This window comes from Paeniclostridium hominis (assembly GCF_014306135.1).
Classification (GTDB): Bacteria; Bacillota; Clostridia; order Peptostreptococcales; family Peptostreptococcaceae; genus Paraclostridium; species Paraclostridium hominis.
In genome coordinates, this window is sequence record NZ_JACRWD010000007.1 from 1 (window position 1) to 106759 (window position 106759).

The 106759-nt window shown below is 26.3% G+C and carries 99 protein-coding genes, 1 pseudogene and 4 riboswitches; of the genes and pseudogenes, 83 read left to right on the top strand and 17 right to left on the bottom strand.

The window, feature by feature from the left end; genetic code table 11:
* From H8891_RS12595 to fliN, 10 genes are all read left to right on the top strand, one after another.
* Positions 1–633 (top strand): methyl-accepting chemotaxis protein (locus H8891_RS12595; RefSeq protein ID WP_243207849.1); only part of this gene is annotated, 633 nt, incomplete at its 5' end.
* A 105-nt stretch (positions 634–738) separates the two neighbouring features.
* On the top strand, positions 739–2907 hold the full coding sequence (locus H8891_RS12600) for a chemotaxis protein CheA (protein ID WP_187006696.1): 2169 nt from the start codon (positions 739–741) through the stop codon (positions 2905–2907).
* A gap of 121 nt (positions 2908–3028) precedes the next feature.
* Entirely contained in the window at positions 3029–4108 is a 1080-nt protein-coding gene (locus tag H8891_RS12605; protein WP_187006697.1) for a protein-glutamate methylesterase/protein-glutamine glutaminase, read from the top strand.
* 20 nt (positions 4109–4128) lie between these two features.
* Positions 4129–4743: a chemotaxis protein CheC gene (locus H8891_RS12610; RefSeq protein ID WP_147545933.1), complete on the top strand. Its 615-nt coding sequence runs from the start codon at positions 4129–4131 to the stop codon at positions 4741–4743.
* Between the two features lie 11 nt (positions 4744–4754).
* Complete coding sequence (locus H8891_RS12615) at positions 4755–5240, top strand: chemotaxis protein CheD (protein ID WP_187006698.1); 486 nt, start codon at positions 4755–4757, stop codon at positions 5238–5240.
* 18 nt (positions 5241–5258) lie between these two features.
* Entirely contained in the window at positions 5259–5741 is a 483-nt protein-coding gene (locus H8891_RS12620; RefSeq protein WP_270647939.1) for a chemotaxis protein CheW, read from the top strand.
* Positions 5725–6534, top strand: coding sequence for a CheR family methyltransferase (locus H8891_RS12625; RefSeq protein ID WP_147543407.1), 810 nt, complete (start codon positions 5725–5727; stop codon positions 6532–6534). Before H8891_RS12620 ends, H8891_RS12625 begins: the two co-directional genes overlap by 17 nt.
* Positions 6535–6557: 23 nt before the next feature.
* Positions 6558–6911: a response regulator gene (locus tag H8891_RS12630; protein ID WP_147543408.1), complete on the top strand. Its 354-nt coding sequence runs from the start codon at positions 6558–6560 to the stop codon at positions 6909–6911.
* A gap of 471 nt (positions 6912–7382) precedes the next feature.
* Positions 7383–8270 carry a flagellar motor switch protein FliM gene (locus H8891_RS12635; RefSeq protein ID WP_187006699.1) on the top strand — a complete coding sequence of 296 codons (888 nt, stop codon included), beginning with the start codon at positions 7383–7385 and terminating at the stop codon, positions 8268–8270.
* A gap of 4 nt (positions 8271–8274) precedes the next feature.
* Positions 8275–8538, top strand: a complete 264-nt coding sequence (fliN, locus tag H8891_RS12640) for a flagellar motor switch protein FliN (RefSeq protein ID WP_147543410.1) — start codon at positions 8275–8277, stop codon at positions 8536–8538.
* Between the two features lie 99 nt (positions 8539–8637).
* Here fliN and H8891_RS12645 read toward each other — a convergent pair whose 3' ends face one another.
* Entirely contained in the window at positions 8638–9873 is a 1236-nt protein-coding gene (locus H8891_RS12645; protein ID WP_187006700.1) for a DUF1002 domain-containing protein, read from the bottom strand.
* A gap of 238 nt (positions 9874–10111) precedes the next feature.
* Here H8891_RS12645 and H8891_RS12650 point away from each other — a divergent pair, with 238 nt between their 5' ends.
* Positions 10112–11836: an ABC transporter ATP-binding protein gene (locus H8891_RS12650; protein WP_187006701.1), complete on the top strand. Its 1725-nt coding sequence runs from the start codon at positions 10112–10114 to the stop codon at positions 11834–11836.
* Position 11837: 1 nt separating this feature from the next.
* A complete protein-coding gene (locus tag H8891_RS12655; RefSeq protein WP_187006702.1) occupies positions 11838–13652 on the top strand; it encodes an ABC transporter ATP-binding protein in 1815 nt (604 codons plus the stop codon).
* Between the two features lie 51 nt (positions 13653–13703).
* Here H8891_RS12655 and H8891_RS12660 read toward each other — a convergent pair whose 3' ends face one another.
* On the bottom strand, positions 13704–14558 hold the full coding sequence (locus H8891_RS12660; protein ID WP_187006703.1) for a CAP domain-containing protein: 855 nt from the start codon (positions 14556–14558) through the stop codon (positions 13704–13706).
* 343 nt (positions 14559–14901) lie between these two features.
* Here H8891_RS12660 and H8891_RS12665 point away from each other — a divergent pair, with 343 nt between their 5' ends.
* From H8891_RS12665 to H8891_RS12680, 4 genes are all read left to right on the top strand, one after another.
* Entirely contained in the window at positions 14902–15414 is a 513-nt protein-coding gene (locus tag H8891_RS12665; protein ID WP_187006704.1) for a type I restriction enzyme HsdR N-terminal domain-containing protein, read from the top strand.
* Positions 15415–15827: 413 nt separating this feature from the next.
* Positions 15828–16712, top strand: coding sequence for a sigma-70 family RNA polymerase sigma factor (locus H8891_RS12670; protein ID WP_147543416.1), 885 nt, complete (start codon positions 15828–15830; stop codon positions 16710–16712).
* 210 nt (positions 16713–16922) lie between these two features.
* Positions 16923–18605, top strand: a complete 1683-nt coding sequence (locus H8891_RS12675) for a dynamin family protein (RefSeq protein ID WP_187006705.1) — start codon at positions 16923–16925, stop codon at positions 18603–18605.
* On the top strand, positions 18598–20268 hold the full coding sequence (locus tag H8891_RS12680) for a dynamin family protein (RefSeq protein ID WP_187006706.1): 1671 nt from the start codon (positions 18598–18600) through the stop codon (positions 20266–20268). The genes H8891_RS12675 and H8891_RS12680 overlap by 8 nt, the downstream gene beginning before the upstream one ends.
* Before the next feature lie 46 nt (positions 20269–20314).
* Here H8891_RS12680 and H8891_RS12685 read toward each other — a convergent pair whose 3' ends face one another.
* On the bottom strand, positions 20315–20533 hold the full coding sequence (locus tag H8891_RS12685; RefSeq protein ID WP_147543419.1) for a hypothetical protein: 219 nt from the start codon (positions 20531–20533) through the stop codon (positions 20315–20317).
* Between the two features lie 277 nt (positions 20534–20810).
* Here H8891_RS12685 and H8891_RS12690 point away from each other — a divergent pair, with 277 nt between their 5' ends.
* From H8891_RS12690 to H8891_RS12770, 17 genes are all read left to right on the top strand, one after another.
* Positions 20811–21416, top strand: coding sequence for a DedA family protein (locus tag H8891_RS12690; protein ID WP_147543420.1), 606 nt, complete (start codon positions 20811–20813; stop codon positions 21414–21416).
* 143 nt (positions 21417–21559) lie between these two features.
* Positions 21560–22951, top strand: coding sequence for a YfcC family protein (locus tag H8891_RS12695; RefSeq protein ID WP_187006707.1), 1392 nt, complete (start codon positions 21560–21562; stop codon positions 22949–22951).
* Between the two features lie 125 nt (positions 22952–23076).
* Positions 23077–24555, top strand: a complete 1479-nt coding sequence (locus tag H8891_RS12700) for a YjjI family glycine radical enzyme (protein ID WP_187006708.1) — start codon at positions 23077–23079, stop codon at positions 24553–24555.
* Entirely contained in the window at positions 24555–25394 is an 840-nt protein-coding gene (locus tag H8891_RS12705) for a YjjW family glycine radical enzyme activase (protein ID WP_187006709.1), read from the top strand. The genes H8891_RS12700 and H8891_RS12705 overlap by 1 nt, the downstream gene beginning before the upstream one ends.
* A 144-nt stretch (positions 25395–25538) precedes the next feature.
* Positions 25539–26081, top strand: coding sequence for a signal peptidase I (lepB, locus tag H8891_RS12710; protein WP_408637171.1), 543 nt, complete (start codon positions 25539–25541; stop codon positions 26079–26081).
* Positions 26082–26419: 338 nt separating this feature from the next.
* Positions 26420–27820 (top strand): oxaloacetate decarboxylase subunit alpha, encoded by a 1401-nt coding sequence (locus H8891_RS12715; RefSeq protein WP_187006710.1) that lies wholly within the window; start codon positions 26420–26422, stop codon positions 27818–27820.
* Positions 27821–27837: 17 nt separating this feature from the next.
* A complete protein-coding gene (locus H8891_RS12720; protein WP_147543425.1) occupies positions 27838–28137 on the top strand; it encodes an OadG family protein in 300 nt (99 codons plus the stop codon).
* A gap of 46 nt (positions 28138–28183) precedes the next feature.
* On the top strand, positions 28184–28540 hold the full coding sequence (locus tag H8891_RS12725; RefSeq protein ID WP_187006711.1) for a DUF2118 domain-containing protein: 357 nt from the start codon (positions 28184–28186) through the stop codon (positions 28538–28540).
* A gap of 35 nt (positions 28541–28575) precedes the next feature.
* Positions 28576–29700: a sodium ion-translocating decarboxylase subunit beta gene (locus H8891_RS12730; RefSeq protein WP_147545943.1), complete on the top strand. Its 1125-nt coding sequence runs from the start codon at positions 28576–28578 to the stop codon at positions 29698–29700.
* Positions 29701–29874: 174 nt separating this feature from the next.
* The gene (locus H8891_RS12735; RefSeq protein WP_187006712.1) at positions 29875–30417 is read left to right on the top strand and encodes a biotin transporter BioY; all 543 of its coding nucleotides are present in this window, start codon (positions 29875–29877) and stop codon (positions 30415–30417) included.
* Positions 30411–30797, top strand: a complete 387-nt coding sequence (locus H8891_RS12740; RefSeq protein WP_187006713.1) for a DUF1284 domain-containing protein — start codon at positions 30411–30413, stop codon at positions 30795–30797. Before H8891_RS12735 ends, H8891_RS12740 begins: the two co-directional genes overlap by 7 nt.
* A 20-nt stretch (positions 30798–30817) precedes the next feature.
* Positions 30818–31117, top strand: coding sequence for a hypothetical protein (locus H8891_RS12745; RefSeq protein ID WP_187006714.1), 300 nt, complete (start codon positions 30818–30820; stop codon positions 31115–31117).
* Between the two features lie 130 nt (positions 31118–31247).
* On the top strand, positions 31248–31922 hold the full coding sequence (locus tag H8891_RS12750) for a response regulator transcription factor (protein WP_147543430.1): 675 nt from the start codon (positions 31248–31250) through the stop codon (positions 31920–31922).
* A complete protein-coding gene (locus tag H8891_RS12755) occupies positions 31909–33141 on the top strand; it encodes a sensor histidine kinase (protein WP_187006715.1) in 1233 nt (410 codons plus the stop codon). Before H8891_RS12750 ends, H8891_RS12755 begins: the two co-directional genes overlap by 14 nt.
* Before the next feature lie 134 nt (positions 33142–33275).
* Complete coding sequence (gene trxA, locus H8891_RS12760; protein WP_147543432.1) at positions 33276–33590, top strand: thioredoxin; 315 nt, start codon at positions 33276–33278, stop codon at positions 33588–33590.
* 84 nt (positions 33591–33674) lie between these two features.
* Positions 33675–34553 (top strand): NAD(P)/FAD-dependent oxidoreductase, encoded by an 879-nt coding sequence (locus H8891_RS12765; RefSeq protein ID WP_187006716.1) that lies wholly within the window; start codon positions 33675–33677, stop codon positions 34551–34553.
* Positions 34554–34719: 166 nt separating this feature from the next.
* A complete protein-coding gene (locus H8891_RS12770; RefSeq protein WP_187006717.1) occupies positions 34720–35565 on the top strand; it encodes a DegV family protein in 846 nt (281 codons plus the stop codon).
* Between the two features lie 50 nt (positions 35566–35615).
* On the opposite strand, the gene feoB is transcribed toward H8891_RS12770, so the two are convergent.
* Positions 35616–37742: a ferrous iron transport protein B gene (feoB, locus tag H8891_RS12775; protein WP_187006718.1), complete on the bottom strand. Its 2127-nt coding sequence runs from the start codon at positions 37740–37742 to the stop codon at positions 35616–35618.
* 20 nt (positions 37743–37762) lie between these two features.
* Positions 37763–37990: a FeoA family protein gene (locus tag H8891_RS12780; RefSeq protein WP_147543436.1), complete on the bottom strand. Its 228-nt coding sequence runs from the start codon at positions 37988–37990 to the stop codon at positions 37763–37765.
* A gap of 167 nt (positions 37991–38157) precedes the next feature.
* On the opposite strand from H8891_RS12780, the gene H8891_RS12785 reads away from it, so the two are divergent.
* Positions 38158–38610, top strand: a complete 453-nt coding sequence (locus tag H8891_RS12785; protein ID WP_243196550.1) for a metal-dependent transcriptional regulator — start codon at positions 38158–38160, stop codon at positions 38608–38610.
* A 20-nt stretch (positions 38611–38630) separates the two neighbouring features.
* The gene (locus H8891_RS12790; RefSeq protein WP_187006719.1) at positions 38631–39062 is read left to right on the top strand and encodes a hypothetical protein; all 432 of its coding nucleotides are present in this window, start codon (positions 38631–38633) and stop codon (positions 39060–39062) included.
* A 243-nt stretch (positions 39063–39305) separates the two neighbouring features.
* Here the strand turns inward: H8891_RS12790 and H8891_RS12795 are convergent, their stop codons facing one another.
* A complete protein-coding gene (locus tag H8891_RS12795) occupies positions 39306–39683 on the bottom strand; it encodes a Fur family transcriptional regulator (protein WP_187006720.1) in 378 nt (125 codons plus the stop codon).
* Between the two features lie 187 nt (positions 39684–39870).
* A complete protein-coding gene (locus tag H8891_RS12800; protein ID WP_147543439.1) occupies positions 39871–40416 on the bottom strand; it encodes an NADH peroxidase in 546 nt (181 codons plus the stop codon).
* A gap of 205 nt (positions 40417–40621) precedes the next feature.
* On the opposite strand from H8891_RS12800, the gene H8891_RS12805 reads away from it, so the two are divergent.
* Together H8891_RS12805 and H8891_RS12810 are read left to right on the top strand one after the other, a co-directional pair.
* Positions 40622–42301 carry an RNase J family beta-CASP ribonuclease gene (locus H8891_RS12805; protein WP_187006721.1) on the top strand — a complete coding sequence of 560 codons (1680 nt, stop codon included), beginning with the start codon at positions 40622–40624 and terminating at the stop codon, positions 42299–42301.
* Positions 42302–42395: 94 nt separating this feature from the next.
* On the top strand, positions 42396–43268 hold the full coding sequence (locus H8891_RS12810; protein ID WP_187006722.1) for a hypothetical protein: 873 nt from the start codon (positions 42396–42398) through the stop codon (positions 43266–43268).
* A 43-nt stretch (positions 43269–43311) separates the two neighbouring features.
* On the opposite strand, the gene typA is transcribed toward H8891_RS12810, so the two are convergent.
* From typA to H8891_RS12825, 3 genes are all read right to left on the bottom strand, one after another.
* A complete protein-coding gene (gene typA, locus H8891_RS12815; RefSeq protein WP_147543442.1) occupies positions 43312–45138 on the bottom strand; it encodes a translational GTPase TypA in 1827 nt (608 codons plus the stop codon).
* Positions 45139–45339: 201 nt separating this feature from the next.
* On the bottom strand, positions 45340–46761 hold the full coding sequence (locus tag H8891_RS12820; protein ID WP_187006723.1) for a spore germination protein: 1422 nt from the start codon (positions 46759–46761) through the stop codon (positions 45340–45342).
* A 186-nt stretch (positions 46762–46947) separates the two neighbouring features.
* Positions 46948–47559 (bottom strand): acetate uptake transporter, encoded by a 612-nt coding sequence (locus tag H8891_RS12825; RefSeq protein WP_187006724.1) that lies wholly within the window; start codon positions 47557–47559, stop codon positions 46948–46950.
* Between the two features lie 287 nt (positions 47560–47846).
* Between H8891_RS12825 and H8891_RS12830 the strand changes: the two genes are divergently transcribed.
* The 6 genes and pseudogenes from H8891_RS12830 to H8891_RS15730 all read left to right on the top strand — a co-directional run.
* Complete coding sequence (locus H8891_RS12830) at positions 47847–48038, top strand: DUF1450 domain-containing protein (protein ID WP_147543452.1); 192 nt, start codon at positions 47847–47849, stop codon at positions 48036–48038.
* Between the two features lie 184 nt (positions 48039–48222).
* Positions 48223–48840: an NUDIX hydrolase N-terminal domain-containing protein gene (locus H8891_RS12835; RefSeq protein WP_187006725.1), complete on the top strand. Its 618-nt coding sequence runs from the start codon at positions 48223–48225 to the stop codon at positions 48838–48840.
* Positions 48841–48985: 145 nt separating this feature from the next.
* Positions 48986–49183, top strand: coding sequence for a hypothetical protein (locus H8891_RS12840; protein ID WP_187006726.1), 198 nt, complete (start codon positions 48986–48988; stop codon positions 49181–49183).
* 516 nt (positions 49184–49699) lie between these two features.
* Positions 49700–50050 carry a hypothetical protein gene (locus tag H8891_RS12845; protein WP_187006727.1) on the top strand — a complete coding sequence of 117 codons (351 nt, stop codon included), beginning with the start codon at positions 49700–49702 and terminating at the stop codon, positions 50048–50050.
* Positions 50051–50251: 201 nt separating this feature from the next.
* The gene (locus tag H8891_RS12850; RefSeq protein ID WP_187006728.1) at positions 50252–50416 is read left to right on the top strand and encodes a HAMP domain-containing protein; all 165 of its coding nucleotides are present in this window, start codon (positions 50252–50254) and stop codon (positions 50414–50416) included.
* A gap of 380 nt (positions 50417–50796) precedes the next feature.
* A pseudogene (locus H8891_RS15730) lies at positions 50797–50887 on the top strand (methyl-accepting chemotaxis protein); the annotation flags it as partial.
* Positions 50888–51088: 201 nt separating this feature from the next.
* Here the strand turns inward: H8891_RS15730 and H8891_RS12860 are convergent.
* Positions 51089–51613, bottom strand: coding sequence for a 2'-5' RNA ligase family protein (locus tag H8891_RS12860; RefSeq protein ID WP_187006730.1), 525 nt, complete (start codon positions 51611–51613; stop codon positions 51089–51091).
* 192 nt (positions 51614–51805) lie between these two features.
* Between H8891_RS12860 and H8891_RS12865 the strand changes: the two genes are divergently transcribed.
* The 8 genes from H8891_RS12865 to H8891_RS12900 all read left to right on the top strand — a co-directional run bounded on the left by H8891_RS12865 (position 51806) and on the right by H8891_RS12900 (position 59136).
* Positions 51806–51994 (top strand): asparagine synthase, encoded by a 189-nt coding sequence (locus H8891_RS12865; protein WP_187006731.1) that lies wholly within the window; start codon positions 51806–51808, stop codon positions 51992–51994.
* 161 nt (positions 51995–52155) lie between these two features.
* Positions 52156–52773: a HutD family protein gene (locus H8891_RS12870; protein WP_187006732.1), complete on the top strand. Its 618-nt coding sequence runs from the start codon at positions 52156–52158 to the stop codon at positions 52771–52773.
* Positions 52774–52899: 126 nt separating this feature from the next.
* Positions 52900–53538, top strand: coding sequence for an isochorismatase family cysteine hydrolase (locus H8891_RS12875; protein ID WP_187006733.1), 639 nt, complete (start codon positions 52900–52902; stop codon positions 53536–53538).
* Positions 53539–53778: 240 nt separating this feature from the next.
* The gene (locus tag H8891_RS12880; protein WP_187006734.1) at positions 53779–55455 is read left to right on the top strand and encodes a peptide-binding protein; all 1677 of its coding nucleotides are present in this window, start codon (positions 53779–53781) and stop codon (positions 55453–55455) included.
* Between the two features lie 75 nt (positions 55456–55530).
* A complete protein-coding gene (locus H8891_RS12885; protein ID WP_147543469.1) occupies positions 55531–56496 on the top strand; it encodes an ABC transporter permease in 966 nt (321 codons plus the stop codon).
* A gap of 13 nt (positions 56497–56509) precedes the next feature.
* Positions 56510–57322: an oligopeptide ABC transporter permease gene (gene opp4C, locus H8891_RS12890; RefSeq protein ID WP_243207850.1), complete on the top strand. Its 813-nt coding sequence runs from the start codon at positions 56510–56512 to the stop codon at positions 57320–57322.
* A gap of 14 nt (positions 57323–57336) precedes the next feature.
* Positions 57337–58296 carry an ABC transporter ATP-binding protein gene (locus H8891_RS12895; RefSeq protein ID WP_187006736.1) on the top strand — a complete coding sequence of 320 codons (960 nt, stop codon included), beginning with the start codon at positions 57337–57339 and terminating at the stop codon, positions 58294–58296.
* 12 nt (positions 58297–58308) lie between these two features.
* Positions 58309–59136 carry an ATP-binding cassette domain-containing protein gene (locus H8891_RS12900; RefSeq protein WP_187006737.1) on the top strand — a complete coding sequence of 276 codons (828 nt, stop codon included), beginning with the start codon at positions 58309–58311 and terminating at the stop codon, positions 59134–59136.
* A 55-nt stretch (positions 59137–59191) separates the two neighbouring features.
* Here H8891_RS12900 and H8891_RS12905 read toward each other — a convergent pair whose 3' ends face one another.
* Positions 59192–60820: a Na/Pi cotransporter family protein gene (locus tag H8891_RS12905; protein WP_187006738.1), complete on the bottom strand. Its 1629-nt coding sequence runs from the start codon at positions 60818–60820 to the stop codon at positions 59192–59194.
* 518 nt (positions 60821–61338) lie between these two features.
* On the opposite strand from H8891_RS12905, the gene H8891_RS12910 reads away from it, so the two are divergent.
* The 10 genes from H8891_RS12910 (at position 61339) to H8891_RS12955 (ending at position 72809) form a co-directional block, all read left to right on the top strand.
* Positions 61339–62610 carry an alkaline phosphatase family protein gene (locus H8891_RS12910; RefSeq protein ID WP_187006739.1) on the top strand — a complete coding sequence of 424 codons (1272 nt, stop codon included), beginning with the start codon at positions 61339–61341 and terminating at the stop codon, positions 62608–62610.
* Positions 62611–62761: 151 nt separating this feature from the next.
* On the top strand, positions 62762–63640 hold the full coding sequence (locus H8891_RS12915) for a YitT family protein (protein ID WP_207723625.1): 879 nt from the start codon (positions 62762–62764) through the stop codon (positions 63638–63640).
* Between the two features lie 198 nt (positions 63641–63838).
* Entirely contained in the window at positions 63839–64726 is an 888-nt protein-coding gene (locus H8891_RS12920; RefSeq protein ID WP_187006740.1) for an ABC transporter ATP-binding protein, read from the top strand.
* 2 nt (positions 64727–64728) lie between these two features.
* Positions 64729–65475 carry a hypothetical protein gene (locus tag H8891_RS12925; RefSeq protein ID WP_187006741.1) on the top strand — a complete coding sequence of 249 codons (747 nt, stop codon included), beginning with the start codon at positions 64729–64731 and terminating at the stop codon, positions 65473–65475.
* 33 nt (positions 65476–65508) lie between these two features.
* Positions 65509–66534, top strand: a complete 1026-nt coding sequence (locus H8891_RS12930; protein WP_187006742.1) for a hypothetical protein — start codon at positions 65509–65511, stop codon at positions 66532–66534.
* Between the two features lie 183 nt (positions 66535–66717).
* Positions 66718–67440 carry a response regulator transcription factor gene (locus H8891_RS12935; protein ID WP_187006743.1) on the top strand — a complete coding sequence of 241 codons (723 nt, stop codon included), beginning with the start codon at positions 66718–66720 and terminating at the stop codon, positions 67438–67440.
* 1 nt (position 67441) lies between these two features.
* Positions 67442–68851 (top strand): sensor histidine kinase, encoded by a 1410-nt coding sequence (locus H8891_RS12940; RefSeq protein ID WP_187006744.1) that lies wholly within the window; start codon positions 67442–67444, stop codon positions 68849–68851.
* Between the two features lie 365 nt (positions 68852–69216).
* The gene (locus H8891_RS12945) at positions 69217–69576 is read left to right on the top strand and encodes a hypothetical protein (RefSeq protein WP_187006745.1); all 360 of its coding nucleotides are present in this window, start codon (positions 69217–69219) and stop codon (positions 69574–69576) included.
* A 95-nt stretch (positions 69577–69671) separates the two neighbouring features.
* Positions 69672–70178, top strand: coding sequence for a fascin domain-containing protein (locus H8891_RS12950; RefSeq protein WP_187006746.1), 507 nt, complete (start codon positions 69672–69674; stop codon positions 70176–70178).
* A gap of 426 nt (positions 70179–70604) precedes the next feature.
* The gene (locus H8891_RS12955) at positions 70605–72809 is read left to right on the top strand and encodes a bifunctional diguanylate cyclase/phosphodiesterase (protein WP_187006747.1); all 2205 of its coding nucleotides are present in this window, start codon (positions 70605–70607) and stop codon (positions 72807–72809) included.
* 46 nt (positions 72810–72855) lie between these two features.
* Here H8891_RS12955 and H8891_RS12960 read toward each other — a convergent pair whose 3' ends face one another.
* Positions 72856–73185, bottom strand: coding sequence for a hypothetical protein (locus H8891_RS12960; protein WP_187006748.1), 330 nt, complete (start codon positions 73183–73185; stop codon positions 72856–72858).
* 218 nt (positions 73186–73403) lie between these two features.
* Between H8891_RS12960 and H8891_RS12965 the strand changes: the two genes are divergently transcribed.
* The 13 genes from H8891_RS12965 (at position 73404) to H8891_RS13025 (ending at position 89500) form a co-directional block, all read left to right on the top strand.
* The gene (locus tag H8891_RS12965) at positions 73404–74861 is read left to right on the top strand and encodes a DEAD/DEAH box helicase (RefSeq protein WP_187006749.1); all 1458 of its coding nucleotides are present in this window, start codon (positions 73404–73406) and stop codon (positions 74859–74861) included.
* Between the two features lie 73 nt (positions 74862–74934).
* A riboswitch (cyclic di-GMP riboswitch) is annotated at positions 74935–75017 on the top strand.
* A 33-nt stretch (positions 75018–75050) separates the two neighbouring features.
* A riboswitch (cyclic di-GMP riboswitch) is annotated at positions 75051–75134 on the top strand.
* Positions 75135–75167: 33 nt separating this feature from the next.
* A riboswitch (cyclic di-GMP riboswitch) is annotated at positions 75168–75251 on the top strand.
* 33 nt (positions 75252–75284) lie between these two features.
* Positions 75285–75368, top strand: a riboswitch (cyclic di-GMP riboswitch).
* A 45-nt stretch (positions 75369–75413) separates the two neighbouring features.
* Positions 75414–78188 carry an MSCRAMM family protein gene (locus H8891_RS12970; RefSeq protein ID WP_187006750.1) on the top strand — a complete coding sequence of 925 codons (2775 nt, stop codon included), beginning with the start codon at positions 75414–75416 and terminating at the stop codon, positions 78186–78188.
* Between the two features lie 220 nt (positions 78189–78408).
* Positions 78409–79572, top strand: coding sequence for a class I SAM-dependent methyltransferase (locus H8891_RS12975; protein ID WP_187006751.1), 1164 nt, complete (start codon positions 78409–78411; stop codon positions 79570–79572).
* A gap of 179 nt (positions 79573–79751) precedes the next feature.
* On the top strand, positions 79752–80624 hold the full coding sequence (locus tag H8891_RS12980) for a cation diffusion facilitator family transporter (protein ID WP_187006752.1): 873 nt from the start codon (positions 79752–79754) through the stop codon (positions 80622–80624).
* A gap of 134 nt (positions 80625–80758) precedes the next feature.
* Positions 80759–81484: a DUF4184 family protein gene (locus tag H8891_RS12985; RefSeq protein WP_187006753.1), complete on the top strand. Its 726-nt coding sequence runs from the start codon at positions 80759–80761 to the stop codon at positions 81482–81484.
* A gap of 90 nt (positions 81485–81574) precedes the next feature.
* Positions 81575–81943 carry a VOC family protein gene (locus H8891_RS12990; protein WP_147543501.1) on the top strand — a complete coding sequence of 123 codons (369 nt, stop codon included), beginning with the start codon at positions 81575–81577 and terminating at the stop codon, positions 81941–81943.
* A 117-nt stretch (positions 81944–82060) separates the two neighbouring features.
* Positions 82061–82744, top strand: coding sequence for a hypothetical protein (locus H8891_RS12995; RefSeq protein WP_187006754.1), 684 nt, complete (start codon positions 82061–82063; stop codon positions 82742–82744).
* A gap of 351 nt (positions 82745–83095) precedes the next feature.
* Positions 83096–84169, top strand: coding sequence for a uroporphyrinogen decarboxylase family protein (locus H8891_RS13000; protein WP_187006755.1), 1074 nt, complete (start codon positions 83096–83098; stop codon positions 84167–84169).
* A 13-nt stretch (positions 84170–84182) separates the two neighbouring features.
* Positions 84183–84860: a corrinoid protein gene (locus H8891_RS13005; protein ID WP_147543504.1), complete on the top strand. Its 678-nt coding sequence runs from the start codon at positions 84183–84185 to the stop codon at positions 84858–84860.
* Between the two features lies 1 nt (position 84861).
* Positions 84862–85881: a methylcobamide:CoM methyltransferase MtbA gene (locus H8891_RS13010; protein ID WP_187006756.1), complete on the top strand. Its 1020-nt coding sequence runs from the start codon at positions 84862–84864 to the stop codon at positions 85879–85881.
* Between the two features lie 11 nt (positions 85882–85892).
* Positions 85893–87689 (top strand): ASKHA domain-containing protein, encoded by a 1797-nt coding sequence (locus H8891_RS13015; protein ID WP_187006757.1) that lies wholly within the window; start codon positions 85893–85895, stop codon positions 87687–87689.
* A 12-nt stretch (positions 87690–87701) separates the two neighbouring features.
* Positions 87702–88616, top strand: a complete 915-nt coding sequence (locus tag H8891_RS13020; RefSeq protein WP_187006758.1) for a CobW family GTP-binding protein — start codon at positions 87702–87704, stop codon at positions 88614–88616.
* Between the two features lie 11 nt (positions 88617–88627).
* Complete coding sequence (locus H8891_RS13025) at positions 88628–89500, top strand: uroporphyrinogen decarboxylase family protein (RefSeq protein ID WP_187006759.1); 873 nt, start codon at positions 88628–88630, stop codon at positions 89498–89500.
* Positions 89501–89556: 56 nt separating this feature from the next.
* On the opposite strand, the gene H8891_RS13030 is transcribed toward H8891_RS13025, so the two are convergent.
* Positions 89557–91467, bottom strand: coding sequence for an FUSC family protein (locus H8891_RS13030; protein ID WP_187006760.1), 1911 nt, complete (start codon positions 91465–91467; stop codon positions 89557–89559).
* Positions 91468–91675: 208 nt separating this feature from the next.
* On the opposite strand from H8891_RS13030, the gene H8891_RS15620 reads away from it, so the two are divergent.
* From H8891_RS15620 to nagZ, 3 genes are read left to right on the top strand one after another with little or no spacing between them, the layout of a single operon-like run.
* On the top strand, positions 91676–94177 hold the full coding sequence (locus H8891_RS15620; RefSeq protein ID WP_187006761.1) for a S8 family serine peptidase: 2502 nt from the start codon (positions 91676–91678) through the stop codon (positions 94175–94177).
* Positions 94178–94194: 17 nt separating this feature from the next.
* Positions 94195–95880 (top strand): bile acid germinant receptor pseudoprotease CspC, encoded by a 1686-nt coding sequence (gene cspC, locus H8891_RS13040; protein WP_187006762.1) that lies wholly within the window; start codon positions 94195–94197, stop codon positions 95878–95880.
* A 26-nt stretch (positions 95881–95906) separates the two neighbouring features.
* Positions 95907–97676 (top strand): beta-N-acetylhexosaminidase, encoded by a 1770-nt coding sequence (gene nagZ, locus H8891_RS15625; protein WP_187006763.1) that lies wholly within the window; start codon positions 95907–95909, stop codon positions 97674–97676.
* A 39-nt stretch (positions 97677–97715) separates the two neighbouring features.
* On the opposite strand, the gene H8891_RS13050 is transcribed toward nagZ, so the two are convergent.
* Both H8891_RS13050 and H8891_RS13055 read right to left on the bottom strand, forming a co-directional pair.
* Positions 97716–99326: a hypothetical protein gene (locus tag H8891_RS13050; protein ID WP_187006764.1), complete on the bottom strand. Its 1611-nt coding sequence runs from the start codon at positions 99324–99326 to the stop codon at positions 97716–97718.
* A 181-nt stretch (positions 99327–99507) separates the two neighbouring features.
* Entirely contained in the window at positions 99508–100686 is a 1179-nt protein-coding gene (locus H8891_RS13055) for a hypothetical protein (protein ID WP_187006765.1), read from the bottom strand.
* A 175-nt stretch (positions 100687–100861) separates the two neighbouring features.
* Here H8891_RS13055 and H8891_RS13060 point away from each other — a divergent pair, with 175 nt between their 5' ends.
* The 5 genes from H8891_RS13060 (at position 100862) to H8891_RS13080 (ending at position 105576) form a co-directional block, all read left to right on the top strand.
* A complete protein-coding gene (locus H8891_RS13060; RefSeq protein WP_187006766.1) occupies positions 100862–101884 on the top strand; it encodes a hypothetical protein in 1023 nt (340 codons plus the stop codon).
* Positions 101885–102189: 305 nt separating this feature from the next.
* A complete protein-coding gene (locus H8891_RS13065) occupies positions 102190–102453 on the top strand; it encodes a hypothetical protein (protein WP_187006767.1) in 264 nt (87 codons plus the stop codon).
* A gap of 152 nt (positions 102454–102605) precedes the next feature.
* Positions 102606–103634 carry an ABC transporter substrate-binding protein gene (locus tag H8891_RS13070; protein WP_187006768.1) on the top strand — a complete coding sequence of 343 codons (1029 nt, stop codon included), beginning with the start codon at positions 102606–102608 and terminating at the stop codon, positions 103632–103634.
* Positions 103634–104716 carry an iron chelate uptake ABC transporter family permease subunit gene (locus H8891_RS13075; protein ID WP_187006769.1) on the top strand — a complete coding sequence of 361 codons (1083 nt, stop codon included), beginning with the start codon at positions 103634–103636 and terminating at the stop codon, positions 104714–104716. The genes H8891_RS13070 and H8891_RS13075 overlap by 1 nt, the downstream gene beginning before the upstream one ends.
* Positions 104716–105576, top strand: coding sequence for an ABC transporter ATP-binding protein (locus H8891_RS13080; RefSeq protein WP_187006770.1), 861 nt, complete (start codon positions 104716–104718; stop codon positions 105574–105576). Before H8891_RS13075 ends, H8891_RS13080 begins: the two co-directional genes overlap by 1 nt.
* A gap of 100 nt (positions 105577–105676) precedes the next feature.
* Here H8891_RS13080 and H8891_RS15150 read toward each other — a convergent pair whose 3' ends face one another.
* Positions 105677–106153 carry a hypothetical protein gene (locus H8891_RS15150; RefSeq protein ID WP_207723628.1) on the bottom strand — a complete coding sequence of 159 codons (477 nt, stop codon included), beginning with the start codon at positions 106151–106153 and terminating at the stop codon, positions 105677–105679.
* On the opposite strand from H8891_RS15150, the gene H8891_RS15155 reads away from it, so the two are divergent.
* Positions 106116–106759: hypothetical protein (locus H8891_RS15155; protein WP_243207851.1), on the top strand; the 644-nt coding region annotated here is incomplete at its 3' end. The genes H8891_RS15150 and H8891_RS15155 overlap by 38 nt on opposite strands.

The window sequence follows — 106759 nt, forward strand, 5'->3', positions numbered from 1 at the left end:
TCAGGTCGTCAAGTTAAAGATGGTAACGAGCAAATGAAACAAATGGTTAAGGCTATGGAAGAAATTTCATTTACTTCTAATGAAATAAGTAGAATTATAAAAACAATAGATGATATAGCTTTCCAAACAAATATATTAGCATTAAATGCTGCAGTAGAAGCTGCACGTGCAGGTTCAGCTGGTAAGGGATTTGCTGTTGTTGCTGATGAAGTAAGAAATCTTGCTGCTAAATCAGCAGAAGCTGCTAAAAATACATCTACACTTATTGTAAATTCAATAGAAGCAGTTGATAAGGGAACTGAAATTGTAGATAATACAGCTAAGTCATTAGAAAAAATAATAGATGCAACTAAACAAACTACTGTAGTAGTTGAAGCAATAGCAAAGGCATCTGAAGAACAAGCTAGTGCAATTAACCAAATTACATTAGGAATAGAACAAATCTCAGAAGTAGTACAAACTAACTCTGCAACATCAGAAGAAAGTGCTGCTGCTAGTGAAGAGTTAAGTGGACAAGCTCAAATGCTTAAATCACTTATTGAAAACTTTAAACTAAAAGATATAAATAGTTCTAAAAAGCATATAAATTTTAATAATAACGAAAAAAATTATTTTAACATGAATGAATTCTAATAATAAAATAATTTTAAATTATTAAATTATGATAAAAATGGAAGCTTTTATGCTTCCATTTTTAAAAATTGAATTTATTATGTTTAATTAATAAAGGAGAAAAATATGAGCGGAATGGATTCTTTAAATGAATTTTACGTGCATGAAAATATGCAATTATTAGAGCAGTTAGAAGAGATTTTACTTGGAGGACAATCAGACACAGGAAGTTTGGGGAAAGAAGAGATTGAAGAGATTTTCCGTACAATGCATACTATTAAAGGTTCTTCAGCTATGATGGGTTATGATAGTATAACAAAACTTACTCATAGTATAGAAGATGTCTTTGATGAAATACGTAGCGGACTTGAACTTTCTAGTGATAAGTGGGAAGAACTAATTGATATTGTATTATCTAGTATCGATTTTCTAAAAGAAGAAATGCTAAATATTCAAGATGGATTACTTCCAGAAGCTAGTATAGATGAATTACATGAAAAAGTTGTGAATTTATTAAAAAGAGCTAAAGAAAGTGATGATGAAAAAGTTTCAGATATAGAATTACCACAAAGTTGTGACAATGATAATAATAATGAACAAACAACTAAAGATAAATATTTTTATATAAAAGTTTTATTTGAAAATGGATGTGGTATGGAAGGTATTAGAGCATTTGGGGTAGTCAATTCAATTGAAAATATGTGTTCTTTTATAAAAACTATACCTGAAGATTTAATGGGTGAATGTGATGATACGATAATCAAAGATGGATTTATTTTATATGTAAAAACTTCAGAAGAACAATCTGTACTTGAAAAACCTATTAAAGAAACTATGTTTTTAGAAAGCCTTGAAATTAAAGAAGTCACAGATAAAACTGAGTTAGAAAATATTTTTGGAGAAGTTAATTTAAGTAATAATGATACTGTAAATAATGATGTAGAAGTTATTGATAACTTACCAAAAGAAGAATTAAATGAAGCAGAAGAAAAAGCAAAAGAAGAAGTAAAAGAAATAAAGGAAGAATCTAAAAAAGAAGAAGTCGTTAAATCAGATACTGATAAAAAAATAGAAAAAGAAGTTAAACAAGAAAAGAATGTAAAAAAAGAAAACAATCAATCACATGCACATAACAAAAATAGTTATTTAACTGTAAATATTAGTAAAGTAGATACTTTAATGAATTTAGTTGGAGAAATTGTTACTACTGAATCTATGGTAGAAAAACAGTCACAACTAGAAAATTTTGATAGAGATCTTTTTGAAAAACAAGCAAGAAGATTACATCAATTAACAAACGAACTACAAGATGTAGTTATGTCAATTCGTATGGTTCCAATTTCTTCTACTTTTACAAAAATGCAAAGAGTTGTAAGGGATATGAGTAGAAAAACAGGAAAATCAGTAGAATTACAGTTAATAGGTGAGCAAACTGAGGTAGATAAAAATATTTTAGAAAATATATCAGATCCTTTAATGCATATGGTAAGAAATAGTATGGATCATGGTATCGAGCCACCAGAAGAACGTAAATTGACTTCAAAGCCAGAAAAAGCAACTGTAACATTAGAAGCAAAAAATACTGGTGGAGATGTTGTTATCATTATTAAGGATGATGGTAGAGGATTAGATAAAGAATCCATTGTAAAAAAAGCAATTGAAAAAGGCATTACAAACAAGAATATTGAAGATATCAGTGATAAAGAAGCCTATAACTTTATACTAGCACCAGGATTTTCTACAAAAGAAGCTGTAAGTGAATACTCTGGTAGAGGAGTAGGAATGGATGTTGTGTATACAAACATTCGTAAGCTAAGAGGTTCCATTAGTATAGACAGTGAAAAAGGAAAAGGAACTATGATAGTACTTCGTATTCCATTAACACTGGCAATAGTAGATGGTATGAAGGTGAAAATAGGAGATGAAATATATATTATTCCATCACTAAATATAAAAGAAGTATTTAGACATGGAGCTTATGAAATAGTTCAAAATCCAAATGGAGAGGAACATAGCATTATTAGAGGAAATTGCTATAAGATTCGTAGATTATCAAATATATTAGGAATGGATAAATCAAGCTCTGATGAGGGAGCTATGATATTAGTTGAATCTGAAATGGGAAGTGTATGTATTATTGTAGATAGTATTATCGGTCAACAACAAGTTGTAATTAAACCAGTACCTACATTATTAACACAGTTTGAAAAGGTACATTCTTACATATCAGGATGTTCTATTTTAGAAGATGGTTCTATAAGCTTAATATTTGATGTAAATGCAATTATAAATTAATAAATAAATTTAAGATAATATCATAGGCATAATTACTATAGACAAAGCTATAAAAATTGCTGAAAAATAGTTAGGATTTCTGAGGTAATATAGTATAGATATTCAAAAGGAGAGGTAGTCTATGGAAAAAAATAAGAAGATAAAAGTATTAGTAGTTGATGATTCTATTATGTTTCGCCGTATTATCGCAAAGTATCTTCAAGAAGATCCAGACTTAGAAGTTGTTGGAACAGCGAGAGATCCATATGAGGCTAGAGATAAAATAATACAGTCTAGACCAGATGTATTAACTTTAGATATTGAAATGCCAGGTATGAATGGAATTGAGTTTTTAAAGATATTAATGGAGCAGTGTCCTATTCCAACTATTGTCATTAGTGGGGCTAATGGTAGGTGTTTTGAAGCTATAAGTGCTGGAGCTGTTGGATTTGTTGGGAAACCAGATACAAAGACAATGAATGATTTCTCTAATGATTTAGCATATAAAATCAAAGAAGCTTCCATCGCTAAATTAGATAAGAAGTTTTCTAAGAATAATTCTTTACAAGCTGATTGCACTACAACAAATAAGAGTATAGCTAGAAATTCTAATATAAATATAAAAAATGGTAAAGAAATAATTGCAATTGGGGCATCTATGGGTGGTGTCGAAGCTGTTGGGAAAATATTAAAACAATTACCTTTAGGATTACCTGGAATTGTAGTTACTCAACATATGCCACCAGTATTTACTAAAAGGTATGCAGAACGTTTAAACAAAGAGTGCTTAATAAATGTAGTTGAAGGTAAAGATGGTGATGAAATATTAAGTGGATATGCATATATAGCACCAGGGGCTTTACAAATGGGTATTGCAAAGAAAAATAATAAATATGTACTAGAAATTAAAGAAGGAGAGAAAGTTAGTGGTCATTGTCCTTCAGTAGATTATCTATTCAAATCTGTAGCAAATGTAGCAAAAGAAAATGCTATAGGTGTTATTTTAACTGGGATGGGTTCTGATGGAGCTAAAGGATTATTAGATATAAAGACAGCAGGAGGATATACTATTGGTCAAAATAGACATTCATGTGTTGTTTATGGAATGCCAATGGCTGCTAAAAATCTGGGGGCAGTTTTAAAAGAAACTTCTTTAGATATGATTCCAAATGTAATATTAAACCAATTAAAAAAGAGACAATCAACAGTAAAATCTAAGTAGTAGATGGAAAGTAGGTATATATGAAATTTGAGTGTGATAAATTAAATGTATTTCGTGAAATTAGTAATATAGGTTCAGGAAATGCATCATCTTCATTAGCTATAATGTTAAATGAGATAGTGGATATAGGAATTCCTAAAAGTGATATGATTAAGTTTTCAGATATAACTAATAGCTATAATTCACCAGAAGAGTTAGTTGTAGGAACAGTTTTACAACTTTCAGAAGATATGGAAGGATTTATTATGGTTATTATGAAAGTTGATTCAGCACTTAACCTATTATCAAAAATTACAGGAAAAGAAATTACATGTGATAGAGATGATTATGATTCAGTATGTGAAGAATTAAGTTCAATAGGAGAAATTTGTAATATACTTTGTGGAACATACTTAACTGCAATATCAGATATGACAAATTTAACTATAAATCCATCAATTCCATACTTTAGTGTGGATATGGTAATGGCAATTATGAATTTACCTATGTCATTATATGGACCGGTATCTGATTCAATTTTATGTATTGAAACAGACTTTTTCACTTTAGATAAAGAAATTGAAGGAAAATATTACTTTATTCCTAAGGTAGAGTCATGTAAAAAATTATTATCTTCACTAGGATTTGATGATTAGGAGAAGAACTAATGAAAAATATAACTGTAGGTATAGCAGAGTTTAATATTGTAAAGGCACCTAATCAAATTATGACAATTGGATTAGGGTCTTGCTGTGGGGTAGTACTTTATGATGAGATAAATAAAATAGCTGGATTGGTTCATATTCTACTTTCAGATTCAAAAAGTGAAAAGAGTATATCAAATAAAGCAAAATATGCAGACACTGGTATTACTTTGTTATATGAAGAAATGAAAAAAGCTGGTGCAAATCCTAGACTTATACGAGCAAAGTTAGCTGGTGGTGCACACATGTTTAATTTTAAAAATACAGGAAGTAGTATATGCACTATTGGAGAAAAAAATGTAAAAGCATGCAAAGAAACACTAGCGAAATTACATATTTCTATTGTTTCTGAAGATGTATTAGGTTCTTGTGGTAGAACTATTATATTTGACACTGTTACAAATAAACTTCGCATCAAAAGCGTTGGAAAAAGTGAAAAATTTATTTAAAAGGATGGTGGGTTATTTGTGAATACAAACGATGAAGTAATAGAGGCTAAGATAGATGATTTGTATATGGTATTTATTATAAATGATAAAAAATATGCATTATCATCAAAATATATTATAGAGATTATTGAAATATTACCTATAACAAAAGTTCCGTTTCTTCCTAAGTATATGAAGGGAATTATAAACTTAAGAAGTAATATTATTCCTGTTATGGATGCTAGAATAAGATTTGATATGGAACCTATTGAATATAATGAAAGAACTTGCATTATTATAATTGAAAAAAATAAAGAAAAGATTGGATTAATTGTTGATGCTGTAAACGAAGTTGTTAGTATTTCACCTGATAAAAGTATGAATATGAATTCGAATAAAGAAGATTGCAAGCAAAATTTTATAAAGTGTGTTAGTGAAATAAATAATGAAGTTCAGCTAATATTAGACTGCGATTCATTAATGGAAATTGTAGAGGATATGAATAATGAAATTAACAAATAAAGACTTTGTGCGATTAAAAAACTTTATGTATAATAATTATGGTATAAATCTTGAAAATAAAAGAACTTTAATTGAAACACGATTATTATTAATGGTAAAGAGACTAGGATTTGCTGATTTTAAGAGTTATATAGATAGTTTGATGCTAGATAAGACAGGAGAAAAAGCATCGGCTTTAGTAGAAAAGTTAACAACTAATTTTACTTATTTTATGCGTGAAGAACAACATTTTGAATTTTTAAAAGATGAAGTACTAATACCTCATTTTAAAAATTCAAAAATGGGTAACTTAAAAATTTGGTCTGCAGCTTCATCGACAGGAGAAGAACCATATTGTATAGCAATGTTAGTAGCATCTATTTTTGGTAGAAATTCAAAATTAAAAGTGTCTATAACAGCATCAGACATTTCTAATAATGTATTAAGACAAGCAAAGGCAGGAATTTATTCACAAGATAAGATATCTAAATTACCTGAGGTATGGGTTAAAAATTTCTTTAAGAAAATAAATGAAAGAAATTATGTTATTAGTGACAGTATAAAAAATTTAGTTGAATTTAAATATTTTAATCTAAATAATAGTATAGGTTGGGATAAACATAAGTACGATGTCATTTTTTGCAGAAATGTTATGATATATTTTGACAATCCTACAAAGCAAAAATTATCACGTAAACTATATGAATCACTTAAGCCAGGTGGATATTTAATAATTGGAATGTCTGAAAATTTATCTAATCTAGAAACAAATTTTGAACGTGTAAGACCATCAGTATATAGAAAAAGATTATAATTGATATAAATGGAGGAAATTTTATGAAAAGAGTATTAATAGTTGATGATGCAGCATTTATGCGTATGTCTATTCGTAAGATGCTTGAAGAAAATGGATTTGAGGTTGTTGGAGAAGCTGAAAATGGTGTAATGGCAATTGAAAAGTATCAAGAGTTACAACCAGAAGTTGTAACAATGGACATTACTATGCCAGAGATGGACGGATTAGAAGCATTAAGAGAAATTAAAAAGATAGATCCAGCTGCATCAGTTGTAATGGTATCAGCATTAGGTCAAGAAGCTAGAATGAAAGAAGCAATTATATATGGAGCAAAAGGATTTATAGTTAAGCCTTTTAAAGAGGAGATTATTATATCTGCATTATCTAAATTATAATTTAATTTTAAGATAAAACATATGGATTTTGTTTATAATAATAAAAGTTAATATCATAAAAGGAAGTTTTTAGACAATTTCCTTTTATGATATAATAAATTTAATTTATGGGAAAATAAAACTTTGATAGAAGTTTGTAATATAGAAAATGAAAAAATATGAATATAATAATTATAATTTGATGGATAAATTAAATTGTCCATTAGTTGTTAATTTATAAACTATATTTAAAAAGTAGTTTATAAATTAACAACTAATGGACGATAACGAGAACTTGTGATAAATAAGGATTAAATCAATTTATTTAGTAAAAAAATATTGAAAGATTATATTAATCTATCTAATATTAATTATTTAAAATTAGATAATAGATTAAATTTTAATATATAATTCTAATTTATTAATACATAAATTAGTAATAAATAGTCTTTAAAGAAGGTAAAATTTATATAGGAGATATGATAAGACATTATGAATCAAGAAATAACTGTATATGACTTTAAAAAACCACAAAGATATTCTACATCGAATATGAGATTTTTATCTGTAATAGCAGAAGAATTTTGTAAGAGTATAAATCTATTTATAACTTATGAATTAAAAAGACCAAATATAGTGTGTAAAGTAGATAAAATAGAACAAACAAATTATGAAGAATATATGAATATGATATCAAATGATTCTGTAATTGTTGAACATGCAGTACAGCCTTTAGTTCAGGGACTTATATATCAATTAGATAAAAGTGTCGCCCTTTCATTTATAGATTTAATACTTGGTGGAGATGGTGAATTTGGTGATGACAAAAGAGAACTTACTGAAGTTGATAGAGAATTAATATCATATATAGCAGGTAAGTTTTTAACAAAAATGTATATCTTTGAAGGTTGTAAATCTAGAGAAGTTTCTAATATTTATACAAATGTAGGTTCAAGTAAGAAATATCCAGTAAGTGAGTCTGTTGTTGTTTCTCATATGAAGATGATGGATGGGAATAAAGAAGTAGGTAAAATGAGTTTTTGTAATCCATATAGTTGCTTAGAACCAGTATTAGAACAATTAGAACCTAAAAGGCTTTTCAAAAGCAAAACAAATGAATATGATTTTGAATTTACAAATGCGATATACAATAAAATTTGTAGTACAAGTACTGAGATGGTCGCTATATTAGGAAAAACAGAAATAAGTGTAGAAGAATTGGTAAGTCTAAAATTAGGGGATATTATAACTTTAGATACTAAAACAGATGGAGATATGGAACTTCATGTAGGAGGATCAAGAGCATTTAAATGTAAACCTGGTCTTATTAAGAATAAAAAAGGTGTTGTTATAACAGATTATGTAAAGAAGGAAGTGTAGACATATGAGCGAAAATTTTGACAGAGTATTAGATATAGAACTTAAAGTTAGCGTAGTACTTGGGAGAACAAAGATACCTCTAAAAGATATCTTTGAATTATCTAAGGGGTCATTAATAGAATTAGATACTTTTGAAGATCAAGAAGTTGAGATACATGTAAACGGTAGAAAAATTGGTTATGGACAAGTTGTAATAGTAGATGATAATTTTGGTGTAAGAATAACACGTATATTAGGTGAAGAAGAATTAGCAAAAACTTTAGGGTAATCTAAGTATATGTGTAAATAAAATTTAAATATATAATAATATTAAAAAAGACAGATAAATTTATTTATCTGTCTTTTATTTACATTATTAATATTAATATTAATTATTTTGGTGTTCTGTAGGTACAGTATTTTCATTAGAAGTATTAGGTTCGTTGTTGTCAACAGTATTGTTTTTTTCTACATTTTGAACTGAATCATCTAATGTGTTTGAAGAATCCTGAGATTGACCTTGTTCTTTATCTTCTAAATTATTTTCAGAATTATTATTTTCAACTTTATCTGAATTAGAGTTAAATAATCCTGTAAACCAATTCCAAATTTTAGTAAAGAAACCTTCTGCTTCAGTACTTGATGGTAAATTTATAGCGTCTTTATCAGTAGCTGTTATCTGAGCATTTTTACCAAGTACACTATCATCAGTTTTTTCTAATATACCTAAATTTTTATCATTTCCACCAAATAGATTAGAAACCCAATTTCCTATACCTTCAAACCAACCTTTTACAGTATCTAATATACCTGAATTATTTACACTTTCACCTATAGCATTTAAGTTTTCATTTACAGTATTAGATATGCTGTTTAAAGCATCTTTCATGTCTTTGTAATCATAATTTTGTTCAGATATTTTAGTCATTAAATCTTTTACTTGCTTTTGTTGTTCAGGTGATAAAGTAACATTATAGTTATTAGTTATATTATTTATAGTGTTTGCTATTTGATTAGTGTCACTAGTATTATTTTTTATAATCTCTGTTTTAACATCATTGATTATACCTGTTGCTTTATCTTGACCTATATCTTGACCTAATTTACCAGATACTACCAACTCTTCTGTTGCAATTTCTTTTTTATTTTCATCTAATGGTTTACCAGTTGCATCTTCATAAGCCTTCATAACTCCAGTAAGTGCACCTGTTCCACTTACAGGAAAGTTAGCAGCTATAACACAGTTAGCATCAGTTATACCTAAACTTGCAAGAGTACTTGCTATCATAGCTGAAGTAACCCATGTTATATTAGCTGTTTTGACATTTATTCCACTTCCAGATTTAGTAGGCTCAACATAAGCACATGAATAAGTTTTAGTTCCTATTTGAGAATTAGGTGCTATACCTTCTAAATATTTTCTTTCTTCTTTATTGTTAACTTCTAATATTACGGCATCATTTTCATTTACGCCGAAGTATTTTAACATAGTTTTTCTTTGCTCAGGTGATAAATTTGCACCTAATGTAACAACTCTTGCTGAATCAGCAAATACTAAACTCATACTTCCTAAAACCATAGTACAACATATAACAATTGAAGTTATTTTCTTTTTTAAACTCATAATTAATCTCCTTTAAAACAATTTAAATAGATACTAATATAATAAAACATTTTATAGATTCTGACGATTACAAAATTATAACATTTTTAAAGCATGAACTCAAATACTATATTTATATTAGATAATACTTAGAAAATATAACCTGAAATTTAGATTATATAATGAGTAAGATTTAGGATAAATGGAAAAAATGTTTTTATTAAACGTATTTAAATAAAATTATAAAAGGAGTAATAGGATGTTAAAGCTATTATATAATTTAAAAAGGTATATCTATAAAATAATGATAATAGTTTTATTAGTATTTATACAGGCGTTGTGTGACGTATCTTTACCAAACTTAATGTCAAATATCGTTGACATAGGAATTATAAATAATGATATTAATTATATATTTAAAATTGGATTTATAATGATAGGTATAACATTAATAGGAGTAGGTGCCACTATTTTGGCTAGTTATTTTGGAGCTAAAGTAGCTATGGGGTTTGGTAGAGATATTAGAGAAAATGTATTTAAAAAAGTTGAGTCATTTTCATTAAAAGAAGTAAATGAACTTGGAGTAGCATCTTTGATAACTAGAACTACTAATGATGTAAATCAGATGCAACAAGTTTTAATGATAATGCTTAGAATGATGCTTTATGCTCCTATGGTGGCTGTAGGGGCTACTATAATGGCTATTAGAAAGGATTCAAAGCTTGCGTTAATAATATTAGTATCTATTCCAATACTGGTTGTTAGCATATACTTGATATCCAGAAAAGCCATACCACTTTTTAAAAAAATGCAAAAAAATGTAGATAATTTAAATAGAGTATTAAGAGAAAATTTAACAGGGATAAGAGTCATAAGGGTATTTAATAAAATTAATATAGAGAGAAAGAGATTTAAAGATGCAAGTTTACAGCTAAGTGATGTAGCCATTAAAGCAAATAGAACTATAACATTATTAATGCCACTTATGATGTTATTAGTTAATTTATCGATAATTGCAGTTGTATGGTTTGGAGGTATTAGAATAGATAAGGGAAATATGGAAGTTGGAGATTTAATAGCATTTATTCAATACTTATCTCAGATAATGTTTGCTCTTATGATGCTATCAATGATGTTTGTTATGATACCTAGAGCATCGGCATCAGCACAAAGAATAAATGAAGTATTAGAAACTAACTCCAATATATATAATAAAACTAATTCCATAAAGGAGACCAAGTTAAGAGGCTATGTAGAATTTAAAAATGTAAGTTTTATTTATGATGGAAGTAGTGAAAAGGTATTAGATAATATAAGTTTTAAAAGTGGTCCTGGAGAAACTACAGCTATAATAGGGGGTACAGGATCTGGAAAATCTACCATCGTAAAATTAATACCAAGATTACTTGAAGCTACACAAGGTGAAATATTAATAGATGGGGTTGATATAAAAGATATAGATATTAATTTATTAAGAGATAAAATAGGATATGTTCCGCAAAAGGCTGTTTTATTTACTGGAACTATAAGAGAAAATATAAGCTATGGAAAAGAAAATGCTAGTGATTATGATATAAAAAAAGCTATAGAAGTATCACAATCTAGTGAATTCGTACTAAGTAAAAAAGATAGTATTGATTCATATATAGCACAAGGTGGAGTTAATGTATCAGGGGGGCAAAAGCAAAGACTATCAATAGCTAGGGCACTTATAAAAAAGCCAGAGATTTATATATTTGATGATAGTTTTTCAGCACTAGATTTTAAAACTGATAAAAAACTTAGAGACGCTTTAGAGTCAGAAGTTAAAAATGCAACAGTTATAATTGTTGCTCAAAGAGTTAGTACTATAAAAAATGCAGATAAAATAATAGTTTTAGATGAGGGTAAAGTTATACAAATTGGAACACATAAAGAACTTTTAAAATCTTGTGAGGTATATAAAGAAATAGTATCTTCGCAGCTTTCTAAGGAGGAGATATAATATGAGTAAAAATAATCAAGCTCCAATAGGACCAAGAGTGTCAACTCAGAAAGCTAAGGATTTTAGTGGTACTTTAAAACGATTGATTAGTTATTTAAATACTTACAAATTAAACATTATATTAGTTATTATAACGGCTATAATTAGTGCGTTATTTTCTATAATAAGCCCTAAGATACTTGGAAAAGCTACAACTAAGATATTTGAAGGCGTAGTACTTAAAATGAGAGGTCAAGGTGAAATAGAATTTAATTTTATAGGGAAATTACTTATATTATTAATTGTATTATATATAATTAGTTCTATTTTTAATTATATGCAACAATATATAGTAGTTTCAGTAGCACAAAAAACTGTATATGATATGAGAAAAGATATATATGAAAAACTAAATAAATTGCCAATTAGCTATTTTGATACTCACACATATGGAGAAATATTAAGTAAAGTAACTAATGATATAGATAATATAAGTTCTACACTTCAACAAAGTATAACTCAATTAATAACATCTGTTATAACTATAATAGGAGTTGTAATAATGATGTTAACTATAAGTCCTCTTATGACAATAGTTACAGTGTTTACTATTCCTATGGGAATAGTATTTGTAAAACCTATTATATCAAAATCCCAAGGTTATTTTATAAAGCAGCAAAACATAATAGGCAAGCTTAATGGACATGTTGAAGAAATGTATACAGGACATGAAATTATAAAATCATTTAATAGAGAAAATGAATCTATAGAAGCTTTTAAATACATAAACACTAAACTATACGAAAGTGGATGGAAAGCTCAGTTCATGTCTGGAATGGTAATGCCAATAATGAATTTTGTAAGCAATATTGGATATGTATTAGTATCTGTTATAGGGGCAATATTTGTAACTAGAGGACGTATACAAATTGGAGATATACAAGCGTTTATTCAATATACTAAGCAATTTAGTCAACCTATAAGTCAAACTGCAAATATAGCTAATATAATTCAGTCAACAGTAGCATCTGCAGAAAGAGTTTTTGAATTATTAGATGAAAAAGAAGTAATTTCAGATAATAAAAAAAATAAAGTAATAGAAAATCCAAAAGGCAAAGTTGTATTTAATCATGTAAAATTTGGATATGATGAAAATAAAATTCTAATAAAAGATATGAATTTAGAAGTTAAGCCTGGGCAAAAAATTGCTATCGTAGGACCAACTGGAGCAGGAAAAACAACTCTTATAAACTTATTGCTTAGATTTTACGAACTAAATGATGGGAAAATACTTATAGATGATATAGATATAAAAGATATGAAACGTTCTGATTTAAGGAAAATATTTGGAATGGTACTACAAGATACGTGGCTATTTAAAGGAAGTATAAAAGAAAATATAGCTTATGGAAAAGAAGGTGCAAGTGATAAAGAAATAATAGATGCAGCTAAGTCTGCAAAGGCAAATCACTTTATAAAAACTTTACCTAAAGGATATGATACAATAATAAATGAAGAGGGATCTAATATATCTCAAGGTCAAAAGCAGTTATTAACTATAGCAAGAGCTATGATATCAAATCCTAAAATATTAATACTTGATGAAGCTACTAGTAGTATAGATACTAGAACCGAGATTAACATACAAAAAGCTATGGATAAGATGATGATGGGCAAAACTAGTTTTATAATAGCTCATAGGTTATCGACAATTAAAGATGCTGATGTAATATTGGTTATGAAAGATGGAAATGTAATAGAAAGTGGAAATCATGAAGAATTAATAAAAGAAAATAGATTTTATGCTGAACTTTATAATAGTCAATTTAATAATTAATTAAACAAAAAGGTATAGTTTATAACTATACCTTTTTTTAATGCAATTTGATTATCTTCCTATGAACATTTGAGTCCAGTATATAGATGATCCATTTGATGCTATACCTACACCTAACTCAGTGAAATCAGGGTTTAATATGTTTTTTCTGTGGCCAGGTGAATTCATCCATGAATTCATTACTTCTTTTGGTGTTTTTTGTCCCATAGCTATATTTTCACCAGCTGCACGATAGCTTATTCCAAATTGCTTCATCATATCAAAAGGAGAACCATAAGTTGGAGATGTATGATCAAAGTAATTTCTATCTATCATATCTTGAGATTTTTTAGTAGCTACATTTGACAATTCATTATTAAATTTAAGTGGTTGTAAACCTCTGTTAGTTCTTTCTACATTTACTAAATCTAAAACTTCTTTTTGGAAACTTGAGAAATTTCCTGATGGAGTAGAAACTTTATTCTCAGTAGGAGTAGTTTCAGGTTTAGACTCTGATTTTTTTGATGAAGTATTTGCTGATTCATTTTGAGAATTACTTTTATCTATAGTATTAGTAGATGTTTTATTCTCAGTAGAAATAGTTTTAGAATTAGACTCCCTATTAGAGTATGTAGTATCTTCTACCTTTTTATTTGAAGTAGTATCTATATTATTAGATAAATTAACTTTACTACATTTTAAATTACCGTTTATTAAATCTTGAATTAAATAGTTTAAAGGTTTTACTGGAGCAGAACAATCTTTTCCTTTAACATATATACATATATATTCTTTATGTCCAGATTTTTCGCAATACAGTTTTTTATTGATTGTTTCGTTTGATGTTGCATTAATAGGAAGTGTAGCACAAGCACTTAATACAGACACTACACCTAATGATAACAATGTTTTTAATCTTTTGTTCATGTAAGTCACCTCTTCTGAAATATTTATAAATGAATTTTCTAAAAATGTTACTATTTTGTAACCTATGAAGTATGGTTACCCCTTGGATATTTATTATCATAACATAGATCTCAACTCATAGGTAATGTAAAGTTATGTAAACAATATATATAAATTACAATTATGTAATAAAATAGGGTATAAATTTAAAATAAAGAGTAAAAAATATATTGATGGGTATAAGGTTAATAAATCTTATAAATTAGATAAAATAAGCAAGATATCTAGTTATTTAATTCAAATAACTAAAAATATGTTATACTATAAAAAGGTAATAATGGTAAAAGATGAAAGGAGAAAAATTATGTCAAAAGAATTAGTAAAAGACAGAGTTATAAAATACTTAATGGAAGATTTATATGTTCCACAAGAGATGATAGATACAGATGTAGCATTATCAGAGTTTGAAGAAGGTGCACAAGGTGTTATAGATATAATGGTAAATGTAAAAGATAGAGAAGATTTTTATGCGCCAGTTATGATAATAAAATGTTTAGATGAAGAGACTCCACTTCAAGGAGAAGAAGCACAAGAAGCAGTAAACTTCTTAGAAGATGTAGACAATATAACTTTAGCAGGAAGAGCTGTTTTAACTAATGGAAATGAAATGATGTATGCAAATTGGACAGGTGAAGAGTATGATACAGAAGAAGCTCTTCCAGAATACGATGTTATGGTAAAAGAGTTTTTCGACATGGAAGAACAAATAAAAGAACATGAGGCAAGTCATGAATGTGGATGCGGACATGATCACAGTCATGGTGATGACCATGAGTGTTGTGGTGGAAGCTGCGGATGTGGACACGATCATAAATAATAAAAATTGTCTTAAATTTATGATGATAAAGGGGATTAGCTTGACTAACCCCTTTTATTAATGGTATTATAAATTTGTTATAATCTCATTAATATTTTACCGTAATTTAGGGGCAAGTTTATTATTGGATTTATTAATTGGGATTTAACTTTGTCGTTCGAGGATAAAAGACTGCACAATGTGCAGTCTTTTGTTCTTTTTATGGATAAATTAAGATAATATAATATTATTTTAAAAAAATATAAAAAAAATCAAGGGTTTTGCAAGGTAGATGTAGAATAATAGATACAGGAATTTGTTGACAAGTAAAAAGTATTTTTTTAATAGTGATTACATACTATTAACATGAGGATGAAACTATAGGAATTTTTTTAACTTGATTAACAAATTATTAGAGATAGAAGGGGTAGATTATGGGGGCTAAGAGAGAAAATACTTATGAAAATTATATTTATAGTGACTCATCAAATTCATCAAATGCTATGAAAATGTACTTAAAAGAGATTGAAGAGTACAAGATGTTGTCCGCAGTAGAAGAGATTGAGTTAGCAAAAAAGATAGATGAATCATTTATAGGAGCTAAAGAAGAATTTATTAATGCAAACTATAGACTAGTTGTTAGTATTGCTAAAAAATATAGAAAAGAAAATATTGATATGCTGGATTTGATTCAAGCAGGAAATATAGGACTTATAAAAGCTGTAGAAAAATATGATTATAAAAAAGGATATAAGTTCAGTACTTATGCTACATGGTGGATAAAACAAAGTATAACTAGATATATAGATGATTGCGAAAATACTATTAGAATACCTGTTCACCTTCATCAAAGAATTAACTTTGTTAAAAGAAAAAAACAAGAGCTATCGTTAGAACTTCAAAGAGAGCCAAATCTAGAAGAACTAGCAATTGCATGTGATATAGAACTTGAAAAAATTATAGATTTACTTAAAAGAGATAAAAATATAATATCACTAGATACCCCTATCAAAGAAGATGAGGATAGTAGTTTAGTTGAGTTTATACCATCAGATGCATATTTTGGGGATGTAGTTATGCATGAGGTAGAACAACATAATCTAAGAGAAAAAATAGATGAACTGTTAACAGGACTTAGTGAACAAGAACAAAAAGTTTTAAGGATGAGATTTGGGTTAGATGATGATATACCTAAAACTCTAGAGGAAATAGGAAAAGTATTTGGAGTTACTAGAGAGAGAATAAGGCAAATAGAGGCAAAAGCCATAAGAAAGTTGAGACATCCAAGTAGATTAAAGCAATTAAAGCATTTTTATTAAAATTTATTAAAAGCATGTATATAATTTTTATTAAAATTTATTAAAAGCATGTATATAATTTTTATTTAAATTATATACATGCTTTTTTATACCTAAAATAATTATATATAAATTATTAAACTAACTTTTCAACTAAATAAATCATAAAAACTGATATGTCATTAATATAATTATGTATATAAAATAAACTCATTTTCGAGGGTTGATAATATGAATTATTCAAATAGAGATAAAGTTTATGAAGAAATAGTTTACAATATTGAATTACTAAATCATAATATAAAAAATATAAAGATACAAATTTTTAGCAAATCAAGTCAAACTTATGAACTTACAACTATAATTGAAAAAGAAATTAATGAAACTTTCAAAAATATAAAAGAACTTAAAAAACCATTTCTATTATTTGTTATAGGCCCAGGTAAATATGGAAAATCAACTATTATAAATTCGTTATTAGAAGATAATATATTACAAACTAAAGATATTCCAAATACATGGAAATTAGATTTACTTATACATTCAAATGACAGGAAAATAGAAATTATTTATGATGATGATAGTTTTCAGAGTTTTAGCTATGAAAAAGGAAATGAAATACTAAAAAATGAAGAAATTAAATCTAAAGATTCAAAAATTTTTGCAAAAAACGAATTTCAAAAATATAAAAATGGCAAAAATTTAAAAATTGAAGAATTAAAGTTATATAAAAAATATCTAGAAGATAAGTATTTATACAAATCAAATATATCAGAAGTCAGACACTATATAAATAAGGAAGGTATATTAAATGAATTTATCATAGTAGATACTCCAGGTTTAAATCAGAATTTATTAAAAAATACTAAAAAACGCATGATAGATTATTATAAACGAGCAGATGGAGTTATTTGGGTTTTAGATAGTCAAAATATAGTCTCGAAATCGAGTAATGACTTGCTAAATGAATTAAAAGAAAATTATTTAATACATAATAAAAACAATAACATAATCTGCGTAGTTAATAAAATTGATATTATAAAAAAGAAAGAAAATGATTTATTTAAAGTTAAAGATAAAATAAATAAGCTATATTTTAATTATTTTAAAGATATAGTTTTAATATCATCTAAAGAAGCTATAAAAGGATATATAAAAAATGATAAAAATCTTATAGAATCTAGTAATATAAAGGGTTTAAAAGATAGTATAGATATAAATTTCAAACGATATTCTGAGGATATGCAAATAAGATCTAAATTTAAAAATTTAAAGTTAATGAGCAATAAAATAATAAAAGAGATTAATAATTACAAGAGAAATTTATATTCTGATATATATAAATTTGATGAAGCAAAAAGAATATTAGATGAGGAAATTGATATAATTAGAAATTACTTATTAAATCACATTAATAAATTTATATCTTTTGACAACTTAATATCAAATAATATAAAAATTGAACTGAATAATTTAGAATATATAATTGTAAGTGAAATGACTAAAATGTATAACTACTTAAAAAATATATCTATATTTGATACGGACTCTGATGAATGTAAGTTAAACTTAGAATTTAATATAGTTAAGATTAAAGAAACGACAAATTTAGAGAATTTGATATTAGAATATAAAATAAGTAGCAATAAAAATACTATTGATTTAAATATAATTAAGAAAAAACGAAATAATGAAAGAAAAATTTATACGATTAAAAATAGCATAAATACATTAAAAAATATAATTAATGAAAATGTATTTAAAAAGATATTGGAATTAGAACAGATTTTAATTAATAAAAGGAATACATCATTTAGAAGAAAGTATACAGATTATGAATTAATAAAAGATCATTTAATATATATAAATAATATAGATAGTATATTAAAAAAATGGGGGGATGACAATGGATAATTTAAATAGTTATATTGAGGAAATAAAATATACTTTAATAGAATCTCCAATTAGAAATTATTTATCAAAGGAAAGGAATATACCGTTTAAAAAAATCATAGTTCATAATCTAGAAGATGTTATGAATAACTTGGATATACTTTTAGATAAGCCATTTACAACTTTTAAAATAGTTATTATGGGAGAAGTTAAATCAGGTAAATCTACATTAGTAAATTCTATTATAGGAAAAGAAGTTTCAGAAGTAGATGTATTAGAAGCCACATCAAATATAATAAATTTACACTATAACAGTGAATATAGTTATGATATAGATTGTAATTGTGTAAATATAGGCGTTAATTCGGAAATTTTGAAAAATATTAGTATAGTTGATACTCCAGGGCTAAAGAGTATAACAAAAGAAAATGAAAAAAAATCTATAAAATATATACAAAGTGCAGATTTGATATTATTTGTATTTGACTCAACTCATATAGGGCAGGAGGATATTAAAGAAGCTGTGGATTTAATTTCATCTTATGGTAAACCTATAGTAGGTATATTAAATAAAGCAGATTTATTAGAAAGTGATTATGAAGAAATTTTAGATTATATTAATGATGAATATAGTGTATATATAGATAAATTTTTTATAATATCATCATATTTAGAGTATCAACATACTATAAGTAAGAATGCTATGGTCAAAGAAAATGATATGGTAATAGATTATCCTCAGATATTGAAAGATAACTTTAGTAAGCTTTTAGAATTTTTAAATGAAGTTAGCAACAAAAATGACAGTCTAAAAATAGAAAGTGTAAAATCTTCAATTGAAGCCTTAAAACATAAGGAAAAAATTTATCACTATGATTATTTAAAATCATTAGAAATGGTAGAATCTGAAATAATAAATCATAAAAAATTACTTGAGAATAAATTTGATTATATACAAGCTAAAATGGAATTTGAAATAAATGAGTGGATAGATAAAGTATTTTTATTTGAAGAAATAAGCAGAATAAATAAAAGTATAGATATAACAAATGAATATATAAATGATAATTATATAAATAATGTTATAAATGATAAAAAATTAGAATTAGATGAAATGTTTTTTAAAGAATGGGATGAGTGTATAAAGGAAGTAAACTATATAACAAATAAAAATATAAGAGAATTTATAGATACTATAGATTATAAAAATTACAATATAGAATTGCCAAAAGTAAAATTAAATGAAGAAAATATAAATATAAATGAAATGCTAGCTACAATAGGAACAGGAGCTATACTTGGAGCTACATCAGGGAGTGCTGTAGCAATGTATGCAGCAGCCTTAGGAACATCAGCTCAGAGTTTAACTGTAGGAGCTGCAATGCTTACTTATTGTCCACCATTACTTTTAGCAGGTACTTTAACAGGTGGAATAGGTAAAGTTATATATGATAAATTGAAGAAAGAACAGTTAAGTAATGAAATAATAAAAGATATAGAAAATTTTAAGGAAAGTATAAAAGATGATATAAAAAATAGGTTACTAAAAATTTATAGTGAAGCTAGTAAAGAAATAATAAAAGCAAATCAAGGTATATTTGAAAATTCTAAAGAGATATATATAAGTGAATATGAGAGAGAAGAATTAAAAAGTAAATTGAAGGAATATATAAATCAATTATAAAAATAAATATAAAGCGTTAATAAAAAATTAACGCTTTATATTTATTTTAACATTTATTATATATTTTGTATAAAGAAAACGCTATATCACTTGTAAGTTTATTAAAACTATTATTAGAACTTAACATGTACTTTCTTATATAAAATGAATTAAAATCAAGTTTACTTTTTATAGCTAAATTTGAAATATAACTATATCTTATGCAAACTGTAGATAAAAAATAAATTAAAAATAACATAAATAGAATTAAAATAAATATAGACATATATACCCCCCAAAAGTTTTCTAAATACATATTCCTATAATTAAATTGTACAACCAATAATATAAAAATTCAAAACATTATGAAATACAATATCTGACTAAAATTTATATAAAATTCAATCAAACAACATAAAACACGAAATATAAGGAATTTGAACTTTTTATTTAATAAATAAATAAGTATATTGATGAATTTACTATTATTGTGATATTATAATAAAATACAGTACTGTTTAAAACATAGTAGTGTGTTAATTTAATTATAAGAGGTGAAGAGGATGGATTTAAAGTTATTAATAGAAGAGTTTATTGTAAATTATGGGCTAATAAGTATTTTTATAATAGTAGCTCTAGAGTATGCAAATCTTCCTCTACCTAGTGAATTAGTTTTACCGTTAATAGGTATATTTGCATTTGAATACGATATGAATTTTACACAAGTTTTAACTGTATCTGTATTAGGAGGACTTAGTGGGTCTATAATAAACTATTACTTAGGATTAAAATTAGGTAAACCTTTAATAGATATGTTAGGAACTAGATTTCCAAGTACTAAAAAGTCTATTAGAGCATCATATTCATGGATAAAAAAATATGATAAATCATCTATTATGATATCGAGGTTAATACCAGTTGCAAGAACTTTTATTTCAATAATTGCTGGTGTCATAAAAATGAATGTAATAGCTTTTATAATATATTCAACTATAGGAATAAGTTTATGGAATTTAATATTAATATCAGCAGGATATATATTAGGTGATAAATTACATATAATAATACCAATATTAAAAAGATATTCTTTATTTGTAATTATTTTGATAATTATTATTTTAGGATTTTATATATTAAAGAATAAATTAAATATGAAAAAGAATAGTTAAAAGGCACGATAGTGTCTTTTTTTATAAAAATAAATTGATAAAAATTTAATTATATAATAACTATTTAAATAAAACTTAAACATATTATAAATTATGGTATAATTCTACATAAAATTAAATATTTTCAAATAGGAGATAATATTATGCGTAAATTTAAAAAGAAAATTACCATACCACACACATTTACTATTATATTTTTACTTATAGTAATAATAGCAATCCTAACATATATTATTCCAAGTGGAGAATTTAAAAGGATCGATGTAGATGGAAGAATGGTAGTAAAGCCTGGAACATACCATCAAGTAGATTCTAACCCTCAAGGTATACAAGATGTATTTATGGCACCTATTAATGGTTTTGTAGATGCAGCAGAAGTTGTTGGATTTGTATTACTAGTCGGAGGCGCTTTTGGGATAGTCAATAAAACTGGAGCTATAGAATCTGGTATAAACCACATAGTAAGAAAGCTTAAAGGATTGCAGGTTTTGATAATACCTGTATCTATGATACTATTTGGATTAGGAGGTTCTACATTTGGTATGAATGAAGAAACCCTTCCTTTTTATATGATATTTATACCACTTATGACAAATTTAGGGTATGATTCATTAACTGCAATAAGTACAGTATTTTTAGGTTCAGGAACTGGAGTTATAGCATCCACTATAAATCCATTTTCAGTAGGAATAGCTCAGGCATTAGCTGATATAGTGCCAGGAGCAGGTATATTATATAGAGCAATTATATTTATAGTACTTATGACTATATCTATAACATTTTTAATGGTATATGCTAATAAAATTAAAAAAGATCCTAAAAAATCACTAGTATATGAGTTAGATGCAAATAACAAAAAAGATTTTATAATGGATGATTCAACTATAAAGCCATTTACAATTAAAGAAGTTATTGTTTTAGTGATATTTATTAGTGGAATGAGTATGATGGTTTATGGAGTTTTAAATATGGACTGGTATATACCTGAAATAGCTATGATATTTTGTATGATAGGTGTTTTTTCTGGGATATTTGGAGGGCTTAAGCAAGATGAGATAGTAGATTCATTTTTAACAGGAGCTTCTGATTTAGTATCTGCAGCACTTGCCATAGCATTAGCTCGTGGAATTGTTATAGTCGCACAAAATGGACATATAATAGATACATTATTAAATTACTCTGCTGATGCTTTAAGTAAGTTGCCAAAGTTTATATTTATAAATTTATCTTTTTTACTTGAGTCATTATTATCATTTTTAATACCATCATCTTCAGGACTCGCATCACTTACTATACCTGTGTTAGCACCACTTTCTGATTTAGTAGGAGTTTCTAGTCAATTAATAATAACTGCTTATCAGTTTGGTACAGGGCTTATTAATTTAATAACTCCAACATCTGGAGTATTAATGGGTGCATTGGCTTTTGCGAAAATACCATGGTCTAAGTGGGTAAGATTTTTAGCACCTTTATTTGGGATTATGATAATAGTATGTATTATGTTTTTAACTATTGGACTGTATATAGGAGTTTAAAATGTATTTAAATTATTAGGTAAACGATATTTTAAAATATATTAAATAAATGTTTATTAGTATTAACAAAAGTTTAATAGTGTGATAAAATTAGTATAATAAATATAAAAATGGGGGACTAAACAATGAATAGTATAGAACAAATATTACATTCTATGGATTTGCAATATCATGAGAAGAGAGCAAATTTGGCAAGATTAGCAGAAGACTCTTTATCTCCTTTAAAAATAAGTGATGAAACTAAATCGTATTTAGATAGAAAAATATTATGTGATATGAACGAAGGAACAAGACCTTATAGACCAAGATACATATTACCGGATTATGTTAAATTTATAAATCAAGGTAGTGAATATTTAGATATAGAGCCACCAAAGGATTTATATGAAGCAGTTAATGCATTAATGATACTTTATAGATATGTTCCTTCTATAACAGGATATCCAGTATATGTTGGGCAAATAGATGATGTACTTGAACCTTTTATGGACACTGTTAGTGAAAAGGAAGCATATAACTTAATAAAGATGTTGCTTATAAATATAGATAGAAATTTACCAGATGCTTTTGTCCATATGAATATAGGACCAAAAGATACTAGAGTTGGTAGATTGGTAATACAAATAGAGAGAGAACTTAGAAAAACTATACCTAATGTTACTTTAAAATGTAGTGAAGAAACTCCAGATGATCTTATAAAATATGGGATAGAATCAGCTCTTGAAAATATAAAACCGTATTTTGTAAATCACAGTTTAATGACTAATGATTTAGGGGAAGACTATGGAGTTGTTAGTTGTTATAATTCACTAAGAATAGGTGGAGGAGCACATACTTTAACAAGACTTAATTTAAAAGCTTTAGCGATGGAAAGTGAAAATTATGAAGACTTTATGAATAATAAACTTCCAAAAGCAGTGAAAGCATTATGTGAGCTTACTAATGCAAGAATAAAATATTTAGTAGAAGATGTAAAATTCTTTGAAAGTTCATTTTTAGCAAAAGAGGGGTTAATAGATTTAAATAAATTTACATCAATGCCAGCCATATATGGAACATTTGAATGTGTTGAAATATTTACAGGAAAACAAATGGGACATGATGAAAAAGCTAATGATGTAGCTGAAGAAATATGTAAGAAATTTGCTGAATTAGTAAAAAATGAAGAAGCTATATATTGTGGAGGAACTAATGGTAAGCATGGAGTACATGCACAAGGGGGATTAGAATCGGATACGGATACAACACCAGCTGTAAGAATAAAATATGGATGTGAACCTAATATATTTGATCATATAAATTTATCAGCAAGACTTCATAAGTATTTTGATACAGGATGTAGTGATATATATTTATTTGATGAAACAGCTAAAAATAATATAGATGGAATGTTAAGAGTTGTAAAAGGTGCTCTTGAAAGTGGTATAAGAGTTTTATCTATAAATAGTGATTCTTCAGAGTTTGTTAGAATAACTGGATATCTAGTAAAAAAGAGTGATATAAAGAAATTTAATGAAGGTGAAAACTTAAGAGAAGATTCTGTTTTATTAGGAGCATTAACTATGAAAAATGGAATAGAGGAAAGAAAGGTTAGAAATATTTAATGAAAGCTCCTGTAAATAAAATTATTAACATGAGTTTTATAGATGGTCCAGGATGTAGAATAAGTGTATTTTTACAAGGTTGTAATATGAAATGTATATATTGCCATAACCCAGAGACTCAAAATATATGTATTTCTTGTAAAAAATGCTTAGAAGTGTGTAAGGTAGGAGCTATTAAGTTTAATGATCAAATTATTTATGATAAAAAGATTTGCATAAATTGTGATGAGTGTATAGGGATATGTAAAAATTATGCATCACCTAAAATTACTTATTATACACCAAATGAGCTTTTTGATTATATAAATAAATATAAAAACTTTATAGACGGAATAACCTTCTCTGGAGGAGAATGTACTTTGTATAGTGATTTTATAATAGAATTTACTAATATAGTGCATAAAAAAACTAACCTTAATGTATTTGTAGATACTAATGGATATATAAATGAAAATGATATTAACCATCTTATAGATTGCGTAGATGGATTTATGTTTGACTTGAAAGCTTTCGATAATAACATACACATGAAAGTGACAGGTGTAGAAAATAACTTAGTTTTAAATAATATCAGTAAATGTTCTAAGTCTAATAAACTTTATGAAATAAGAACAGTTTTATTAGAAAATATAAATGATAATGAAAATATATTTTTTAAAGAACTTAATTATATAAAAAACTTAAATAATTATACTAAATTTAAATTAATACCATTTAGAAGATATGGAGTTAAAGGAGAACTTTCTAATTTTAGAGATTATCCGAAAGAAAAATACATGAAATATTATGAGAAAGCGAAAGAAGTATTAAAAGATAGAATGCTAAATCCTATAATCTAATAAAATAAGTATATATGTAACCCTAGGTAACAAAATGTTAGCTAGGGTTTTTTTATGCAAGAATATAGAGTACGAAAGACAGAAAATATCAAAGGACATATATTTATAGAAATAGAAAGCTAAATACATAAATAAATATATGGGGTGATTATATTGAAAGATAAAATTATAAATAAAACTATTGAATGGATAAAAGTTATAACATTAGCTATATGTATGGGACTTATAGTAACTTATTTTGTTGTACCAACTGTAGTTAGTGGAGAGTCCATGTATCCTACATTAAACACAGAAGACTATCTAATAATAAATAAGTTTGCTTATAAAAAAGATATGCCAAATAGAGGAGATATAGTAGTTTTTAAAACTGAATTAAAAGATAATAAAGGCGGTAAAAAAAGTTTAATTAAAAGAATTATAGGTTTACCAAATGAACATTTGATTATAGAAGATGGAAAAGTCTATATAAATGATAAATTAATTAATGAAAGTTATATAAATGATGACTATACTTCAGGTGATGTAGATATTGTTATACCGAATGACTGTTATTTTGCTATGGGAGATAATAGATTATTAAGTAAAGATAGTAGAGATAAAGAAGTTGGACTAGTAAATAAAAGTGATATTATAGGAGAAGTCAGTGTTAGGCTATTTCCATTTAAAGAAGTTGGATTAGTAAATTAAAATTAAATATTTAATTTTTTCAAAAATATAGGGTATTCAAATGAGTACCCTATATTTTTATGGAACTAAAAATTTTAATGAAACAGGAAAAATTTAATTTAAATAATACTGAAATACAGAAAAAGTAAAAAATTTTACTATTAAAAATAGTCTGTCACTATATATAAATAAAAAACATACGTCAAATACTTAACAAAAAATAACCTTAAAAAAAAATATGCTAAAAAAATATAAAAAAATACTAAAAATGCTTTAGAAATTAAATAAAGCAGTATATAATATAAGCGAGGTAAAATTTATATTGGGTATATATTTTTATTTAGGAGTGTGAGGATATAGTGAGTCAGTTAAAAATAACTGAAACAGCATTAAGAGATGGGCATCAGTCTTTAATTGCTACAAGGTTAACTACAGAAGAAATACTACCTATATTAGAAACTATGGATAAGGTAGGATATCACTCTATGGAAGTTTGGGGTGGAGCGACATTTGATGCATGCATACGTTTTTTAAACGAAGATCCATGGGAAAGATTAAGAGAAATAAGAAAAAGAGTTAAAAATACTAAATTGCAAATGCTTTTGAGGGGACAAAATCTTTTAGGATATAGAAACTATGCTGATGACTTGGTTGATAAGTTTATTAAACTTTCACTGGAAAACGGTATCGACATAATAAGAGTATTTGATGCTTTAAATGATGTAAGAAATATAGAAGTATCTATGAAAGCTATAAAAAAATATGGTGGACATTGCCAATGTGCAATATCATATACAACAAGTGATGTTCATACTACAGAGTATTATTTAAAACTATTAAAAACTATGGAATCTATGGGGGCTGATTCTATATGCATAAAAGATATGGCAGGAGTTTTAACACCATATAATGCTTATGATTTAGTAAAAAAAATGAAAGAAATAACTAATTTACCTATAGAACTACATACGCACTGTACAAGTGGTATAGCTGATATGATATATATGAAGGCCGTAGAAGCTGGAGTTGATATAATAGATACTGCAATATCTCCATTTTCAGGAGGGACATCTCAGCCTCCAACTGAGTCTTTAGCAGTAACATTTAGCGAAATGGATAGAAATCCAAATTTAAATATGGAAGCTTTATTAGAAGTTGCAGAGTATTTTAAACCTATAAGAGATAAGTATATGGAAAACGGTACCTTAAATCCTAAGGTATTGTTGACAGAACCTCAAACTTTAAACTACAAGGTTCCAGGTGGTATGTTATCAAACTTACTATCTCAATTAAAACAACAAAATGCAACAGAAAAATATGAAGATGTTTTAAGAGAAGTTCCAAGAGTGAGAGCAGATCTTGGATATCCACCATTAGTTACACCTATGAGTCAAATGGTAGGAACTCAAGCATTATTTAATGTATTAACTGGAGAAAGATATAAATTAGTACCAAAAGAAATTAAAGATTATGTAAAAGGACAATATGGAAAAGCACCAGCACCTATTGATGAAGAAATAAAGAAAAAGATAATAGGGGAAGAAGAAGTTATAACTATAAGACCTGCAGATCTTTTAGAACCAGAATTTGAAAAGATAAAACTAGAAGCGGGAGAATTAGTTAAATGTGATGAAGATGCATTAACATATGCATTATTCCCACAAGTAGCACCAAATTTTTTAGAAAATAAGTACAATCCAAAAAAAGAAGAAGTATTAAGTGAAGAAAATAAAATTCACTATATAACAGTAACTATGTAGAAAATGGGTGATAATTAATGTTTGGTAATGAAATAAGTATAATGGAAGCCATTAATATAACTATATCTAGTATGACTATAGTATTTTTGACTTTGATATTAATATCTTTTGTACTATCTTCATTTAAATATATATTTAAAACAAAACCAAAAGTTAAAGAAGAATTAGTAAAAAGAGATTTACCAGTGAGTCAAAATAGTACTTACGACGATGATGAAGAAGATAAAATAGTAGTTGCACTTGCAGCATCTATAATGGCAGGAGAGGGAAAAATAAATCCTAATCTTCATGTAAAGAAAATAACTAGAATAAAATAAATTATTTATATAAATAGATAATAAAATATTTGAGGGAGAGATAAAAATGAGCGCTAAGACATATCATATAAAATTAAATGGAAAAGTTTACGAAGTTGAAATAGAAGAAGTTCAAAAGGGAGAAAATCCAAAGCCTACAGTTCAAAATGTAGCACAACAACCTAAAAAAGAGGTAGTATCTACTGGTTCAGGAGAATCAATAGATGCACCAATGCCAGGAACTATAGTAAATATAATGGTTAAAAATGGGGATTCAGTTAAGAAAGGTCAAGTAGTAGCTATACTTGAAGCTATGAAGATGGAAAATGAAATAGTAGCTCCGATAGATGGAACAGTTGTTTCTGTTGATGTAGAAAAAGGTCAAAATGTAAACCTTGGAGATAGCTTAGTACAAATAGGATAATCGTATAATAAATAGGGGGCGTTGATGTGTTAGAAATGTTACAGACTTTCTTTGCAAATACGGGATTTGCAATGGTAGATTATAGACAAATAATAATGATTTTAATAGCTTGTGTATTTTTATATTTAGCTATAGCTAAAGGATATGAACCATATCTTTTAATACCAATATCTATAGGTATGTTACTTGCTAATATGCCAGGTGTTGATTTAATGAAAGCAGCTACAGACTCTGAAAGCGGAGGGTTATTATATTACTTATATCAAGGAACTAAACTAGGAATATATCCACCACTAATATTTTTATGTATAGGGGCGAGTACAGATTTTGGACCAATAATTGCAAATCCTAAGACTCTTTTATTAGGAGCAGCAGCTCAATTTGGAGTATTTTTTGCATTTATAGGGGCTATACTTTTACAATTTACAGGACCAGAGGCAGCATCTATAGGAATAATAGGTGGAGCAGATGGACCGACAGCAATATTTTTAACAGGAAAATTAGCACCACATTTGCTAGGAACAATAGCATTAGCAGCTTATTCATATATGGCATTAGTTCCAGTTATACAGCCACCGATAATAAGAGCTTTAACTACTAAAGAAGAGCGTATGGTTAAAATGGAACAATTAAGACCAGTATCTAAAACTGAGAAAATAGTATTTCCTATAGTTATAATGATTTTAGTTATAGGGTTATTACCAACTGCAGCACCACTTATAGGAATGCTTATGTTTGGGAACTTAATAAAAGAAAGTGGAGTAGTTCCAAAATTAGTTGAAACTGCTACAGGACCATTATTGTATATTATAACTATAATACTTGGTTTAACAGTTGGAGCTACAGCTAATGCAAAAACTTTCTTAACGCCTCAAACATTAGGAGTAACAGCTATGGGACTTGTTGCATTTTCAGTAGGAACAGCAGCAGGCGTACTATTTGGTAAATTAATGTATAAGGTTACTAAAGGCAAGGTTAACCCAATGATAGGTGCAGCAGGGGTTTCTGCAGTTCCTATGGCAGCTAGAGTGGTTCAAAAGGTAGGACAAGAAGAAAATCCTTCAAATTTCTTACTTATGCATGCTATGGGACCAAACGTTGCTGGAGTTATAGGTTCAGCAGTAGCAGCAGGAGTACTTTTACAATTATTTGTTAAATAGAAATTTATAAAGCTATTTTAAATTAAACTTAAGTAATGATGATTATTTAGAGTTTATTTGAAATAGCTTTTTTAGTTAACTTTACAAATGAAAAGGTTGACATATGTGAGTATACATCGTTACAATTAAAATGTAAACTAAAAAAATAAAAAAGGTTAACTAAAGGGGGATTCAATGAAACTAAGTACTAGAGGTTTAATAATTTGTGCAATATTTGCAAGTATAACTGCTATTTTAGCTCAAATTTCTATACCACTTCCATTTTCAACAGTTCCACTTACAATGCAAGTTTTTGCAGTAACTATAAGCGGTATAATATTAGGAGCTAAGAAAGGTCTTATATCACAATTAATATACGTTACACTAGGAGCTATAGGAATGCCTGTATTTGCTGGTATGAGTGGAGGAATGGGTATGGTTTTTGGGTATACTGGAGGCTTTATAATTTCATTTCCAATAATGGCATTAGTTATAGGTTATGTAAGTGAAAGAAGCGATAAAGTTTATTGTATAATTATTTCTATGATTTTAGCATTAGTTATAAATTATTCAATAGGAACTTTATGGTATTCATTTGTAGCAGGTGTTGGAATTGTACAAGGATTTACGGTTTGTGTAGCACCATTTTTAATTGCAGACATAATAAAGATATGTTTAGCTACTACTATAGGCATAAGTGTTAAAAGTAGAATAAAAAAAGAGGTATACTCATGTTAAAAATAAGACCACATCACTTTTTATGTATGAAAGCTTTTATAGGAAGAGGATATAGTAAAGATTTTACAGAAAATATGATAAATACGATAAATATTTTAAAAGAAAACAAAAATCAAAAGATAGAGGTTGTAGTTGATTTAGATAAATTATGTTCAAAATGTCCTAACAATATTAAAAGTAAAATATGTAATACTAATGAAAGTGTAATTCAAATGGATAAAAAGGTGATGGACTATTTTAATATAAAAACTGGAATATATGAATATGAAGAAATTATAAATTTAATATATAATAATATAAATGAAGATATAATAAAAGATATATGTGGAAATTGTAGTTGGTATAAAGTAACAAACTGCAAAGATTTGATATTATTATAATTAAAGGAGTAATTTAGTAAATGACAAGTAATATATTTTATATAAGTGATATAATATCTATAGTTATGGCAATGATTGAAGATATTAAAAATGAAGAACTTTATGGAGTCGAAAATGATGATTTAAATTTACCTTTAAACATAAGTAATAAGATAGATTATTTAAATGAAGACGAGTGTGAAGAGTTTTTCAATTTAATAGAAGAAGTAACTAATAAAGTATATAATCTTAAAAATGGAGAGCTTCATGAATTAAATCTTATACATAAAGAAATAATAAAATTTTCAAATGAAAATCTTAAAAAATATATAATAGAATAATTAAGTATAAAAATAGACTATCTAAAGTTTTAGATAGTCTATTTTTATATACATATAGCAAGGTTTTATATTGGTAAATATTTATATTTTATACTAAAATAGTATATATAAGTATAAAGGAGGAGTATTTATGAAAATCCTTGTAGTAGAAGATAATATAAGTTTGCTTAAAAGTATAACAAAAGAGTTAGAAAATCACTTTCAAGTTGAAAGTACAAGTAATGGAGAAGAGGCTTATTATCTTATAAATCAAAATATATATGATCTTGTTGTACTAGATTTAATGATTCCAGGTATGAATGGAATAGAGGTATTAGAAAATGTAAGAAAAAATAATGAAGATATATTAGTTTTAATACTTACAGCTAAAGAAAGCTTAGATGATAAAGTAAAGGCATTTATGATAGGGGCTAATGATTATTTAACTAAACCATTTTATATGGAAGAGTTAGTAGCTAGAATATATGCTATGCTAAGAACGAAAGGAAAGATAGATAATAAAAATATATTAGAATTTAAAGATTTAAAGCTTGATTTAAATAAAAAAAGTGCAACTATAAATGGACAAGAATTAGACCTTCCTAATAAGCAATTTAATTTATTAGAATATCTGATTTTAAATAAAGGAACTATATTATTAAAAGAACAAATATTTGATAGAATTTGGGGAATGGATAGTGATTCTACAATAGATATAGTTGAAGTATATATAAGTAATATAAGAAAAAAATTAAGTAAATACGATTATCAAAAGTACATAGTTACCAAAAGAAGAGTGGGGTATATGTTTGATGATAAACAATGATATTTTAATAAAAACGAAGAAAAATTTAATTAAAATAAATATAGCAGTTGTTGGTAGTTTTTTAATAATATTTTCACTTTGTATATATGGATATTTCAAAGCTCAAACCTATAAAAATGTAGATAGTTATTTAAAAGAAGAATTAGAGTATATTGGAATACAGTTAGAGAGAAATCATTTATATGTAGCTCCTAAATTACTCGATCCTAAGAATATAGTATATATATATAAAGACAATCAAGTAAAATATTTTACTCCTAATGGATATTTTAAAGATTTTATACCATATAATAATAGTAAAGACTTAGGATTTAGTACTTATAAAGAAGATGGATATACATTTAGAGAACTTAAATTTAATGTGGCAGGGTATACTATACAGATAATAAGGAATATAGATTCAGAAATGGTATTACTAAATAGATTACTAGCTGTTTTTTTTGTAGGAGTAATTTTTGCAATAATCATTACGTATTTCATTGCTTTATACCTTACAAAAAAAGCATTAGTACCTATTGAGAGAACTTGGAACAATCAAGTTAAGTTTATTCAAGATGCATCACATGAACTTAGAACTCCTATAACTATAATTTCTTCCAAGTTAGAAAGTATTTTAAAGCATCCTCAAAATTCTATAAGTGATGAAGTAGAAACTATAGCAGATGCTATGAAAGAAAATAGAAGATTAAAAAAGATGGTAAATGATTTATTACATTTAACTAAAGAAGAAAGTATTACAAATTTACAAATAGAAGAGTTTGATATAAATGATCTTATAAAGGACATAAGCAATGATTATATAGAAATAGCTGATATGTATGATAAAGAATTTAGTTATGATTTTTATGAAAGTAATAGTATTATAATTACTGATAAAGCTAAATTAAGACAGCTTATATTGATATTTATAGATAATGCATTTAAATATACAAATGAAGGAGATTATATTAATATAAGTGTAAGTGATAGAGATAATAATTTTATTATATCTATAAAGGATAGTGGTATAGGAATAAAGGATTATGAAGTAAATTTAATATTTGATAGATTTTTTAGAAGTGAAAATGTCAGAGATAAGGATATCGATGGATCTGGAATTGGGCTTAGCATAGCTAAAATGATTGTAAATAGTTTAAAAGGAAATATAAAGGTATATTCTAAAATAAATAAAGGTACAACATTTGATATAGCTTTACCTAAAAAGATAAAAAATAATTGATTTGAAGCATATCGCTTGGGTATAATTAAAACATAGCAATAAATGGTATAAAGCTTACAAAAATATAGTAAGATACTTTATAGCATATAATAAAGAATGCAAATATAATTAATATATATTAGGAGGGTAATACTATGGCTAAAATAGTAAATACAGGAAGTTTCAGAGGAGCAGTAGAAGAAAATAAAGGAGTAGTAGTTGTAGACTTTTTTGCAACTTGGTGTGGACCTTGTAAAATGCTAGCTCCAGTATTTGAAAGTGTTTCAGAAGAATTAAATGATGCTAAATTCGTTAAAGTTGATATAGATGAAAGTTTAGAATTAGCTCAAAAATTCGGAATATCAACAGTTCCAACTATGATGATATTTAAAGACGGTAAAGTTGTAGATACTTTAGTAGGATTTATGCCAAAAGATAGCTTAAAAGCTAAAGTAGAAGCTCATTTATAAGAAATTTCATTTAGGGTGCTAAATTATTAGCACCCTAAACTACATATATTTTGATTTATAAATAAATAAAGAAGGTGAAAAAATATGAGATATGATATAGCTATAATCGGTAGTGGACCAGCGGGTATATCAGCTGCTATAAATGCTACTATAAGAAATAAAAAAATAATATTATTTGGAAATGATGATTTAAGTGCAAAATTAGTCAAAGCACCATCAATAGATAATTATTTAGGTTTTTATGATATAAGCGGAAAAGATTTAAGAGATAAATTTAAAACTCATTTAGATGAAATGAAAATAGAAATAACTAAAGCTAAAATAAATAATGTATATTCAATGGGCGATTACTTTAGTTTAATGGCAGGGGATGAGATGTTTGAATCTAGTGCAGTTATAATAGCTACAGGAGTTGAGTATGGTAAGCCTATAAAAGGAGAAGAAGAGTTTTTAGGTAAAGGTGTCGGATATTGTGCAACTTGTGATGCTCCTTTATACAGAGATAAGAAAGTTGCAGTAATAGGTTATAATCATGAAGCAGAAGAAGATGCAAACTTTTTAAGTGAAATAGCATCTAAAACTTATTTTATACCTATGCACAAAAATGAACTTAACTTAAATGAAAACATAGAAGTTATAAAAGATTTCCCACTTGAAATAAAAGGTGATAAATTAGTTAATAAACTACAATTAAGAAATCAAGAGTTAGATGTTGATGGTGTTTTTGTTATGAAGGATAGTGCATCACCAAAAGCTTTAGTTCCGGGAATTGAAACAGAAGGTGTTCATATAAAAGTTAATATAAATATGGAAACTAATATACCAGGATGTTTTGCATGTGGTGATTGTGCTGGTAAGCCATATCAGTATTTGAAATCAGCAGGTCAAGGACAAATAGCAGCACTTAATGCTGTTAGCTACTTAGATAAGAAAAAAATAGAAGAGAAAATGAAAAATAAATAAGTATGTAAAAAGTTATTTTTAATAATAAATTATTATTAAAAATAACTTTTTTTATTTTTATAATCAATAAAAATATAGAAAGTAAATAAAAAATATGATATAGTATTAGTATCAGGTGATAATAATTAATAATAAAAATATTTTAAAAATCAATGCGGAGGATTGAATGAATAATATAAAGCTAATATGTGATAGTCTATCAGATATACCTAAGGAGCTAATAGATAAATATGATATACATGTAGTACCATTAACAGTTATATTTGATGGTAAGGAATATATAGATGGTATAGATTTAAGTAAACAAGAATTTTACAAAATGTTAAGAAATAGTGAAGATATGCCAAAGACATCTCAATGTACATATATACAATTTAGAGATGCATTTAAAAGATATTTAAATAAAGGAAATGATATATTATATATAGGAGGTTCTTCTGTTGCATCAGGAACTTTTCAAAGTGCTATGATGGCTAAAAATGATTTAGATGGTAATATATATATGGTAGATACTCAAAATCTATCTATAGGTAGTGGTTGTCTTTTATTATCAGCAGCTGAAATGTTAGAAAGAAAAGCAGATATAAAAGATATATTAAATCATTTAGAGAATTTAAAAGAAAGTGTAAAAGTATTATTTACAGTAGATACACTAGAGTACTTACAAAAAGGTGGAAGAATATCTCTTGCTAAAGCAACTATCGGAAACATGTTGAATATAAAACCAGTACTTTCTATAGAAGAAGGACTTGTTAAACCTATAAATCAAGTAAGAGGTAAAAAACAAGTTGTAAGTAAAATATTATCATTAATTAAAGAAAATTTTGGAGAAGATTTAACTAAAAAGAGAATTATACTTGGGTTTGGAGATAATAATAAAGAATTTAATTCTTTTGTAGAGAAATTAAAAGAAGATTTTAAAATAGATGAAATTATAAGTGTCAATGTAAGTACTTGCATATGTGCACATTCAGGTCCTGGAATAATAGGAATAGCTTGTTGTGATAAATAAAAATAGACTGTCTTAAAAATTTAAGACAGTCTATTTTTATTTATTATATATTAAGCTATACCAAATAGTTTAAATATACAAGTAGTTCCAAAGCATACTATAAATGCTATAGCTGTAGGCATTAAAAATCCAACAGCAGTCCATTTATTACTACCAGTTTCTTTTTTTATAGTTAGTAAAGTTGTAGCACAAGGCCAATGAAGTAAACTAAATAACATGGTATTTATAGCAGTTAAATAAGTCCATCCATTATCTTTTAAAACTTCACCTAGAGCAGATAAACTATCAAATTCAATCATAGAACCAGTCGCTAGATAAGACATTAAAAGTATTGGTATTACTATTTCATTTGCAGGGAATCCTAGTATAAATGCAAGTAATATAAAGCCATCAAGTCCTATAACTTTTGCTATTGGATCTAAAAATCCTGCAACGTGTGATAATATACTAGTATCCCCAACGTATATATTTGCAAATATCCATGTTATGATACCTGCTGGAATTGCAACAACAATTGCACGAGATAAAACAAATATAGTTCTATCAATTATAGAAGTATATATAACTCTACCTATTTTAGGGGTTCTATATGGTGGCAGTTCTAGTGTGAAAGTTGAAGGAACTCCTTTTAGAAAAGTTTTAGATAGTATATAAGATACTGCTAGCGTAGTTAAAATACCAAACACTATAGTTAAAGCTATACAAAGAGCAACTATAACACTACTAGCAAAGGAATTTTGTATAAAATATGTGAAAAAGATTGTAGCTATAGCTATTAGTGTTGGAAAACGACCATTACAAGGAACGAAGTTATTAGTAAGAATAGCTATTAATCTTTCCCTTGGTGAATCTATTATTCTACAACCTATAACACCAGCTGCGTTACAACCAAATCCCATGCACATAGTTAAACATTGTTTACCATGACAACAAGCTTTTTTAAACATATGATCTAAATTAAAAGCTACTCTAGGAAGATACCCTAAATCTTCAAGAAGAGTAAATAAAGGGAAAAATATTGCCATAGGAGGAAGCATAACAGATACAACCCATGCAAGTGTTCTATACATTCCGTAACTAATCATTTCATTTAACCATAAAGGACAATTTAAATTCGATAAAAAGTCATATAAAATAGGTTCAAATTTAAATAAAAAATCAGATAACATTCCAGATGGAACATTAGCACCTTCTATAGTAATCCAAAGTATCATGCATAACATTAATAACATTAATGGTAAACCAAACTTTTTAGAAGTTAATACTTTATCTATTTTTTCATCTCTATTGAATTTATTTTTATTTTGAATTGTAACACTTTTATCATATAATTCTTTTGCATATGAATATATTGACATATTCATACTATCTCTAATATTAGTTTTATCTATATCTAAAGGTAATTTTAATTTAATTTCATCTACAGTTTTTTTATAATCACTACCTATATACTTACTCATAGAATCATATATACTTTCATCACCATCTATAAGTCTAAGACCTAACCATCTAGATTTTATATAAGGTATGTTTTTAGATAAATCTGGCTCAATTGTATTAAGTAGTTGTTCTATACTATTCTCATATTTTATAATTTTATTTTTGTAATTATATGATTTAGATACAACTAAATCTAATGTATCAAGTAATTCATTCATACCTTCACCATTTCTAGCTGCTGTTAACACTACTGGTATTCCTAATTCTTTTTCTATTAAGTTTTTATCTATAGATATACATTTTTTTCTGGCTTCGTCAATTAAATTTATACAAAGTATAACATTATCTGTAAGTTCCATAATTTGAAATACTAAATTTAAGTTTCTTTCTAACGATGTAGCATCAGCAACTACTATAACTGCATCAGGTCTACCGAAGCAAGCAAAATCACGAGCCACCAATTCTTCTTGAGAAGCTGCAAATAAAGAATAAGTTCCAGGTAAATCTATAAGAGCAAAATCTTTATTATTATGTTTAAAATCTCCTCTAGCTGTACAAACCGTTTTACCAGGCCAGTTTCCAGTATGTTGTCTAAGTCCTGTCAGATAATTAAATACAGTACTTTTACCGGTATTTGGATTTCCTGCAAGAGCTATAACAAATTGATCGTCTTTTTTATCGATATTAAACATATCTTTTAATGATTTAATTTTAGTAGAATCATAAGTTAACCCCATAAATGTCCCCCCATTTAATGCTATAGATATGAAACTATTATTTTTTCGCCTTCTTCTTTTCTAAGTGCTATCATGGCACCTCTTATGTTATAAACCGTAAGATTATCTTTAGGTCCACGGCGTAAAACATCTATTAAAGCACCATTAGTTAAACCTAAGGCTAACATTCTTTCTCTTAGATAACCATCTGATAAAAGTCCTTCTACCTTTACGGTGCTACATATATCTACATCAGCAAGTTTAACCATGAAAAATACCTCCAATTTTTTATATTACAAGGTAAGTTTTAGCTTAAGCTAAATTTCTTACAATAGATATTATGAAAAAAATCATATATTTGTTACATAAAATCAGAATATATGAGATAAAAATAAAATATATTAAATATAAGAGGTTATTAGGGGGAGGCGATTTATTGAAAAACCTTAATCAGTTTTATACATTTAATGAATATATGAAAAGTAATAATTTAAGCCCCAATGAAGAAGATTATATAGAGATGATTTATAGACTACACAGCGATACAAAAGATGTTAAGATTAGCGATTTATCTAAGTCATTAAATATAAAGCCTTCATCAGTAAGTAATATGGTAAAAAAATTACAACAAAAGAATATATTAAAACATGAAAAGTATGGCTCTATTACTTTAAATAAAACAGGAGAAGTAATAGGGGAGAGATTATTGTATAGGCATAACGTAGTGGAAGAATTTTTAGAATTAATAGGTGTAAAAGATTGTTTACATGAAGAAACTGAAAAAATAGAGCATACTATAAGTATAGAAACACTAGTTAAAATTAGCAATTTAATAAATTTTTTCAAAGAAAATGACGAATTAATATCTAAGTTAAAAGAGTACAAATAATTAAATTGGGGGAGTTATATATGAAAACAAAGTATAAATCATTGATTAAAATTTCTTTAATATGTATATTATTTTTAATATTTACAACTCCAAATAGTATTTTTAAAGAAAAATTTTATGTAAATAAAGTAGATTCAAGTGAAGCAATTTATAAAAAATATTTAAATATGAGTGAAGATTTTGAAGGAGTAAGTATAATTAATAACAATAGTGACAAAAATAAATTAATGAAAGATGAGTATGCATATGTAATTTTTAAAAATCATGATGGGAAATATTACAATAATGTAACTATAAAAGAAGAAAACAATGGTATAATTATCACATATCAAGAAGCTAATGAAAACGATAATTATAAAAATGAAACATATAATAGTAAAGTAGATAAAATGATGCTTCTAAGAATCAAATCTAATGAAGAAATAAGTAGTTTAAGATTGTTAAATCATTAATAAAAAATCACAATAAAGTCATACAAAATTCATATGAAAAAACTACAATTAGAGTTAAGAAGGAAGTGATTAAATATGGCTATAGTTTTAATAACTGCAGCTTTAGTAGCTGTAATGTATGGGTTATATGTAGCTGCGTATATATCTGAAAATTCAACTGAGGAAAGCTTAATTTATGAAAAATAATATATGGATATAAAAAGAAAGGAACTATCTCGATACAGAGGCTAGTTCCTTTTTAATTTAATTACTTTTGCATTTTTTACAAATTCCATGAAGTATAATATTACAAGATGTTATTTTTATATCAAGTTCATTTGAAATAGTAGAAGGAATATCTTTAAGTATATTAGAATGAACATCTTGTATACTTCCGCAAACATCACAAATAAGATGATTGTGCTCAACTATGTTAGCATCAAACCTATCAGGAAATCCAGGTATGCTAACTTTTTTAATATAGCCATGGCTTACAAGTTGAGATAAATTTCTATATACAGTTCCTAAGCTTAAATTAGGATTATCTTTTTTTAAGTATTCATATATAAAATCTGCAGTAGGATGAACGGTATTATCTTTTACAGCATTTAATATAAGTTCTCTTTGTTTTGAAAATTTCAAAATACCACCTCCTATTAAAACTTTTTTATAATAAATATACCCAAAACAGCATATCTATAATCAAATTATATTATAAGTTATACGTTTAAATCAAATTTAACTTTAAATTTTATTTTAAAAAGCTATGAATATAAAAACAGAGTAGTCTAGAAAAGTAGACTACTCTTTATTTTAAAAGTATTAAAAATTACTTAGTAAAATGTCTTTCTAATAATCCTAAGAATGCTTTACCATGTCTAGCTTCATCTTTACACATTTCATGAACTGTATCATGTATAGCATCTAATCCTAGTTCTTTAGCTCTTTTAGCTAATTTTAATTTTCCATCAGTTGCCCCATATTCAGCTTCAACTCTAGCTTTTAAGTTAGCTTGAGTATCAGCAGCAACAACTTCGCCTAATAATTCAGCGAATTTAGCAGCGTGCTCAGCTTCTTCAAATGCTATTCTTTTATAAGCTTCAGCTACTTCTGGATAACCTTCTCTATCAGCTTGACGACTCATAGCTAAGTACATTCCTACTTCTGTACATTCACCAACAAAATTAGCTCTTAATCCTTCAACAACTTCAGGATCAACTCCTTTTGCAACACCTATTCTATGTTCATCAGCCCAAACCATTTCACCTTTTAACTCATCGAATTTGTCAGCCCCAACTTTACATACTGGACAAATTTCTGGAGCAGTTTCTCCTTCGTGTATATACCCACATACTGTACAAACAAACTTTTTCATATTCATACCCTCCTAAAATAAAACTAGTAATCATTACTATTATTATTACAATTTAATAATATACTAAAAATATTATCATGTCAATAATTAAATTGATTAAAATTAAAATCTATCATAATAATATTAAAATGATTAGATTAATATAACAAAAATAAATTAATAATAAATATAATGGGGATAATATAGTTTGAAAAGGAGTGATTGTGTGGAAACTTCAAAAAAATCAAGTACAAATAAAGTAAAAGTCATTCCATTAGGAGGGCTAGGAGAAATAGGAAAAAATATAACAGCAATAGAATATAATGATGAGATAATAGTAATAGATGGAGGATTATCTTTTCCAGATGAAGATATGTATGGAGTAGATTTATTAATTCCAGATATAACTTATTTATTAGATAATAAGGATAAAGTTAAAGGTATGTTTGTTACTCATGGACATGAAGACCATATAGGAGCTATACCGTATATATTAAAGCAATTAAATATACCTGTATATGGAACTAAACTTACTATAGGCTTAATTGAAAATAAGTTAAAAGAACACAATATACTAGATATATGTAATTTAAAACCAATAGAGGATAGACAAGCAGTTCAGTTAGATAATATAAAAGTAGAATTTATAAGTGTTACCCATAGTATAGCAGATGCTTGTGCATTAGCAATATATACACCTATGGGGATAATCTTGCATACAGGAGATTTTAAAGTAGATTATACTCCTATAGATGGAAGAAGAATGGATTTAGAAACCATATCAAAATTAGGGAAAAAAGGAGTTTTGTTATTATTAGCAGATAGTACAAATGTAGAGAGAAAGGGTCACTCTTTATCTGAAAAAACAATAGGAGAGACATTAGATAGAGTTTTTACTGGACAAAAAGGTAGGATTATAGTAGCTACGTTTGCTTCTAATATACATAGGATGCAACAAATTGTTAATGCTTCAGTAACTAATAATAGAAAAGTTGTATTTAGTGGTCGTAGTATGGAGAATGTATCTAGTGTAGCTATAGAACTTGGATATTTAAATATACCTGATGGATATAAGATAAGCATAGATGAAATGGAAAACTTTAATAATGATGAGATAACTATAATAACTACAGGTAGTCAAGGTGAAGCTATGGCTGGACTTGCTAGAATTGCTTTTGATACACATAAAAAAATTAAAATACAAAACAATGATTTATTTATAATATCAGCATCTCCAATACCAGGAAATGATAAGCTTATATCTAGAGTTATAAATCAATTATATAAAAAAGGTGCAGATGTTATTTATAAAGATTTAGAAGCTATACATGTTTCAGGACATGCATATCAAGAGGAATTAAAACTACTACATACATTAGTTCATCCTAAGTTTTTTATGCCTGTCCATGGAGAGTATAGACATTTAGTGCATCATAAAAATCTTGCAGTTAAACTTGGAATGAATAAAGAAAATGTATTTATCTTAGAAAATGGAGAAGTTTTAGAACTAACTAAAAAAGAAGCTAAGAAAGATGGAAAGGTTAGAGTAGGTACTGTATATGTTGATGGTATAGGTGTGGGGGATGTAGGAAATATAGTCTTAAGAGATAGAAAGTACTTAGCTGAAAATGGAATGATGACAATAGTAATAGCTATTGATAAAATCAGTTTTAGTATAGTTGCAGGACCAGATATTATAACTAGAGGATTTATATATGCAAGAGAAGCTACAGATTTAATAGATGAAGTTAAAGATATTGTAACTTACGAAGTAGAAAATTGCTTAAATAGAAACATATTAGAATGGAGTGTTATTAAATCTAAGGTTAAAAAATCTGTGGATAGATATTTATATAATAAATTAAAAAGAGGTACTAGTATATTCCCTATAATAGTAGAAGTTTAAAGTTACAGATTGATAACAATAAAATTAAATTTATTGTATAAATCAATATGTGTATTTATAATTATATAAAATATACAATTAAAGGGGAAATAAAATGAAAAAGTGGGGAATTTTATTAGGATTATTTGTAATTATTATTTTTATTTATCAATTTAAGGAATTAAGAGATATTAAAAAAGATTTAGAAACTAGTTTAATGGATAATAAGTATATTCAAGATAATATATCAAATATAAATTCAAATATTATAAACACTATAAATGACGAATTATCTAAAAGTCATCTGATTAAAGATATTAAATTTAGTTTAGATAAATTTAAAGATAATAAATATTTAGTAGATGCTAGATTTGAGTTAAGTAGGGTAAGTGAAGATTCAATTGTAAAGTTTATGTATAAAAGTATCAATGATAAAGAGTGGACTACTATAGAAGCTAAAGATATGGGAGGATTATCATATAAATGTAATTTAAAAATAGATGTAAATAAACCCTATGAATATAAAGTTATTAAAGAAGATAATGTATCCGAAAGTAGTGATATAAAGGAATTAAGCAAGTATGATTATATACCATATCACCCATCAATTACTTATGGGGAAGATTATGAAAAGTATGGTGGAAGTCTTATATTAGGTGTCAATTTAGATGAAGAATATAACTATGAAAATGAAGAAAATAATCATAATGTTACAAATAAGAAAGATGCTATAAATGGTTTTAATATAAAAAGCATAGATGCTATAGTTGGAATTAATGGAAAAGAAAAAATATATAATTATAAATATAAGGATGCTGTATATAGTGAAAATGGAGAGAAACTGGAATCAGAAAATTATGAAGTGTATATACCAAAAAAAGATTATAAAAATAATTTAGAATATATAAAAATGAAGATAACATATGAAAATAAAGTTATTGATATAGTTGATATAACTAATGAAATTGATGAAAAATATATAAATTAAAAAATAATAAAGGAAGTCGAATTTATCGACTTCCTTTAAAAATTTATTTATTAGCTTGTCTTGATTTATTATATTTTAATCTATCGTGCTCATTTAAGAATTTTTTTCTAAGTCTTATAGAATCTGGAGTTATTTCAACCAACTCATCATCATCTATAAATTCTAAAGCTTCTTCTAAAGTAAATGTTCTAGCAGCTTGTAATTTAACAGCATCATCAGTACCAGAAGCACGAACGTTAGTTAATTTCTTGTTCTTACAAGGGTTAACTACCATATCATCTTTTCTTGAGTTCATACCGATTATCATACCTTCATAAACTTCAACACCTGGATCAACAAACATTTGAGCTCTTTCACTTAAAGCATTAAGTGCATAAGCCATTGTAGTACCAGCTCCTTGAGCTATTAAAACTCCATTAGTTCTTGATGGTATTTCACCTTTGTGTTCTTCATATCTTTCAAATGATCTAACTAAAGATCCTTCTCCACGAGTATCATTTATGAATTCACTTCTGTATCCTAATAAACCTCTAGTAGGAGCTATAAATGTTATTTTAACATAATCTCCTTCTATTTCCATAGCTTCCATCATAGCTTTTCTTAAGTTTAATTTATTTATAACAGTTCCTGAGTAAGTTTCTGGGCAGTTAACTATAACTCTTTCCATAGGTTCCATTAATTTTCCGTTTTCTCTTATGAATAAAACTTCTGGTTTAGAAACTCCAACTTCGTATCCTTCACGTCTCATGTTTTCAAGAAGTATAGATAAGTGAAGTTCTCCACGTCCAGATACTTTAAATCCATCAGTAGTATCCATTGGCTCAACTTTAAGTCCAACATTAACTTCTAGTTCTTTGTCTAATCTATCTTTTATGTGTCTAGTTGTAACGAATTTACCACTCTTACCAGCAAATGGTGAATCATTAACTAAGAAGTTCATAGATAAAGTAGGTTCTTCTATGTGTATAAGTTCCATTGGTAATGGATTATCTAAGTCACATATAGTTTCTCCTATAGATATATCAGGCATACCAGCTACAACTACTATATCACCAGCATAAGCTTCATCTTTTTCAACTTGACGAAGGCCTTCATAAGCTGTAAGCTTAGATATTCTTCCTTTAGCTACAGTTCCATCTGCTTTACATACAGATACTTGAGCTCCATTTTTAACTGTTCCTTTGTAAACTCTACCTATTCCAAGTCTACCTACATAATCATCATATGCAAGAGCAGAAACTTGAAGTTGTAAAGGCTCAGATGCATAGTCAGGGTAAGCTTCAACGTGATTTACTATTGTTTCGAATAATGGAGATAAATCAGTACTTTCATCATCCATTTCACGCTTAGCTATACCTTGTTTAGCTATACCGTATATTATTGGGAATTCACATTGTTCATCAGTTGCATTTAAGTCTACGAATAAGTCAAATACTTCATCAACAACTTCTTCAGCTCTTTGGTCTTGCTTGTCTATTTTATTTATGAAAAGTATTGGTCTAAGTCCAGCTTCTAAAGATTTTTGTAAAACGAATCTAGTTTGAGGCATCGGACCTTCACTAGCATCTACTAATAATATAACTGTATCAACAGTTTTTATAACACGTTCAACCTCAGAAGAGAAATCACTATGTCCTGGTGTATCTACTATGTTTATTTTATAGTCTTTATAGTTTATAGCACAGTTTTTAGAGTATATTGTTATACCTCTTTCTTTTTCTAAGTCGTTGCTATCCATTACACAATCTTTAACTACTTCGTTCTCTCTGAAAACTCCAGATTGAGATAAGAAAGCATCAACTAATGTTGATTTACCAGCATCGACGTGGGCGATAACGGCAATATTAACGATTTTATTCTTAGTTGTCATATCGATAATCTCCTTTTTTTAAAATAACTTATTAAGTATACCACACCACTTTTAAATTGTAAAATGAATTAAATATATTCAATCTTATTATGTCAAAATTTATATTATTAATTTAAAAAATATATAATAATGTAAGGAATATAATTCAAGTTAAGTAAATACAAAAATGATACCTTAAAATAGGTATCATTTTTGTATTTACTATTTACCTTCATTTTTAGTATCAAGTTTAACTCTAAATATCAGTCGCTTTAATGCACTATATTCAAATGGGATAAGCGGGTATAAATAACTTTTGCCAGTAATAGTTTTATTTGTAGCAACAAGTATAAATGAAATTATTAGACCTGCTATAAATCCCCATAAATTAAATGCAGCTGTTAGAATTAACAATAAAATTCTAATGAGTTTTATTGAATATCCAAGGTCGACACTTGGTTGTGAAAAACTTCCAAGAGCTACTATAGCCATATACAATATTGTATGAGGTATAAACCATCCAGTTTGAACAGCAAAGTCTCCTAGTATTAAAGCACCGATAACAGATAATGACATTCCTAATGAACCTGGAGTATTAAGTGATGCTAATTGTAAGGCATCAACTGAAAATTCTAAAATTAAAAATTGTAGAAATATAGGTACATTATAAGGGTCTTTTGGGATTATAAACTCTAGCCATAACGGAAGGTGAGAAGCATATTTAACTGCTAGAGTATATAATGGAGTTATCATTAATGTAGTAAGTAATGTAAAATTTCTAATTAATCTTAAATAATTACCTATAATTACTGGTTGATAAAAATCATCTACATCTTGTAAAAAATCAAATATAGTAGTAGGCAATATAATGGCATTAGGTGAATTATCTATAATTAACAATATTTTACCTTCTAAAACGTGAGCAGCAGCTACATCTGGTCTTTCTGTATATCGAGCTTTTGGAAAAGGATTATACCATCTAGATTGGACTAATGCCTCAACTATACTTTGCTCACTCATTACCAATGATTTAACTTTTATTTCATCTATACATTTTTTTAGATTTTTTAGAGTTTTTTTATCTACTAATCCATCTATGTACCCAATAACGACATCAGTTTTAGACCTTTTACCTACATTAAACATTTCAAATATTAAATCAGGATCTTTTACTCTTCTTCTTACTAATGCAGTATTAAAAACTATAGTTTCAACAAAGCCATCTTTAGCTCCTTTTAGAGACTTTTCTTTTTCTGGTTCTCCTATTCCACGAACTGGATAAGTTCTAACATCTAAAATTATTGCTTCATCAAATCCATCTATAATTATAGCCATTGGGCCTGATAATACTTCTTTAGCAATATTTTTTAGTTCATTTTCCTTAGATACCTCTATATAAGGTATATATTTATGGATAAAATCTTTTAACTCATGAATTGACTTAAAATCTTCACTAGTTATTTTGAAAAAACCAGAAAGAATTCTTTCCATTACTTCATCTTTTATAAAGCCATCTATAAAAAATAAGTAACAGCTTTTTTCACCTATTATAACTTCCCTTTGTATTACATCAAAACTTTTATCTAAAGGGAGATGTTCTTTCATAAGTTCTACATTTTTTTTAATGTTTTTAGTTAGAATCATAAAAACACCCTTTCTAAATTAATCAGCCAATAATAGTATTTACAAAAGCTCTAAATTTATGATTAATAAAAATTGAAAGGAAATAAAAAATAGAGTATGCCTAAAGACATACTCTATTGAATGAATCTATATTAAATATATTTAGGAAAAGTCATAAATATTGTGACCGTTCCCCCCTACAATAAATTACTTTTTGAATATTCCAAATGGTTTTCCAACTGGTAAAAATTCTTTTCCAAAATGTCCGTTTAGTACAGCAGCTGCAGAACCATAGAATGAGAATATAGCTATTCCTAATTCAGAATATGCTGCAAATTGATGAGTAGCATGTTCCATTACTCCAAATGTAGAAAGAGTTAATCCTATAAATAAACAATCTATAAGTACAAATATTATAAATAATACCTTATGAGTTTCCATTGCACCAACAGTCATAAATAATGTAAATATTAAGTATCCTAAAAATGCAAATCCTAATTGCTTAGGATCAGCTGAAGCAGCTAATTTTTCACCAAATACTCCATTTTGTATTAACCAAGATAATCCCATTGCATACCAGAAAAATGCATAACCACCAAATGCAGTAGCACCAAATACATTATTGTGCTTGAAATCATTTATACAAGCAAATAATTGAGCAGTAGCTCCTAAGAATATTGCCCATGGTAAAACTAATGATACATTTGAAGTTAATCCAAGTTTTTGAGATGAAGCAACTAATGTTATCATTGCTAATCCGAAAAGTCCTAATGCTGAAGGATCAGCAGTTACAACTTTAACTTTTGTTTCGTTTGACATTTTCAATCCTCCTATAATTACAAATGATAAATTATTATATAATTTCTAAAAATGTATTTTGTATGCAAATACGCAATACTTATATATAATATCATCTTTTTTTTAATAAGTATACAAAAAATTTAAAAATTATAAATTTTAGAACTGAAAATATACAAAAAATTATAATAAATTTGAAAAAATAGATTTATTGAATTATTTTTAAAATTTAAAATTTAATTGTGTTTATATATAAATGTTGTGGGTATATTTTATAATACAAAAATGATTTATAGGAGGATTTTCAAATGATAAGAATATGTCCATTTTGTTCAAATGTTAATGTTAATAAAGTAAAAGAAATAGTTGGAGAAGAAAATGTTAAAACTGGTTGTATAGGACAATGTCGTGCTTTTAAAAAAGAAGCAGTAGGTTTTATAAATGGGGAATTAGTTATAAAGGAAAATGAAGAGTTATTTTTAAAAGAATTAGAAAAGTAAATTTTAAAATAGGCTAGGTGAATACCTAGTCTATTTTGTTAAATAAAGATATTCTGTATAAAAATGAGTATTATAAATATAAAATAAAAAAATAATTATAATAGAACAAGTGAGAACTATATATTAAAATTAAATTTATACAAGGTAATTTTTCATAAAATGAATAAATTTAAAGGGGGATATCATGAAAGATAAATGGCTAATCTGGGCAAAAAAACTTCAAGCAATAGCTCAATCAGGTATTAATTATTCAAAGGATAAGTATGATATAGAAAGATTTGAACAAATAAGGGATTTATCTGCAGAGATTATGAGCGAATATACTTATGTCAATACTGCTAAAATAAAAGATTTATTTTGTAATGAGAAAGGATATCAAACTCCTAAGGTAGATGTTAGATGTGCTATATTCAAAGAAAATAAAATATTATTAGTTAAAGAAAGTATAGATAAATGCTGGTCTTTACCGGGGGGATGGGCTGATGTACATTTAAGTCTTAAAGAAAATGCAATAAAAGAAGCCAAAGAAGAAGCTGGGGTTAATATAATACCTAAAAGGGTAATAGCTATTCAAGATGCATCTAAAAATAATGAAAGATTAAGTCCCTATGGGATATATAAAATATTTTTATTATGTGATTTAATAGATGGATCTTTTAAAGAAAATATAGAAACTGAAGAAAGTAAATTTTTTGATATATACAATTTACCTGACTTATCTTTAAATAGAAATAATAAAAAACAAATCCAAATGTGTTTCAAAGCATTTAATGACAAAAGTTTTGACACAATATTTGATTAAATAAATGTTAATTATTTAATTAAATTAAATTTTATAGTATATTTTGTGTGAAATTAAATTGTTTTGAGGTAGATTTTTATTTATGCTATATTAAAATAGAGTTAAGATATCAAAATACATATCATATTAAATGGAGGTAAATATAATGAGTACAATGTATTGTCCTAAATGTATAGTTGAAGTTATGGATTTAGTTAAGCATGAAGAAGGAACTGATATTGAGATAATAAATGAGGGTCTAGAAAATGAAACTAGAGAAGAATATGAATATTTTGTAGATATATATAAGTGTCCTGTATGTGGACATGAAGTTGAAGATTATATGGAATATGAAGAAGATTAATACTAGTTTGTTTTAAGGTTAAAAAATTTATAGTTAATAAATAATATAACTGAGTTTTTATTTTTAAGTAAGTTTTCAGTTATATTATTTTTTTATTTTTAAATCTATCAAATTTCAAATCTAAGAAAATATGAAATATAAAGTGTATATATTTTTATCCATCGTATTTATACAAGGTAATGTATTTTGTTAATTATATTCCACAATATTAAAAAAATTTTATATGAAATTCTGATTTACAATTTAAAATAATGCTTTAAATATAATTAAAGATGTTTTTTAGTTTTAAAGATGGGGAAAAAATTTCTGGTGTTAGGGGCATAAAGTAAAAATTATATACTTATTTTATTACTATGAATGATAATGTTTTACAATGCATGGTAATTTGTTTGTAAACTAAATTAGTTATAAATTTTATTTGAAAAAGTTAACAAAATACATATCATTATGGGTAGGAGTATATATGAAAGATTTAAAAATAGGTAAAAAATTAGGAATATCATTTATTATTTTGTAATGATTACAGCATTTTCAAGTTTTTATGTATTACTTAATTTAAAAAAAGCAAGTAAACAAAGTCATGAATTATTGAAAGGTCCTTATAAAGTAACGGATAAATCTATGGCAATTAGAAGAGACATAGTGTCTATTAATCAAAATGTTATGAATTCAATTGCAGGAAATAAGCCTAAAGAACATGAAATTTCAGTACAAAAAGATTTTAATAGTATTGATAAAAGTATTAAAGTATTACGTGCAAATTCAATAGGAGATAAAAAGTTAATTGATGATATTGAAAAATCTATTGCAAATTTAAAGCAACAAAATGGCCAAATATATAAATTTATAGATAAGAGGATAGAATAAGAGTGCAGAACAACTTGTAATAACAGAAGATAGTGGGTATTATCAAGTATATGTTGAAAGTGTAAATAATTCAAAATCTATTTATGAAGATAAAACGTCAAGAGGTATTAGATTTGATAAAGAAATAGAAAATACAACATCAACAGCAATGATTACTTTTACAATAATTTTTGTTGCTTCTATATTAGCAGGAATATTTATATGTATATATATTACAAAGAGTTTAAAAAAACAATTGAAGAAATAGAAATCGCTGCAAATAAAATGTCAGTTGGTGATTATGATATTAATATTGAGTATGAATCAAAAGATGAATTAGGATCTTTATCAGATAGTATGCGTAAAATGATACAGTTCGAGTTTTAGGAGAAGTTGCATTAGTGAATTTCAACATTGAACCCTAAGTTGAGTATATATAAATATTTAAAAATATTGAAAAATCAGTGATTAGAATAACTGATGATTTAAGTGAGACAATGGAAGAAATAAATGTAGCTTCAGAAGAAGTAGGAGCAGCATCATATCAAGTTGCAAGTGGGTCACAAATGCTATCACAAAGTGCTACTGAACAAGCAAGTGCAATTCAAGAGTTATCAGAAAATATTGTAGAGATATCAAAGAAAATCAAATACACTGAAGGTAATCCTAAAGAAGCTAATGATTTAACATTAAGCTCAGGACGCCAAGTTAAAGATGGGAATGATCAAATGAAACAAATGGTTAATGTAATGGATGAGATATCACTTACATCTAATGAAATTAGTAGAATTATAAAAAAAAGATGATATAGCTTTCCAAACAAATATCTTGGCTTTAAATGCTGCAGTAGAAGCTGCTTAAATCACTTATTGCAAACTTTAAATTAAAGGATATAAGCGTTTCTAGTAAAGCAATAAATTTTAGCAATAATCATATAAATTATTTTGAAATTAATTAAATTTATTAAAAAAAATAATAGACTTATAAAAAGTAGAAATGGAAATTTTAATATTTCCATTTCTATTTTTTATAAAACATAAATATAACTTAAATAAACAATTACTTTAGTAAATACTCTTTATGTAAAATCCAAGTGTTATATTCCCATTTAAAAACAGAAATATTATCAAAAAAACAATCAAACTCACATGGAATACTTTTAACGTATTCATATATATCAGTAAAGTTTTTTTGTATTTTTTTAGAAGTTATAGTTACATGAAAAATTTTATCTTTTCCATCATGATTAGAAAAATTTATATAATTTATTTTAGACATTGCATCTATTAAGTTATTATGAACAGTTTGTCCTTGTGTACTCATAAAAACCTTCATATATATAACTCTATCATCGAAATGGTCATATCCTTTTATTTTATAAGGAGTAATTTTATTATTCTTACAAAAATTTTCTAATATATTATCAAGTTTAGAAATATCATCAGTTTCAAATGGTGATTTTATAGTAAAATGAGCTGGCAACTTTGATGATTTAGCAGAAAAATTTTCATACACTTCTTTTCTAAGCTTATTGTTAAAATCTCCTGCTTTTCCTTTAGTTACTGATACTACTACATATCTCATAATATCCTCCTAAAAATATTTTTTATTAATAAGTATATCAAAATATAAAAAATATATTTAACTTAAATAAAATACTTTAAGGTAAAACATGAAAATATTACTCAGTATTTAAAACAAAAATAAGAGCAATATAATTATAAAGTTATTAAAATTAATAACTTTAATCAAATACTTTTACTTAGGAGGATTAATATGAAAAAAGGCATGATACCAATAGTTTTAGGAACCGCAGTTACAACAGCAGGTATTGCTTTAGACATGAAACAAAATAAAAATAATAAATTTAATAAAAATGATTATAAAAATATGGCAGGAGCACTTTTATTAGGAGCTGGAGTTGCTCATATAGCTCTTGGAGGAATAGAAAGAGCTAGACATTAATTTTTTATATAAAAAAATAATATATTGATTAGCTGTAGATAAATTTTATTTTAAAAATTTATCTACAGCTTTTTATTTGGAATATATAACTTTGAATATATATATAATTAAGTATGTTAGTATATTTATATAACTAGTGAAATTATTAGGAGGGGGATATTTTGACTTGTAGCGTTAAAATTATAAAAAAGCAATGTCAAAAAACTAGTAAATGGTCTGGAGGAGAAGCAACTCAGTTATACATATACCCTGAAAACTCATCGTATGAAAATAAAAATTTTAAATGGAGAGTAAGTTCAGCTAAGGTAGAAATGCAAGAGTCCACATTTACTAAATTACCTAATATACAAAGAAAGTTAATGGTAATTGATGGTGAATTGATTTTAAAGCATAAAAATAACAGTGAAGTAAAATTAAATAAATTTGAAGTAGATAATTTTAGTGGTGATTGGGATACTATAAGCTATGGTAAAGCTATTGATTTTAATTTGATGACCAATCAAGATTGTACAGGAGAGTTAGAATACATTAAGATTAAATCCTATATAGATATAAAAGCTAAAGAAAAGCTAAATGAAAATAATTATAGATATGAAGCTCAATCTTTTTATAGTTTAAATGAAGAATTTGATATGATTTTAGAATCAGGAAAATCATTAACTGTGGAAAAAGGAGATTTAGCTATAATAAAATTTAGAAAAAATTCAAAAGAGAAAGTTAAGCTAATAAATAAACTAGAAAAAGATTTAGAAATTATAAAAAGTACAGTATATTATTAAAAAATAGTAGTTATAAGAATATAAAATTATCTTGTAACTACTATTTTTATTTTCTATAACTATTTCAATTGAAGTTGTAAAAATATTTTGATATTATGAAATAGAAAGTTAAAAAAGGGGGTATATATGGAAAATTTAATAAAAGATTTTAAATACTTAAAGGATAATTTAAATAATTTAAATAGTAAAAATATAAATGAATTAGATCTAGAAAAAACTATGCTTTTTATAGTAGATATGAATAATGGATTTGCTAAAAAAGGAGCATTATATTCTGATAGAGTAGAAGCATTAATTAATCCAATAGCTAACATAGCAAGAGTTTTAGCCAATAAAAATTGTGAAATAATAGCATTTACCGATAGTCATACAAATGATTCTATAGAACTTAGAAGTTATCCTAAACATTGTTTAGTTGATGATATTGAAAGTGATGTTGTTGATGAAATTAAAAATATAAATGGAATAAAAGTAATACCTAAAAATTCTACCAATGGCTTTTTCTGCTTAGAAGATAAGGATTTTAATGGTATTGAAAATATTATAGTTGTTGGGGATTGTACAGATATTTGCATATATCAATTTGTAGTTACATTAAAAGCATATTTTAATCAAAATAATATTGATAAAAATATTATAGTTCCTATTGAATTAGTAGACACATATAATATTGATAAACTACATAATGCTGAGATTATGAACACTGTATTTTTAAACAGTATGATTCAAAATGGAATAGAAGTTATAAAAAATATTGAAATATAAAAAATTATAAATAAAATTCTATAATAAAAAAGTAGGTAGTTTATTAGTTTATAAATTGCCTACTTTTTTATGTTATTTTTAAAATTATATATATTAAATTAAATTTTGTATATTAATAGTATATAACTATAGAATTATTGTTAATTATAGAAAAAAACTATATAAATTGACAGAAAATATCAAATAATGTAACATTTGAATAGTTGGGTATTTATAGTAAAATATTGGGAGGAAAGTAAATTGTTAAAAAGAAAAAAAATAATTTCATTAGTAATGACAGCTACATTAGCTATAAGTATTCTTACAGGATGTAGCAACAAAGGAAATAAAAATGACAATGCAGTACAACCAGATTCAAAAAATAGTATAGTATATGCATTAACAAGTTCGCCTACAGGAATATTTAACCCACTACTTAATGATACAGTATATGATGATGCAGTTATATCACTTACATACAATTCTTTATTAAGTTTTGATGAAAATTTAAATCCACAACCAGAATTAGCTAAGAGCTATGAAGTATCAGATGATAATTTAAGTATAACATTTAAGTTAAAAGATAATATAAAGTGGAATGATGGAAAACCTTTAACAGCAGATGATGTTGCATTTACATTTACTAGTTTAGCGAATAAAGATTATACTGGCTCAAAATATGGAGATGTTGAAAAGCTAAAAGGAGCTAAATTATACCATGAAGGAAAAGCTGATAAAATTGAAGGTATACAAGTAATAGACAACAATACGATTAAGTTCACTTTTGAAGAGCCATATTCACCAGGTCTTATAAATTTAGGTGGAATGGGAATAATTCCAAAACACGTATGGGAAAAAGTGCCGGTAGCACAGTGGAAAGATCAAAAAGACTTATTAACTAAACCTGTTGGAACTGGACCATATGAAGTTGTATCATTTACAGAAGGTCAAGATGTTCAGTTTAAAAAGAATAATGATTATTTTAATGGAGAAGTAAAAACTGAAAAGTTCATATTAAAAGTTGCTAATGAAGATACAGCCCAAGTAGAACTTTTAAATGGTACAGTAGATGTTATAGATGCATCAAATTTAAAGAAAAAAGATATTAAAGAGTTAGAATCTAAAGGTATGAAAGTTGTATCTTATGATAATAACTTAATCCAATATATGGGATTCAATCTTAGAGAAAAGAAATTTCAAGATAAAAATGTAAGACAAGCATTTATGTATGCATTAGATAGAAATGCAATGGTAGATAAATTATTAGAAGGAAATGGTCAAGTTGTAAATACACCTATGTTACCTAGTTCATGGGCTTATCCAGATAAGTCAACTTTAAATGACTATAAGCATAATGTTGAAAAAGCAAAAGAACTTTTAAAGGAAGCTGGATATGAAGATAGAGATAACAATGGTATAGTTGAAGATAAAAATGGAAAAGAATTAACAGCTACATTAGCTTACCCAACAGGTAATTCATTAAGAGAACAAACAGCTCCAATAATTCAAGCTAATTTAAAAGATATAGGTGTTAAGTTAGAACTTGAAAATATGGAATTCTCTGCTCTTATGGATAAAGTAGTAGCAAACCATGATTTTGATTTATACTTAATGGGTAACAATTTAACAATAGATCCAGATCCAAAGGCATATTGGCATTCAACTTCTGCATCAGATGAAAAAGGAAATTCTGCATGGAATATATCATCATTTAAAAATGATGAAGCAGATAAATTAATAGAAAAGGGTATAAGCGTATTCGATAAAAATGAACGTAAAGAAGTGTATTCTCAATTTGGAAAACTTCTAAATGAAGAAGTACCTTGGGCATATTTATATTCTCAAAATATAAGAAAAGCTTATAATCCTCATCTTAAAAACTATAAACCATCTATATTTAATGACTTTAACAATGTAGAAAATTGGTATATAGATTAATATTTAATAATAAAAAGTTATCCTTTTATAGGATAGCTTTTTTATTCCATATAAGTACAGAAAGGAGTTTAAAATTTGGCTAAATATATATTAAAAAGATTATTAACATCATTAGTTGTATTATTTGGGATTTCTATAATAATATTTGCACTTATACATTTACAACCAGGAAATCCTTATTCGACAATGATAGATCCAAATGTTTCACCAGAAGTAGTAAAAGAGATGTTACAAAAAATAGGTTATTACGATCCTATATATATAAAGTATTTTAAATGGATTTCAAGGGCTTTAACAGGTGATTTAGGATATTCAATTTATTATGGACAACCAGTACTAAACATAATAGGTACAAGAATGTCAAATACAGTATTGTTAGCATCATTTTCATTACTTTTAAGCTTAATATTTGGAATAGGAATAGGTATTTTATCAGCCATAAAGAAAAATACCTTATTTGATCATATTGTAACTGTAGTTTCTTTTATAGGGTTATCAATACCTGCATTTTTCTTTGGGCTTATACTTATAAAAATATTTTCATTTGATCTGAAACTATTACCAGTATCAGGTATGAAAACTCTTGGAACTGATTATACAGGAATAAAAGCTGTACTTGATACATTAAAGCATATGATATTGCCAGGTATAGTATTAGCTTTTTTACAAAGCACTGCATTTATAAGGTATACAAGATCTGCAATGATAGATGTATTAGATAAGGAATATATAACGACAGCAAGATCAAAGGGATTAACAATAAATAAGGCTATATTTAAACATGGATTTAAAAATGCACTTATACCGATAGTTACTATATTTTGTCTTCAAATACCATTTTTATTCTCAGGAGCACTTTTAACAGAAACTGTATTTGTATGGCCAGGTATAGGAAGACTTAGTTATGAAGCTGTTTTAAATAGAGATTACTCTCTTATAATGGGAATTCTTATGATTCTTTCTATAATAATTTTATTATCTAATTTACTTGCTGATATATTATATGCAATTATAGATCCAAGAATTAGATATGATAAATAGGAGGATATATAGAATGAAAAAAAATAAATTGATTTTAATAGGAACTAGCATTTTAATAACATTAATTATAGTATCTTTTATAGGTCCTTTATTTATAAAACAGGATATATCTTCAGTTGATTTATACAATATAAGTTCACCTCCTAGTGGAGAACATCTTTTAGGAACTGATGATTTAGGTAGAGATGTTTTAGCAAGACTTTTATATGGAGGGAGAGTATCCTTACTAGTAGGTGTATTTGCAACAATTCTACAGGTTATGATAGGAACAATATTAGGAGTGATTGCAGGGTATTTTGGGGGAGCTATAGATGCGATAATAATGAGAATTGTAGATATAGTAATGTGCTTTCCGTTTTTTATAGTTGCTATAGCACTAGCTGCAATTGTTGGGCCTAGTGTTGTAAATCTTATAATAATAATTGCTATTTTATCATGGACAGATATAGCAAGAATTGTAAGAGCAGAAGTTTTATCTATAAAAGAAAGAGATTTTATAATGGCATCTAAAGCTATTGGATTTAATAATTTAGATATAATTTTAAAGCATATAATACCAAATGTATTATCTAGTATTTTGGTTGCAACAACTTTATCAATGGCTACTGCTATACTTATGGAGGCATCTTTAAGTTTTTTAGGAATGGGTGTAAAACCTCCTATGCCAAGTTGGGGGAATATGCTTACAGCTGCGCAGAATATGAGAACTTTAAGTAGTGAATGGTGGTTATGGATACCACCTGGATTTATGATAATAATATCTGTTTTAGCTATAAATTTCTTAGGAGAGGGGCTTAGGAGAAAGTTAGATCCTAAAAGGAAGTAATAGGTGGTGAAAATATGTTACTTAATGTTAAAGATTTAAAGATAAAGTTTAAAGATGATAAACATGATAACTATACGGTTAATGGTGTTAATTTAAATATAAATGAGGGTGAAATAGTATCCTTAGTAGGTGAGAGTGGAAGTGGAAAAAGTTTAACTTCATTAGCTATAATTAGATTGATATCTGAAAGTGCTCAAATTGAAGGTGAAATAAATTTTAAAGGGAAAAATTTATTAAACTTAAATGAAAAAGACATGTGTTTGATAAGAGGGAAAGATATATCAATCATATTTCAAGAGCCTATGGTAGCTTTAAATCCATTGTTTAATGTAGAAAAACAAATAGGAGAAGTTATATTAGAACATAAAAAGCTAAGCAAAAAAGAAGTTAGAAATATGGTAATAGATTTATTAGAAAAAGTAAAGATACCAAATCCTAAAGATACTTTGAAAAAATATCCACATGAACTTTCAGGTGGTATGAGGCAAAGAGTTATGATAGCTATGGCTATAGCATTAAAGCCTAAATTATTGATAGCAGATGAGCCAACAACTGCGCTTGACGTAACAGTACAAAAAGAAATTTTAAATTTATTAAAAGATATAAGTAAAGAGTATAATATGTCAGTGATTTTTATAACACATGATTTAGACGTGGTATCAGAAATTGCTGATAAAGTGTATGTAATGTATTTAGGAAAAGTTGTTGAGGAAGCTAATGTATATGAATTTTTTGATAATGCAAAGCATCCATATTCACAAGGTCTATTATTATCTAGAGTTGGAAGTGATTTAATTAATAATAGATTTTTTTCTATAAAAGGTAATGTTCCAACTATTGATAAAATTCCTAAAGGTTGTAGTTTTAACAACAGATGCGACTATTGTATGGATATTTGTAAAAATAATGAACCTAAGTTAAAAGAAATAGGTGATAACCATAAAGTGAGTTGCTTTAAAAATTTTAATATATAGAAAGGCATATATATGGAACAAAAATATATTTTAAAAGTAAAAAATCTTAAAAAATATTACCCTATAAAAAGTAAATTTCTATTTAGAGAAAAGAAATATCAAAAATCAGTAGATGATGTTTCTTTTAAAATAAAAAAAGGGTCTATAGTGGGATTAGTTGGTGAAAGTGGATGTGGAAAATCAACTTTATCAAAATGTATACTAAATCTTATAGATGCAACTGGAGGAAGGGTAGAATTTAAAGATAAAGTGATATATGATATTGAAAATAATATAAGTATATCAAAAAAAGATATGCTCAATTTAAGAAAAGATATGCAAATAATATTTCAAGACCCATATTCATCATTAAATCCAAAAATGAGTATTGGAAAAACAATAGTAGAGGGAATAAAAAAGCATAATGATATTGGTACAACCGAGGCATATTTAATGGCTGAAAAAGCTTTAGAAGCATGTGGACTTGACAAGAGTTATATAAATAGATATCCAAATGAATTTAGTGGAGGTCAAAGGCAAAGAATAGCAATAGCTAGGGTGTTAGCTTTAAAACCTAAATTTATAATTTGTGATGAACCAACAGCTGCACTAGATGTTTCTATACAATCTCAAATACTAAATTTAATGTTGGATTTAAAAGAACAATATAACTTAACGTATTTGTTTATATCACATAATTTAAATGTAGTTAGATGTTTTTGCGATGAGATAATAGTTATGAACAATGGAAAAATAGTAGAACAAGGAAATAGTCAAAGTATATATACAAATCCTAAAAATGAATATACTAAAAAGCTTATAGATTCTATACCAAAAAGTAATCCAAGATTAAGAAAATAAAAAAGACTATATATGAATTTTAATAATACAAATTCATATATAGTCTTTTTATATATTAAGCTGTTTGATTAATTTTTATAACTCTCTTAGCTATACTTGCAGAGTGGTCAGATATTCTTTCTAAATTAGTTAACAAATCTAAGTACATAATACCTGAGTCTATACTGCATGAATGACTATTTAATCTATTCATATGTTTAGCTCTATATAATTTATCTAGTGCATCTACTTCGTCTTCTATTCTTAAAACATCATTTGCAAATTTAACACTATTTTGTTTCATAGCGTCTAATGATAATGTATATGCATCTAGTACTTTGTTATATATATCTATTATTTCAGATTTAGCACTTTCTGATATTTTAGTTTTCTTATCTATAGTTGATTCAGCTAATTCTGCTATATTTTCAGATAAGTCTCCAACTCTTTCTATGTCATTTACAGTATGGAATAATAAATCTAGAGAGAGTCTCATTTTATCATCTAAAGTCTTATTAGATAATTTAATTAGATAATCTAATACTTTTCTCTGCTGTTCATTTAATAATTTTTCTTTTTCAAATGTTTTGTTTGCCTCTTCTTGAGACTTTTCAAGTAAAGCATCCATAGAACAAGTAAAACTTTTTTTCGCTTTATTACCCATTCTAAGTATTTCTCTTATTGTATTTCCAAATGCTATAGATGGAGTTTCTAACATTCTTTCATCTAAATATTTTGTTATGCGGCTATCATACTCTTCTTCACCTTGCTTATCAGGTATAAGTAGCATAACTAATTTAACTATATATTTAGAGAATGGTAATAATATTATAACATTAGTTATATTAAATAATGAATGAGCATTTGCTATTTGTCTAGCAGTATCTGTTGGGTCTAAATGTGTAACTATCATTGATATTGGCTTATTAAGAATTAACATAAATAGTATAGTACCAATTACGTTAAAGCATAAATGCATTAATGCTGCTCTTTTAGCATTTTTATTAGCACCTACACTTGATAAAAGAGATGTAGTACAACTACCAATGTTATCTCCATATAATATAGGTAATGCTCCAGCTAAAGGCATTAAACCTTGAGATGATAAAGCTATTAATATACCCATTGATGCACTTGAACTTTGAAGACAAGTAGTCATTGCAAAACCAGCAAGTAATGCTAATAATGGATGATTTGCAAGTCCTGCTAATATGTTTCTAAATCCTTCATATTGAGATAAAGGAGCAACTGCATCTTTCATAAATTCCATACCTATAAATAAGATACCAAAACCTATAAGTATTTCTGCGATATTTTTAAGATTTGGTTTAGATTTTGAACCAATCATGTATAAAACGATACCTATTCCAAGTGCTATTGATGAGAATATACTAGCATCAAATGATACTAATTGAGCTGTTACTGTAGTACCAATGTTTGCTCCCATTATAACACCAATTGCTTGGAATAATGTCATTATTCCTGCGTTAACAAATCCAACTACCATTACTGTAGTAGCACCACTACTTTGTATAATTCCTGTAACAACAGCTCCTACTAAAACCCCCATTACTACGTTACTAGTTAAAAGTTCTATAGCTTTTTCTAGCTTAGGACCTGTTGACTTTTGAAGACCTTCACCCATTAGGTTCATTCCGTAAAGGAAAAGTCCAAGACCTCCAATAAGACTTATCAATATAGACAAAATTGTCGCCTCCTCATAAATAAGTTAAATTTATTATAGTTATTTTTATTACTTTTTATGTACGATAACATATTAACAGAAAATTCGACAGCTTTTGTTAAAAACATGTTAAATTTTGAATTAACACTTATATATAAGTGTTAATTCATGTAATGAAATTTATGATAACTTATATTATTGCAAAATATTTATGTATTATTAGAATTAGAATGAAATCCAGGTTTTAACAAATATGAAGGAACGTAATATGATTAAAATTTATATATGTTAAGACTATTTGACACAACAATTTAAATTTAAAAAATTTTCACAAAATATTTATTAAAATTGAATCAAAATATTAAATAAGAGCATTTAATAGTTGATAATAATTGCTTAAAAACTATCCAAAATATATAGATATATTTTTTGCCTATAGATTATAAAAGATAAGCTAATTTAAATATACAATATTAAAAAATTGTAGTTTAATATATATTATAAAGGTGGTTAATAAAAATTATTAGGAGATGATAAGGTTGAATAAGGTTGTAGTAATATCAATAGATTCGTTATTTACTAGAGATATAAAATATTTAGAAAAATTACCTAACTTTAAAAAGATATTAGATGGGGCATCTATAGTAAAAGATATAAACTGTATATACCCAACACTAACATATCCATGTCATACAACTATAGTAACTGGAGTATATCCAGACAAGCACAATATAAGTCATAATGAAAAATTAGAGTTAAATGCTAAAATGCCAGATTGGTATTGGTATAGTAATGATATAAAATGTGATTCTATAATAGATATAGCTAAGAAAAATAATATAACAACTTCTACTATATTATGGCCGGTTACAGGTAGATGTAATTCAGATCACAATATAGCTGAAATATGGACTAAAAATGAAGGAGAAGATCCAATAGAAGTCTATACAAATAGCTGTAGTAAACATCTTATGGAAAAAATATATCCTAAATACTCTCATATTATAAATTGGAATAAAGAGCCGTACTTAGATGAATTTGGAGTTTGTTGTGCAGAGGATATAATAAAAGAATATAAGCCAGATTTAATGCTTATACATTTAGCTTACTTAGATCATACAAGACATCAATATGGACTTTACCATGAAAAAGTTATTAATTCATTTAAGACTTATGATAAGTGGCTAGGAAGAATTATAAATTCTTTAAAAGAAGCAAGTGTGTACTACAAAACAAATTTTATAATACTTGGAGATCATGGTCAATTAGAAGTTAAAAAGTTAATAAGTCCAAACATAGTATTTAAAGATAAAGGATTAATAAGTATAGATAAAGATGGAAAAATAACTGATTATAAAGCTATATTTAAGTCAGCTGGAATATCTAGTCATGTTATAGTAAAAGACAAAACTTACATAGATAAAGTTAAAAATATACTTGAAGCTATGAAAGATGATGAAACTTTTGGTATAGAAGGTATATTTGATAGAAATGAATTAAAAAATAATCACAGATTAGATTGTGATGCAGACTTTGTTATAGAGGGAAAAGAAGGTATAGCCTTTAGTAATGATGTAACAGGAGAAATAACAAAAGAAACTGATAATAGTAATTACAAGTATTGCTTAGCCACTCACGGGCACTTTCCTCACAAGGGAGATAAGCCACCATTTATAGCTAAAGGGCCTAATATAAAAGAAAATATAACTATAAATAGTGGGAATTTAGTAGATGAAGCTCCAACTATAATGAAGATATTTGATATAGATATGAAAAATATAGATGGATGTGCATTCAATATAGTTAAATAATTAAAACTCTTAAGGTATGATATTCTGCCTTGAGAGTTTTTTGTATTTCAAGAATTATCAGAAAATTATTGACTATTAAATTTAATTTGTTATAAAATGTAAATATAAGAAGAGTTTGAATTTTTAAAAAATTGCCAAAGGAGTGATAAAAATGAATAAGACATACAAAAGGCAAATTAAATTATTTTTTGAATTTATAATGATAGGTATAGGAGCTTTAATAGTAGCTATGGGGTTAGAGCTAATATTATCTCCTAATGGTATGGTAGATAGTGGAACTACTGCTTTATCTGTAATAATAAAGTCATTAACAGGGATACCTATGTTTATATTATTATTAGCATTTAATATTCCAATTTTATTATTTACATCAAAGTCATTTGATAGAATATTTTTATTTAAAACTTTATGGGCTAATGTTTGTTCATCATTATTTTTGTATTTATTAACTCCAGTTCCACCTGTAACTACATCTGAATTTCTTATTGTAATATATGGAGGAGTATCAATTGGGATAGGTGTTGGAACTGTTATTAAATTTGGAGGGGCTATAGATGGTAGCGAAATGCTTGCTGTATGGGCAAATAAGAATTTTAAAATCCCTGTATCTACGTTTTTGATGAGCATAAATATTATAGTTTTAGTAATAACTGCTATAGTATTTAGTATTGAAAGTGCTATGTTTTCTTTAATTATCATATATATAATGACTAAGATAGTAGATTTAATACTAGATGGATTTAATCAAGGTAGGTCGGTAATCGTTATATCAAATAAGCATGAAGAAATTGGAGAATATCTTATAAATAAATTAGGAATATCAATAACATATTTAAATGGATATGGAGGGTATTCAGGTGAAAAGTCAAAAGTAATACTTTGTATAACAGATAAGCTTATGTATCCATCATTAAAAAGAAGTATTTTAGATATTGATAACAATGCGATAATTGAAAGTAGCTATTTAGCTGATAGCCACAATATAGAAAGAACTCCTATTGAACAAATTATTAGAAAAAGAATTAAGTAATTAAATTTGTAAAGCTTAAACATATAATATAAAAAAGCTGTATAGACACTTGGAAAAGTCCAAGTTCTATACAGTTTTTTTATTATTAATTAATATTATTTAATTATTTAAGGATTATTTAAGATTGAGTTTATAATAAAGTAAGATTGCATCCATATAATATAAACATAACAACGAGGAAAACAAATGGAGGTAATTATGAATAAATTAGAAATTGTAAACTTAACAAAATCATATCAGCACAAAAATGCAAATGAGAATATAAATCTAACATTGGAAAGTGGAGTATATGGATTACTTGGACCTAATGGAGCAGGAAAAACTACTTTAATGAAACAAATAGCAACATTAAAGCAACCTACAAGTGGAAAAATATTATATAACGGAAAAGATATAAATTCATTAGATGATGAATACAGAGCAGTTGTTGGATACTTACCACAAGATTTTGATGCTTATAAAAACTTTAGTGCAAAAGACTTTTTATTATATATAGGAGCATTAAAGGGAATGAGTAAAAGTGAAGCTAGGGAAAAAACTGAAAAATTATTAAAATTAGTAGGACTTCAAGAAGTAAAAAATAAGTATATATCAAAGTTTTCAGGTGGTATGAAAAGAAGAGTAGGTATAGCACAAGCACTTTTAAATGATCCTAAAATACTTATATTAGATGAGCCAACAGCAGGATTAGACCCGCAAGAAAGAGCTAGATTTAGAAATTTATTATCTCAAATAGGTAAAGAAACTATAGTTATATTATCAACTCATATAATATCAGATATAGAATCTGTAGCTAAAGAAACTATAATGATTAAAGATGGTAAGGTATTATTACAAGGAACTCACAGAGAAATTTTAAATGATATGAGTGGAAAAGTATATAGTATAACAGTTAAAGATGAAAGAGAAGTATTTGATATACAAAATAAATATAAGGTTGTTAGTATACAACGTGGTGTAGAGGATATAGAACTTAGAGTTATAAGTGATAAAGGAATAAAAGACTTTAATGCAAAAAATATAGAACCTAGATTTGAAGACGTTTATATGTTTTATTTTGATTTAGAAGATTCTAGGGAGGTATAAAAATGACAAATATTATAAATTTAGAATTAAAAAAAATATTTAATAAAAAAGGATTAATTATATCTTGGGTATTTGCTTTATTCTTAGGATATGTAAGTGTTAGAAATTTTTCGGTAGCAGATAGCTATGCAGATTTATTTATTAAATATTATGGACTAGCTCCTTTAATGGGAATATTAATGTTTAGTATGTTTTCAGGAAGCTTTGTTTTAGAGTATAGTTCTAATATGGATTCTATAATAAAGTCTACTAAAAATGGCAAAAATAAGTTAGTTTTAGCAAAATCTATAGCATATACAATAGCTGCAAGTATAGTAAATTTATCTATATTAAGTGTTATGAGTTTTAAGATAATATCAGGAAATAATTTTAAAGGATTAGATATGGCTATAAAAAATATCGGATATTTTGGGAATAGTGGTTCAAATATAACTGTTTTACAGATGTTAATGATAACTTGTTTAACTGTTATACTAGGGTCTTTCTTCTTTGCACAGCTTGGACTTTGGTTATCATCTATAAGTAATAAAGCAGTATTACCATTTTTCGTAGGTGGATTAATAATGGGTATACCATATTTTATTCACAGCAAAATAGGTGGATTTACTCCTTTATGGGGAATGTATAGTTCAGAAATTATAAGATACAAAGTAGGTATATTAGGATTTGTAGTATTCATAATTTTAAGTACTGTAGGAAGTTTTGTTCTTTATAAGCTTGCAGATAAAGGATTTTCAAAAGAAAGATAGATAATTTTATGCAAGCTATTTAGGAGGAAAAAGATGATTAGATGGGAAATTAAAAAACTATTTAAAAATAAATCAATAATAATATCAAGTATAATACTTATACTTTTATGCTCTATGATGAGTTTTTTAAAACCAGATTTAGAAACAGAAAATAATTATTTTGATAAAAATGGGAATTATGTTCAAGATAATAGAGCAAAAAATGTAATAGCTAATGAAAAACTAGTAAATAAAGTTACAGAACTTGAAACTCTAGATAAAGCTAATAAAAGTAATAAGTTAGATGATATGAGTAAAAAAATGGCAAATATGGCCAGTGGAAAGCTTCAAAAAGATAATGGAAAAAATTATAAAGATATAAGTTTTTACAAAGTATTTAACTTTAGAATAAATAATGCTTTTTCAGGGTTTGTTATAGTTGGTATCTGTGTATATATTTTTTCTAATATTTACACAGATGAAAAATTATCTAATGTAGACTCTATAATATTATCAGGTAAGAATAAATATAAAGCATTGTTTTCGAAGTTATCTTTAGCTATTATAGCACCTATATTTATATATTTAGTTTATATTCTAGCAATTGGAGTTATAACTAGTATACAATATGGTAATCCAATTAATGGAAGTTTACAAGCATATAGAATAGTCGATACATTTAGTTTATTAAAACCTATAACTATATATGGATACACTATGGTAAATATATTAACTATGATGATTGTATTTGTTAGTGTGGGAGTATTTGCAAGTTTATTTTCTTTTATAACAAATAATTCAGTACAATCTATAGTATCTGTAACTGTATTTATAGTAATAGGTAAAATAATAGCGTCACTTAAATTTTTACCTGAAAATTTATTAGCAGTAGTTGGATGTTCAAATTATATAGATATAATTATGAATCCTCAAATGCTTATAGGAAATTATCTTGGAGATATAAATGTATTTGGCAAAAGTATAGGTGTAGTAAATGTAGGATATATAGGATTAATAGTTATACTTATGATAGGTATTGTTTCAAATATATATGTATTTAAAAAAGTTTTAAATAAATAATTAAACAAAAACGGATGTTTTATAGTCAAATATTTTTACAATTTACTATAATTCATTCGTTTTTTATTTTAATTTATTTTTTTATGTAATTTGTAAAAAATTCATATTTTGGATAAAATATTAACTATAAATCTAAAAATAAAAGTTATCGACTAAATGAATCACTAAAGATAGGAGATTAATATGGAAAATACGATAAAAGAAAAAAATATATTATTAGTAGATGATGAAGTAGATATATTAAAGTTATTAAGTACGGTACTTAAAAAAGAAGGATTTAAAAATATATATACAGCAGAAACAGGAAATGAAGCTTTGAAAATATTTACAAATAAAGAAATAGATATAGTAATACTAGATATAATGTTACCAGATAAAGAAGGTTATGATGTATTTAAAGAAATAAGACAAATATCTCAAGTACCAGTTTTATTTTTATCAGCTAAAACTGAGGAAATGGATAGAGTTTTAGGATTAGCATTAGGAGCAGATGATTATATCACTAAGCCGTTTAGCCCAAAAGAAGTAGCGCTTAGAATTAAGTTGAACTTAAAGAAAAACATAATATTAAATTCTGTAAAGGAAGAGCCTAAAAGTGATAAATTAGTTTTTGGGCCATTTGAAATAGATGAAGAACGCATAGAAGTTAAAAAAAATGGAGAACCTATAGTACTTAAGGCAAAGGAATTTAAAATGTTTTTATATATGGCAAATCATTTAGAACAAATTATAAGTAAGGAAAAATTTTGTGATGAAGTATGGGGAGAAGATTTTATAGGATTTGATAATACTATAATGGTACATATAAGAAGACTTAGAGAAAAAATAGAAGATAACCCGTCAAAACCTAAGTATATAAAAAATATTAAAGGGTTAGGGTACAAACTAACTTTAAAGGAAGATTAATATGAAATGGAAAATAACTTTTAAATATATAGTAAGTATTATATGTGTAGTTATGATAGTTACTATATTAAATATATCTGGGATAATAGGAGGTTTTATTTTTAATAAAATTAATGATATAAAAAAACCAGAAGATAAATTTACCAGAGATTTTAGTAATTATATACAGATTAAAGATAATAATGTAGTAGTAGATAAAGAAGGTAAACATATACTAGATAAAGAGCATATATGGATACAGATATTAGATGAAAACTCAAATGAAATATATAGGTATAATGCACCAGAGAAACTTAACAAAAAGCATACTCCCGCAGAGCTTATAAATGGGTATAAATATGCTGGAGGGTTTAAGTATACGGATGCAGATAATATATTAGTTTCTAGTAAAATTATAGATAATAAAGAGTACACTTATATACTAGGATTTGATAGAAATTCCTTACAAAAATATATACTTACAGTTAATCCAACAGATTTAGCCAATACCGTTATTAAAATAATATGGATTATATTATTTATAGATTTAATAATAGCATTAATATTTGGATATTTATTTAGTAAAAGGCTTACAAAACCTATGAAAAATATAATAGAAGGTGTCGAGAACCTAGAAGAAGGAAAATATGATATATATTATAAAGAAAAAGGATTATATCAAAGTGTATACAATAAGTTAAATAAGTTAGCAGATACTTTAAAAAGTAATGAAGCCCAAAGAAATAAATTAGATAAGTTAAAACAGGAATGGATAGCAAATATATCACATGATATAAAAACACCTTTATCATCTATAAAAGGATATGCAGAACTTTTAAGTGATAGTGATTATGAAATAGATAGTGAAGAAGTCAAAGATTATGGATTAATAATAAATCAGAAATCAGAGTATATTAAAGGATTAGTTGACGATTTAAATTTAACTATGAAATTAAAAAGTAGTGATAGAGTATTAAATAAAAATGAAGAAAATATAGTTAGGATAATTAAAGATTCTATAATTCAAATTCTCAATGATCCTAAATACTCAAATAGAGATATTGAATTTATTACAAATAAAGATGTTATAAAAAAACAAGTTGATGCTAATCTTTTTAAGAGAGTTATAAATAATCTTGTTTATAATGCTTTGATACATAACCATGAAGATGTTAGTATAATAGTAAGTATAGATTATAAAAGTGATAACGAAATTATTATATCTGTTAAAGATAATGGTAAAGGAATTAGTAAGGATGATTTAGAGCGTATATTTGATAGATATTACAGGGGTACAAATACAGGAGAAACTCATAAAGGCTCAGGACTTGGAATGGCTATAGCGAAGGAAATTATAGTCGCTCACGGATTTGACATAGGCATAACTAGTGAACTTGGAGCTGGAACAACTGTTTTTATAAATATAAATTAATAGTAGATAATCATAAAAGGGTATATCCTAAAGCTTAGGATATACCCTGAAAATATATCAAAAACTATCTACAACATTTACAGCAATGTCTACAACATCCACATCTTCGACAAATTTTAAAGCAGAAAAAACATCTGCCACATCTTTTACAACGACAGCAAAAAAATGATCTATTATTCATAAAATTCCTCCTTTATAACATACAAAGAATAAACATTCTTTATATATTATATTTACTACGACAAAATTTGTGCAGGAAATAAAAAATTTGACAAAATACATTAAACAGTGTCAAAAAAGTTGTTAGCTTCATAGTATAGTGTATGGATATTAAAATCCATAAATAATATAAGGGAGCTGATTTTATGGGATGTAATAATCATAAATCCTGTAATAAATCAAATAGCAATATAAAATGTTGTCATTGTCATTTTCATTGCAACTGCAATAATAATTCAGCGAATGAATGCAGAAAATTTCCTACATGCCCAAATAAAAACAATAGAGAAGATATATATAAATATTTAGGTAAATATTTATATAATTTACTAGAAGAAATAGATTTACCATGTGATCATCAAGGATTAGATGAAAGTATAAGAATATTAGCTGAAGGTGGATCTTTACCATGTGGACATCCTAGTCTAGAAGAGTTAATATTAATGGCATTGTTTGGTGATAAAGAAAATTTTTGTGAATATTGCTTTAAAAAATGCTGTAGATAGTAAAAATATTATGAAAGTATGAACCATTAACCTCCTATTGTCGTAATATATATCAAAGCTTCAAATTTAATTGACAGTAGGAGGTTTATATTATAATGGATAAAAATTTTGATATAAATAGAGAACCAAATGGAGTTATAGTATATCCGCCGTGGATGGAGGATTTTATAAAGCATTATTTTCCACAAAATCCGGGGAAACCACAAAAGCCAAATGAAGATAATGATAAACTAAAAGTTAATATAAAATCTATAGTAGAAGATGAATTTGTAGTAGTTGGAGATGATGACTATCTTTATGCAACAGGTAGAAAAGTTAATCAAAATGGAATATTTAGAATAATAATGCTAGATGATAATGAGGTTAAAATACGACAAGCAGGTGGAGATTTTATAAGAGTTGATAATAGAGATTTTTTAGTTTCAGATACTGATAGAAAAGGTGCTACTAAGTTTAAAATGTATAAAATAGCTGATAAAGAATATGTATTACAAGCACCTAATGGGTATTATGTAAGAGTAAGAGACAATGACAAGAGACTTGTTGCTAGAGCTGAAAATCCTGGAAATAGAACTAGATTTAAATTTAGAGAAGTTAAATAATATAAAAAAACAAATCCTAGAAATAGGATTTGTTTTTTTATGTAAGGCTTATTTAAAGTTTAAATAAGCTTAGCTTAAAGATTTATTGATTAAAAATAGTATATTGTAAAAAGTGATTAATTTAATTGTGTATATTAAAATTTTGTATGAATGTACAAAAATAAATTAAGTAAAAATAAAATTAAATTTATTATTATTATAAATTTGATTATATGGATATGAAATGTAAAAAAAGGAAAAAATTTACTGTAAATTCAAAATATTGACACTTATATTAATAATGTGATAATTTAAGATGTATTTAAATAAATACTAACTAATTGATACTTTTTAAAATACAAATTTGATGAAAAAATTTTGATGTAAGATTAAAAAATATTAACATTTAAAATCAATAAGCTAATAATAAAGACAGAAGGGTGTAAAATGAGTAAGAATTTAAATAAAAATATTATTGAAAGTTTAAAAAGTACAATAATAATAGGATTTATAAGTATTAGTTTTATTTTAATTGTAGATAAAAATTTAAAAGATGAAATAGCAATTAATATATCAGAGGTAAATATACAAGTAGAAGCTAGAATTGCTACCTATATAAACAATAATATGTCTAAGTTAGAGAGTTTTAATTCTTATATAAACTATGATATAGATAAATATGGTATCGAAAATGCAAAACAAATATTTGTAGATACATTTAACAAATCAAATGTTTCGAATTCATTTAAGGGTATTGGGATTATTAACAAAGCTGGTTATCTAACCTATGGAAATGGAAAAATATATGTAGGTAATAGTAATTATTTTAAAGAAAGCATTAAGGGAAAGAAGTATGTAAGCAAGCCAACAAAAAGCATAATTGATGGGAAAGATAGTATAATATATTCTATTCCTTTTGTAATTAACGATAAAATAGAGGGAGTGTTAGTTGGTTTTTCACATTATGAAGGTATAGCTTTAAGCTTAAAACAAAGTATATATTCTTATAAAGGAAGTCTATATATAGTAGATAAATATGGTAATGTTATTATTGGTAATGAAAAAAATAAAGAAGGTATAAAAACACTATATAATAAAAGTAAATATCTAGATAAAGGAAAAGAAAAAACAAATATTTCAAATTGTAAGAATCCCAAACTAGGGGTTTTTAATAATGAACGAATATATTTGTATTATAATTATATAGAAAATACTGATGGTTGGTATTTAGTTTCAATAACACCTATAAATAAAGTTTTTTCAAGTTTGACTAATATAATAAATATATCATTATTGACTATATTTATAGCTACCTTACTTTATGTGATTAATAACTATAAAAAATATGTTGAAAATAAGAAAGCTTTAAGAAAAGCCACCTATATAGATAGTTTAACTAATATAAATAATCAAATAAAGTTTAAGATAGATTGTAAAAAAAAGTTAAAAAATGCTCAAGATGATGATAAATATGTTTTAGTTTCTATTGATATAAATAGGTTAAAATTTATAAATGATGTTTTTGGGTATGAAGAGGGTGATAATCTTATCAAAAGTATAGGTGAAAAGTTATCTATTTTAAAATTTGAAAATATACATGGAAGAATTTCTAATGATATATTTGCTTTGATGTTTAAATTGGATAAAAAATTAGATTTGAAAACAACTTTAGTAAAACTTCATGATTATATAAATATTGTTTGTTCTAATAATAGTGATTTAAATTTAAAATTAAACATGGGGGCGTATATAATAGAAAATACTACTGAAGAAATTGATAAAATTATAGATAATGCAAATATAGCTAGATTAGAATCTAAAAAAGTTAAGGACAAGCCATACTATATATATGATGAAGCTTTAAAAAATAGAATCAGTCAAGAAATTATAATTGAAAGTGAACTAAAAAAAGGATTAGAATCAGGAGAATTTAAAGTCGTATATCAACCTAAAGTAGATATAAATAATGAAAAGATAGTTGGTGCAGAAGCATTAATAAGATGGGATCATAATAAAAAAGGATTTATAAGCCCAAATATATTTATACCGATAGCAGAGAAAAATGGAAATATAAACTTAATAGGAAAATGGGTACTTGAGGAAGTTTGCAAGGATATAAAAAAATGCAAATTAAAAGGTGAAAAAATAGTTCCAATTTCTATAAATTTATCAAGAGTAGAACTTTACAGAGCTGATTTAATTCAATCTATTAAACAAACTATTGAAAAATATGATGTAGAACCTAAATTGATAGAAATTGAAATTACAGAAACAGCAGCACTAAATGATATAGAATATATAAATAACAAAATATATCAAATTAAAAAATTAGGAATAAAAGTTTCTATGGACGACTTTGGAACAGGTACTTCTACATTATCAAATTTAAAATTAATAGATATAGATATATTAAAATTGGATAGAACTATGATAATAGATTTAGAGGAAGATAAAAAAACTTTTTTATTTGTAAAAACTATAATTAAATTAGCTAAAAAGTTTAACTTTAAAGTAGTTTGTGAAGGTGTGGAAAATAATAAACAGGTAGATATATTAAGACAATTTAATTGTGATATGATACAAGGGTATGTATATTTTAAACCACTTGAATTTTTAGAATTTAAAAATATATTAAAAGAACAATATCAATAAATTTAATAATAAAAAAGATGACTAGTTTGTATTAGTCATCTTTTTATTATCTATTTTCATGTATTAACAATAAATATGAAGCTCCAGCTAAGTATGGAGATGAGGATTTAGTACATTTAATTTTTCCAACTAAATTGTTGTTTTTATATACAAATCCATTATCTAGAACTTTTCCTATAGGATTTGAATCTAGATTAGAATATATAAGTCCATTTTCATCAACTTTTCCAACTACATTATTATAGTTATCATAAACAAGATTTGCAGATACTTTTCCAATCGGACAATTGTGATATAAGTGATTGTGGACAATATTATTTAAGTCCAATCTAGCTATAGATTTGTTGTTATAAGGATGTTTTATCATTTCAAACATAATTTTAATTCTCCTTTAAATAATAAAATTTAAAATATAAAATAATAGCTTATATTAAATTTTATTAAGCTAAGGTATTTTTTATGAATATATAATATTATGAAATTAAATATTTAAGAGACAATAAGATTAATATATTAAAAAAGATGTATTACTTTAAAGATATGATATAATAAATAGCTATAAAAATTTTAATTTAGATAAGTAAGGTGGTAGTAATGATTAATAATTTTAAAAATTTTGATTTAGATAAAGATATAATAAAAGCCCTTTATAATCTTGAGTATAATACTCCATCTAAAGTTCAATGTGAATCAATTCCAAGACTTTTAAATAAAGAAAATATAGTTGTTAAATCAAAAACTGGTAGTGGGAAAACTGCAAGTTTTGGAATACCGATATGTGAAAAAATAGATGTTAACAACAGTAATCTACAAGCATTAATAGTTGTACCAACAAGAGAATTAGCTATACAAGTAAAAGAAGAAATATCTAATATAGGAAGATTAAAAAAAATTAGGTGTAGTGCAATATTTGGAAAACAACCTATAAAAGATCAAATAAATGAATTAAAACAAAGAGTTCATGTAGTAGTTGCTACACCTGGAAGAGTAATAGATCATATAAATAGAGGTAGTATAAACTTAGACAATATAAATTATTTTATAATAGATGAAGCTGATAAAATGCTTAACAAAGGATTTATAGAAGATATGGAGTTTATATTTAATAATATACCTAAAGAGACTGTTATAGGCTTATTTTCAGCAACTATAGATAAAGATATATCTTATATATATAATAAATATATGATAAATCCTAGTATGATAGAAATTGAAAATGATGAAAATCTAGACAAAAGACAAATAGAAGAAAATTTAGTTTCTTTAAAAGAAGATGAAAAATATAATACCTTAAAAGATCTAATATATTATTATAATCCAAAAACTACCATAGTGTTTTTAAATACTAAAGATAGAGTAACTAAATTATACAACAAGATGAAAAAAGATAAGTTTTTAGTTGAACAACTCCATGGAGATATGTCTCAAGAAAAGCGTATATTTGTAATCAAGGACTTTAAAGAAGGTAAATATAATATTTTAATTAGTACAGATGTAGCAAGTAGAGGAATACATATAGATGATGTATCTTTAGTTATAAATTATGATGTTCCTATGGATAAAGAAAATTATATACATAGAATAGGAAGAACAGGAAGAACAGATAAATATGGAAAAGCTATAACCATGGCTAATGAAAAAGACGAAAAATATATAGCTGAGATAATAAAATATATTGGCCATGAAATAAATACTATTAATGAATTAAGTAGTGAAGATATAAAAAAAGGAAAAATTAAGTTCGAGAAAGCTTCAAGTATATTATTAAATAATAAAAGGATAAAAAAGAAAGATAAAAAAGTTCATAGTGAGGTAACTAGAATATATTTAAATGCAGGAAAAAAGAAGAAAATTAGAGTTTTAGATATTGTTGGGACTTTTAGTAATATTGAAGGTATAAATAATGAAGATATAGGTGTTATAGAAGTTTGTGACTTATGCTCTTATGTTGACTTATTAAATCATAAAGGTGAAATGTTTTTAAAAAAATATAAGGAAATAAGTATAAAGAAAAAATTAGTTAAAGTAAGAAGAGATAATTCTAATTGTTAGATTTATAATTATATTCTTAAAAAGAATATTGAAAATGGTGTCGAAATTTGATAAACTAATTTGGTAAAAACTTAATAAATAAGAAACGAAGAAGTATATTCTGTATGTGGGCATCTGGGATATATGGAGTTAGTGATGCAACCGGCTATATTTACAAACTGTAGGTATAGCCTTTTTTGTTCTAAAATTTAATAAACAAGAAACGAAGAAGTATATTCTGTATGTGGGCATCTGGGATATATGGAGTTAGTGATGCAACCGGCTATATTTACAAACTGTAGGTATAGCCTTTTTTGTTCTAAAATTTAATAAACAAGAAACGAAGAAGTATATTCTGTATGTGGGCATCTGGGATATATGGAGTTAGTGATGCAACCGGCTATATTTACAAACTGTAGGTATAGCCTTTTTTGTTCTAAAATTTAATAAACAAGAAACGAAGAAGTATATTCTGTATATGGGCATCTGGGATATATGGAGTTAGTGATGCAACCGGCTATATTTACAAACATGTAAGTATAGCTTTTTTTATTGAAAAAAAGAGGTGATCATTTGAGACAGGGAAAGAATAAGGTAATATTAAGTTTAGTATTTGTGTTTAGTATGATTTTAAATCTTATTTCATCAGGGATAATGGTATATGCTGAAGATGTATCTAATAGTCCTTCAGTTGAAATAACAAGTGCAACATTTGATGATTATACTGTAAGAGAAGGTATGATTAAAACTTTCAGAATTGATTATAAAATTAAAGATCCAAGCAAAATTACGCCAGGAGATAGCATTACTATAACACTGCCTAAGATCTTTAGAGATGTTAACCCAGTATGTTCAGACAAGCATTTTTCAGGGCAAGAATATAACCCTAATACTGGAGTATTAAAGTTGATATTTAATGATAATATAAAAAATGCATTAGAGGGATATTTAAGTGTAACAATGGTTGGTGATAAAAATATTAAAGATGGAGAATACCCTATTGTTATAAACACTAATGGAGATACAGAAACTGTTACATTAACAGGTGAAGGTAGAGAAGAATCAACAGGTGGAGGATCAAATCCACTTATGTATAAAGGTTCATATTTACCACTAGATTCTAAGGGAGAAGGGCTTATAACAGATATAAATAAACCAGTTAGATACTATGTAGAAATAAATAGAGATCAAAATGGACAAATGGGGGATGCTTACTTTGAGGACCAAATTCCAGAGGGAATGGTTTTAGATAAAAATAGTATAAGTATAATTCAGCATGACTATGAAAGTGGAGTGGATAGGGATGTAACTAATGAGCTTTTAAAGTCTGGAAAACTTACAGCTGAAAAAGATTCTCTAAAAATAGATCTTGGTGATATATATAATGATAGCTATTCAGTTAATTACAATACTTTGATATTACCAAATCCTCCAAAAGACATTAGATATGTAAATAAAGCAAAATTAACATATAATGGGAAAAATAATGATTCTAGTGCTACAGTTAAGTTAGCAGCAGGAGCAGGGGCTATAAATGTCTATAAAACTGTAAATAAAACTAATATAACTAATGATGAAAAGGATCAAAACATAGAATATAAAATAGCATTTGATTCAGCAGGACACTTTTTAAAGAATACAATGCATGTAAAAGATAAATTAGATTCGAGGCTGACTGATATTAAAATAGATCAAACAGGTCAGTTTACGGTTACGTATAATGATCAAACAAAAGAATTAAATGCAGTTAATGATAAGTCGGATATAAATCCAGGAGACGATGCATATATTACTATTCAAGCTAATATGAAAGAAGTTGGAACAGGAGAAGCAGTTTCAAATACTGCTTATGTAAATGGAAATCCAACTGATGAAGTTGTAACTATAAAGAGTCCAAAAGTTGAAATAATAAAAATTGAAAAAGGTGACAAGACTCAAAAAATGTTATCAGGTGCAGTTTACTCACTTACTGATTCAAATGGTAATCTAGTAAAGGATATTTATGGACAAACTGTTAAAGATATAACTACTTCATCAAATAGTCCTGTAGAGTTAGAGCTACCTTATGGCAATTATAAATTAGTTGAAAAGGTAGCACCTAAAGGTTATAAACTTGATAGTACAACTATAGCATTTAAGGTTACAGAAAATAGTAAAATAGTTAAAGTTGTTGCAGAGGATGAACTTATGGCAATGCCAGGAAAAGTTGTAATAAACAAAACTAATGAAGATGGAAAAGTTTTAGAAGGTGCAACATTTAACTTAGTGCAAAATGGAAAAGTAGTAGATACAAAAACTACAAATTCTCAAGGGATAGTAATATTTGATAATGTTAAGCAAGGTGATTATCAAGTAGTTGAAGTTAAAGCTCCAGAAGGATACAATTTAGCTAAAAATCAGAATATAGTAGTTGAAGCAGAAAAAACTAATACAGTAAAAGTAGTAGATACAAAGATAAAAGGAAGTATAGAAATAACGAAAGTAGATTCAAAGGATGCTAAGAAAGTATTAGCAGGAACAGAATTTACAATATTTGATTCAAATAAAAAAGAAGTAGCAAAGGCAGTAACAGGTAAAGATGGTAAAGTAGTATTCAAAAATTTAGCATATGGAAATTACTATTACCAAGAAACAAAAGCACCAGAAGGATACACAATAGATAACAAGATGTATCCATTTGAAATAGTTAAAAATAATCAAGTGATAGAAAAAAGCTCAGCTAATGATAAGATAGTTGGAAGTATAGAAATAACGAAGGTAGATTCAAAGGATGCTAAGAAAGTATTAGAAGGAACAGAATTTACAATATTTGATTCAACTAAAAAAGAAGTAACAAAGGCAGTAACAGGTAAAGATGGTAAAGTAGTATTTAATAATTTAGCATATGGAAATTACTATTACCAAGAAACAAAAGCACCAGAAGGATATGCAATAGATAACAAGATGTATCCATTTGAAATAGCTAAAAATAATCAAGTAATAGAAAAAACTGCAGCTAATGAAGAAATCTATAAATCAACTGATGAAAATGAAAAACCAAAACTAGATAAACTTACTTATCCAAGTGAACCAGATAAGGTTGAAAAACCTAGTCAAGATGACCCGAAAGATCCAGGTGAATTAGATAATACAGAAAAGCCTGACAAAGATGATTCAAAGGTGTTAAGTAAACCAGAGAAGATTGAAAACACTAATCAAAATGCATCAAGTGATAAAATTAATTCAGATGAAACAAATAATTCTAAAAATCCTAAAACATCAGACAGTAGTATGCTACCATACATAGGATTATTTGCAGCTTCATCAATAGGATTAGCAGTAAATACTATTAGAAGAAAAAGAAAGTAAATAATATTAAATTAACACTTATTAATAGTAAGAAAATAGAGTATCAAGCTAGTTTTGATACTCTATTTATTTATAAAAATAATACACAAAGCAAGCTAATACCACTTAATATATTTGGCAATATTAAATATATATAAAATTGTTTAACTTATAAGAATAGTAATATATAATAGTAATAGCTATATATAAACTTAAAAAAGAAATGATAAGGTGTGACAATATGGAAGAACTAAAGAAAAGTATTAATGAAATAACTAATGATAATATTGTTAAAGTAGTTATAAGTAATAAACTAAATAAAGATGTTGAATATAATAAAATCAATATTCAATTAAAAGAAAAAAATAATAAAGAATATTATCAAATAGAAAAATATACAGATAAACAAGTTTTTCATGAAAACATAGAAAAAAATATGTTAAATGAAAAGATGTTAGAATTTATAAATGGAAAGTATAAACAAGTAGGTGCTTGGTCTGAAACTAATACTTATGATTTAAAAATATCTAAAAAAGGTAAGATATTTTTAGGAAAGAAAAAAAGTGACAATAAAAATGTAGTTAATAAAAGTCATAATAGAGAAAAAAATTACATACTAAAAGAAGGTATGCTAATACAACCTTTAATAGATTTAGGTGTATTTACTAAAGAAGGTAAGGTTGTAAACTCTAAGTATGATAAATATAAGCAAATAAATAGATTTATAGAAATCATAGATGATGAAATAAAGAAAAATGATTATAAGGAACTTACTATATTAGATTTTGGTTGTGGTAAATCTTACTTAACATTTGTACTATATTATTACTTTGTTGAAATAAAGAAAATAGATGTTAAAATGATAGGTCTAGATTTGAAAGCAGATGTTATTAAAAAATGTAATGAGATAGCTAAAAAATATAAGTATGAGAATTTAACTTTTGAGCTTGGAGATATAAATGGATACAAATATACTGATAAAGTAGATATGGTTATAACATTACACGCATGTGATACCGCAACTGATTATGCGCTTTATAATGCTATTAAATGGAATGCTAAAATGATTTTTTCTGTACCTTGCTGCCAACATGAGTTTAATGATCAAATAAGAAGTTCAGAATTCTCATTAATTACTAAATATGGGATTATAAAGGAAAGAGTTTCAGCTCTTATGACTGATGCAGTTAGAGGAAATTTATTAGAAGCTATAGGATATAAAACTCAATTACTTGAATTTATAGATATAGCCCACTCTCCTAAGAATATATTAATTAGAGCTTCTAAAGGCAATATATCTAAAGATAAAAGAGAAAAATCTCTTAAAGAAGTTAATAATATTATAAATGAATTTAACTTAGAACCAACTTTACTTAAGTTATTAAAAAATGATAATTTAATATAGTACATGTAACAATTTAGATAAATTGGCATATAAATTATTGTAAAAGTAAATTATATACAAATTTATCAGGTACTATATGTACTGGGCTTTTAATAAGCAGTGGATTAATCCATGGGATAGTTTTATACTTTCTCATGGATTTTTTTATAGACTTAATAGCTTTAATTTAGGAGGTCAATATGAGAAGAGACAATTACAAAGAAGTTAAAAAGGTCTTGTGGGTTATTTTATTTGCAAACTTAATAGTAGCTTTTCTTAAGGTTATAGTTGGTTTTTTTATAAACAGTGCAAGTATTATTGCTGATGGTTTTCATTCTGTTTCGGATGCTTCATCTAATGTAGTTGGTTTAGTTGGAGTTAGACTAGCATCTAAACCTGTTGATAAAAAACATCCTTATGGACACTACAAGTTTGAGATTATAACTGGTATGTTTATTGGAGTAATGCTTTTATTTATGGGGATAAAGATAGTATTTAATGCTATTAATAGATTTATAAATCCAGTTGATTTAACTATAACCAATGAAAGCTTAATAGTTTTATTGATTACATTAATTATAAATATATTTGTATCAACATATGAGTATAAAAAGGGAAAAAAATTAAATAGTTATATATTAATTTCAGACTCTCTTCATACAAGAAGTGATATATTTGTTTCTATTGGGGTTATAATCGCTTTAGTTTGCATAAAAGTTGGATTTCCTATGATTATAGATCCTGTAGTTTCTATAGGAGTATCTATTTGTATATTTCATTCGGCTTATGAAATATTTAAATCTTCAATTGAAGTTTTAGTTGATAGTGCAGTTATAGATGTAGACACTATTAGAGAAATTCTTAAAAATGAAGAAGACATAAAAGACATTCATAATGTAAGAAGTAGAGGAAGTGAAAATAATATATACTTGGATATGCATGTAATGGTAGATCCTTTTATTACTGTTGATGTAGCTCATGATCTAACTCATAGAGTTGAAAATTTATTAAGAGAAAATATTAATAAAAATACTCAAGTTATAATTCATATAGAACCATTTTATGGAAAATAGGGAATAACCATAGGTTGATTTAAGCAACTTATGGTTATTTTTATAAATATTATATTACGTTTTTGTAAGTAATTATATGTATTATATATTGTATAATTAGAAAGTATGAAATTTAACTTAAAAAGGAGAAAATTATGCCATTTACATTAGCGCACCCATCAGCAGTGGTATTTGTGAAAAATAGACATTTAAATTTAGTTGGATTGATATTAGGATCTATGGCACCAGATTTTATATATTTTTTATTATTTAACCCAAGTAGTAATTTAGGTCATACATTTACAGGATTTATAATATTAAATTTACCTATATGTTTCTTACTTAATTACTTAATATTTAAATTTGTAAAAGATGCTTTTATAATCAATTTACCAACATTTTTATCAAAATACTATATTTATTTATTGAATTATAAAAATAATATAAAAAGCTTTAAAGAAGGCATAGTTTTTGCATATTCATGTATAATAGGAATGCTAACTCATATAATATGGGATGCATGTACTCATAAAACGGGATATTTTGTAGCTCATATAAATTTTTTAAGAAATAAGATAGAAATATTAGGATTACAAATCCCTATATTTAAAATAATTCAGCATGGTAGTACAGTTATAGGTTTTATTATAATTATTTTATATTTTTATAGCATAAGAAAATTAAGTAATAAAAATTTAAATACAATAAATAATAAATTTAGGTATCATATAATAGCTATAATTTTTCAAATATTAACTATTATTTTTAGTTATATAGTTTTTAAAAATTTTGGAATAGGAAGAATTGTAGTTACCTTTATAAATGGATTATTTATAGGATATTTAATATCATCTATAATTTACAAACACAGTATTAAATAATATAATGTTAACTTTTTTGTAAGTGCTTGATTATATAATTTATTATTAATATAATTAAGATATAATAATTTGTGAATAAGGAGAATTAATATGAAATTTACATTTTGCCATAATAACTTTAATGTATTAGATTTAGAAAAAAGCTTAAATTTCTATGAAAAAGCATTAGGACTTAAAGAAGTAAGAAGACATGAAGCAGAAGATGGAAGCTTTGTATTAGTTTACTTAGGAGATGGAGTAACTACTCATACATTAGAATTAACTTGGCTTAGAGACTGGGATAGACCATATAATTTAGGAGATAATGAATTCCATTTAGCTTTAAGAGTTGATGATTTTGATGGAGCATATAATTTACATAAAGAAATGGGATGTATATGTTTCGAAAATAAAGATATGGGAATATACTTTATAGCTGATCCTGATAATTATTGGATAGAAATATTACCTCCAAGATAAATTAAATATGACGAAAAATAAGCTGTTTAAAGTTAAATCTTTAAACAGTTTATTTTTTATTTATAAGGGTATTAAACTTATAATATAGTAAAATTAATAGTTTAAGGGAGTATATATATGAAAAAAAAGAAAATAATTATAATAGTATTAATTATAATAGGGATTTTGTTTTTCTTTTTAGGATTTATAAATAATAAGCCTAAAGATATTGAAAATCAAAATACTAGTATAAATAAAATAGAAGAAAGTCAAATTAGCGAAAATAAAACAATAAAGTTTTTAAAATCGGTATCTGGTATAAAAGCAAATAATATAGAACTAATAAACAACCCAGTGGGTGTTAAAGGCGAATTTTTAGTTCCACAAAAGTCTATATTAAATGGAGTAAATTATTTTTTAAAGGAAACTAAAAATGATAAAATAAGTAAAGTTGATATAAATATAAATAAGAATGCAGTAAAAGCAAAAGTAAACTATAAAGTAACTAAAAATATTACTACACCTATAGAAGTTGAGGTAGTTCCATCATTAAATAAAAATAAAGATTTAATTTTAAATGTTAAGGAAGTAAAATTGCTAGATTTGAAACTATATAAATGGATAGTTGATATGGCATTAAATAGTTTTATAAAAGATTGGTTCTCTAAAGATAGCAATATATCTGTTAAATTTAATGATGGAAGTGTAATAATAGATAAAAGTAATTTTAAAGATGTATCATTAGAAAATATATCTTTAGATTCTAATAATTTGAAAATAAATATGATAATAGATTTAAATTATATATTAAATAAAAATTAGATAAAGATGTTATTAATCAGTATATATGTAATGATATGTTTAACTTAATAGAATATACGTTTAATTCAAATGAATAAAATTATTAAAATACCTTTTGATATTAATGTCAAAAGGTATTTTTTATTTATAAAAATAGGAAGTTTAAAGTAAAACCTAAATTAAATGTAATATATAATTAGTAAAAATAAGTGTATAAAATTTAATTGTTTCATGATGTAAAGGCTTTGTTTTTACATGTATATTGATAAAATCAATATTAGAACTTTTTGGTATTGATATTATCAATTTGTAGAAAATTTATATATATTGTAAGATGATTATGTAATATTTAACAAATAAAGAGGTGGAGTTATGGAGTATAAAATAATTAAAGATCAAATGACCCCAAAAGAAAGGATGGAAGCTTTTGCAAAGGGAGAACCTATGGATAGAATTTTATGTTCTCCATTTTTAGGTGAAAGTGTTTCTTCTATATTTGGACATACGATATATGAGTACAACCATTCAGTGGATGCACTTGTTGATGTAGCAGTTGGAAGTTTTAATTTATTTAGACCTGACAGCGTTGGATTTGGACCAGGTCTTCAAGGTATACCAGAGGCTATGGGAAGTGAAGTTACTTTTCCTACAAATAACACACCATATATAAGCAAACCTGCTATAAATGACTATAGTGAAATAGGCAAGTTAAAACCTATTGATCCATATAAAGATGGAAGAATAAGATACTTCCTAGAAGCTCTTAAAATAACTCAAGACAAGTTAAATCCTATGGTAAGTGTTGGAACTACTTGTGGAGGGCCTTTTACAACTGCATCTTTTTTAAGAGGCACTGATAAATTTTTAAGAGATTTAACAAAAAATAAAGATAAGGCTCATGAGCTTTTAGAAATAGCAACCCAAAGTGTTATAAATTATATAGATGCAGCTTGTGATATAGGACTTGCTCCAGGTATAGCAGAACCTAATGCATCTTCTACTATGATAAGTGAGAAAAATTTTGTAGAGTTTGCAAAACCGTATTTAAAAAGATGTATGGATAGAATAATTGAAAGAACTGGAAGTGGGACTACTCTTCATATTTGCGGAAAAACTAAAAAAGTGTGGGGGCATATGGTTGATACTGGAATATCTAATTTAAGTTTAGATAACATAGATGATATAGGAGAGTTAAAAGATGCCTATGGAGATAAGGTTTGCTTAATAGGAAATGTTGATCCAGTTGATACAATAATGAGAGGAAGTATAGATGATATATATAATGAAGCAAGAAAATGTATAAAAAAAGCTCATGATAGCAAGCGTGGATTTATATTAAGTACTGGTTGTGATGTTCCTATAGGAACAGACCCTAAAAATATTATAGCACTTATGGATGCTGCAAGAATATTTGGGGCATATCCAATTAACATAGACAACTTATAAGGGGGAATTAGTTATGGAAAATTCAAAAGAAATTTTATTAGATAAATTGGCAAAATGTGTTTTAGAAATGGAAGATGAAGAAGTTGTTGATGTAGCAAATGAATATATAAAAGGTGAATTTGATGTTTATGAAGGAATATCTAAAGGGTTAGCTTCAGGAATGGAAGAAGCAGGGAAATTATATGAAGAAGAAGAGTATTATATACCAGAACTTTTATTATGCTCAGATGCTATGTATGAAGGAATAAATATATTAAAACCACATTTAAAAAAACATCAAACACAAGAACATTATAGAGCAGTAGTAGGAGTTGTTGAAGGAGATACTCACGATATAGGGAAAAACTTATTTAAAATAATGTTAGAAACATCAGGATTTGAAGTTTTTGATTTAGGAAGAGATGTACCACCTGTAGATTTTATAAATAAAGCAAAAGAAGTAAATGCTGATGTAGTGGGTATGTCTACACTTATGACAACTACAATGGATAATATGCAAGTAGTTATAGATTTATTAAAGAAAGAAAATATGCGTGATGATGTAGTTGTAATGGTAGGTGGAGGTCCTATATCACAAAGTTTTGCAGATAAAATTGGAGCAGATGGATATGCACATGAAGCTTCAAAAGCAGTAAAACTTGCAAAAGATTTAGTAGATAAAAAAAGAGGTATTCACAAAGAGGTGGTATAAAATGAATCCAAAAGAAAGACTATATAAAGTTTTACAAGGAAAGAAAGTAGATAGACCACCTTGTATATGTCCTGGTGGAATGATGAATATGATAATTGAAGATGTTATGGATATAGAAAATGTATCATGGCCAGATGCACATACAAATCCAAATATGATGGCAGATTTAACATATGGTATGTATAAAAATAAAGCTTTTGAAAATTTTGGAGTTCCATTTTGTATGACTGTAGAAGCAGAAGGTATGGGAGCTAGTGTTTATATGGGTACTAAAAATACAGAACCTAGAGTAACTAAGTATCCGATAAATTCTTCAAAAGAATATAAGAAGTTAAAAAATATAAATGTAAATGAAGGTAGAGCCAAAGTAGTTATAGATGCTATTAAAATATTAAAAGAAAAAGATAAAGATGTACCTATAATAGCAAATTTAACAGGACCTGTTAGCTTAGCATCATCTTTACTTGAGCCTATGGTTTATTATAAAGAAATTAGAAAAAATCCAGGAGATGTCCATAACTTAATGAACTTTGTAACTGATAATCTTATAACTTTTGGTAAGGCTCAACTTGAAGCTGGAGCAGATATATTAACTATATCAGACCCTAGTGGAACAGGTGAAATATTAGGTGCTAAAAATTTTAATGAGTTTGCAGCTTTTTATTTAAATAAAATTATAGATGAATTAAGTAATTATGCTGAAGGTGGAACTATAATACATATATGTGGAAGATTAAAAAGTATATATAAAGAATTAAATTCTCTACATAGTAATGCTATTAGTTTTGATTCAATAACAAATGTTAAACAGGTTAAAGAAAATGTTTCAAATAAAGCTATTATGGGAAATGTAAGCACATTTGCACTTGAAAACAGTGATAAAGTTAGTTTAGAAACTATGTGTAATTCTTGTTTAGATAGTGGAGTAGATATATTATCTCCAGCTTGTGGAATAGGAGTTAGAACTAAACTTGATAACATAAAAGTTTTATTAGAATGTGCAAAAAATTATAATAGATAAAGAGGTAACTTATGAGTTTTTTATACACGGGTGACAAAAGCTATGAGTTTGAAATAGGAAATAATCTTTTAGATATAATACAAAGTCATAACTTGGGAATGGAAAGTCCATGTGGTGGAAAAGGTTTTTGTGGGAAATGCAAAATTAAAATATTAAGTGGAGACATAAATGATTTAACTAAGGAGGAACTTAAGTTTTTAACTAAAGAAGAAATAGATAAAAATATAAGGCTAAGTTGCTTAGTTTATCCTAAGGGAGATTTATATGTGGAATTTTTAGATACTAAAAATATTAATCACAAAATATTAGTAGATGGGTATATGCCTGAATTTAAAAAAGAGCCAATTCTCAATAAAAGTACATATGATTTAGAAAAACCGACTTTAGAAAATAATATGTCTTATGAAGATATATTAATAAATAATATAAATTGTGATTTAAAAGATAACTATGAAATATTAAAAGATATTCCAAACTTATTTGAAAAAAATAAATTTACAAAGGTTTGTTTAGGAGAAAATTTAATAGGTTTAGAATGTGATGATACTAAAGATAAATTATATTCAATAGCTATAGATATAGGAACAACAACAATAGTTTGCTCTTTAATTGATATAAAAAATCAATTTGAAGTAAGCTCTGAAAGTGAAATAAATCCGCAAAAGGAATATGGTCTAGATGTATTATCTCGTATAAACTTTATAAAAACAAAGGAAAATGGGTTAGATATATTGCATAAATGTATCATAGATTGTATTAACAAATTAATTGGGAAATTATGTGAAAATAATAACATAAATAGAGAAAATATATACGAAGTTTCAATAGCTGCAAATACTACAATGATGCATATACTTTTAAATATTAATCCTATATCAATAGGAAAATCACCATATGCACCAGTATTTGTAAAAAGTAAAAATATTGATGCGAAATCATTAGGTATAAATATATCAAGTTTTGGAAAGGTTTATTTATTACCTGGGGTATCAAGTTATATCGGTGCTGATATTGTAGCTGGAGTATGTGTTTGTGATTTAAAAAATGTAGATAAAAATATATTATTTATAGATATAGGAACTAATGGGGAGATGGTTTTATCTAAAAAAGGAGAGTTAGTTTCTTGTTCTTGTGCAGCTGGACCAGCCCTTGAAGGTATGAATATAAGCTGTGGTATGAGAGCTGGAGATGGAGCTATTGAAAATGTAAAAATTGAAGATTCTATAAATTTAAAAGTTATAGGAGATAAGATTCCAAGTGGAATTTGTGGAAGTGGTATAGTTGATGCTATAAGTGAATTAGCTAGATTAAATCTTATAGGAAAAACAGGAAGAATAGTTAAAAAAGAAAAGATTTTAGAAGATGATAAACTAAGTTATTTAAGTGAATGTATAATAGATGAAAATAAAAAAAGAAGATTTGTATTAAATAAAAATACAAAAGAAATAGCTATTACTCAAGAAGATATAAGACAAGTTCAGCTTGCAAAAGGAGCTATACTTTCAGGTATTTATGCATTAGCAGATAAAGTAGGTATTAAAATAACTGACTTAGATGAAGTTATAATAGCTGGTCAGTTTGGAAAACACTTAAGTATTGATAGTTTAGTAGGTGTTGGTATAATACCAAAAGAACTAAAGGAAAAAATAAAATATATAGGGAACTCTTCAAAAACAGGAGCTATAATGAGTTTATTATCTAAAGATATTAGAGAGAGTATGGATAACATAGCAAGTGATATAGATTATTTTGAACTATCTACAAAAGATGGTTACGAAAGATTATTTACAGAGTGCTTAAAATTCTAAAAGGGTGATAATATGATAAAAGTAGATATAATATCGGGGTTTTTAGGTTCAGGAAAAACGACTTTAATAAAAAATCTTCTAGAATCCATTAATGATGAAAGAGTAGTTATAATTGAAAATGAATTTGGACAAATAGGAATTGACAAAGAAATTATACAAAAAGATGGATTTGATATAATTGAACTTCAAAATGGATGTATATGCTGTAGTATAAAACTAAATTTTAAAGATACTTTATTAAAAGTTATAAATAATTTTAATCCTACTCGTATAATAATAGAGCCAACAGGGGTAGGTTTATTAAGTGAAATAATAACTATGATAAATGATTCTAAGCTTAATGAAGTTTTAAGTTTAAATTCTTTAATTACTGTAGTTGATGGAGTGAATTACTTTGAATATATAGATAATTTTGGAGAGTTTTTTGAAGATCAAATAGAAAATGCTCAAATTATTATTATAAGTAAAAGTCAACTTATAGATAAAAATAATTTAGATAATATAATTAAATCTTTAAGAAATATTAATAAAAATGCTCATATAATACATGAAAATTGGAGTAATATATCTTTTTTAAAATTATTTGAAGTATTAAATTTATTAAGTGATGAAATTTCGGATAACTTAGATTGTAAAAATAGAAAAGATGTAACTGAAAATATGAAATCAATTGAATCAATATCTATAAACACTCTAAAATCATATAGTGTAGAAGAAATTGAAGATATATTTAAAAATTTAAGCGAAAACACGTTTGGGAATATAATAAGATGCAAAGGGTTTGTAGATAGTGGTGATTGTTTATTGGAATTTAATTATGTAAATAAGCAATATACTATAAAACAAAGAGTTAAAAATACAAATCCTAAGCTTACTATAATAGGTACTAATTTAAAAAAGAAAGACTTATTAAAGACATTTGAGTAGAGGAAGTTATAATGAAAATAAATTTTACTTGTAATCAAAATGATAATGAAAATATACCCATAGCTTTAATTAAAGCTTTAGGTATAAACTTTCCAGATTTTCACACAAATAAAGAGGATATAGCTTATATATCTAAAGGTTTAAAAAAATATAAAAATGACAGTATATGTAAAGTACCATTTTGTACTACTGTTGAAGCTGAAGCTTTTGGAGGAATTATAAACTTAGGAGATTTGAAGAGTACTCCTAGAGTTAAAAGTTATGCTTATAATAATTTAGATGAATTATTTAATATTAAAAATATTGATTTTAATAAAGGAAGGATAAAAGAAGTATTAGAAGCTGTAAGCATTTTAAATAATGAAGGTGAAGTAGTTGCTTTAAATGTTTGTGGACCTATTACTATTATATCTTTACTTATAGATTTAAAATATTTTTATAAAGGCATTAGAAAAAACAAAGATAAAATCAATGATTTTATGAAAGTAATAGAAGATAATATTGTTAATTATATAATTAAAGGATATGAAAATGGAGCTAAGATAATATCTTATAGTGACCCTGTAGGAGATATTAATATAGTTGGGCCTAAGGTTTATGAGGATATAGTTAGTGTAACTACTTTAAATATAATAAATAGAGTTTCAAATAAACTAGATGATTGTATTATACACTTATGTGGAAAGACATCTACTGCTTTATACAACATTGGGGCTTATGATTTTAATAAAATTAAATATAATAATAAAATTACTTATGGACAAGCTATATGTAATTTATTAGATACTAAAGGTGTTAAAATCATAGGCAACAATTGTATGAAAAAAACTCCTTGTAAAGTTAAAGAATCAATTATTTATTCAATCAGCTTAAGTAATATCTAAATTAAAGGCTGTAGATAAATTTGTTGTAAACAAATTTATTTACAGCTTTTAATTTTTTAAAGTGCTGCTATTTCATTAGCGTATTTTTTTGCGTTATCAATATTTCTAAATATTTCATAAATGTTCATAAAGATTAGTTTATCATCTCGTTCTGATAAGTTATCAAAATTTTTTATTATATAATCTTTACTTAAATCACCATTTATATATCTTTGCATTTCGTTACATACATTACTTATATCCAAATTTTTTATTCTATTATTTTTTATACTGCTTTTAAAAACACGTAAATTACTCATTACAATACGCTCACTATTTAAGAAATTTCCTATACTATCAGATAAAATCGTATTATTATTTATATTAATTTTATCGTTTGTAAGTCTATTAGTTAAAATGGTTTCTCTTAAATTATGGCTATCTAAATTATTTATATTTAAGTTTTCTAAAATAGTAGCTAAACTATTATTTAATTCAACTGATTTTTTTACTAGATTTTTAGTAACATCTTTAATTTTATAAGGGAATATTATTCTATTTGCTACAAATGCAATAACACAACCTATTAATATAAATTTTAATCTATCAAAAGATAGTATATTAAAATCATTATTTGTAGCCCCCATACTTAGTGCAAATACAGTCATAAATATCATTTTTTTAGAGTAGTCTTTAAAGTAAAAACCTATGTATCCACAAGTAAATGCTATAAGCATTTTAACTTCCATGCTAGGTACAAGGTGAAATAATAATTCAAATATTAATATACCTATTAAACTTCCTTTTATCCTATCTATCATTTTAGTTTCACTAGATTCAATATAAGGTTGTACGACAGATGAAAGTGTAAATACCATCCACTTACCCTTATATAAATCAAAATAGTCTACTACAAAAGCTCCTAAGCTAACGAGTAAAGCAATCCTAAATGCAAAAGTAAATCTAAGGGAATTTCTATTAAAGCGTCTTTTAATAACTTCTCTTTCTTTTATTTTTTCATTAATACCATACTTTTTATCGCTGTATGATAGGCCTCCATTTTCTAAATTATCTAGAATGTCCCTTAATAAAGTCATATTTTGTCTTAGTTCATATGAAATATAGTGTGAATAATGAATATCGTCTCCTTCATATATAAATTCATTAAGTTGATTTTTAAGTTCTTTAGTACTTTTTTCTTCATTCATAAATTTTAATATGTTATTAAACTGAAGTTTTAATTTTACTAAAACATCATCATACTTACCTAAATTATCTATATCTTCTATAGACTTTTCTAAAATTATATTAGTTCCTTCAAGAGTTTGAACTATACATAAATAAAGCTTACTTTTATCAGAAATTAAAAAGGTCTTTTCTTTTCTAGAGTATAAGCTTTGAGAAAGAGCTTGCAGTTGCTTATTTAAATTTTTACTACTTTCTTTTAATAAGTTCATATCTTTTTTTTCTAATAAAATGTTTATTTCATCAATTAATAAATCAATATTTTTACATATAGAAGATTTCGACTTATTCCAAAACTTATTTTTGTTTACTAACATCTGAACTAACATTATAAGTATGCCAGAAAGTATTAAAGCTTCTATTCTATTAGGCATATCAATTTGTTTTACTGGCATATAAAGCATAAATAAATAACAGAAAATAAAAGGCATATATATTGGTTTACTTGTATCAAATGTAAAGATATATACTATAAAAAATACTACTATGAATGTGAAAATTAAGGTTAGAGGGGCAGAGAAGGATGATATAAAAGCCGACAATCCAATAAATAATTCTATTAAAATAAATCTTAAAGTATTTCTTATAGGATTTGCTGTATAGTCATTTTCCATCAAAGTTACTGCTGCCATAAAACCTGTAATACCAACTAGCATATTTGAAGTTCCAAACATACACTTAAAAAATATAGCAGTTGGTATTGCACCCATAAAAACTAATGTCTTAGATATTATACTTTTCATTTTTTTACCACCTCAAATTTATTCACTATAATAAAAAATTTACCCTTAATATAGAAAATAAAACTTACAATATAAAAATTTATCATTTGAAAAAAATATATACATATAATGTTGTATTAGAGGAAGTAATTAAGGAGGGATATTTATATATTGTGAGGTTATTTTTAAATATGATAACAACATTTTAGTACTAGGTCAAAGTCTAGATGTGATTATAGAAATTTTAAAGTATTATTACAAAATAACAACTTTAAAATCAAATGATGAATTAAATATGTTAAAAAGATATGTAGAATTGCAATATCCTGATAAAAAAATTATAAAAAACTGTATAAAAGATATAAATAAAAATTATTTTGAAAAAAATTCAATAAATGAATATAAAAATATATTTATCAAAATAGATGTAAATAAAAATTACAATGAATTTAATGCATTAAACTTAGTTAAAGATATAGATTTAATATTTGATAAAGCTAAAGATTCAAATATAGCAACAACAATAGATATAAATTACAAAATAGATGAAACAAATAATATAGATATGTCTATATTTGATAAATATGTACATAATACTTATTTAAAAAAGAGTATAAAATTAAATAAATATGATAGTGAAAAAAAGGTAGAAGTAAAAATTTTTGAACATAAAAAATTATTAGAAGTTAACATATTTAAAAATATAAATGATGATGTAGATTTACAAATAATAAGCCCATCTAATGTTAAAATTCAAAATATATCTCCAAAATTAAAAGAAAAAGAATACTTTATAGAAAATACTAAAATTGAAATTTATTTTAATAAAGAAAATAATATAAATATAAAATTTACTTCAAACGATTGCATAGATTTAGGTAAATGGAAATTATTATTTAAGCCAGTTAGCGTAGAAAAAGGAAATATAGATATATATTTAAAGCTAGACGATAATAAAATAGAAAATACATTAATAGAAGGTTCAAACTTATCTGTAGTAATGTTTAGAAAAAAATTAAAAGATTTTAAAAGAACAAAGAAAAGAGAGTTTGGAGATGAAGAAGTTAATTTAGATAACTTTAGGCCTTTGTTTGTTATAGATTATTTTGATGGATTTGAACAAGAATTAGCTAGATTAGGTAGTGTATTTAAGTTTTATAAAATAGCAGAGAATTTTGGAATATTATACATAAATAAAAATAGAATCGAAGAATTAGGACAGATATATGGTCTTGAAAATATATTTAGGATACAAAGATATGTAAAAATGGCACAGTTAACAACAATAAGTAGAGATACAACAAATGGGTATGTAGCACTAGAAGAGATAGGAGCAAATTTTTTTAAGAATAATCCTAATATAAATATAGATGGGAGAGGCGTTATAATTGGAATTGCAAATTCTGGGATAGATTATTTACATCCAGATTTTATATATCCAGATGGAACATCAAAAATATTATATTTATGGGATCAAACGATAGATGGAAATTCTCCAGAAGGATTTAATATAGGAACAGAATACACTAGAGAAGATATTAATAAGGCTATAGCAGAAAATAATCCAAATTTATCAATTGATGAAGAAGGAATAGGAACTGCATTAAGTGGAATATGTACAGGGCTAGGAAATTTAAACGACCAATATAAAGGAGTAGCAGAGGGTAGTGATTTAGTAATTGTAAAACTTAAAAAAATTGATGGTTTTTATAATAGTGCTACATTACAAGCTGCAAAAAGATATATATATGCAAAAGGGTATAAAGAAGGAAAACCTGTAGTACAAAATGTTAATTTAGGTAGTAACAACTCAGTAGTTAGAGGAATTGATTTACTTATAGATAGCTTATTTTTTGAATATGGAGTATGTGAAGTTATAGCAGCTGGAAATGAAGGTATTGGCAACGAACATGCAACAGGAAATATTGAATTTGTCGGTGATACTAAAGACATATTTTTAGAAATAACACAAGAAGAAAAAGAGTTAGAAATAGATATATGGATAAGTAAGCCTGATAAAGCAAATATAATAGTTATATCGCCATCTGGAGAAGAAAGCAAGACATCACTTGTATCTAATTTTAGCTTTGTGAAAGGTTTATTTAATAGTGAAGATACTTACTACAATATATGGACTACATACCCATTTTCATACTCAGGACAGCAACAAACTGTAATTAGATTAGAAAACGCAAAGCCAGGGGTTTGGGCAATTAGGCTTATAGGAGATTATATAACAAATGGAATTTATCATGCATATTTACCAATAAGAAATTTATTAAATGAAGGAACTAAATTTAGAGATAGTAATCCAGAATATACAATAACCTACCCATCCATATACAAAGATACTATAAGTGTAGGAACTTACAATAGCATGGGTTCTAGTTTATGGCCAGATTCATCTAGAGGGCCTCTAGTAGGTGCTACAGGTAGGCTTGAAAAACCAGATATAATAGCTCCAGGGGTTAATATACTAGCTCCTTATACAGGGAGTAGATATGCTACAGTTACAGGAAGTGGAGCAGCTTCTTCTTTTGTTGCAGGAGCTGTAGCTTTAATGATGCAATATACATTAGTTGATAGAAATTATAAAGATAAAGCTGTTGTGCAAAAAATAAGAACATATATAAGAGCAGGAGCAAATAGAAGTGCTCAGATAGGATATCCAAATGTAAGTTATGGATATGGAGTATTAGATATAAGAGGTATGTTTGACCAGTTGAAATAATTTATAGGAGGGGTTTTATGCAAAGGTCATATATATTAATTTACAACGGTAATGTACCTGAGTTAGAAGCTGATTTAACTTCAAGAAATCTTACAAATTATATTATTTTAAATAGCAATTTGGCTTTACTTTATGTTGATGAAGATTTTGATGAACTTACTTTTGATAATATTGATTCTGTATTCGACTGGATAAGATCTATACCTATGAGTTCACTTATAGAAATTGGAGTAGGAACTAGTGGTGGAGAAAGACCAAGAAATGTTTCTGGAGTAAATTATATTGAGCAAAATCCATACATTAATCCATCTGGTAAAGATACAATTATTGTGATTCTTGATTCTGGAATAAATTATTTACATCCAGACTTTATAAAGGCTGACAACACTACGAAAATACTATCTATATGGGATCAAACAACAGATAAAGGAAATCCACCAACAGACTTAAAGTTTGGAAGTGAATTTACAAGTGAAGAAATCAATAGATATATAAGCGAAAATGATGCAAGCTTGACTCAAGATACAATTGGAACGGGAACTATAGCAGCAGGTATAGTATCAGGAACTGGAAGATTAAATAATGCATATAGAGGCATAGCATTAGATAGTGAACTGGTAATAGTAAAATTAAGAGAACATGAAGGAGTATATAAAGAAGGTAGAATTAGCTATGAATTAACCGATTTTTTAGCAGGCATTAAATACGCAATAGAGGTTGCAGAAAGAACTCAAAAAAGAATGGTAATAAATTTAACTATTGGAGGAAAAAGTGAAGCTGTAGTTTTAACTAGTATGCTTGAATCATTTGATAGATTATTAAGACCAGGTACTATTATAGTAAGTGGTCTAGGCAATGAAGGAAATACAGATACTCATTATAGAGGAAAAATAGATGATATGAATACTGTTTCAGATATATTAATTCAAGTTGGGGAACAAAAAAATTTAGAGATTACAGTAAGTTGTATTGGACCAGACAGAATAAATGGATCTATTATATCTCCATCTGGAGAATTAAGTTACAATGTGGCTTATACCCCAGATCAAGAGATATATACAGGAAGATTTAACATAGAAAGAACTAATTATGAAGTAAGATATTTATATCCTTGGCTGAAATCAGGAACTCAAGAATTAATCATAAACTTAACAGATATAAAGCCTGGAATATGGACATTAAGGTTAACTCCTGAATTTATAATTACTGGCGATTACGATGTATTTTTACCTAACAAGAACTTAATAGATGAAGAAACTAGATTTATAAATTCTAATTCTTTTTCTACAACTACTTGGTTTGCAGCAACAGATAATGTAATAGGAGTAGGTGGATATAATAATAAAATTGATAGTATGTGGATTCGATCTTCAAGAGGAACTATAAATCAAAACCCTATAAAACCAGATATAGTAGCTCCAGGAGTAGATATAATAGGTCCTTATAAAAATGATGAGCATATAAAGGCAAGTGGTACAGGAATAAGTAGTTCAATTGTTAGTGGAGTGGCCGCTATTTTAATGGAGTATTTAAGGTCGCAAAGTTATTATAGTAGAAATTTATTATTTACAGAAGTTATAAAAACTTACTTAATGATTGGAGCAGATAAAAAAGATATATATACATATCCTAATGTAAATATGGGGTATGGACTTTTAAATTTTAGAAGTACTATGCAACAGATTGCAAAAAATTTAAGATGATAAAATAAAAAGTAAGGATTGGTTATGTGAGTTATATAAAGGGGGAAAAAGCCTATATTATAAATACCATATTTGGAATTTGTATGTTTTTACTTATAGGTATATTTAGACCAACATTAGTTTATTTTTTTAATATAGATATAATAAATTTACTAATGATAATTATGATTATAATAGCTGTTTTAATAATTGTATATACAAAAGAAAATAAAAGAAAAAGTATAAATATATTTGATAGATCGGTAAATATGTTTATATTGGGAAGTGTATTTTTTATAATTAAAAATGAAAGTAATATATTTACACCTATATTAACTATAATAAGTTGTATATTAATTTTTATATTGTATAAGAAAAAGTTAAGAACTAAATATATTAAAAATTATATTTCATATTTTATAATAGCTTTTTCAATAATTATAATAGTTACAACTATAATACAAGATTATTTAGGTTTTTCAAATTTATATGATTTAGATAGAGGATATAAATCTTGTAGTATAATAAAAGAATTAGATATTCCAACTAATGCAAAAAAACGGAATTATAAGTTAACTAATGATAATGTTAAAGTTAGTATTGGCTATAGGATAAAAGGTATAGATAAGAGTTATAAAAAAACTTCTTTGTATATAGAAAAATTAAAAAATGAGGGATGGAAGATTATTGATGTTAAGCATTTTTTTAATAAAGATTTATATACTTTAACAAAAGATGAAAGAAGCGTGATTATTGAAATGAAAGAAAATAGTTTGATAATAGGAGTAGTATCAGATATAAAAGATAAGATAAGTAAAATGAGCCTTGAAGAAAAAATAGGTCAAATGATAATAGCAGGATTTAATGGAAAAAAGTTAAATGATGAAATTAATACATTAGTAAATGATTTAGATGTAGGGGGTATTATACTTTTTTCTCGTAATATAGAAAATTCAAATCAATTGAAAAAGTTAACCGAAGATATAAATAATATAAATAAAAATATACCTTTATTTATATCAACCGATGAAGAAGGAGGAAGAGTAAGTCGCCTTCCAAATGATACAACTAAGTTTAAAAGTGCAAAAGATATAGGAGATAAAGGTGATACTAACTATGCATATGAAAACGGTATGAATTTAGGAAGAACTTTAAAAGAACATAATATAAATATGGATTTTGCACCTGTAATTGATATATATAGCAATCCTAAAAACACTGTTATAGGGGATAGAGCTTTTGGAACTGATGAAAAGATAGTTTCAGCTATGGGCATAGCCACTATGAATGGATTAAAAAGAGAAGGAGTAATACCTGTAGTTAAACATTTCCCAGGACATGGTGATACAGATATAGATTCACATTTTGACCTTCCAGTTGTAAATAAAAGTTTAAAACAACTTGAAAACTTTGAATTAGTTCCTTTTAAAGAAGCAATAGATAAAGGCTGTGATGCAATTATGGTATCTCATATATTAGTTGAAAAAATAGATAGTAAAAATCCTGCTACCTTATCTAAAAATATTATATATAAATTGCTTAGAGAGAAGATGAACTTTAAAGGAGTAGTTATAACTGATGATATGCATATGAAGGCTATAAGTAATAATTTATCTATAGAAGAAGCTAGTGTTAAATCTATCAATGCAGGAAGTGATATAATATTAATTGGAAGTGATATAGATATTACTAAATCTGTTATAGAAAAAATAAAATTGGCTGTGAAAAATAATAATATAACAGAAGATAGAATTGATGAAAGTGTATATAGAATATTAACTTTAAAAGAAAAATATCTTAACAAAAAAGATAAATAAGGACCATCTTAGATGGTCCTTATTTAATTGATTTAAACTTTAATTAACAGAGTTTATTTTTGATATAGAGTAAATTACTATATCTGAATCATTATCACTTACAACCATTAAACCATTACCAGTAAATTCTATAACTCCATTAATATCTTCTGATTTTAAAGAATTGATATCTTTATTATTTAGATCTATATCTTTAACTACACTAGAAGTGTTTTTATCTAAATTAATATTTTCTATAACTTGGTGATTACTTTTTACAAGTTCGGTAGAGTTAACAACAGGACTCATTTTTATATCACTAATATTTTCTATAGTGCTATGTTTTACATTTTTTATACTATTAATAGTTTCATATGAATTTTTTGAAACTACAGATGCAGTCTCAGCTTCATTAGTTATATTTTTAATTATAGATTTATGTTGAATTATAAAGTCACTTAAAGGGAGCATATTTTCAGATTGATATTTTACTAAATCATTGTTGTAATCTATATCTAAAGATTTTATTAATGTATCTTTAGATATATCCATATCTGATAATGAATTTTTTAGATGTGATCTATATATATTTCCGACTATATTAATTGTATCTTCAGGAATTACACTAAATGTTTTAAATGTTAATCTTAGAGGTTCAAAAGTTCCATCATCTAAAAAAACGCCTATATAGTTTTCTCCAGTGGGATCAAGTCTAAGAAGTCTTCCATCTAATTCATGTTTATTTATAAATCTATTTACAGGAGCTAAATCTAGTACTTCTACAGTTTTAGGTGGTATAATTTGTCTTTGAATATCTATATTTGATATAGTATTTTCTAAATACTGGGGATTTATATTTGTAATGGCTTCTATTTTGTTTTGACTTATATCACCTATCGCTTGTGCAGGTATCTGACTTGTTGATATAGGATAATCTTTTATTTCTAAATTAGTTAATACATTTATATCTTCGGTATATATAGGTTTTGAAACTTCCACTTCTTCAGAATTGTTAGTAAGTACTAATTTTTCTTCAGTTTCAATTTCAGTTAATACATTTTCAGTATTTTTTTCAATAAAACTTACAACATCTAGTTTATCTGTATCTAAGTTAACATCTTCTAAAACGTCCTTTTTATTTACATATAAGTTTGTGCTTGAGTTTAAAATATCTTCTTTTGATAGGTTTGGTGATATGTAGCTACCTGAAGGTTTGTTATAATTTATAGTTTTAATATTTTCCATATTTTTTATTATATAATCTTGAAGATTATCGTTTCTACTAAAGTCATTAGTAAAAGTATTAAAATTTTGGACTCTTCTTTTTCTAGAAAAAGAAATTTGATCGTTATAATTATAATTAGCTAAACTTCTTAATCTCCTTGATAACAAATCTTTAAATTTGTTTAAATTTATATTGTCTGTAAGTATTTTTATTTTTACTATTTTATTTAAATTTATTGCTTTATTTTTATAAAGTATTATATTTTTATTTATTGAAAAATTATCTTCTTTTGAGTTTGATACTACAACTGTATTAACAAATCCATCTTCAGTTGTAATAGATATAGGTACATAAACATCATTTTTATTTGAAGAATCATAAACTATCTCCTCTACAACACTAAAGATATCTATTATTGATGTAGGGTTAGGCTGTATAGCATCCATATATAAAACCTCCTAGAATAAATAATTATTATATTTATATTTATGTGAATTAAGAATAGATTATTACAAACAGTAATATAGATAATTATAAAAATAAAAAGAGTTCATTTATTTAAAATGAACTCATTTTTATAAATTTACATTAGTTTGATTAAATGTTTTATCACTTTATAAATTAAACTTATTCTTCGCGACGCTTAAATCCATCAGGTGATGAATATACAACTAATTCTTCTTGTTTTATAGAGAATAGTTTTTCACTAATTGATAATATGTCAAGTATAGTAGCATCGAAAGTTGTTCCTCCAGCTAGTATACCTGCTGCTGATGGTGTTATTTGTTTAGCTATGAATTTAAATTCAAAGTTTGCTCTTAAAGTTAATTCGTCCTTAGATTTAGGTAAGCAGATGTTACCAAATAAATTGATATCATTATAAATACGTGGACCAAATACTACAGTACTAGCTGTAAAAGGTACACTACCTATAAAACCTTCAACTACGTATTGGGCACCAATAAGAGTAACATCTAAGTCATTATGAGCAAAAGTAGCACATGTTCCTTTATCATGGCAAAGGAAGTTTGATGTTATTGTTCCTTCGTAGCTATTAAATAAACTAGCTGAACATGATGGTGAAGTTCTTGGCGGAAGTGATCCAGTAAATGAACATATATTTATAGGTAAAGGATCAGTAGTAATTCCAGCACAAGTAAATCTTACAGCAATTTTATTTATACATACTCTTGAACCTACTGGAAAACCACCTGTTGGTGGATTATTTATAGTAAATAATGCAGGGTTTGATTGAGATATAGATTGTTTAGTACATGCAAATGCGTGTATTTTATCTGCTAATATAGGTGTACATACTGCACAGTGGATATCTGGACAATGAATATCCATAGGGTTACAACATTTTGTACATCCGTTTGATGTTAGCGTTGTTTTTTCTGGGCAACAAGAACAATTTGATTTGCATTTTTCATCACGGCAGTCATGTTCATGTTTTTCATCATGGCAGTCATGTTTAGTTTTTTCATCATGGCAGTCATGGTCAGGTCTTTCTGGGTAATGATCATGTTTAGGTCTTTCTGGATAATGATCATGTTTAGGTCTTTCTGGGTAATGATCATGTTTAGGTCTTTCTGGATAATGATCATACATAGGTCTTTCTGGGCAATGATCATATTCTGGTTTTACAGGACGATGATCATATTTAGGTCTTTCTGGATAGTAATCATATTCTGGTCTTTCTGGGCAATGATCATATTTAGGTCTTTCTGGATAATGATCATACATAGGTCTATCAGAATAATAATTAACAGTTCTATTTACTCTAGTAGTCTTATTTTCTTCCATTTTATATATCCTTTCCTGTATTTATTAAGAGAAGCTTTTGTTTTTCTCTTTAATTAAATATATGATTTATTTATAGATATGTTACTTGTTATAAATAGATTTTGTCTAAAATATGAATAAAGTAAATTATTAAAAATAAATATAATTATAAGGAAGTTTAGAAGGGGGTTGTAAGGTGTTTTTTAATAATGCAGAAATCTTAATTAAAAAATCAAATAGAGATTTAAACATATTTAAGCTAAGTGATAAGATAATATATGAAGATATTAAAGCAAATACAAATGAAATTTATAAAAAAGAATTTATAAAAGGGGATTACTCTTTTGTAGATATTCATATAGATATAGACGAAAATGACAATGTATATGGTATATTAAATGATAAAAAAGGAAAGCTACTTAGTATAAGTATAGAAGATGATATATATATGGATACTATACTTAAGTATGATTGCAAAAATTTCTTCATAAAATTTCCATACATAAAAAATTTTTCAAAAGAAAATCATATATTTTATTATTTAGTAAAGAAAGAAAATCCAAACATAAGTGATTTAATACATATATATAAAGATAAAAATTTTTCTATGAAAAATATAGTTGATTATATACCATACAACATAATGAGTAATTTTGAAGTGATTTGGGATAAAAATATACTTATTTTATTTTATTTTAAACATGTAGATGATGTTGAAGAGTTATTTGTATCAGCATTTGATATGAGAAAAAACAAATGGTCTGAACCTTTTAAAATAACAGATTCTAAAAAAAGCAAAATATATTTATCTGTCATAAAAGATATAAGAGGATATTATAATATAGTTTTTTCTGAAGAAAATGATGGTAAGTATCATTGTCAATATATAAAAGGGGAGTTAGTATATAATAAATTTGAAGTATTAGAATCAACACTTATAAAAACAGAGTTAATGTGTTTATTTCCTCATTTAATTAATCATAGAAATGAACTTTATATTCAATGGGGAGAATATAATAATTTATATACTTGTAAATCAGCTGATTTAGGAGCAACTTGGGGAAAAGTTAAGCTGAATAATCCAGAAGCAGATAAATTTTTAAAAAGGTATATATATAAATCAAATAATATTGAAGAAAGAGATTATATAGTAAATAGTATATTTACTGATAAAGAAGATATAGATATGCTAGATTATAAAATAACAGATAGTTTGTAAATATTGTATATTAAAAATAGCTTTCTAAAAAATTTTTAGGGGCTATTTTTTTATATTTTAAAAGCTTACAACATGAATTTAATAATTTTAAGAGATTAATAAATACATGAAAAAACACATAAAAGAAAAAATATAATCTAAAAATTAAATAATATGAAATAATATGTAAAATTATGTATAAAACTAAATTTTCAGAAAATTTAATGATATATTTACTACTAAAGAAAAATCGAATATAGTAAAAGTGTGTAGGGGGAAAATATTGAAATATAGAAAAATTAATAGGATTATCAGGGGGAAACGATATGTTTTTACAAAGAAACTTTAGACTACATCATAATCCACACACAAATGGATGTTGTGGTAACGGAGGAGAAAACTGTTGTGGTTCTCATGAGCATAATCATAGTCATGAGCATACTCACACCCATGGACATGAACATGTAAATGGAATAGGTCATGACCACAATCATGAAGATGGGTTTACTGGCATTCATTCACATGAACATGATCACACTCATGAACATGGACATGATCATAATGGAGAGCATGAGCATAGCCATGAATAAAAATTAAAATAAATAATTTATGAAAATAAAAGCCATGAAGGTTTTAAATTATAAGGTATATTTGTTGTATCTTTATTTAAATAACCTCATGGCTTTAATTTTTTTTTAGATTATAGTAAACTAAAAATAGGAAAAATATGGGGGAAATAAAAATGATAAAAAGCAAAAGTTTAAAAAAGTTCGTAGCATTAATGGCTATAGCAGGGTTAACACTTAGTGTTGTTGGGTGTTCAAATAATAAAAAAGAAGAAGGAAAAGAGTCAAAATCAAAGGTTGAGGCAAACAATTTTGAAACTGTGGAATACGTTTACTCAGATGGGGCTAAGGATGTAAATGTAAAAGTTGATGCTCCAAAGCAAAAAGCAGTTACATTATCTCAGTTTATGACTGAAATGTTATTAGCGCTTGACTTAGGAGATAGAATGGTTGGAACAGCTCTTTTAGATAACCCAGTACTTCCTCAATATGAAGAAGCTTACAAAAAAATACCAGAACTTAAAGTAGGAGAAGGTCACTCTATATCTAAAGAAGCATTTGTAGCTACTGGAGCTGATTTTGTTAGTGGATGGGATTCATCTATAAATGAACAAACTACAGGTTCTCCAGAGGAACTTGTAAAAAATGGGGTAGCACCATTTATGGCTAAATCTTATGCACCAGATGCAACAGTAGAAACTGTTTATGAAGATTTTAATTTACTTGGTAAAATATTTGGAGTAGAAGATAAAGCTAAAGAAGTAGTAGATAAAATGAAAAATGATATAAAAGTTGTACAAGATAAAGTTGGAGATATGAAAGAAGAAGATAAGGTTAAAATGATGGTTTATGATTCAGGTGAAAAAGATGCTATGGTAGTAGGATCTGGACTTGCTAATAATCTAATAGACATAGCTGGTGGAAATAATGTATTTGGAAAAGAAGCTGACAAGCCATACATAAATGTTTCATTTGAAAGTATAGTAGCAAAAAATCCTGAGGTTATATTAGTAACTGACTATTTAGCTGGAAGTCCAGTTAAGGAAAAAATTGATTTCTTAAAATCACATCCAGCACTTAAAGATGTACCTGCAATAAAAAATAATAAAATATATGTAGTTAAACTAGCTGACTTATCTCCAGGAGTTAGAAATCCTATGGTTATAGAAGAGATGCATAACTATTTTTATGGAGATAAAAAATAGTGGAAGTTTCTGTAAATAAGACAAGAAGCCTTTCTAAAAAGAAAGGTTTCTTATTTTGGGTTATAGCTTTAACTATACTATTAGCAGGTACAGTAGTTGGAGCAATAGCTATAGGGAGTACATATATAGAGCCTGGAGAAGTTTATAAAGTCCTTTTAAATAAATTAACAAATGGAGCATTGTTTAGTGGTGTAGGTGAAGTTATGACCCAAAATATAATATGGGAAATAAGATTTCCAAGAGTATTATTAGGAGCTATATGTGGTGCAGGACTTGCTATATGTGGTGTTCTTATGCAATGCGTAACTAAAAATCCAATAGCAGAGCCATATATACTTGGAATTTCATCAGGTGCATCTTGTGGTGCTGTTGCTACTATTGTTTTAGGTGGAGTGGCAAGTCTTGGAATAAATAGTATAACTACTGGTGCATTTGTTGGTTCTATGGTATCGGGAGTATTAGTTTTTGCAATAGGTACACAAATGGGAAAAACTACATCTACAACAAGATTAGTACTTACTGGTATGGCAATATCAACAATATTTTCAGCACTTACCAATTTACTTATATATTCAGCAAAAAATTCAAATCAAGCAAAAAATGCATTGTTTTGGACCATAGGGAGTTTAGGTGGAGCTAAGTGGGATGTTTTATTAATTCCATTTATAGTTTTAATTTTAGTTATAATTGTATCTTTTGTAATGTCAAAATCATTAGACATACTACTTCTTGGAGATGATAGTGCTATAATTCTTGGAATAAATGTAAAACTTATAAAGTCAATTATTTTAATTCTTTCAACTCTTTTAACAGCTACATTGGTTGCAATAACTGGAGCTATAGGATTTATAGGATTAGTAGTTCCTCATATTTGTAGAACAATAGCTGGAAGTGATCATAAAAAACTTATAGTTCTTTCATCACTAATAGGAGCTATATTTTTAATATTATCAGATGTTTTAGCAAGGGGACTTTTCCCTCCAATAGAAATACCGATAGGAATAATAACAGCACTAGCAGGTGGTCCATTCTTCTTATATTTAATTTCTAAGAAAAATTACTCATTTGGAGGAAGAGATTAATGCTTAAATTACAAGTTAAAAATTTAAAGTTTAGTATAGATAAAAAAGATATACTAAAAGATATATCATTTGATATACCAAAAGGTTCATTTGTTGGAATTATAGGACCTAATGGTTCAGGAAAGTCTACTATACTTAAAAATATATATAGATTATATAAGCCAGATAGCGGAAAGTTAATACTTGATAATAAAGATTTATCTACTATGAAAGATAAAGATTGTGCTAAAGAAATTGCAGTATTAGCACAAGAGAGCAACTCACAATTTGACTTTACAGTAGAGCAAATAGTTAAGATGGGGCGCTATCCATATAAATCAGTTTTTGAAGACTATTCTAAAAAAGATATTGATATGGTTAATAATATGCTAAAAAGGGTAGGTCTTGATGATTATAGTAATAGAAGTTTTTCAAAGTTATCAGGAGGAGAAAAACAAAGAACTTTAATTGCAAGAGCATTAGTTCAAGATACGGATTTTTTAATATTAGATGAACCTACAAATCACTTAGATATAGGGTATCAAATTCAACTTATGGATTTAGTTAAAAGCCTTAATATAACAACTTTATCTGCAATTCATGATATGAATATAGCATCTATGTATTGTGATTATTTAATAGTTATGAAAGATGGAAAGATAAGAAAATGCGGAAAGGTCGAGGAAGTCATAACATCAGATATGCTTAAGGAAATATTCGGAGTTAATGCATATGTTGGAATAAACCCCATAAATAATAAATTACAAGTATCCTTTATGCATAGTCATCACCATATAAATGGTGTAGGACATGATCATGTCCATGAAGATGGATTCACGGGAGAGCATGAGCATTTTCATCAACACTCATATCAAGTTTAAAATAATATAAATAAATTAAAGAAAACCTAGCTCGTATTCTATATCTACCTAAATAGGAAGATATAGAATACTTAATGAGCTAGGTTTTGTAAATTAATGTTTAATTAGTAGTTGTTGAGCCTTGACGACTTACTGAGAATATATAGCATAATGGTATAGCGATAAAAGTATTTCCTGCTCCTTGCACTTGACCCCATAGTATTCCATTACATAATCCAAATACTGTACTTAAACTAATTGGTGCATTTGTATTATCTACAATATCTATTTCTAAACTTGAATTTGAAGGGAAATTTACTGGGAACGTTATTGAGTCAGGGTTAGTTGGATTTAAAAGAAGTCTCAATGCTCGATCTATACCAGTATTACAGCAACACTCTGGTGTAGCACAATTTGTAGTTGAGTTAACAGGTGGTTGAGTTCCAAAAGTTATTGTTATTATATTACATATAGATACATAAGCTGTATTAGCTGGACTTGTTCTAGTTAAAACCACTACTTCATTGTCTATAAAGCTATTTATAGTACCAGTTTCAAATGTGTTAAATGAATTTACAGTTATCTCATCATTACCCACTAAGCCATCTATTAATTGTAGTGCATATAAAGTACTATTTTTACAGCAACACTCTGCAGCAGGACCAGTAGGACCAGTAACACCTCGTGGGCCAGTAGGACCAGTAGGACCAGTAGGGCCAGTAGGACCAGTAGGGCCAGTAGGACCAGTAGGACCAGTAGGACCAGTAGGACCAGTAGGGCCAGTAGGACCAGTAGGGCCAGTAGGACCAGTAGGACCAGTAGGGCCAGTAGGACCAGTAGGGCCAGTAGGACCAGTAGGACCAGTAGGACCAGTAGGGCCAGTAGGACCAGTAGGACCAGTAGGGCCAGTAGGACCAGTAGGGCCAGTAGGACCAGTAGGACCAGTAGGGCCAGTAGGACCAGTAGGACCAGTAGGGCCAGTAGGACCAGTAGGGCCAGTAGGACCAGTAGGACCAGTAGGACCAGTAGGACCAGTAGGACCAGTAGGACCAGTAGGACCAGTAGGACCAGTAGGGCCAGTAGGACCAGTAGGACCAGTAGGACCAGTAGGACCAGTAGGACCAGTAGGGCCAGTAGGACCAGTAGGGCCAGTAGGACCAGTAGGACCAGTAGGGCCAGTAGGACCAGTAGGGCCAGTAGGACC

Excerpts from the sequence above, each read along its gene's own strand:
- H8891_RS12950 (WP_187006746.1), top strand. The coding sequence starts at position 69,672 with ATGGATAAAAATTTTGATATAAATAGAGAACCAAATGGAGTTATAGTA.
- H8891_RS12740 (WP_187006713.1), top strand. The coding sequence starts at position 30,411 with ATGTTAAAAATAAGACCACATCACTTTTTATGTATGAAAGCTTTTATA.
- H8891_RS13020 (WP_187006758.1), top strand. The coding sequence starts at position 87,702 with ATGATAAAAGTAGATATAATATCGGGGTTTTTAGGTTCAGGAAAAACG.
- H8891_RS12985 (WP_187006753.1), top strand. The coding sequence starts at position 80,759 with ATGCCATTTACATTAGCGCACCCATCAGCAGTGGTATTTGTGAAAAAT.
- H8891_RS12690 (WP_147543420.1), top strand. The coding sequence starts at position 20,811 with ATGGATTTAAAGTTATTAATAGAAGAGTTTATTGTAAATTATGGGCTA.
- H8891_RS12750 (WP_147543430.1), top strand. The coding sequence starts at position 31,248 with ATGAAAATCCTTGTAGTAGAAGATAATATAAGTTTGCTTAAAAGTATA.
- H8891_RS12630 (WP_147543408.1), top strand. The coding sequence starts at position 6,558 with ATGAAAAGAGTATTAATAGTTGATGATGCAGCATTTATGCGTATGTCT.
- H8891_RS12655 (WP_187006702.1), top strand. The coding sequence starts at position 11,838 with ATGAGTAAAAATAATCAAGCTCCAATAGGACCAAGAGTGTCAACTCAG.
- H8891_RS12745 (WP_187006714.1), top strand. The coding sequence starts at position 30,818 with ATGACAAGTAATATATTTTATATAAGTGATATAATATCTATAGTTATG.
- H8891_RS12625 (WP_147543407.1), top strand. The coding sequence starts at position 5,725 with ATGAAATTAACAAATAAAGACTTTGTGCGATTAAAAAACTTTATGTAT.
- H8891_RS12995 (WP_187006754.1), top strand. The coding sequence starts at position 82,061 with ATGAAAAAAAAGAAAATAATTATAATAGTATTAATTATAATAGGGATT.
- H8891_RS12645 (WP_187006700.1), bottom strand. The coding sequence starts at position 9,873 with ATGAGTTTAAAAAAGAAAATAACTTCAATTGTTATATGTTGTACTATG.
- H8891_RS12960 (WP_187006748.1), bottom strand. The coding sequence starts at position 73,185 with ATGTTTGAAATGATAAAACATCCTTATAACAACAAATCTATAGCTAGA.
- H8891_RS13010 (WP_187006756.1), top strand. The coding sequence starts at position 84,862 with ATGAATCCAAAAGAAAGACTATATAAAGTTTTACAAGGAAAGAAAGTA.
- H8891_RS12680 (WP_187006706.1), top strand. The coding sequence starts at position 18,598 with ATGGATAATTTAAATAGTTATATTGAGGAAATAAAATATACTTTAATA.
- H8891_RS12915 (WP_207723625.1), top strand. The coding sequence starts at position 62,762 with ATGAATAAGACATACAAAAGGCAAATTAAATTATTTTTTGAATTTATA.
- H8891_RS12800 (WP_147543439.1), bottom strand. The coding sequence starts at position 40,416 with ATGAAAAAGTTTGTTTGTACAGTATGTGGGTATATACACGAAGGAGAA.
- H8891_RS12650 (WP_187006701.1), top strand. The coding sequence starts at position 10,112 with ATGTTAAAGCTATTATATAATTTAAAAAGGTATATCTATAAAATAATG.
- H8891_RS12810 (WP_187006722.1), top strand. The coding sequence starts at position 42,396 with ATGAAAAAGTGGGGAATTTTATTAGGATTATTTGTAATTATTATTTTT.
- H8891_RS12720 (WP_147543425.1), top strand. The coding sequence starts at position 27,838 with ATGTTTGGTAATGAAATAAGTATAATGGAAGCCATTAATATAACTATA.
- H8891_RS12860 (WP_187006730.1), bottom strand. The coding sequence starts at position 51,613 with ATGAGATATGTAGTAGTATCAGTAACTAAAGGAAAAGCAGGAGATTTT.
- H8891_RS13050 (WP_187006764.1), bottom strand. The coding sequence starts at position 99,326 with ATGGATGCTATACAGCCTAACCCTACATCAATAATAGATATCTTTAGT.
- H8891_RS12735 (WP_187006712.1), top strand. The coding sequence starts at position 29,875 with ATGAAACTAAGTACTAGAGGTTTAATAATTTGTGCAATATTTGCAAGT.
- H8891_RS12840 (WP_187006726.1), top strand. The coding sequence starts at position 48,986 with ATGAGTACAATGTATTGTCCTAAATGTATAGTTGAAGTTATGGATTTA.
- H8891_RS12610 (WP_147545933.1), top strand. The coding sequence starts at position 4,129 with ATGAAATTTGAGTGTGATAAATTAAATGTATTTCGTGAAATTAGTAAT.
- H8891_RS12965 (WP_187006749.1), top strand. The coding sequence starts at position 73,404 with ATGATTAATAATTTTAAAAATTTTGATTTAGATAAAGATATAATAAAA.
- H8891_RS12955 (WP_187006747.1), top strand. The coding sequence starts at position 70,605 with ATGAGTAAGAATTTAAATAAAAATATTATTGAAAGTTTAAAAAGTACA.
- H8891_RS12900 (WP_187006737.1), top strand. The coding sequence starts at position 58,309 with ATGGAACAAAAATATATTTTAAAAGTAAAAAATCTTAAAAAATATTAC.
- H8891_RS12765 (WP_187006716.1), top strand. The coding sequence starts at position 33,675 with ATGAGATATGATATAGCTATAATCGGTAGTGGACCAGCGGGTATATCA.
- H8891_RS12925 (WP_187006741.1), top strand. The coding sequence starts at position 64,729 with ATGACAAATATTATAAATTTAGAATTAAAAAAAATATTTAATAAAAAA.
- H8891_RS12850 (WP_187006728.1), top strand. The coding sequence starts at position 50,252 with ATGTATATATATTACAAAGAGTTTAAAAAAACAATTGAAGAAATAGAA.
- H8891_RS12825 (WP_187006724.1), bottom strand. The coding sequence starts at position 47,559 with ATGTCAAACGAAACAAAAGTTAAAGTTGTAACTGCTGATCCTTCAGCA.
- H8891_RS13030 (WP_187006760.1), bottom strand. The coding sequence starts at position 91,467 with ATGAAAAGTATAATATCTAAGACATTAGTTTTTATGGGTGCAATACCA.
- H8891_RS12845 (WP_187006727.1), top strand. The coding sequence starts at position 49,700 with ATGATTACAGCATTTTCAAGTTTTTATGTATTACTTAATTTAAAAAAA.
- H8891_RS12945 (WP_187006745.1), top strand. The coding sequence starts at position 69,217 with ATGGGATGTAATAATCATAAATCCTGTAATAAATCAAATAGCAATATA.
- H8891_RS12940 (WP_187006744.1), top strand. The coding sequence starts at position 67,442 with ATGAAATGGAAAATAACTTTTAAATATATAGTAAGTATTATATGTGTA.
- H8891_RS12615 (WP_187006698.1), top strand. The coding sequence starts at position 4,755 with ATGAAAAATATAACTGTAGGTATAGCAGAGTTTAATATTGTAAAGGCA.
- opp4C (WP_243207850.1), top strand. The coding sequence starts at position 56,510 with ATGAAAAAAAATAAATTGATTTTAATAGGAACTAGCATTTTAATAACA.
- H8891_RS13070 (WP_187006768.1), top strand. The coding sequence starts at position 102,606 with ATGATAAAAAGCAAAAGTTTAAAAAAGTTCGTAGCATTAATGGCTATA.
- H8891_RS12920 (WP_187006740.1), top strand. The coding sequence starts at position 63,839 with ATGAATAAATTAGAAATTGTAAACTTAACAAAATCATATCAGCACAAA.
- H8891_RS13025 (WP_187006759.1), top strand. The coding sequence starts at position 88,628 with ATGAAAATAAATTTTACTTGTAATCAAAATGATAATGAAAATATACCC.
- H8891_RS12820 (WP_187006723.1), bottom strand. The coding sequence starts at position 46,761 with ATGATTCTAACTAAAAACATTAAAAAAAATGTAGAACTTATGAAAGAA.
- H8891_RS13055 (WP_187006765.1), bottom strand. The coding sequence starts at position 100,686 with ATGGAAGAAAATAAGACTACTAGAGTAAATAGAACTGTTAATTATTAT.
- trxA (WP_147543432.1), top strand. The coding sequence starts at position 33,276 with ATGGCTAAAATAGTAAATACAGGAAGTTTCAGAGGAGCAGTAGAAGAA.
- H8891_RS13080 (WP_187006770.1), top strand. The coding sequence starts at position 104,716 with ATGCTTAAATTACAAGTTAAAAATTTAAAGTTTAGTATAGATAAAAAA.
- H8891_RS12670 (WP_147543416.1), top strand. The coding sequence starts at position 15,828 with ATGGGGGCTAAGAGAGAAAATACTTATGAAAATTATATTTATAGTGAC.
- H8891_RS12730 (WP_147545943.1), top strand. The coding sequence starts at position 28,576 with ATGTTACAGACTTTCTTTGCAAATACGGGATTTGCAATGGTAGATTAT.
- H8891_RS12990 (WP_147543501.1), top strand. The coding sequence starts at position 81,575 with ATGAAATTTACATTTTGCCATAATAACTTTAATGTATTAGATTTAGAA.
- typA (WP_147543442.1), bottom strand. The coding sequence starts at position 45,138 with ATGACAACTAAGAATAAAATCGTTAATATTGCCGTTATCGCCCACGTC.
- H8891_RS12930 (WP_187006742.1), top strand. The coding sequence starts at position 65,509 with ATGATTAGATGGGAAATTAAAAAACTATTTAAAAATAAATCAATAATA.
- H8891_RS13065 (WP_187006767.1), top strand. The coding sequence starts at position 102,190 with ATGTTTTTACAAAGAAACTTTAGACTACATCATAATCCACACACAAAT.
- H8891_RS12975 (WP_187006751.1), top strand. The coding sequence starts at position 78,409 with ATGGAAGAACTAAAGAAAAGTATTAATGAAATAACTAATGATAATATT.
- H8891_RS12660 (WP_187006703.1), bottom strand. The coding sequence starts at position 14,558 with ATGAACAAAAGATTAAAAACATTGTTATCATTAGGTGTAGTGTCTGTA.
- H8891_RS12835 (WP_187006725.1), top strand. The coding sequence starts at position 48,223 with ATGAAAGATAAATGGCTAATCTGGGCAAAAAAACTTCAAGCAATAGCT.
- H8891_RS12780 (WP_147543436.1), bottom strand. The coding sequence starts at position 37,990 with ATGGTTAAACTTGCTGATGTAGATATATGTAGCACCGTAAAGGTAGAA.
- H8891_RS12605 (WP_187006697.1), top strand. The coding sequence starts at position 3,029 with ATGGAAAAAAATAAGAAGATAAAAGTATTAGTAGTTGATGATTCTATT.
- H8891_RS12830 (WP_147543452.1), top strand. The coding sequence starts at position 47,847 with ATGATAAGAATATGTCCATTTTGTTCAAATGTTAATGTTAATAAAGTA.
- H8891_RS13015 (WP_187006757.1), top strand. The coding sequence starts at position 85,893 with ATGAGTTTTTTATACACGGGTGACAAAAGCTATGAGTTTGAAATAGGA.
- H8891_RS12725 (WP_187006711.1), top strand. The coding sequence starts at position 28,184 with ATGAGCGCTAAGACATATCATATAAAATTAAATGGAAAAGTTTACGAA.
- H8891_RS12875 (WP_187006733.1), top strand. The coding sequence starts at position 52,900 with ATGGAAAATTTAATAAAAGATTTTAAATACTTAAAGGATAATTTAAAT.
- H8891_RS12695 (WP_187006707.1), top strand. The coding sequence starts at position 21,560 with ATGCGTAAATTTAAAAAGAAAATTACCATACCACACACATTTACTATT.
- H8891_RS12755 (WP_187006715.1), top strand. The coding sequence starts at position 31,909 with ATGATAAACAATGATATTTTAATAAAAACGAAGAAAAATTTAATTAAA.
- H8891_RS12770 (WP_187006717.1), top strand. The coding sequence starts at position 34,720 with ATGAATAATATAAAGCTAATATGTGATAGTCTATCAGATATACCTAAG.
- H8891_RS12790 (WP_187006719.1), top strand. The coding sequence starts at position 38,631 with ATGAAAACAAAGTATAAATCATTGATTAAAATTTCTTTAATATGTATA.
- H8891_RS12665 (WP_187006704.1), top strand. The coding sequence starts at position 14,902 with ATGTCAAAAGAATTAGTAAAAGACAGAGTTATAAAATACTTAATGGAA.
- H8891_RS12865 (WP_187006731.1), top strand. The coding sequence starts at position 51,806 with ATGAAAAAAGGCATGATACCAATAGTTTTAGGAACCGCAGTTACAACA.
- H8891_RS12635 (WP_187006699.1), top strand. The coding sequence starts at position 7,383 with ATGAATCAAGAAATAACTGTATATGACTTTAAAAAACCACAAAGATAT.
- H8891_RS12980 (WP_187006752.1), top strand. The coding sequence starts at position 79,752 with ATGAGAAGAGACAATTACAAAGAAGTTAAAAAGGTCTTGTGGGTTATT.
- H8891_RS12685 (WP_147543419.1), bottom strand. The coding sequence starts at position 20,533 with ATGTCTATATTTATTTTAATTCTATTTATGTTATTTTTAATTTATTTT.
- H8891_RS12895 (WP_187006736.1), top strand. The coding sequence starts at position 57,337 with ATGTTACTTAATGTTAAAGATTTAAAGATAAAGTTTAAAGATGATAAA.
- cspC (WP_187006762.1), top strand. The coding sequence starts at position 94,195 with ATGCAAAGGTCATATATATTAATTTACAACGGTAATGTACCTGAGTTA.
- H8891_RS13005 (WP_147543504.1), top strand. The coding sequence starts at position 84,183 with ATGGAAAATTCAAAAGAAATTTTATTAGATAAATTGGCAAAATGTGTT.
- H8891_RS12700 (WP_187006708.1), top strand. The coding sequence starts at position 23,077 with ATGAATAGTATAGAACAAATATTACATTCTATGGATTTGCAATATCAT.
- feoB (WP_187006718.1), bottom strand. The coding sequence starts at position 37,742 with ATGGGGTTAACTTATGATTCTACTAAAATTAAATCATTAAAAGATATG.
- H8891_RS12675 (WP_187006705.1), top strand. The coding sequence starts at position 16,923 with ATGAATTATTCAAATAGAGATAAAGTTTATGAAGAAATAGTTTACAAT.
- H8891_RS12600 (WP_187006696.1), top strand. The coding sequence starts at position 739 with ATGAGCGGAATGGATTCTTTAAATGAATTTTACGTGCATGAAAATATG.
- H8891_RS13000 (WP_187006755.1), top strand. The coding sequence starts at position 83,096 with ATGGAGTATAAAATAATTAAAGATCAAATGACCCCAAAAGAAAGGATG.
- H8891_RS12705 (WP_187006709.1), top strand. The coding sequence starts at position 24,555 with ATGAAAGCTCCTGTAAATAAAATTATTAACATGAGTTTTATAGATGGT.
- H8891_RS12935 (WP_187006743.1), top strand. The coding sequence starts at position 66,718 with ATGGAAAATACGATAAAAGAAAAAAATATATTATTAGTAGATGATGAA.
- fliN (WP_147543410.1), top strand. The coding sequence starts at position 8,275 with ATGAGCGAAAATTTTGACAGAGTATTAGATATAGAACTTAAAGTTAGC.